The organism is Helicobacter turcicus (genome assembly GCF_019711685.1).
In the GTDB taxonomy this organism is placed as follows: Bacteria; Campylobacterota; Campylobacteria; order Campylobacterales; family Helicobacteraceae; genus Helicobacter_D; species Helicobacter_D turcicus.
This window is the reverse complement of sequence record NZ_JAIGYQ010000003.1, coordinates 1-115,343: the sequence shown is the minus strand read 5'-3', so window position 1 is coordinate 115,343 and position 115,343 is coordinate 1. Positions and strand designations below refer to the sequence as shown.

Below are 115,343 nucleotides of genomic sequence, written 5' to 3'. Positions count from 1 at the left end.
CGGAATCCTTTTGCTAATCATCTCATAAAACGTAAAGATGATATGTCCGCCATCTAAAGCTGGAATTGGGAGTAGATTTAAGATTCCAAGATTAACTGAAATTAGCGCACTAAAAGCAAAGAGTGTTACAATTCCAAGCTCTGTGGCTTTTTTTGTAATACTAACAATGGAGACTACACCACCTACTTCGCTTAAAGGCACAACACCAGAGAACATTTTTTCAATGCTTTGTAAAATTAGCTTACTAGATTCCTTTGTTTCTCTAAAGGCATACAAGATAGAATCCAAAATATTATAAGATACCAAACGCACTTCACCGCTAGCAGTTATCCCAAGCAAAGGGCGCTGAATACTTTCTCCAAAGATATTTTTAGAAGCGCCATATTTTGGAGTGATTGTTGTTGTATATTCTTTACTTCCACGTAGAAATACAACCTCAAGCGCACCTGTGGATTCTGCGACTGCATTGCTTAAATTCCCCCAAGTGCGGATTTTATTCCCATTAATAAGCATAATCTCATCACCACTTTTTAATCCCGCTAAACCTGCTGGCATAGTAGATTCCACTTTACCAACAATCGGAGCTAACTCGTTTTTGCCTAGTAATCCAATAGCAAAAAAGAGCAAAAAGGCTAGCAAAAGATTAAAAAACGAACCCGCTGCTAAAATTACTAAGCGCTTCCAATGTGCAATTCCATATAGGCTATCTATATCACTATTACGAAGCTTTGGGTCTATGTCGCTCTGCCCTTTTAGCTGAACAAATCCTCCTAATGGAATGGGGCGCAGGGAATATTCCGTATCACCAATTTTCTTTTTCCAAATGCGTTGCCTACCAAAACCAATACTAAATGCTTCTACCTTCACACCAAAATACTTTGCTGCTAAAAAATGCCCAAGCTCATGAAAGAAAATCAAAAATGAAAGAACAAGAATTGAACCAATAAAACCCATTTATCGCGCCTTTACATACATTTTTACATAATCATAACCAGAATACAGCGTCAAAAGCACTGCAAGCCACAAAGTGAGATTTCCAAAGGAATAATCCATTAGCAAAAATGCAATTGCTGTGATTTGCAAACCGGTTTTGTATTTGCCTAAATTTGAAGCGGCAACTTTTACCCCCTTGCTTGCAACAACCACACGCAATCCAGTAATAAAAAATTCTCTGCTTAAAATTAAAAACACAGCCCACGCATCTGCACGTCCCAAAACTAATAATCCAATGAATGCTCCCAGCATTAAAAGTTTATCAGCTAAGGGGTCAAAAATCTCACCAAAGACACTTCCCACATTAAAAGTGCGTGCAATAAATCCATCAAAAAAATCCGTAATGCTTGCTATGCAAAATACCAAACAAGCAAAATAATTAATCCAAGTTGGGTGAATAGGAGGCGGAAGAATCCAATTTCCATAAAGAATAATAACTAAAAGCAAAAAGGACAAAGCTATGCGCAAAATTGTCAAAAAATTTGGTAAGGATTCTAACTTTAGCATACCATTTTGCCTATTTAAAACTTGTTCCTCCATCAATCACAATTGTCTGTCCTGTTAGCCACGCACTAGAGTTACTATCGCACAAAAACAAACAAGCTCCAGCAATATCGTTTGGCTCTCCCATACGATTAAGTGGGCTTTGGGATTCCACTGCGGCTTTAATCTCTGCATAATCCGGAAAAGCCTTTAGAGCATCAGTATCAATTGGACCACCACTTACAGCATTAACACGGATATTAAACTCTCCAAGCTCCATTGCAGCATATTTTACCATTGTCTCTACTGCGTTTTTAGAATTTCCATGTCCTGCATAGTTTGGCATATACACTAGATTCCCAGTAGAGCTTAGTGAGATGATGCTTCCACCGCCTACTTTTTGCATTCTCTTAGCTGCTTCTTGTGCGCCGACAACAAAGGCAAGCACCGTTGCTGTATAAATATTATTAAGCCCCTTTGGCTTTAAGCGCATAAAGGGTGCAAATCCTCCTACAACACTTTTGCCATAAATAATTGCATTGCTAATGAAAAAATCCACGCGGTCAAACTCTTCATCAATTTTTACAAATAAATCCTTGTAAGTCTCTGGTTCAAGCACATTTAGCGGATATGCCTTTGCTTTTATTCCGTATTTAGATTCCACATCTGCGATGATTTTTTGGGCTTCTTCTTCGTTCTTATTATAAGTGAAGGCAATATCCACACCATTTTGTGCAAAACGATACAAAATTGCCTTCCCAATTCCCCTTGTCGCACCACTGATAACTAATGTTTTTCCTTTGAAGTTTTCCATCATTTAGCCACCTCATATTGTTTTAAAATTTTTTCTAAAAGTTGCATATTTTTTGGACTTGGTTCCACTAATGGCAAGCGATATTCCAAACTTTTTAAAAGTCCGCTTAGATACATTGCCGCTTTAATTGGAATCGGATTACTCTCTATGAAAAGTGCCTTATTAATTGCATAGAGTTCATTATTTAAGCTCTTTGCTAAGGTGTAATTTTGTTCTTTTAAAAGTGCATGGGTAAGACTTGCAATTTTATTCGGCAAGAGATTAGAAGTTACAGAAATCACACCTCTCCCACCACAGCCTAGAATAGGATAGTTAATTGCATCTTCACCACTTGCAATACACAAACCCTCCGCTTGCGCATTTAAATCAATGACTTTCTCAATACTGCCACTTGCTTCTTTTACTCCATAAATATTTGGCACTGCATTAAATAGACGCAAAATTGTCGCTGTTTCCAAATTCACCCCTGTGCGTCCTGGAACATTATAAAGCATCAATGGAATCTCAACAGCACTTGCAACGGCTTTATAATGCGCAAACAAACCTTCTTGTGAGGGTTTATTATAATAAGGGGTTACACATAAAATCGCATCTGCACCACAGCTTTGCGCAAATTTTGCAAGCTCAATGGCTTCTTGGGTAGAGTTACTTCCAGCTCCTGCTAGAACTTTGACATTAGAATACTCCTTGCACACACTTACTGCCACTTCAATACATTCCTTATGCTCTTTATGGCTTAGTGTAGCACTCTCCCCTGTCGTGCCAACTGGCACAACAGCATCAATACCATGGCGAATTTGCCGTTGAATCAAACTCGCATAATTTTCTAAATCAAGCTCTCCGTTTTTAAAAGGCGTTATTAGTGCCGTCATTGCACCTTCAGCTGGATTTTTTACCTGCATAAACTTCCTTATTTTGTTAGAGTTAAAATTGTTGCATTATTTGACGTAAAATACTTTTGTGCAACTTCTACAACATCTTTTAAAGAGAGATTCTCAAATGCCTCTTCGAAATGCAACAAACTCTCCAAATCACCACGTGCAATATAGCTTCCAAAGAGATTTGCCACACCACTACTAGATTCTAATTCGTATAAAAAGTTCGCACGCATATTTGTTTTAACTTTTTGCAAATCTTTTTCTTTAATCTTACCTTGCTTAATTTTCTCAATCTCTTGTAAAATCGCCTTTTCTAAGCTCTCTAGACTCACTCCAACATTTGCAATCCCCATAAAGATAAAAAGCCCATCATCTACTAAATCCATATTATACGCATAGACTTCTGTGGCTAAACGCTTTTTATCTACAATTTCGCGCACGAGCTGACTACTTTTTCCCCCACTTAGAATTTCACTAAGTGCATTAAGTGCAATTTGGTCTTTGTGATTAAAAGGTGGAATCTTATAGCCAAGTGCTAACACTTCGATCTCTGTTTGTCTGTGGATTTGCGCACGCCTTTGCCCATCTTGTTTTGGCTCTTGCATATAAACAGATTGTGGAATCTCTTTTGTATTCTTGATTCCTTCAAAATGCCTTTTAACCGCTTTTAAAGCTTGTTTTTCATCAACATCGCCAACAATCACCACAGCAGCATTTTGTGGCTGATAATAAACACTATGGAATTCCCTAATATCCTCAATAGTCCAATTTTTAATATCGTCCATAAAGCCAATAGGTGTCCAATGGTAAGGGTGATATACAAAAGCGGTATTAAAAAGTCTAAAATATAAATATCCCATAGGATTATTATCTGTTCTCCACAAACGCTCTTCTGCTACAACATTGCGCTCTGGTTGGAATTCAGAATCTTTTAAACTTAGATTTTGCATGAGCTCTGCAAAAAGCTCTAAGGATTTATCTAAATTTTGTGTGCTAGATTTTATGTAATAATGCGTGTAATCAAAGCCCGTAGAAGCATTTGTCGCTCCGCCAAAGCCTTTAATAATTTTATCAAATTCACCTGCTTTTAGATTCTTTGTGGATTTGAAGTTTAAGTGTTCCAACATATGCGCAATTCCGCTTTTTCCCATGACTTCATTACGACTACCCACCTTGTAAAACACATCAGTTGTAATCACACCGCTTTGGTTTTTTAAAGGGATAATCACCACTTCTAAGCCATTTTTCAACACGTTTTTATAATGCTTTGGAAGCACAGATTTTACTACTCCATCCTCTGCCATCAAAACTCCTACAAAAAATATTTCCACACAAAAAATTGCAAAAATTACACGTAACACTCTCATAAATCCACACCTACAGCCTCACTAATGTGATTAAACCCATCACGTTCTAAATGATCTTTCAAATCTCTATTAATACACTTAACTAAACTTGGTCCTTTAAAAATCATTGCACTAAAGACTTGCACAAGACTCGCCCCAAGTCTAATACGCAAATAAGCCTCTTTAGCATCTGCGATTCCGCCTACGCTAATTAGTGTTGCCTTACGCTTTTTTGCTTTCAAGGTTAGGGCGATTTGTTTTAGCATTTCACGGCTTTTTGGTGCTAAAACTTTGCCTGAGATTCCGCCTTTTTCCTTTGGATTTGCCACAAGAGAATAATCTAATGTTGTGTTTGTAGCAATAATTCCTTTTGCTCCAAAATCCATGGCACACTCAACCAAATTTAGCGCACTATCAATACTTAAATCTGGAGAGATTTTTAGGTAAATTGGCTTTTTATAGATTTCACACAATGCACTAAAGAGTTCTTTAATAAAGGCTTCATTTTGTAAATCACGCAAATTGGGTGTGTTTGGTGATGAGATATTTACACTTAAATAATCCGAATTTTGTGAAAAAGTCTTAGCTAATGCTATGTAATCCTCAATCGCATTTTCTTGAGAGGTTAATTTATTTTTTCCAATGTTTATTCCAAGCGGTAGCACAAAAGGATAGCACTTATCTAAGCGCATACTCACTGCATTTGCACCATCATTATTAAAACCCATAGCATTTTGGATAGATTCTTCGTTAGTGTGGCGCCAAAGGCGAGGTTTTTCATTTCCGCTTTGAGCAAGTGGCGTTAGAGCACCTAGTTCTAAATGTGAGAATCCCAATGCACAAAGTGTTTCTACCATTGTAGCGTTTTTATCAAACCCAGCAGCGAGCCCAACAGGGTTATAAAAGCGCATTCCATCAATTTCTTGAGATAAAAGAGGATCATTAAAACAAAATTTTTTAGAAAGAAAAGGAAGCAGAGCTGGAATCTTTGGGGCAAGGGCGCAAACAAACTCCACAACACTATGCGCAACTTCTGGGTCAAAACGAAAAATTAGCTGACGCAAATTCTGATAATGTAGCATTTCTACCTCGGACTTAATTTTGGATTAAAAAATTCTAAAATTGTAGCATTTTTTAATAAAGCTACCATAAAAACATAAAATATTTCACACGCGTTGCAGAGATTCTAAACGCATTGTATGAGGATAAATTTAGAGTTTAAACTTGCTTACTTAAAAACTTGCACAAAAAGTCTGACAAGTAAGCACTTTAAGAAAAAACGCGTTAAAGCTTATCTTTTTATCCTTAAAATTAACATACATTTTGCAATAACATTATAAATCTTTATAGCTTTTACTTAGAAAAGAGCTGTTAGCAAATTTTAAAGCTTTTTGATTTTCACACAAACTTTTATCAATTGCAACACTTAATGTCTTTTTGTTCTACACTAATCTGTGCGCTAGATCATTAGAGATTCTTAATCTGCGCCACTACCGGATTCCACGCTTTAGAAGCAAGAATTACAGAATCGCCACTCTTTAGATTCCGCACTTCCTCTTCTTGTGCAGTGATTTGTGCGATTTCATTACCAATTAGCACACTTAAAATATACACTAGTCCGCTCTTTTTAATCTCTAGCACCACTCCACTATGGCGGAACTTCCCACTTGGCATATCTTCTAAAAATACACTGCTTGGACTTCCTTGCTTTGCTATGCGCCCTTTTTCAATGCAAAGCACAAAATTTGAGAGAAAAAACACTTCACTAAAATTATGGCTAACTAGAAATGTAGTTAGATTAAAATGATGATGAATCTTTAGTAATTCCTTTTGAAGTTTATACGCCATCATAGAATCCAAAGCAGAAAATGGCTCATCTAAAAGTAAAATCTCTGGACTTCTAACTAATGCTCTAGCCAATGCAACACGTTGTTGCTGTCCGCCACTTAACACATTAGGTTTTTGCTTTGCTAAAGCTTGCAATTCTGTAATCTCTAATAACTCTGCAACCTTTTTCTTATCCACTCCCTTTGGCAAGGCAAAATACAGATTCTCCTCCACACTCATATTTGGAAATAGGGCATAATCTTGAAATACAAAGCCAATAGAACGCTTTTGAGGAGGAAGATTAATAGAGGGCTTACTAGCTCCTTTTGTGCGCTCAAACCATAATGTATCTCCTACTTGCACACGCCCAAAATCTGGTTCTACTAACCCTGCTAAAATGCGCAAAATCGTTGTTTTTCCTGCTCCACTTTTACCAAAAAGCGTAATTAAATCCTGCTCTTTAAAAGCATAATTCACCTTTAGCACAATCTCCCCTTGTGCGCTTAAAAGACGCTTTTGAATGTCTAAAACAATCACTTCACGTCTCTTTTATTTAAATAAAATGTCAAAAGCAAAATAGAAAATGTTATGACAAATAAACTCAAAGCATATTGATGTGCTAGAACGTAATTTAGAGATTCTACTTCATCATAAATTGCAATACTTGCTACACGCGTAACGCCTTCAATATTCCCCCCAATCATCATCACAACTCCAAACTCACCAATAGTGTGCGCAAAAGTTACTACAACCCCAACAAGTAAAGAGCGCGAAATATTAGGCAATAGCACAAAACAAAGAATCTTTACACGACTTTTTCCAAGCGTTAGAGCCGCTTCAAAAAGTGATTTTGGCAAAGAAGAAAATCCTGCTTGAATCGGATTCACCATAAAAGGAAGTGAAAAAATCACCGACCCTACAACCAATCCCTCAAAACTAAAAACAAGCTTTAAATTAAATGTCTCTAACAAAAACTTCCCTAAAACACTTTGCGGACTGAAGGTAATAAGCAAATAAAATCCTAAAACACTAGGAGGAAGCACTAAAGGCATTGAGACAATTGCTTCTAAAATGGGTGTGATTTTGCTTTTATTAAAAGCTAGAAAATATGCAAGTGGAATCGCAAGAAATAGCAACACAAATGTCGTAATCAACGCCACTTTTAGCGTTAAGAGCATTGTGATAAAAAAACTCTCAAAATTTTGCATTATACATACAACATTACAGCATTTTCAGGGATATGCCACTCCACACAATCGCCCTTTTTAAGAACATTTTGTGCGACAAAATCTAGTGGGCATAATGCTGTAATTACATTAGATATAACATCAGTTTTTAACACAAGTCTTGCAAAAAGTGTGTCCATCTCTATCCCTAAAATCTCACTCTTAAAAGTATTATGCACACCTTTTAACTCTAACCCTACAATCACATTACTTTCTTTAAAACCTATTTCTAAGGTTTTATTTAAAAATGGCTCTAAAAATACGGAATTCTCCAGCAATAGCACACTAAGCATTTGCGATTCTGTATTTTTAAAACCACTTCCTCCACTTAAGCGCACATAAAGGCGTAAAATGCCCTCTTGTGCGCTAAAATATACAAACGTTCCTTTAAGTCTATTCAACACTATATCCAAACTTTACAAATTTTTCTTTTGCGCTTTTGCTTAAAATATACTCTTTGAAATCTTTAGCAAGTTTAGAATCTTTTCCATAATTTGTAATCACAAGAGCTTGTTCAATGGGCTTATAAAGCTTCTCATCAATAGCAACAAAACTCATTGTTGGCGTGTTAATTCCACTCTCTCCTAGCATTGATAAAGCTGTAAAACCTACTTCTGCATTTTTGGATTCCACATAAGTTGTAGCTGCTCCTATGCTCTCTCCTGTTACAAATTTATTTTGCACTTTTTCTAGCATTTTTGTTGCCTCTAATGCTTCCATTGAAGCCCGACCATAAGGTGCAACTTTAGGATTTGGGATTGCAATATGTGTAATTTTTGGATTCAAAATATCCCCAAACTCTTTAACTTTGAAGTTTGTATCATTGCTCCAAAACACCAATTTTCCCTTTGCATAAATCTCTTCCTTGCTAGGGGCTAATTTCTCTGCATAAAGTTTTGCAGGATAACTAACATCTGCTGCAACAAATAAATGCGTAGGTGAACCATTTTTAATCTGTGCATACGCCTTGCCGCTAGAGATATAAGAAATTGCAATACTATCGCCCTTCTTATCTGCTAAAAAATCGCCCTTAATCTCCTCAAGCACATACTTTAGAGAAGCTGCTGCTAGGACTTTTATCTCTTCTGCTTGTGCATTAATACTAAAAAACACACCACAAATTCCAACCATAACTGCTTTTTTAATTTTATTCAACATTTTTTCTCCTTAAATTCCTAAAATTACATTGTTTGCCTTAAAGCCAAACCACACTTGTTGTCCAATTTTTAATGTAAGAGTTTCTTTAGAATCCTCTGTTACCACAGCACTTAGCTCTACTCCATTACAATTGATACGAACTTCAGCATTGACTGCACCCTCTTTTAAGGTGCTTATTTCTCCACAGAGACAATTACGTAGTGAGATTCCTTTTGGTTCTTGCGTGAAAATCACAATCCAATTTGCTTTAATTAGTGCATAAGCCTGCATTCCCACTTTTAAACCTAACTCTTTTAAAGAATGCAGAGTTATTGCGCTAACAATTTGCATATTCTCTTTGATTTTTAGTGTTACTTCAGCATTCACAGCTCCTTCTTTAATCTCTAAAATCTCTCCTAAAAGTTGATTTCTTGCACTAGTTTTTAACAAGACGTTTCTCCTTACTTCATTGATGGATTCTTTTGTTTTGCCAAGCATAGAATCCCAAGTCTCTAAATCTCCCTCAAAAAGAGTGTAAAGCTCCTCTGAAATTCTCTCCATTTCTCGAAAAATCCGAATTGCCTCTAAGCCTTTTTGCGTAACTTGAGTTCCGCCACCACCTTTACCGCCTGTTACACGCATTACAAGAGGTTCACTTGCCACCTTATTCATTAAATCTATGCTATCCCAAGCCGCCTTATAACTCATTTTCATTTCTTTTGCAGCTTTTGAAATAGAACCACTTTTTACAATACGTTCTAGTAGCTCAATCTTTCCATGTCCTAGAAAGTTTTTATCTTGCTCCTTAATCCAAATGCGCCCTTTTACTTGCAAATTCCACACTCCAACACCAAATTTGTTTTTGCGAAAATAAACCGAATTATATTATAATATATAACGATTGTCAATAATTTGCGAATGTGGAATCTCTATGAATCTTAAGCCATTTTTAAAAAGTTTTGAAAAATTCTTTTGCTATAATGCCTTGCACAAGGAGAGAAAATGACAATTATTAATCAAGAAACGCGTGATATTTTGGTAGAGAATGTCAAGGTTACACCAGAAAACTTAATCTTAGGAATAGAACACTCTCTAATATCAAACGACATAGAAGCGCAAAGAGTATTTTTCTTAAAAGTGCCAGAATCTTGCAAGAAAGCACTTTTTAGTAAAGATTGGTATTGGGATGGCTCAAAACTCAAGCCTTACACAGATTAAGGAAAAATATGAAAGCAATTAAAAAAGCTAAAGCTTGGAAATTTGGGGATAACATTGATACAGACTTAATTATTGCTGCACGTTACTTAAACACAACCGATTCTGCAATCTTAGCTTCACATTTAATGGAAGATGCAAGAAATGGGTTTGTGGATTTAATTACACAAGGCGATATTATCGTTGCAGGAGAGAATTTTGGCTGTGGATCAAGCCGTGAGCACGCACCTGTGGCAATTAAAGCGGCGGGTATTAGTGCGGTCATTGCAAAAAGTTATGCACGCATTTTTTATCGCAATGCCTTTAATACAGGGTTGCCAATTTTAGAGATTAAAGAAGCAGATTCCATTAATGAGGGCGATATTTTAGAAATTGACTTAAAAGATGGCACAATTAAAAACCATACACAAAATTGTAGCTACACATTTACTGCAATTCCCCCTTTTATGCTAGAGCTATTAGAAAGCGGAGGGTTAATCCCTTATGCAAAAAATAAGCTAGGAGACAACAATGCAAACTTATAAAATTGCCGTGATTAAGGGTGATGGAATCGGACCTGAAATCATTAATGAAGCACTAAAAATTTTAAAAGTTATTGCGGAGAAATTTAACTTTAACTTAGAATTTGAAGATTTTTTAATGGGTGGAATCGCTTATGATTTAACAGGCTCTCCTTTGCCGCAAGAAACTATTGAGGGTTGCTTAAAGGCAGATGCTACGTTGTTTGGTGCAATTGGTGGAGAAAAATGGGATAATCTCCCTAGAGAATTGCGTCCTGAGAGTGGATTATTGCATTTAAGAAAAAGTTTAGAAGTTTTTGCGAACTTCCGTCCGGCTAAAGTTTATGACGAACTTGTAGAAGCTAGCACACTCAAGCCAGAAGTTATCAAAGGCGTAGATATTCTTGTAGTGCGTGAGCTAATTGGTGGAATCTATTTTGGCACACCAAAGGGGCGTGATAAAGATAGAGGATTTAACACGATGGTTTATAGTGTTGATGAGGTTAAACGCATTGCACACACCGCCTTTAGCGCAGCAATGAAACGTAGTAAAAAAGTCTGCTCTGTAGATAAGGCAAATGTGCTTGATGTTAGCCAGCTATGGCGTGAAGTTGTTAGTGAGGTGGCAAAAGAATATCCGCAAGTGGAATTAACACACATGTATGTGGATAATACAGCAATGCAACTAATTCGCAATCCTAAGCAGTTTGATGTCATTTTAACAGGCAATCTTTTTGGTGATATTCTAAGCGATGAGGCAAGTATGCTAAGTGGCTCTATCGGGTTACTTCCTAGTGCATCTATTGGAGGAAAAGCGGCAATTTATGAACCAATCCATGGAAGTGCGCCAGATATTGCAGGACTAGGAATTGCAAATCCTATTGCAACAATTGCAAGTGCAGCAATGATGCTTCGTTACTCTTTAGGGCAAACACAAGCAGCCACAGCAATTGATAGTGCCATTGAAGAAACGCTTAAAGAAGGGTTTCGCACAAAAGATATTGCAAACTATGGAGCAAAAGAAGTCTGCAGTTGTGAGCGTATGGGAAGCGTTATTACAGAAAAAATTGCAAAACTCTAAGCACAAGTTGAATAAAAGTTAAATCAGATTCTATAAAGTTAAATCCTAAAACTAGAATTCGCTTCAACTTCAAAAGAATTTCTATTCTAGGTAAGCCCTAGAATAGATTCCATATTACTTCACTATTAAAATTGGAATCGGAGATTTTTCAGAAAAGTCGTTTTGATTAGAAGAAAAAATCTTGTTCCAAAAGTTTTCTTCACTCTGCCCAATTACTAGCAAATCAAAATCTTTTGCATAATTTAGCACTTCTGTAACTGCTTCACCCTCCAAAAGCTTTTGACTCACATTGACACCTTTATTTGTAAAAATTGCACTAAAATCTTCTAGTAGCTTATCACTCTCTGCATTTTCTTTTTTCTCAATCTCTTCATACGCTGCAAGTGCCGCCTCTCCATAAAGCATAATAGGCGTTTTTACATGGATAATGCTAATTGCGCAATCCTCTCTATCTCCAAAAAAATTCACCACAAACTGCGCTGCCTTTTGACAAGATGACGTTCCATCAACGGCAAACAGAATTTTTTTCATCGCAAATTCCTTACATTTTAAAATGGTAAAAATTATAGCAAAACTCATCAAAAAACTTATAAATTCACAGAAAATAAAGCAATAATGCGCTACCTTTTACCAAATTAAATGCCTAAAAAGAGAGTGTTTTATGCAACAAGAGAGCCAAAAAGACATTCAAGACCACTTGCGAGATTCCTTGCAAGATTCTTTACAACATATCCCAAAAACAGATAAACTTCTAAATGCACTAAATGCGGAACTTAAAATGGTAAATCCAAGTCTTTTAAAGCGCATAACTTTAGAGTTTTTAGACGCCTATCGTCAAGAGTTGCTAGAAGGTGGGGTTTTGCTGGACTTTAGCACTTGTGTAAAGCGCATTGTAGCAACATACCAAAATGCAACACAAAAGTCTTTAAAGCCGCTAATTAACGCCACTGGAATCGTCGTGCATACAAACTTAGGACGTAGCATATTTTCAGAGGAAATTTTAGAGGAAATCAAACCCATTTTAACCCAATACAATAACCTAGAATACAACCTTCAAAAAGGTTCACGAGGAGAGCGCTATATCCATTTACAAGGGCAATTTAAAGCTCTTTTAGGCGCAGAAGATGTGCTTGTTGTTAATAATAATGCTGCGGCTGTGTTTTTAATCCTAAACACTTTTGCTAAAGGCAAAGAAGTAATTGTATCTCGTGGTGAATTAATTGAGATTGGTGGAAGTTTTCGGATTCCACGTGTTATGGAAGACTCTGGTGCTATTTTACACGAAGTTGGCACAACAAATAAAACGCATTTTAAAGACTATCAAGAAGCTATTAGTGAAAATAGTGCAATGCTCTTTAAGGCACATAAATCTAACTATGCAATTGAGGGCTTTAGCGAAGAAGTAGGATTTAATGAGCTCGTAAAACTTGCACGTAAATACAATCTTATTGATTATTACGATTTAGGGAGTGGTTATTTTAGTGTTTTGGATTCCGTATTTACAGGATATGAACCATCTTTAGAAACAATTTCCGCACTAAATCCAAGTCTTGTAAGTTTTAGTGGAGATAAGCTTATAGGGGGCGCACAAGCTGGGATTATCTTTGGGAAAAAAGCACTCATAGACAAACTTAAACAAAACCAGCTTTTAAGAATGTTGCGAGTGGATAAATTCACTATTGCCGCCCTTGAGGCAACACTTAGCGCATATCTTAAGGGAAATATAAAAGTGATTCCAACTGCACAGATGCTTCTAAGAGACAAAGAATCCCTGCATGCTCTAGCACAAGAACTAGCAGCACAGATTCCGCCTAATTTTAATCCTCAAATTATTGCAACCAAAAGTTATAGTGGCGGAGGGGCAATGCCAAGCCATTATTTAGAATCTTTTGGCGTGGCGATTTTTGCTAAAGATTTAAGTGTTCTAAAGCTTGATGAAACAAAGCTTGAACAGCATTTTCGCCGCTATGGAATCATTGCACGTTTAGAAAACTCTGCACTCATTTTGGATATGCGCACGCTTTTTAAAAGCGATTTTACGCGCATTGTGGAATCTCTAAAAGCTCTCCTATAAAGGAACACTATGCACACAAATCTAATTATTGGCACAATGGGGCATATTGACCATGGAAAAACTAGCCTAATTGCCGCACTCAATGGCTTTTGGGGAGATAGCACCATAGCTGAAAAAGAACGTGGAATCACACTAGATTTGAGCTTTTCAAATCTCACACAAGGCGAGAAAAATATTGCTTTTATTGATGTTCCAGGTCATGAAAAACTTGTAAAAAACATGATTGCTGGGGCTTTTGGAATTGATTATGCAATGCTTGTAATAGCTGCAAATGAGGGCATAATGCCACAAACCATAGAACACTTAAGAATTGCGTATTTGCTAGGAATCACGCAATATATTGTCGTTCTTAGCAAATGTGATTTAGTGGGAAATTCTGTGTTAGATGGGCGCAAGGAAGAAATTACCGCACTTTTTTCTAGTTTTAAAGGTTTGCAATACCGCATTTTAAGTGCTTCTATCCACGATAAAAACAGCATTGTAGCAATTAAAAACACGCTTTTTTCACTCCCTAAAAAAGAACACGTCAATTTAGGATTTTTTCGCTATTACATTGATAGAGTTTTTACGCTTAAAGGCTCTGGTTGTGTCGTTAGCGGCACACTAATGGACGGAGATTTAAGCTTACAAGATAAAATATGGTGCGCTCAATTAGAACAAAATTTTAGCATTAAAAACCTCCAAAGCCATGGCAAAAATACAGAAATCGCACACAATGGAGCACGTGTAGCAATCAATCTAGGTGGAATCTCGCATCACAATCTTAAACGGGGTGATTTGCTAACCAAAAAGGGCTATTTGCGTGGATTTGATAAAGTTGAAGTGGAGCTAGAAAGCTTTGAGAATATAGAACACAATAGCGAGGTAATGCTGTATCTAGGAGCACTACGTACGAATTGTCGTGTGCTGTTGTTGGATTCTAACAAAAAATTTGCCACGTTAAAAACCAAAACTCTGCTTTTTAGCATTTTTGATGAACGTTTTATTTTGCGTGATGACAACAAAACACTAGGGGGAGGCAGAATCCTAAGTCCAATCGTAGATCCGATGAAAAAATCCCAAAAACTGGAATATCTAAAACTTCTAAGCAATGGCGACTTTAAAGGAGCATTTAATATTTTACTCCAAGCACACAAAAGAGGTTTTGGACTAATTAGTGCAATACAGCGCTTTAGGATTTCACAAAGCAAAGCACTAGAAATTGCCAGAGAGATTCCACATTGCTTTGTGTGTGAAAAAGAATTAATTGCCTATCCAAAGACTGCTAGGGAGCTTGTAAAAGACGTGATTGCAAATATTTTAACCAAAAATCCAAATGCACTGCTAAGTGCTGCACTTCTAAGCCAAAAACAAAGCTTTATTGCTGAGAGATTTGCATTAGATGTGCTCAATGAACTTTTAGAGCAAAAAGCATTGCATAGGGTGGAATCCTTTTTTGTAGCCCCTGAAAACTCTGCAAATTTAGGGGACGCACAAGATGTGGAAAACTATCTCTACGTCACGATTTACAACACCTTACACAGCCAAGACTACGAACCGATTGCACCTTATAATCTCTATGATAGCCTAGATATTGATAGAAAAAGTGGCGATATGATTTTTAAACGTTTAACACGGGAAAAAAAGATTTTACGCCTAAGCCATAAGCTTTTTATCTGCACTGAACATTTAACTAAGCTTTTAGAGCTTATGCGTTCTATCATTGCAAAAGAGGGATATTTGGATATTAATAATTTCAAAAAACACCTTAATTTAAGTCGCAAATATCTCATCACCTATCTTGATTATCTTGATAGCTTTAGTGATATACAAAACAATAATGGCAAACGCACGCTAAAATAAGCAAAAGGAATACAATGCTAGATAACCTCCAAAATCCCAAGTTAAATTCAATGCTTAATGCACACCTATTCTCCACACACACTCCAAACTACCAAGCCATAACTCCCACACATTTGCAAAAAATCCGTCAAGATAATGCAGAACTCTGCGCCCTTTTAAACACTCAAATTGCGCGCCCTTTTAGTTTTAACGTAGAATCTTTTTATTTTCTTTTGCACACTCTCTCCATGCACTACAAAATTGCCCTTGCTCTAAGCAGCCACAATCTCTTATATCAAGCCTATTTACTTTTAGGAGATGAAAACAATATTATCCCCTTACTTCCTGATTCCACGCTTGGTTATATCACAGAATCGCAGATTAAAGAGGCACACAATAAGGGAGCAGACTGCTTTATTTTGCCACAGATTAACGAAGACATTCTAACCCAAAATACTCTAGAATCCCTGCCAGAAAATGCACTAAAAATTATAGATATTAGCTATACAATCCCTTTAAATCTCCCTTTGCCTAAGGCAGATATATTCCTTTTAAATGGTGAAAATCTAGGTATTATGCGCCCTTTTGGAATCTTAGCATCCCACAACACAAGCTTTTATGGAATCCCTAGTATTTATTTGGAAATCCAAAATCTCTACGCAACCTTTAAAGAAGCGATTCTAAATCAACACACTAAAGCTAACACACAAGATCTCTCTCAAAGCTTTTTTCACAGCCTCCAAGCAAACTTAAATGAGCAGTGTTATTATTTCTACCAAACACCCCCAAACACCTTATGTTTAGGACTAAAAGGCATAAAAGCTAGAAATCTTATCCAAAGCCTGATTTTTGATGGAATCCATATTATCAATGGGCAGGAATGTCTATTTGGCTTTAGCCAACCCTCTTTTGTCTTACGTTTAATGGGTTACACAGAATCCCAAGCAAGAGAGCTTTTAAGCCTAAGCTTTTTAGAAATTTCTCCAAGCTTAATCCCGCAAACTGCGCAAAAAATTGCGCAAAAATATCTCCAATTGCGACAACTTCAATCTTAAAGGAATCCCATGCAAACTTTACAAGAAGCTAAAACAATCCTACACGATGTTGCTAAAGCATATAAAAATACAAACCAAAGCACCGAGATTTTGCCCCTTTTGCAAGCTCAAAATAGAATCCTAGCCCAAGACATTTATGCGCAAAAATCTTTGCCAAGCTTTGATAATAGCGCAATGGACGGCTATGCTCTAAATGTTAAAGATGCTAACAAGATTTTAAAAATCCAAACAAGCATTTTTGCAGGAGATAGCAAAGCAGTTACACTAGAACCTAGAGCATGTGCGAAGATTATGACGGGAGCTAAGATTCCACAGGGTGCTAATTGTGTTGTGCCTTTTGAAAGCATTGAGGGGGGCTTTGGTAACACCACGCAAATCACAGCACCAAAAGATTTAAAGTCTTTTGCAAACATTAGAAGAGAAGGTGAGGAAGTTTTACAAAATTCTTTACTTCTAATGCGTGGCACACAGCTTAGTTGCGACACACTTACACTTCTTGCCACACAAGGAATTAGCAATGTGCATGTATTTATGCCTTTAAGCATTGCGATTTTCACAAGTGGCAATGAACTAAAAGAGCCTTGGGAAGAGGCGAACTCCTATCAAATTTATAATTCTAATGCCACAATGGTGCAAAGCACTTTACACTCTTTGCATTTTAATAGCAAATATTGTGGAATTTTAAAAGATAATCTTAGTGCGATAAATGGTGCACTGCAAAGCTCAAATGATGTGATTTTTACCACAGGAGGCGCAAGTAAAGGTGAAGCAGACTTTATGCGCAAAGCTTTAGAGCAAAATGGCGCAACACTCCTTGTTGATGGCGTAGATATAAAACCAGGAAAACCCATTATGATAGCACATTTAAAAGAGAAATTTATCATTGCACTTCCGGGAAATCCCTTAGCTGGTAATGTAATGCTTAGAGTGCTAATCCTTCCTTTTTTGCAAGAACTAAGTGGCGCAAACGCATATTATCCAAACTACATTACCCTAAAGGCAAAAACTTCCCTGAAGAAAAAAGCACGAACAGAAGCACTTTTAGCGAAAATTGAAAAAGATTGTGTAAGCTTTATAAAAAATGGAAAATACGGCTCTGGAGAAGTTACACCAATGGCACAGAGCGATGCACTTGTTATTTTAGATTCCGATCTTACAGAGATAAAAGAAGGTGATATGTTAAAAGTCTTGCCCTTTTACGCCCCTTTTAGCACAGAAGCACAAGAATATATAAACCGCTCATAAATTTAGGACATTCTTTCTAAAGGCTCTTTTATACAACCAAAATAGGACAATTAAAGCCGGGATTCCAAAAATATATCCCACAAGCAAACTCTCAAAATAACCGGCAACTCCAAAAGAAAGCAGAGCAATAAAGGCAACACTTGTTGCATAAGGAAATTGTGTAGCAAAATGGCTATGCACGGAGCAACCCGCTCCTGTGGCTGATAGAATCGTCGTATCAGAAATTGGCGATGCATGGTCTCCATAAACAGCACCAGAAAGCACTGCGCACACCGCAAGGTTTAGATCCACATCATTGCTTAATGCAATTCCCGCTCCAATGGGAAGCATAATTGCAAATGTCCCCCAGCTAGTCCCTGTGCAAAATGCGATAAAACTAGAAGCGATAAATAAAATCAGCGGAATTGCAATGTAAGGAGATAGTGCGCCACTGCTTAAAATATCCTTGCTTATGTTTGCAAGATACACTCCTGTTTGCAAATCGCCCTTAATCACAGGTCCAATAGCCCATGCAAAAATGAGAATCAAATTTGCAGGCAGCATTAACAAAAAGCCATCTTTAAGGATTAGTCCATACTCGCACAAAGAGATTCTATTAAACGCTAACACCACAGCCACAAAAAGCGCACAAGCTCCACCCCAAAAGAGAGCAAAACCTGTTTGTGCCTCCGATAGCATTGCAATTAAATCAAAATTTCTAACCACACTATATCCACTATAAAAAATAAAAAATCCTACAAACACGAATAATGCACCAAGTGGTAAGAGCAAAAGCCATATATTCCCACCATTGTGTTCTTTTATCTCTTCAAACTCCTGCACATCAATATTTTGGTATTTCACCATTTGAGGCAAATTTATTTGCCAAAGAATTGTCAAAAACACTCCAAGCAGAGCAAACCATGCATAAAAATTCCCAGCAATACTATTAGCTAACACATTAAAACTTTTATCTGCCCCAAAAATACCCCCCATAATCCCCAAAATATAAGCCCCCCAACTTGAAATTGGCATTAAAATACAAATAGGAGCGGAGGTAGAATCAATAATATATGCTAAACGCTCACGACTTGAATGATTGACATCATTAAGAGGACGCGCAATTTGCCCAACACTTAATGCATTGAAATAATCGTCAATAAAAATCACAATCCCAGCAATAAATGCTAAAAACTCTGAACTTCTAGGACTATTCACTTTGCATCTAGCCCATGTTACAAATGCAGAAATCCCGCCAGAGCATTTCATAAGCTCTGTTAAAACACCAAGCATTACCAAAAATCCAAAGACATAAATTGCCGAACTTTGCACCTCTCCATCACTATAAAACACAGAAGAAATTCTTTGGGATACATAGCCAAAAATGCCTAAAATACTATATTCAAGCATAATTCCTGCAATTACGATTCCAATAAAGAGGGATAACACCACGCGTCTTGTGATAAATACTAAAACAATCACCACAACAGGCACAACAAGGCTTAAGGCAGAATCCGCATACATTTTCACTCCTTTTAAACCCACAATTCTAACCTATGCAAACGCTATTTTTCAAGTGCGCAGTCAATTTATACTTTCTAAGAGCATATTAAGATAACTCCCAAATAAAGTTATTATTGGTGAGTTTATCGGCGATTAAAGATTTAGCACTTGTAAATAGTGCAAACTGGTGCAAAATAAGCTCAACCTTAGCTAAAAAATACATTGTAGAATTTGGCAAAAAGCAAGACAAAGGACAATCAGATATAAAAACAACAACCAAAAAATTTTTAGCCACCATGCAAAGTCGCTAATACTATCAAAAGGCAAATTTGCAAGGAATGCAGAGCAACAAACACTGCAAAGCGAAAAAGTAAAACTATTACCCTTATTTACAAGAAAATATAGAATCCTTACAAAAAATTCTTGAAAAATATGGTAAATACAGCTTTGTAGCACAAAAACACTAGAGATTTAAAGCAAATTCTAGCAGAACCCATAACAAGATTCCGCAATAGAATATCTGCACATTTCACACAAAGAATAATCCCTATTTAAGCTTAACTCTTATAGATATTTTTATCCAATGCTTTAAGATTTTTTGCTGTGCAAAGTGCGGAAGTCATGGCTCCTGAAACATTACTTGCTGTGCGCGCCATATCCACAATAGGATCCACTGCTAAAACAAGGCTAAGTAGCATAAAATTTTCTCCAAAACCAATTCCTGCAAGCATAATAGAAGCAGCCATTGTAGCACTTCCGGGCACTCCAGCAATTCCAAGTGAGCCAAGCACTGCAACTAAAACGATCATTAAAGCAAAGCTAAAATCAATTTCCACTCCCAATAAACTTGCAACCAACACTGCAGCCATTGCAGGAAAATATCCCGCACAACCATTAAGTCCAGTTGTTGTGCCAATACTTGCAACGAAATTAGCCACCGCTGATGAAACTCCAAATTTATCTTGCAAAGTAGAAATATTAAGCGGCAAAGTTGCCACGCTTGAACGCGAACTAAAAGCAAAAAGCAAAACAGGAAAGGCTTTTTTGATATAAATAAAAGGGTTTAACCCTTGAGAGAGTAGCAACACAAAATGCACTCCAAACATTACAAACATTGCTACATAAGTCAAAATAATAAAAATCCCCGCCGTCTTAATCGCCTCAAAACCATTACTCAAAATAACATTTGCCATCATACACACCACAGCATAAGGCATAAAGTGAATCACTATTCCGGTCATTTCCATCATAATGGCATAGAAAGTTTTAACGCTATTTTTAAAACTCTCAAAAGATTTTTCATACTCTTCTTTCTTGCTAATATGTTTTGCGCAAATTCCAATCAAAAAAGCAAAAATCACTATGGCAATGATATTTTCTTTACTCATAGCATTAATGATATTGCTAGGAATTAGATTTTGTAGGATACTTGTTAATGTTGTGATTTCTCTAATTTGTCTTGCCCCTTCATCTAAAACTACATTTTTTCCTAAATCAAACACAACTGCTAAACTTAAGCCTATAATTGCAGCTAAGGCTGTGCTAAAAAGTATCCAAAAAAGACTAACACCAAGCAAAGAGGAAATTTTCATATCTTTATCAATTTCTATAATAACCTTTATAATACAAGCAAATATCAATGGAATCACTAGCATTTTAATAAACGCTACAAACACTGCACTAAAAAACCCAAACCAATGCTTCGCTTCTGCATACCAAAGAATTTCCCTTGCCTCATTTACACTAGGATAATCCGCTAAATACTGCAAAACAAAGCCCAAGAAAAGCCCAACACAAAGAGCAAAAAGCATTCTTAAAGAAAAGCTAATTTGCTTAGCATACATTTTTTTGATAATAAAAAAGATTCCAAAAAGAACTGCTAAAATCATCAGAATTTGTGGGCTAGAGAGTTGCAAAAAATGGCTAAAAAACGCATAATCCATAAAAATTCCTTTCTTAAATTGAAAACTTTCAAAGCCGCAATTGTAGTCTATTTAAAACAATTTACAGCTCTTAAACAAGAAATTTTGCATTCATTTATGCGCAAATAAAATCACCCTGTATTTTTAATCCCTTGCGCAATTCCAACAATTGTTGTAACAATTTGTTTTGCGATACGTTCCTTTTGCTCAGGATAACGCGCTTCCCTATAAGCACGCATTAGATAAAGCTGAAAGAAACTTAAACGCGTTAAAAATGGCTTTCTTAGTAAAATAGATTCTCGCACTAACTTCTCACTCTCTAGCAAATACTTCTCATTGCGAACATACAATAACCACTCTAAAGTGCGATGATACTCTGTCTCAATCATACCCCAAATTTCCTTGCGCAAATTCACATCCTCCACAAAGGCATTATAATGTTCTGCAATCTCCAAATCCACTTTCAAAAAAGCTTGTGAAATATTATCAATGGTAGTTTTAAAGAACAAATTCTCTTGATAACACCGCCTTAAAACCCCCCTATCTCCACACTCTCTAAATGCCGCATCCAAACCACTTCCAAGCCCATACCACGCGGGGATAATTGCACGATTTTGCGTCCAAGCAAACACCCATGGAATCGCACGCAAATCCTCCACATTTTGCGTATCTTTACGCTTACTAGGACGTGATCCGATATTCAACTGCTGAATAAAATAAATGGGTGTAGCACTTTTAAAATACACAATAAACCCTTCTGTTTCATACACAAGCTTGCGGTAAGTCTTATAAGATTCTGCGCTAATCTTTTGCAAAATTGATTCAAAATCCATACCCTGCTTAATCTCCATTCCAAACTTATCATACACAGACTTCTTAAGCAAAGTTGCAAGCGCACTATCAAAGCTTGATTCTGCCTTTTTGGGATTTAAATACTTTCCACTAATCACCTCACCTTGCTCTGTGGTCTTCAAAAATCCAGCGACACTATTTGTTGGTGATGAAAGTAGCGCATCTTCTAGCGCACCTCCCCCACGACTCACACTTCCACCACGTCCATGGAATAATCTAAATTTAATCTTTAGCTCATCTTCTAACAAAATCAAATTTTTAATAGCTTGCTTTAGTGAGTAATTACTAGCAAAGATTCCACCATCTTTGCTAGAATCAGAATAGCCAATCATAATTTCTTGATAATTTTTGTGTGATTGTAGGTATTCTGCATAATGTGGATTTGCGCATAATTCACGCAAGATTCTAGGTGCAAGCTCCAAATCACCAATGGTTTCAAAAAGAGGTGAAATAGAAATGCGTGTTTTCTTGCCCTTACACCACAAGCCACTTTGCTTTGCAAACCACAGCACACAGAGTAAATCATTTGCACTTTGACACATTGAAATAATGCAAGAATCCATAATATTATCACTAATCCTATCTTTTGCCCATTTGAAATTCACAAAAGCTAGAATCATCTCTTGTGTCTGCACACTTAGTTTGCCATAGAGTGTGTTTAAATCTAGCAGTGGTGCTTTAAGAGCAACGTTTAACACCCTTGTGCGCTCACTCTCTGGCAAAAGCAACAAATCCCCTTGCACATATCCCAAATGCGAAAAAATCTCTGCAAGCGCATTCCAAAACACATCTCTATGCTGACGAAAATCTAGTTGCATAAGATGGAATCCAGCTAGAAGGGCTAGATTTTTTAGTTCTTTTAAATAAATGCTACTGCGCTTATCAAGGGATTCTATCATCATATCAATATCTTTAATAAACTCTTTAGAATTCGCATACATATAAATTTTATTTTCATTAAGCGAAGCTTGAGGCAAATTTAGTGCGAGAATTCTGTTTTGAAGCTTTTGTCGCATACAAGTGAGTTTCGCACGGAATGGTTCTTGCAAAAAAAGCTTTTTTGCCATAGTATCTAAATGTTCTTTTTCCACCTCTAAACTCTCTAAAAGTGCGCGGGATGGCTTGATGAATTCTTGAGCAATAGATAACTCACGACCTAGCTTATCAATACGTTTTAAATACTGATGGATAATCGTCTCATGTTGACGTTTCATCACTTCTAGCATTACAGCATTTGTAACATAAGGATTCCCATCCCTATCACCCCCTATCCAACTTCCAAGACGAATAGGGGATTTTTTTAATTCTTCTTTATCTCCTAGCTCACTTAATGCTTCTTGCACTTCTTTTAGCACATTAGCACCACTTCTTAAAATTGAACTTTCCATAAAATAAAGCAAATTATCTAACTCAAAAAGCACTTCTATCTTTTCACTGCGGACAATATGGCTATTCCACAACAAATTTAGGCGATATTTCAAATGCTCTTTAGCATTTTTATCTCCTAGCTTAAACCACGTTTCTAAGTCATCACTCATCTCATGGTAGCTCTCTAAAAATGTCCTGCGCAAGGATTCTGTGGGATGTGCGGTAAATACAGGATAGAATCGGATTTTTTTAAGCACGGCTTGAATATCTGCATCGTCATATTTTTGCGCCCTAAGTTCAGCAATAGTCTCTAAAATCGCACCTTTTTTTATCCTGCTTAGATAATAACGCTCATCAACGATATTTAAAAGCAAATGGTAGAGAGTGAAAGCTTTAATAAGACTTGAAATATCCTCTGCGCTAAGCGCATCTAAGTTCGTGTCCTTTCCATCTTTTAATGCTACAAATAGGGGACAAATCTGCGGTGCAACAGCATCTAATTGCTCACATATTAATGTAAAAATAAACTCAATTTCTTGTGATTTATCCATTTGCGATTCCTTTTACCTAAAGTTTGAGAAATTATAACGCTTTTATATAAATTCCTTAGAAAAATTTATATTAGAAAATTAAAGTTTTTGTAAGTCTTACTAAAACTTTAAGTTGGTAAAATGTTTAAAATTTCTTTAATGAAGGCTAATTAATGGACGCACAAACTCTAAAACAAATGGATTTAGACTATGTTTTACACACCTACGCACGCAATTATGTGCATTTCGTGCGTGGAAGTGGTGCGCACTTATTTGATGAAGATGGCAAGGATTATATTGACTTTGGCTCGGGAATTGCTGTATGTAGCGTGGGACACGGCAATAAACGCTTAAGCAAAGCACTTTATAAACAAGCACAAAACCTAATCCACACATCAAATCTCTATCTTATAGAGCCACAAGCAAAACTTGCTAAAAAACTTGTAGAACTTAGTGGTTATGATATGCGTGTGTTTTTTGCAAACTCTGGAGCAGAAGCAAATGAAGGTGCGCTAAAGATTGCTAGAAAGTTTGGTGAGATTAATGGAGAATTAAAACGTTACCAAATCATTACTTTAGATTCCTCCTTTCATGGACGCACTATAAGCACTCTAAAAGCCACAGGACAAAACAACATGCACAACTATTTTGGTCCTTTTCCCGATGGATTTGTGTATGCAAAAGATTTAAGCGATATTCCAAACAAAATTAGCAATGTAACTTGTGCTGTGCTTTTAGAACTTGTGCAAGGAGAAGGAGGAATCACACCATTTGACAAGAAAGAAGTGCAAAATCTAGCTAAATTTCTAAAAGAAAAAAACGTTCTTTTAATGGTAGATGAAGTCCAAACAGGGATTTACCGCAGCGGAGAGCTTTTTGCCTCCCAAGTGTATGGGATCACTCCTGATGTTATCACCACTGCAAAAGGACTTGCTGGAGGAGTGCCAATTGGAGCAGTGCTAACAAATCTAAAAGATATTTTCTCTCCAAGCGACCATGGAAGCACATTTGGTGGAAACTTCTTATCCACAAGTGCTGCTTTAGAGGTGCTAGAGATTCTAAGCGCACTTAAAGTAAGCGGGGAACTAAATAAAACAATCACATACTTTTCACAAAAACTCCAAGACTTACAAAAAAAACATTATGCAATTTTCACGGAGGAAGTTGGCTTAGGGCTTATGCGTGGGCTTAGAGTAAAAGATGCAGAAACACTAAATACATTTTTGCAGAGTGCTTTTAACCATGGTGTTTTAGTGCTAAAAAGTGGCAAAAACACGGCACGTTTTTTACCTAGCCTCACCATTACAAAAGCAGAAATTGACTTAGGTTTTAAGCGTTTGGAATCCTGTCTAAAGACACTTTAGAATTTCAACTCTTTTATAGCTTAAAAATGCTTAGTCGCCCATCAAGAACCGCTCTTTTGGGAAATACACTTTTACCCAAATTTACAAAATACTCATAAGAATTGCGAATTAATACTTAATACCAACCTTGCTCTACTAGACAAATGACATTATCCACAAAAATTCTAGTTTTACATAAAGCAATTTTAAAGCATAGACAAAAGGACTCTTAAAAAACCTAAAAATACCTTTTAAAGCACATCTTAACACTTTAGAGCATTAAATTTTTACTTAAAAAATTGCTTTTTGTTAGGTTTTGCATTATTTACCTTTTTGATTTTTAGCTTTTATGAAGAATACTAATACAAGTTGAAGCCCATGTAAATTTAGAAATAAAAGTAGCACAAAGCAACAGATTAAAAATTATGCTTAAGGATTTGGGCGTTTATTCTCATTAATGCTTTTAAGACTTAGCTACAAAAACATTTAAAAACACAAATTAATACACAAAATCACAGATTTTATGCACTTTCCCTTTGAGATAAAGTCTCTGTTGGTATTCTCTTAGAAACAAATCCTCTTTGCTTGCAGGATTAAAAAGGCAAGGATTTGGAATCTTATTAGCAGAAAGCAAATAATAAAACATTGCTGCCATTCCTGTTCCACAAGCTAACGTTTCATCTTCTACCCCGCGTTCAAAGGTGCGCGCAATGACTCTATCTTTCTCTATGGTAGCAATATTGACATTCGCATTATATTTATGGCGCAAAAAGCGCAGATCCTCCTTGCCTAATTCACCCTTTTTCTCACACACTAAATGCGGCACTCCAGTGTCAATTAATGCCCAAGTATTGCCAAACTCACAAATACTTTCTTGTAACACCTTTACTCCGCTTAACGCACTTTCCACTTCTTCGTTTTCTATGGTCGTATCAATCACACCTGCAAGAGTTAGGAATCTCTGTTTGACACCTGCAATTCCTAAATGATACGCATACATTGCTGCTACACGACTTCCATTGCCGCACATTTGCGCCACACTGCCATCACAATTATAAAATTCCCATTCAAAATCATATTCCAAGTGTGGTTTTAAGATAATCAAACCATCTGCTCCAACTCCTTGGTGACGATTACAAATCCTTTGTGCAAGTTTATCAAATCCGTGGGGTTGCATACCAAAAATATGCGTAATAATAAAATCATTGCCACTTGCGGAATATTTGCTAAAAAACATAATATCTCCTTGAAATTTAGAATCCTTGCATTGCATTTTGACGATACAAACATTTCTCTTTCTTTACAAAATATTGAATTTGCGATTCTATCTATTTGTTTGCTATTATTATAGCTAGTTTTCTCCAAAAGGATATTTTATGGAATTTTTTCTCGCTTTTGTGGGCTTTGCTTCACTTATTTTAATCGTCTATCTTCTTCTAACAGACAAAACAACCCCATCTGTTGCGTTCATTGTCGTTTCTGGTATTAGCGCAATTTTGCTTGTTTTGTTAGAAATAAATTTTCATCTAGGAATCGGAAGTCTCTTAAAAGAAAAGTTTGACATTGCATATTTTGCGAAAATGGAAAATCCTATTTTTGATTTTGATGCACTCAAATATTTTATTCGGCAAGGAATCAATAGCGTAAGCTCCACAGCGGTTTTATTTATTTTTGCGATTTTGTTTTTTGGGCTTTTAAATGAAGCGGGGGTTTTTAATGCAATGATTAATTATTTGCTAAAATTTAGCAAAAACAATGTGTATAGCATTTGTATTTTAACGGTGATCATCTCTGTTGTTGCACATTTAGACGGATCTGGAGCATCTAGCTTTTTAATCGTAATTCCCGCTATGCTACCCATTTATGAAAAACTAGGAATGCGCAAAACAACATTAATGACGATTATGGCGGCTTCACTTGGAGTGATGAATCTCCTTCCTTGGGGTGGTCCTACATTGCGCGCAGCAACTATTATCAATACAGAAGCAAATGAGATTTGGCATCAACTCATTCCAATTCAAATCACAGGGCTTTTATTAGCTCTAGGTGTTGCGATTCTCCTAGCAAGACAAGAAATCAAAAGAGGAGCTGGGAATATTTTAGGCAATGAGAATTTTCACCAACTAGAACTTGGTGAGCACCACACAAGCAATAGATTCTTTTTAAATATTCTCCTGCTCTTAAGTATTTTAGTGCTTCTAATTGCAAATATTTTTCCGAGCTATTTTTTATTTATGCTTGGATTCTGCTTTGCTTTATTTATTAATTATCCCAAGCTAGAGGTTGCACAAAAACTCATTGATAAATACTCTAAAAGTGCAATTTTAATGGCAACAACACTTTTTGGAGCTGGAATCCTTATTGGTGTTTTTGATAAAACAGGAATTATGAAAGTAATGGCAAATGTGATTTTGGAGATTTTACCTGATTGGGCTTTAATCCTAATTCCTCTTATCGTAGGAATTAGTGCTGTTCCTATGGCTTTGATTTTCTGCACAGATTCCTACTTTTTTGGCATTATGCCCATTGTTGTTGGAATCACTTCTGCGCTAGGAATCGACCCAATGAGTATCGCAATTATTATGGTTGTCGCTAGAAATTGTGCGACTTTCATTTCTCCTGTTGTCCCCGCAACTCTTTTGGGTTGCGGAATCAGTGGAGTTAGCATTAAAGAACATATTAGTAAAAGCTTCTTTTGGGTTTGGGGTATTTCGCTTATTTGTTTGGGTGTGGGAGCAATGTTAGGATTAATTCACTTCTTCTAGTGAGATTCGGGGGAAAGGGGAATTTAGAAGAATCCCCCCTCTGCTTGATAAAGATTAACCAAGCAATGCGTCTAAACGACTTTGTAGGTATTGTGTGTTAAAAGAACTTGCATAAAGCGTTGCATTTTCTTTTAGTTTTGCGCTATTTAGCTGATTATAGTTTTCTGCCACATCATCTTTCATTAAGCCACCCTCAGCGGTTTTCAAATTCACAATTGTGTTCATGCTTGCATTAATACCAGATTGGATTCCATTCATCGCAGAGCCAATATTTGCACGTTCCATATTTACTCTCTCAATAAAGCCCAAAATGCTTTGCTGGTTATTCACGCTTAAATCTGCGACATTTGGCGCTTGCATATTAATGCTTGCTGTGCCACTGCCTGTTACAAAGCTCATCTGCCCACCAAACACATTCTTACCATTAAAAATAGCTTGACTTGTTGCATCTTGCATAGATTGTGTAAGCGCATTTGCTTCACTTTGAATCATTGCTCTTTGGTCGCTATTTAGTGCTGGATTTCCAAGTGCAACAGAGAGTTCATTCATACGAATTGCAGAATCTGTAATATTTGAAAGCGTCGCATCGGCAATTTGCATAACACCTAGAGCGTCATTTGCATTTCTCACACCTTGACTCATTGAATTTGCTTGTGCTAAAAGCGCATTGGCAATTGCTAAACTTGCACCATCTGTAGCATCAATAGGACGCTGGGAAGAGATTTTCTTTAATGCGTCTTTTTCCTCTTCTTTTGCTTTATTTAAGCTAATCAAACTTTCATTTGTGCTTTGTGAATTCCCGATTTTCATTTTCATCTCCTTGATTTTAGTTTAATTTGCATCCTTGCGACTTCCAAGAGATACAAGCATTTTTTGTTCCACTTTATGCCTCTTTTCACAGAACCACTAGTCATTTTTTTGCTCCAAATACTTAGTATGGACAACGCCTCTTTTAAAATCGTCATTTTTCATCATTTCTTTATGAAATGCAATGGTTGTTTTAATACCTTCTACGCAAAACTCATCTAAGGCACGTGCCATTCTAACAATTGCTTCATCCCGATTGCGTCCCCAAACAATAAGCTTCCCAATCATAGAATCATAAAACATCGGCACAACATAGCCCGCATAAGCATGGCTATCAATGCGCACATTATTGCCACCTGGAGCAATCCACTTTGTGATTTTCCCTGCAGAGGGATAGAATTTCACAGGATCCTCTGCTGTAATTCTACACTCCATTGCACACCCGCTAAAGCTTATAGAATCTTGTTTTGGAAGTTCTTTACCTTCAGCCACTTTAACCATTAACTCAATAATGTCTAAGCCACTTACTAGCTCACTCACTGGATGTTCAACCTGCAATCTTGTGTTCATCTCCATAAAATAGAAATTCTGATTAGAATCTAACAAAAACTCATAAGTTCCTGCCCCTACATATTTAATTGCTTTTGTCGCAGTAATGGCAGTTTTTAACAATTTTTCACGCGTTTTTGGCTTCAGTGTTGGCGCAGGGGATTCCTCAATGAGTTTTTGATGACGTCTTTGAAGCGAACAATCTCTCTCACCAATATGTAAAACATTACCATGTTTATCGGCGATAATTTGCACTTCAACATGCTTTGGCTTATCAATAAACTTCTCCATATAAATTGTGCCATCACCAAATGCACTAATGGCTTCAGATTCCGCTGCTAAATAAGCATTGAACATATTCTCTTCGCATTCTACAATACGCATTCCGCGCCCACCACCACCTGCTGCTGCTTTTAAAATTACTGGGTAGCCAATTTCTTTAGCAAGCTTAATAGCTTGCTCTTTGGATTCCACTGCGCCATCACTCCCGGGAATTACTGGAACTCCAGCATTTTTCATCACTTCCTTTGCCTTGCTTTTATCACTCATTAGTGCCATGACATCTGGTGTTGGACCGATAAATTCTATCTCATGGTGGTTACAAATCTCAACAAAATTTTGATTTTCACTCAAAAATCCGTATCCGGGAAAAATCGCATCAGCTTTGAAAAGCTCCGCGGCAGAAATAATTGCTGGAATATTAAGATAACTCTCACTAGATTTATCTCCACCAATGCACACTTTTGCATCTGCTAAGTCTAAATAATGCGCATCTTTATCTGCCGTAGAATACACAGCAATTGCTTTTTTTCCCATTTCTTTAATCGTGCGAATTGCCCTTAGAGCAATTTCGCCACGATTTGCAATTAAAATGGTATTAATTTCTTTTTGCAAAGGCATTAGAGTCTCTCCACAACAAATAAAGGAGAGTTGTATTCCACAGGTTGCGCATCGTTTGGAATGATCTCCACAATCTTACAATCAAATTCCGCTTCAATTTCATTCATAATTTTCATCGCTTCAATAATCCCTAATGTTTGTCCTTTTTTTACCTTATCACCAACATTAACATAAGCTGGGGCATTTGGACTAGGGCAGCGGTAAAATGTCCCAACCATTGGGGAATTAATCGTATCACCACTTGGCGCTGCTGGAGCTAACGCAGAAGCAACAGGTGCTACCTGTGGAAGGCTTTGTGTAGCTTGAGTTGGAGCTGACGTTGTTTGTGCAACTAAAGTAGGCGCACTCTCTCTACCTGCGCCTTTTTCTAATTTAATTTTAGTCGTATCTTGTGTAATGCTTAGACGATTTAGAGTGCTTGCATCAAAGATTTTGATGAGTTCTTTAATATCTTTAAAATCCATTTCTAAAGCCTTTTTGAAGTTTAATCTAGCATTCCCAAAAGCTAAGCGCCTTTAAGTGCCTTGTATGGAGTAGAATCACTCTTTAATCTGTTATAATATCACATTTAAATAAAATAATCACTTAGCAAGGAATAAAATGGGTTTAAAAGAAGATACTTGGATTAGAAAAATGGCGATAGAACACACAATGATTATGCCATTTTGTGAGAATCAAGTGGGCAAAGGTGTGGTCAGCTATGGGCTTTCTAGTTATGGCTATGACATTAGAGTAAGTAATGAATTTAAAATTTTTACAAATATTAATGCAATGGTTGTAGATCCAAAAAATTTTGATGCGGCAAATGTCGTGGATTTTGTAGGAGATGTGTGCATTGTGCCACCAAATTCTTTTGCGCTTGCTAGAACAGTGGAGTATTTTAAGATTCCACGCAATATTTTAGCAATTTGTCTTGGTAAAAGCACCTATGCAAGATGTGGAATTATTGTCAATGTTACACCTTTTGAACCAGAATTTGAAGGACATATTACCATTGAGATTTCAAACACAACGCCCTTGCCTGCTAAAATTTATGCCAATGAAGGAATTGCACAAGTGTTATTTTTAGAAGGTGATAGGGATTGCGAAGTGAGCTATAAAGATAAAAAGGGCAAGTATCAAAGACAAAAAGGAATTACCCTGCCTAGAATTTTAAAATAGATAGGATTCCAATTTACTCCGCACCAATCCACTTAAAAACAATTTTCCTTGCAATGCATTCCAAAACTCTACGCAACGTCCCCCAATGCATAAATGCTCCGCCAATTAATCCAATAATACTTCCTATGATGATGTCCAAAACTCTAGCTTGAATAATCACATCTGGATTATATTGCATAAAATTACTAACTTCTGCTAAATAAGTAGAATAGGGAGTTAAAAATACCATTGATAACGCATAATTACGCACTACGGTGTATTCTGCAAAAAACATTAAAATCATCATTAAAAGTGCAAATTCAATCGGACTAAATGTAAAATGTAGCAAAAAATAAGCCAAACTTACCCCAGCAATCGTGCCTAGAATCCTTTGGAGTTGCTTAATCCAAATCTGCTTAAAAGTAACTGCTGTCATCACCGCAGCACAACTAATCCCAACCCAATATCCACGATCTAGCTCCAAATGACTTTGCAAAAACATAGCAAACCCAACAAAAGAAGCAATAATTATAGGGTCAATCACAATCACTCCAAAACCGAGCTCTCCGACCTTTGGAATGGGTTTAATAGTATGCTTAAAAATATAAATAACACTTAAAGAATACAACAATACCATAATGTTTGCAACCATCGTCCCAAGCGCAACAAGACCAATTGCCATAGGATAATCCGCCACTTCAAAGGGAATATAAGTCCCAAGAATCGTAGCAAAAGTAAAAAAGAAAAATCCCGGTGCGCCTATACTAAAATACCGCACAACCTGTGCGCTCACAAGTGTTACACCAAAAACAATGAGCGGAATAAGTTGCGGAAAACTCTGCCCCACAAGCCCTAGCGTGAAAGACACAGTGATTCCAAATGCACACGTCATACTTAAAATCATTTTGTGATAAATGGGAGTATCAGGCACATACAAAAAAATCATTGCCCCAATAACAGAAACCAGTCCAAAATTAGGACGACCAAAAAGAGTTGCAACAAACAAAATTACAGCCACACCAAGCGCAGCAAAGAAAGGCATTTGCCACGACCTATCACTTTGATTCCAAGTAAAAATTAATCCGAGTTCTTTTTTTGCTTTTTCCAAAAACATAACAACTCTCTAAATGTGTTAAAATTTTTAAAATTATAGCACTACCAACCACTAACTCCATACAATTCTCAATACTTATATTCAAAAATCTACAATAGAAACCTTTAATCTTTTTGAAATTTTAAAGATGTTCTAGATTAAAATGTTTGCCATATTTGTTATTTTTACAATTAAAAGCTACAGATTTTATACCAATATCCAATACTAAATCCAATTGAGAGATTCCTCTCTATTCTCTTAACTTCCTTACTTGTGGATTATAATTCCAGACTTTGTTTTGGTCTGTTCGCAGGTAAATACACATAGGTATTCATCAAACTCCTAGAAAAACTTCTGCTATAATGCCCAACCAAAATAAACTCTAGGAATCCTTAATGAAAATCATTGCTAGTAATTTTAAAACTAACCACACAAGAAGAAGTACACAAGAGTTTTGCACAACATTAGAATCTTTTTTAAACACACAGAAAAATCCTAATAAAATCACCATTTTCCCCCCAACAACCGCACTTTTAGACAATACTTTTAAGCATTTCTCAATCGGTGCGCAAAATGCTTATTTTACACAATGTGGCTCTTTTACTGGTGAAATCGGTTTAGAGCAACTCCATGAATTTCAAATTCAATCTTTATTAATTGGACATAGTGAGAGACGCGAGATTCTAGGAGAATCTCAAGAGTTTTGCGCACAAAAGTTTGCTTATTTCGCAAGGCAAGATTTTGAGATTTTTTACTGCATTGGCGAGAGTTTAGAAACTAAAAATAAGGGCTTAGATTCTACCTTAGTGTTTTTGGAATCACAATTAAAAGGTATTGCCTTAGACTATCCTAAGCTAATTATCGCTTACGAACCTATTTGGGCAATTGGTAGTGGAATTAGCGCGACTTTAGAAGAAATCACGCAAATCCACACGCGCTTAAAGCAAAAATTAGGTAAAATTCCGCTTCTTTATGGCGGAAGTGTGAAACCACAAAATGTGAGTGAAATCCTAAGCTTAGATGGTGTTGATGGTGTGCTTGTTGGAAGTGCAAGCTGGGAGATTCAAAGCTTTTGCAAAATTTTAGAAAATTCGTTTTAAAGGCTAAATTATGATTATGGAAGGAAAAAAAGGGTTAATTGTCGGTGTAGCAAACAATAAATCTATTGCATATGGAATCACAAAAGCTTGTAAAGCTCAAGGCGCAACCATTGCGCTAACTTATATGAATGAGCAAATCCAAAAGCGTGTGCGTCCAATTGCCGAAGAAATAGGTAGCGGCGCGTATGTGTATGCACTTGATGTAAGCAAAAAAGAGCATTTTGCAAGTTTAAGAGAACACATTCAAAAAGACTTTGGTAAGCTTGATTTTCTTGTCCATAGCGTAGCGTTTGCTCCAAAAGAAGCACTAGATGGTAACTTCCTAGACACTTCCAAAGAAGCTTTCAATGTCGCAATGGAAGTTTCTGTGTATTCTCTTATTGAGCTTTGTCGTGAACTGGAGCCGGTATTAAATGAAAATGCTTCTATTTTGACACTTAGTTACTTAGGTGCAGTTAAACACATAGCACATTATAATGTAATGGGTGTTGCAAAAGCTGCATTAGAATCTAGCGTACGTTATTTAGCACATGATTTAGGACCAAAGGGTATCCGTGTCAATGCTATTTCTGCTGGACCAATTAGAACACTTGCAGCAAGTGGAATCGGGGATTTTAGATTCATTTTAAAATGGAATGAGGCAAATGCTCCTTTACGCAAAAATGTTGGAATAGAAGAGGTTGGAAGCTCTGCAATGTATCTACTCTCTCCGCTTGCAAGTGCTGTTACAGGAGAGATTCATTATGTGGATTGCGGTTATAACATTATGGGGTTAGCAGCAGTTGAGGAAAAAGATGGCAAAGCAGAGATGATTTGGGACTCTATCAAGTAAAAAATAAGGGAAAATTTATGGAAGCGCAGTTAATGAATCTCGCCATTGAAACTTATAAAATTACATTGATTCTATCGCTTCCAATGCTACTTGTTGGGCTTATAGTTGGGCTTATGATTAGTATTTTTCAAGCCACCACGCAAATTAATGAAATGACACTTACTTTTGTGCCAAAAATCCTAGCTGTCATTGCTGTTATTATCTTTACAATGCCTTGGATGTTAAATATGCTAATAGATTTCACAACGCGTATTTTTAACATGATGCCAACTTTTTTGTTTTAATGTTACAAAAAACTATTGACTTCTCACACTACACTAGTGTTAAAATCGGTGCTATCCAGCCTTTAAACTTCATAGAATCCCTAGAAGACTATGATATGTTTTTGCAAAGTGGCACACCTATTAACATTGTTGGCAAAGCAAATAACCTCCTAATCTCTCCAAACGCAAAAAACCTCATCACCCTAAGCAAGAAGTTTGATTATATTAAAGACTTAGGGGATTGCTTAGAAGTAGGCGCAGCAACACCTAGTGGCAGGCTATTTTCTTATGCTAAATGCAAGAATCTATTCGGTTTTGAGATTTTATCCAAACTTCCCGGAAGTATCGGTGGAATCATTAAAATGAACGCAGGACTAAAAACTTACGCAATTAAAGATGTTCTACAAGGAATTCTAATGCTAGATTCTAATACTAAACTTTGTTTTAAAAGTGTGGAATCGCTGGGGCTAACCTATCGTAATAGCGCAATTTCAGGGCTAATATTTGCAGGAATTTTTAAAAAACAGGCAAATTTTAACTCTAGCCTTGTAGAAACCTTCACTAAAATGCGCCAAAATCAACCAAAAGAGCCTAGTTTTGGGAGTTGCTTCAAGAATCCTAAAGGCAATTTTGCAGGTGCATTAATAGAAAATGTGGGCTTAAAAGGTGTAAAATTTGGTAAAAACAAAAGCTTAATGTTTAGTCCAATCCATGCTAATTTTTTAGTCAATCTCGGAAATTCTAGTTTTGAGGAAGCCTTAGATTTAATTCAACTAGCAAAAGAAAAAGTTTATACAGAATCTAAAATCACTCTAGAAAATGAAGTCCAAATCATTCTATAAAACATACGCAGACAAAAGGAGAAAATAATATGAAAATAGCCTTTTATGGGAATTATAACGCAATAGGTGATATTTGCGTATTATTACCTGCTTTATTCGCCCTCTGCAAACTTTATCCCAATGCAGAGATTACTTTTCTAACAACCCATAAAGGAGAGCAATTTGCTAAAAATTCCAACTTTACCACAAACATTACAATTCTCAATGAACAATCCTTGCATACTTTTTTACAATCTACTAACTTAAACTTTTTTATTCTAGCAAACCCAAAAACAGATATTATTAAACTTTTGAAAAAGGCAAATATAGATAAGGTCATTACCTTTTGGCATTTGCACAACCTTATTGCACGAAAATTTAAAATTCTTCCAACAAATCGCTGGAAACAAGCAGATAGAGAACGTTATTTACGACTAATTCGGGCAATTGATGAAAAACACTATGACTCCAATATCCATTTATGCGACTTTCATGAAATTGCCCTACACACAAAAAAAGAAAACCAAAATAAAATAAAAAATATTTTATGCCCTTTAGAGATTCAAAAATATTCCAAAATCATTAACATCAATGCATATTGCCACTCTGCAGATTCAAATTACAATCTAAAAGAACAAGATTGGTGGGAACTTCTCTTAGAGTTTGCATTAATCTATCCACAATTTTTATTTATTTGGACAACTTACGGCAACAAAACTTCCCCTGCTTATCAATTAAAAAATATTTTTGTTTATCACAATGGGAGTGATATTTTTGACTTAATTGAATTAACAAAAATCTTTGATTGCATTATAAGCCCATCAACAGGCAATATAAGCCTAGCAGATATAATGGCAAAACGTATAATTGCTTTTTATCCTTATTATGATGTTATCCGCTATCCTTGTGGAAATTTTAACAATCCTTTCACTTATTATTGTGTTAATAAAAGATGGAAGAGCAAATACCAATACCATATAAAACATTTTAAGATTTGTATTAAAAAGACTTTGGATAATCTTATTCTAGTTGCAAATCCATAAGCAAATGGTTTATAAGATTCTATTCCACAAAAAAGGCAAAATAATGTCCAAGATTCCCTATGACTTCACTAATCAAAACACTACTTTAGTGCACATTTGTTGTAGCGTGGATAGCCATCACTTTTTAACCCAACTTCAAGAAAAATACCCCAATAAAAACTTTTGTGGCTTTTTCTATAATCCTAACATCCACCCCTTTGAAGAATACCAAATGCGCCTTTTTGATGTGAAACGCAGTTGTGCGCAACTTAAGATTCCTCTTATTGAGGGGGAATACAATCTTGCAGAGTGGTTAGAGGGCAGCAAGGGCTTAGAGAATGCTCCAGAAAAAGGAAAACGTTGTAGCTATTGCTTTGATTTTAGATTAGAAAGGAGCGCACAAGTTGCACTAGAATCTCATTGCGTAGAATTTACAACAACTCTACTTGCAAGCCCTATGAAATCCCAAGAGGAACTTTTTGCTCAAGGTGAAACAATTGCCAATAAGCATCATCTTGCCTTTTTGTCTATTGATGTGAGAAGCAACGGAGGGACACAACTCCAAAACAAACTTGCTAGAGATACTAATCTTTATCGCCAAAATTATTGCGGCTGTCTCTATGCTCTAGAAGCTCAACGCAAAAAATCACAAAAGCGTCCCTTAGAACTACTCTCCGTCCTAAATCTCCCAAAAGAAACAAGAAATCTCCCCGCTTTGCGCCTTAAAAACTTTCAAACCCGCACACAATTAGAGCAAACGCAAAAACCTTACCAAATTATTAAGCGTAAAGTGCAACATTACCGCATATTAAGTGGATTATTAAAGGTTGGGGATTGCACGATTCCAAGTTTTATTTGCAACTACTCTATGCTAAACAAACCCATAAAAGCCAAAGTAGAGTTCTGGCAACAAGGTATAGGCTATGCTAATAAAGAAGGAATCTTACTTTTAGAATTTAATGCCTTTAAAGATTTACTAAAAACACAAGATTTCAACACTCTTTTATGTGAAGGCTTAAGTGATACAATACAGCTAAACTTACGCTATCAACTCTATCCTAACGGATTTTTCACCTCACCTATTGTGATTGTAAATCAACGCATAAATCAGACTTTCACCTTAGAAATTGCCTACATTATGCAAGAAGAGGTTCTAGAAGATTTTATCCCTACATCCAATCAATGATTTTTGTAACCTCCTGCACACAAAAACACTTGATTGTTAAATCTTGTTTAATCTTCTTAGGCACGATGGCATGTGTGATTCCAAGTGAGATTGCCTCTTTTAACCTTTGTTCTGTGTTTGGCACATCACGTACATCTCCTACTAAACTCACCTCTCCAATAAACACGCTAGAATTAGATAAAGCACGATTTCTAAAACTTGATAAAATTGCTGCAACAATGGCTAAATCCGCCGCTGTTTCTAAGATTTTAATCCCACCTGTAATATTAATAAACACATCGTAGCGATTAAGAGGGATTTCTAATTTACGCTCTAAAAGGGCTAAAATCATATTTAAGCGGTTAGAATCAAATCCTGTGCAAGCACGTTTTGGAACACCATAAGCACAATCACTAACCAACGCTTGCACTTCTAAAACAAGTGCTCGAGAACCCTCCATAACAACACTTAACGCACTTCCTGGACTCGAAGTTTTTTTTGAGAAAAAGATTTTAGAAGCTTCTTTTGCGCCCACTAAACCATTGCTTTGCATTTCAAAAATTCCAATTTCGCTTGTGTTGCCAAAACGATTCTTAAATCCACGCAAAAAGCGCAATTCACGACTAGAATCCCCTTCAAAATATAACACACAATCTACCATGTGCTCCAAAATCCTAGGACCTGCAATCGCGCCATCTTTTGTAATATGCCCAATGATAAACACGCAAATTCCATATTCTTTTGCAAGACGCATTAGCTCAAAAGTTACCTCACGCACTTGCGAAACACTTCCCGGACTTGAAGTAATCCCCTCACTATAAAGTGTTTGAATACTATCAATCACAACTAGGCTATAATCTTTGCTTTTAATTGCCACTAAAATTTCTTCTAATTTAATTGCATTCAACAAATAAAGATTCTTGTCCAACGCGTTTAATCGCTCTGCTCTTAGCTTAATTTGCGAAGCACTCTCCTCTCCGCTAACATATAGAATTTCCTTACCACTCTTTGCTAAATTACTTGCGATTTTTAGAAGTAGCGTGGATTTCCCAACACCAGGACTCCCACCAACAAGATACATTCCCCCAAGAACGATTCCACCCCCTAGCACAATATCAAGCTCACTCTCCCCAGAGCTAAAGCGCACAAACTCTTCTCTTTGCACTTCTGTAATGGGTGTAACTTTCACACTTTTAGTCGCTAAACTCTTAAAGGCTTCAATTTGCTCTTCTTTTAATTCTAAAAAGCTCTCCCAAGCTCCACAATTAGAGCATTTCCCAAGCCATTTAGAACTTTGAAATCCACAATGTTGGCATTCAAAAACTTGTATCTTTTTTTTTGCCATTTAATCGGTAAATATGGAATCTAAAATTGTTTGGATATAACGATTTTCATCAAAAGCAACCAAATCCTCCGCTCTCTCACCTACGCCAATATAGAGAATTGGAGTGCGTAAAACATAAATCATGCTAAAAATCGCCCCCCCTTTACTTGTGCCATCAAGCTTAGTGATAATCACACCATCTACGCCCCCTAGAGTTTGACTAAAAATCCTAGCTTGTTCTAAACTTGAAGTGCCTTGTGTGCCATCTAAAACCAAAATTTTGCGATGTGGCGCACCCTCTTTTGCCTTATCACAAATGCGCATAATTTTTTGAAGCTCTTGTTGTAAATTACTCTGATTATGCAAACGCCCAGCTGTATCAATAATCGCAATATCAAGGTTTTTTGCTACCGCTGAAGTTATTGTATCAAATGCCACAGCCGATGGGTCATGCCCCATTTGTGAAGCAATTACTGGAATTCCTAATCTCTGTCCCCAAAGTTTTATCTGCTCAATAGCTGCAGCCCTAAAAGTATCTCCAGCACCCAAAACCACACTTTTTCCTTGTGATTGATATAAATGCGCTAACTTAGCAATTGTTGTTGTCTTCCCTGCGCCATTAACACCTACAATCAAATCCACACAAGGTTTTGCATTAATCTCTTTAGCTTGAACTTTATCATAATAGCTCTCTCCACGAAATAAACGCAATAAAGCAACTTCTAGCTCATTTTTACTAATCTCATCACCTAAAGGAGATAAAATCATTTCTACTAACTCATAATCCATATCTGTTGCAATTAAAATTTCCTCTAATACTTCCTTGCTGATTTTTTTCTGTGTTTTAGGAAACAAATCGCGAATATTTTGCGTAGTCTTTTCTAACGTTTTTTTAAAGATTCCAAACATTACTGCACCTTCTCTTTAAAATTCTGCAGCTCTTGTCGTTCCTCTAGATTCTGTAAGTTTTGGGATAAATCAAATTCTATCATCTCCTCTGGAACCGCTCCTAAATAGTGAATAATATACTCTCCATTTTCTCTATACATCGCAATTAATGGCACACCCTCTATTCCACCAAGTGTCCTAAAAAGCTCTACACGATTTTCATCTAAGATAAGTGGTATATTAAGCATATTTTCCTCACTAAAAACTTGCACCGCGCCTTTAAAATTCTCCATCTCTCCTACTAGATCATCAATAGGGATCCCAAAAAACGCAATCTTATCTCCAAATTGATTTTTGAGATTTTCTAAATGTGGCAAAATTCCTTTGCAAGGGTCGCACCAAGTCGTAAAAAATACCAAAATTTTAATGCTCTTTACTCCATTTACATCTGTAACACTCAAATCTTCCAAAACACTTGACTTTGATTCTAGAAAAGCAAACTCATTCTGCCCTTTTTGTCCCTTTTGATTAATCACCAAAGTCTCACCATTGTTTGCTTGTAGTGTCAAATTCTCTAAAAGTTTTTGTTTCTTTTCTGGCATTGTCGCCTCTGTTGTTATCTCTTGTGTGCTTTCTTCACAACCAGCAAATATCAACAAACACGCACTAAATAAGATTCCAAACCAAGCTAATTGCATTATATTCCTTACCTCTTAAAAAACAAAAATTATACCAAATTTCTTACAATTTTCCCTATTTATACTTAAGCACTTAGGCACTTAATTAGGCTTGCAGCAAACTTACAAAACACATATTGAAATTAGAATCAATCTTTAACACATTATTTTAAAAATCCCTTGATTTTTTATTAAAGCATCGCTATAATTTCACGCTCACTTATGCACATGCGGGAGTAGCTCAGTGGTAGAGCATAACCTTGCCAAGGTTGGGGCCGCGGGTTCGATCCCCGTCTCCCGCTCCATTTTGAAAATTATAAGAGTAAATTCTAATAACACAAGCCCGGGTGGTGAAATGGTAGACACAAGGGACTTAAAATCCCTCGGACATTGTGTCCGTGCCGGTTCAAGTCCGGCCCCGGGCACCACTTAGGTGGCGACATAGCCAAGTGGTAAGGCAGGAGCCTGCAAAGCTCTGATTCCCCAGTTCAAATCTGGGTGTCGCCTCCAATTTTTTATTTTTATCGGGAGATGGCTGAGTGGTCGAAAGCGGCGGTCTTGAAAACCGTTGAGGGTCACACCTCCGGGGGTTCGAATCCCTCTCTCCCGGCCACTCTTTCCCATAATTTTTCTAGCACCAGCAAAGACCCAAAACTTTATAAATAACTTAGAAAACATAAAAATGCCTTTGTAGTTGGGTTTTTATAAACTAGTTTTGCATCACTGCACCAATCCTTTGCATACTATCAACTTTAATACAAAATCACAAAAATAAACTGCTTTGCTTTTCGTCTGTCTTGATTTATTTAGCAATGGATTCCATTTGTCATCTTATTTTTCTCCGCTTTACTAAAATATAATCATAATCCTTATGGAATCTACAATTTTAAATTAATAAATACATATTGTATTTATTAATTAATTTTGTTAATATTGCATCCTTAATTTTAAATTTAAAGGACACAAATGGCGTTAAATATTTTAGGTTTTCCTAGAATTGGAAAGAATAGAGAACTCAAAAAGGCTTTGGAATCTTACTGGGCTAAAGAGAGTTTAGAATCAGAATTATTAGCATGTGCAAGCGCACTTAAAAAGGAACATTGGGAATTACAAAAATCCCTAGATTATGTATGTGTGAATGATTTTAGTTTGTATGATAATATGCTAGATCTTGCCTTTGCACTTGGTGCGATTCCTAAGGCTTATGAAGGATTGCAAGGATTAGATTGTTATTTTGCAATGGCTCGTGGTAATAAGAATCTAAAAGCTCTTGAAATGACAAAATGGTTTAATACAAATTACCATTATGTTGTCCCAGAGCTTGATATAAATTATAAATACATATTGAATACAAATTTTATTAAAGAATCTTACAAAGAAGCAATTGCTTTTGGATTCCGTCCAAAGATTAGCCTGATAGGATTTTTTACTTTTTTTGCATTAAGCAAAATTACAAATGGTGAAATTAAGGCGGTATTTAAAAAAGTTAAAGAGACGTATTTAAACTTAATTAAGAACCTTGTCCAAGAATTAAAAGGTGAGCTTGTGATTGAATTTAGCGAACCTGTGTTTGTAAAAGGATGGACACCATTAGAAAAACTCGGAATCTCGCAAGATTCTGTAATTGAATTTTATAATGCAGTGAATGCACTTGGAATTAAAATTATTGTTAGCACATTTTTTGAACACAGCAAGGAGCTAACAGAAACACTAGTGCAAACAAATATTTATGGAATCGGTTTGGATTTTGTTTATGGAGAGAAAAATCTACAAAGCCTTGAAATCCTTGCAAAGAGTGATAAGGTGCTATTTGCTGGAATTATTGATGGACGCAATGTTTGGGTAGCAAATTTGGAATCCAAACTTGCTCTTTTGCAAAATATCGCAAAAAAGATTCCACACGAACGCATTGTGCTAAGTAGCAGCTGCTCACTTTTACACTTGCCTTTTAGCACAGAAAGTGAGACAAAAATGGATAAAGAGACTTTGTCATGGCTATGTTTTGCAAAAGAAAAAATTACAGAATTAGAACTTTTAGATTCTGTATTTAGGAATGGAATTTCTCCTAACAATAAGACAAAATGGGAACAAAATATTACCATTAACAAAACACGAAAAAATGCAACAAAAATCCACAATGCAAATGTGCAAGAGCGTCTAAAAGAACAAACCATCACAACGCGCGCTTTGCCATTTAACGATAGAATAAAAATCCAAAGAGAGACACTAAATTATCCAACTTTAGCCACAACAACTATCGGTTCTTTTCCACAAACTCCAGAATTAAGGGCTTTAAGAAGAAATTATAAAAGTGGTGCAATTTCCAAAGAAATCTATGAAAGTGGAATCCAAGATTACATCAGAGATTGTGTGCGCTTTCAAGAAGAAATAGGCTTAGATGTTTTAGTGCATGGAGAACCAGAACGCAACGATATGGTGGAGTATTTTGGTGAGCGCCTAAGAGGCTTTGTCTTTAGTCAAAATGCTTGGGTGCAGAGCTATGGAAGCCGATGCGTTAAACCCCCTATTATTTATGGCGACATTGCAAGATTGGAAGATATAACATTACAATGGACATTGTATGCGCAAAGCCTAACAAAAAAACGCATCAAAGGTATGCTAACGGGTCCTGTTACGATTCTAAATTGGAGCTTTGTACGTGACGATTTAGAGCGCTCTGTGATTTGTAAGCAACTTGCACTTGCCTTAAGAGATGAAATTGATGCCTTGCAAAATAATGGAATCCTCATTATTCAAGTTGATGAAGCGGCATTTAAAGAAGGCTATCCATTAAGGATTGAGAATGTCTTGGAATATGAGCGTTGGGCGCTAGAATCCTTCAAACTTGCCACTGCTATTGCAAAACCACAAACACAAATCCATACACATATGTGTTATAGTGAATTTAATGACATTATTAAAACCATTGAAGACATGGATGCTGATGTAATCAGCATTGAAACTGCACGCAGTGGAAACAAATTGCTTAAAGTTTTTAAATCACAGGGTTATCAAAATGAAATTGGACCGGGAGTTTATGATATCCATAGTCCTAGGATTCCAAGTGTAGAAGAAATTAAAAAACAGATTCTATCTCTCTTAGAAGTATTGCCAAAAGAACAATTATGGATTAACCCCGATTGCGGATTGAAAACTAGAAAATGGGAAGAAGTTAAACCCAGTCTTAAAAATATGATAGAGGCTACAAAAGCAGTGCGCAAAACATTATAAGCCCCCCTTTTTTTAAAGGGGCTAATTAACCATTACGTTTTTCCATAATTTCTTTAGAAATATTGCTTGGCACTTCACCATAATGGTCAAATTCCATTGTATATGTTCCACGCCCTTGTGTTGCGGAACGCAAATCTGTGGAATAACCAAACATTTCAGCAAGTGGGACAAAAGCATTAACAATTTTTAAACCCATTCTATCATCCATAGAGTTAATTTGCCCACGTCTTCTATTTAAATCACCAATCACATCTCCCATATACTCTTCTGGAACTTCAACTTCAACTTTCATCATAGGTTCTAACAAAACTGCTCCAGCCTTTCTGCATGCGTCTTTAAATGCCATAGAACCCGCAATTTTAAATGCCATTTCAGAAGAATCCACATCATGGTAACTACCATCAAATAGTGTAACTTTAAAATCCACAACTGGATAACCTGCAAGCACACCATTTTGCATTGCTTCTTGAATCCCTTTATCAACTGCCGGTATATATTCTTTTGGAATCACACCACCACTAATATTATTGACAAACTCATAACCTTTACCCGGCTCTTGTGGCTCAAGTTTAATAAAGACATGACCATATTGTCCGCGACCGCCAGATTGTTTTGCGTATTTACACTCTTGCTCAACACTTTGACGAATCGTTTCACGGAAAGCAACCTGTGGCTGTCCAACTTCCGCTTCTACTTTAAACTCACGTTTTAATCTATCTACGATGATTTCTAAGTGAAGTTCACCCATACCAGAGATGATTGTTTGCCCAGATTCTTCATCTGTATGCACTCTAAAACTTGGATCCTCTTCAGCAAGTTTTGCAAGTGCAAGCGCCATTTTTTCTTGATCTGCTTTTGTTTTTGGCTCAACAGCAATGGAGATTACCGGATCTGGGAACTCCATTCTCTCTAAAATAACAGGATCTTTTTCAGAACATAGTGTGTCGCCCGTTAAAGTCTCTTTTAAACCCACAAATGCGCAGATTTCACCCGCATAAACTTCCTTAATATCTTCTCTTTTATTAGAGTGCATTTTAAGTAATCTACCCACACGTTCTTTTTTGCCTTTTGTAGAATTAATCACATAGCTTCCAGATTCTAAACTTCCACGATAAACACGCACGAATGTTAGTTGTCCTACAAATGGGTCTGTCATAATCTTAAATGCAAGCCCTGCAAACTCACCATTATCGGTAGATTTTACGCTAATTTCTTTTTCTTCATCTTTTGGATCTACACCGCGAATGTCTGCAACTTCTGTTGGTGCTGGTAGATATTCAACAACAGCGTCAAGTAATGTTTGCACACCCTTGTTTTTAAAGCTTGAACCACATAACATTGGAATCATTTCCATTGCTAAACAAGCTTTCTTAATTCCTGCTTTGATTTCTTCAATACTTAACTCTTCACCTCCTAAGTATTTTTCCATCATTGTTTCATCTTGTTCTGCTACTGCTTCAAGTAATTTTTCGCGATATTCCTGCGCTTTATCCATCAGCTCCGCTGGAATCTCCTCAATATCGTATTTCGCACCCATTGACTCATCATTCCACACATAAGCTTTCATATTTACAAGATCCACAACACCCTTGAAGTTATCTTCTGCTCCAATTGGAATTACAATTGGCACTGGTCTAGCTTTCAATCTTGTTGCAATTTGAGACTCTACATTGTAGAAATTCGCACCAATCCTATCCATCTTATTTACAAATACAATTCTTGGAACGCCATATTTATTTGCTTGTCTCCAAACTGTTTCACTTTGAGGTTGCACACCACCTACAGAACAAAATACCGCAACAGCACCATCTAAAACGCGCATTGAACGTTCAACTTCAATCGTAAAATCCACATGCCCTGGGGTGTCAATTAGATTAATTTGATAGTCTTTCCAAAAACAAGTTGTCGCGGCAGAAGTAATTGTGATTCCGCGTTCTTTTTCTTGCTCCATCCAGTCCATTGTTGCAGCACCATCATGGACCTCACCAATTTTGTGACTCACACCTGTATAGAACAAAATGCGCTCAGAAGTTGTTGTTTTTCCTGCATCAATATGCGCTGCAATTCCGATATTTCTAATTTTATTTAATGGGGTTTTTCTTGCCATATTTGAATCCTTTAGGATAAGTAATTTGAGATTTTTGTGAGTAGAGAGCTTTTTAGGGAATTATACAAACCCCCTAAAAGCATAATTTACCAACGATAGTGTGCGAATGCTTTATTAGCTTCTGCCATTTTATGTACATCTTCCTTCTTTTTAAATGCTGCACCACGTTCATTTGCAGCATCAATTAGCTCATTTGCTAATCTTTCAATCATTGTACGTTCATTCCTCTTTCTAGCAGAATCTAACAACCAGCGGATAGATAAAGATTGCTGTCTTGCTGGGCGAACTTCAACGGGCACTTGGTAAGTCGCTCCACCCACTCTTCTACTTCTTACTTCTACAAGTGGTTTAACTTTCTCCAAAGCTTTTTCAAAGACTTCAATACCTTTTTCTTTTGTTTTCTCTTCAATTTTATCAAATGTTGCATAAATAATTTTTTCTGCAACGCTTTTTTTGCCATCATACATCATTTTGTTAATAAATTTTGTTACAACGATATTGTTATGAATTGGATCTCCCAACACTTCTCTTTGTGGGGCTTTTCTTCTTCTCATTATTTCTTACCTCCTGCATCGCCCTTTGCTTTTTTTGCTCCATACTTACTGCGTGAAACTGTTCGCTTTGCAACGCCTGCCGTATCTAGCGCACCACGAATAATATGATACTTAACACCGGGCAAGTCTTTTACCCTTCCACCACGGATTAGCACAATAGAGTGCTCCTGCAAGTTATGTCCCTCACCCGGGATATAGCTAATGACTTCAAATCCACTTGTCAATCTAACCTTTGCTACTTTTCTTAAGGCGGAGTTAGGTTTTTTAGGCGTTGTTGTATAAACACGCGTACAAACTCCTCTCCTTTGAGGGCAAACAACCAAAGCTGGTGATTTTGATTTTTTAATAACTTTTTTTCGCTCTTTTCTAATCAACTGATTAATCGTTGGCACTTTTATTCCTTCCTGAAAAATTTTAATAGAGAAAATGAAGCGGATTATATGCAAAACACACTTTATTCTCACTTAAATTAAGGTTTAAATAACCTTAATAACCTCTACCTTTTCTGTAATGCTTCAAAGGTTGGTTTCTTTAATCTTAACTTTTTTCCCTTTGTAAATCCCCGTTCCAACTGGAATCATACGTCCTAAAACAATATTTTCTTTCAAATCTTCTAAGTGATCCACTTTTGCTGCGATACTTGCTTCTGTTAGAACCTTTGTCGTTTCCTGGAATGATGCTGCTGAAATCACAGAATCACTTCCAATTGCCGCACGCGTGATACCTAAAAGCATTGGTTCTGCAATTGCTGGGATTCCACCCATTTTGATAATGCGTGCATTCTCTTCTCTAAAGTGGCGCTTACTAACAATATCACCTTCAATAAACTTTGTATTACCGCTATCATAGATTCTAACTTGGCGCAACATTTGGGACACAATAATTTCAATATGTTTATCCGCGATGCTAACCCCTTGACGACGATACACTTGTTGCACTTCACTAACAATATACTTATAAAGCTCTTTTTCCCCACCAATGCGTAAAATATCTTGACTAGCGACTACACCATCGGTGATTGCCTCTCCTGCATGGACAAATTCACCATCATGCACTAAAATCTGTTTTGACTTATCAATCAAATACTCCGCAACCCTGCCATCATTTGCTGTAACAATGATTTTCTCCTTACCGCGCACTGGCTTTCCAAAGCTTACGATTCCATCAATTTCTGCAAGCACTGCTGGATCTTTTGGCTTTCTCGCCTCAAAAAGTTCAGAAACTCTTGGAAGACCTCCAGTGATATCCTTAGATTTAACAAGTGCTTTTGGTGTTTTTGCTAAAATATCTGCCATTTCTACTTTTGCCCCATCTACAACAAAGATTGCTGTTTTTGGGTCTAACGCATAGCGGATTAATCCACCTTTTGCAGTGGAGAGCACAAGCGTTGGCTTAAATGCGCTGGCAATATACTCATTCACCACTAACCTTGTTTGTCCAGTTAGCTCATCGGTTTGTTCAGAAACCGTTACGCCAGGGACAATATCTTCAAACTTAATCACTCCTGCCTCTTCTGCAATAATTGGGTTAGAATACGGATCCCAATCTGCAATAACAATATGTTCATCACTTTGTGGTTTTGCAATTAAGGTATTTTTACCCACACTTTGATTGTCTTCTACTTCAATAATGGAATCCCTTGCAATATAGTGACGTGCTGCTTCTTGGTCATATACATCAGCAATCACAGCAAACAAGCCCTTTTCAGTCACTTTATCACCTTTTTTGACTCCATGGTAACGTTCTAAATGATCTCCTTGCAAGTAATAATACTTCACAATTCCCTCATCTTTAGCAAAGATTTTTTGTGTAATTGGCGCATTATCTTCAACTTTTAGCTCACTTGCATATGCAATACGATTAGGAATATTCCAACTATCTTTAATAATATCTACAATACTGCCCTCATCACGTACATAATGTCCATTGGGGTATGGGATATAAAATTTACCCTCAATTTTCCCTGTAACTCCTGCAAGTTCATTTGGCTTAGCAACATCAGACTTTCTAAGTGTGTATTTTGCAGTTTCTTTCTTGCCAATCACAGAGACAATCACTTCATCATGAACAACATCAACTTTTAACTCGCCCTCAAATGGTGCTTTAATTTTTGGTTCCACAAGCAAGATTGCCGCATTTCTACGATTAGAAACAATTGTTTTGCCATCACGATTCTTATAAGTTTTAACATTATAATAACGAATGAATCCCTCTTTATCTGTAATAACTTGTCGCTCCTCTTGACTTCTACTTGCTGTTCCTCCAATATGAAATGTCCTAAGGGTAAGCTGTGTTCCGGGTTCTCCAATAGACTGCGCAGCAACAACCCCCACAGCTTCTCCGATTTTAGAGATTTTTGATTCGCCTAGATTTAAACCATAGCATTTTGCACACACACCTTTTTCTGCTTTACAAGTTACGGGCGTACGAATAATTACTGATTTAACACCCGCTTCTTTAACTTTGCGCGCTTTCTCTTCATCAATCAATGTGCCATCACTAATTAAAATCTCATTAGTAATTGGATCTATAATACTCTCAGCAATCACACGTCCAAAAATTCTTTCCTCTAGTGGCTCAATAAGCTCACTACCTACCGTAATATCTGTAATTTCAACACCTTCATTCGTGCCACAATCGTCCATTACGACCTTAACATTTTGGCTTACATCAATAAGCTTTCTTGTTAGATAACCCGCATTTGCAGTTTTAAGCGCAGTATCTGCAAGTCCTTTTCTTGCTCCGTGTGTAGAGATGAAATACTCTAACACATTTAATCCTTCTTTAAAATTTGAAGTAATTGGTGTTTCAATAATCGTTCCATCTGGCTTTGCCATCAAACCACGCATTGCAGAGAGCTGTCTAATTTGTCCTGCACTACCCCTAGCTCCAGAATCTGCCATCATATAAATAGAGTTAAAGCCCTCTTTATCGTTTTCAATAAGCTTCATCATCTCATTACCTAATGCATTGTTAGTATCTATCCACACATCAATAATTTTATTATAACGTTCTTGCTCAGTTAATAGACCTGCACCAAACTGCGCTTGAATATCTTTAACCTTTTTCTTAGCACCCTCCACAACTTTATTTTTACTATCTGGAACGATAATATCATCAGCTGAAATTGATATTCCAGCTTTTGTTGCATATTTAAAGCCTAGATTCTTAAGATTATCCAAGAAACTTGCTGTGATTCCAACTCCGCCCTCTTTATAAACATAGTCAATCAATGTTGCAATATCTTTTTTCTTAAGCACCTTATTCCACAAATGTATTGGCACAAAATCGGGCAAAATAGATTTTAAAATCATTCTACCAATTGTCGTATTTATGATTCTATCTTCTACATACGCGCGCACCTTAGAGCTAACCTCTACCACACCCGCTTCAAGCGCAATATAGATTTGATCGATGTTTGAGAATAGCTTATGCTCACCTTTAGAATCATCTTTCTCTAAAGATAAGTAATACAGCCCTAAGACCATATCTTGGCTAGGAACGGTTACTGCTTTACCGCTTGCTGGGAGCAAAATATTCATTGAGCTTAACATTAATAGCTTACACTCTGCAATTGCTTCTTGAGAAAGTGGCACATGCACTGCCATTTGGTCGCCATCAAAGTCCGCATTAAATGCCGCACACACTAAGGGGTGTAACTGAATTGCCTTTCCATCAATAAGTTTTGGATGGAATGCTTGAATGGACTGCTTATGCAATGTTGGAGCACGATTTAGCATTACGGGATAATTTGCAACAATTTCTTGCAAACACTCCCACACTTCATTGCTTTTTTGTTCAATCATTTTTTTGGCTTGCTTTAGTGTTGTCGCATAACCTTTTTCTTCAAGCTTTGCTAGAATGTGTGGTTTAAATAGCTCTAGTGCCATATTCTTTGGCAATCCACATTGATCCATTCTTAAATTTGGTCCCACAACAATTACAGAACGTCCAGAAAAATCAACACGTTTTCCAAGTAAATTTTGGCGGAATCGCCCTTGCTTTCCTTTAATAATTTCAGAAAGTGATTTCAATGGGCGTTTATTCGCTCCTTTTACCGCATTTGCATTTCTACCATTATCAAAGAGGGCATCCACAGATTCTTGCAACATTCTTTTTTCGTTACGCACAATAATTTCTGGTGCATCAAGCTCAATTAAGCGCTTTAATCTTTGGTTGCGATTAATCACGCGGCGATACAAATCGTTCACATCACTTACTGCAAATTTTCCGCCATCTAGAGCAACAAGTGGTCTTAAATCAGGTGGAAGCACAGGAAGCACAGTTAGCATCATCCATTCAGGACGATTCTGTCCGCCAGAAACAACAAAACTTTCCACAACTTTAAGACGTTTAATGATTGTCTTTTTCTTTGCTTCAGAATTTGTTGATTTAATTGCTTCTTTAAGTTCAGCAATCAAATCCACCAAATCTAAGCCCTCAAGCAATTCCTTAACAGCTTCACCACCCATTTGTGCCACAAATCCTGTGTGATCAAATCTTTGCGCTAGGCTTTGGTATTGCTCCTCATTGAGAACATCGTATTTTGCAACAGGCTTTGTGCTTTCATTATCATAATATGCCTCCCCTGCTTGCTTAACAATATATGCTTCGTAATAAAGCACACGTTCTAGGTCTTTCATTTTCACACCTAAAAGCGTTCCGATTCTACTTGGCAAGGAATTAACATACCAAATATGTGCTACTGGCGTAATTAACTCAATATGTCCCATACGAGAACGACGCACTTTAGAACTTGTAACCTCAACCCCACATTTCTCACACACAACGCCCTTATAGCGCATTTTTTTGTATTTTCCGCAAAGACACTCATAATCCCTTACTGGACCAAAGATTTTTGCGCAGAATAATCCATCACGTTCTGGTTTTAACGTGCGGTAGTTGATAGTTTCAGGTTTTTTAACTTCCCCATGACTCCAACTTCTAATTTTTTCTGGGCTTGCAAGTAGCAATTGAAATGCATTAAAATCGCTTGGGCGATTATCTTCTTTAATAACAACTGCTTCATCTACGCCTTCTTTATTTTTTGCAAAGACATTTACATCAAGTGCCAAGCTTTGCAATTCTTTGGTTAAAACATAGAAAGTTTCCGGAATCTCGGATTCTTTAACTGCCTCACCCCTTGTGATTGCCTTGTATGCTTTTACCCTGCCTTCAACATCATCAGATTTAATAGTAAGCATTTCCTTAAGTGTATGTGCAGCACCATAGGCTTCAAGTGCCCAAACCTCCATTTCCCCAAATCTCTGCCCACCAAAAAGTGCTTTACCACCCACTGGTTGTTGCGTAACTAGAGAATAAGGACCTGTGCTTCTTGCATGCACTTTCTCATCAACTAAGTGATGGAGTTTTAGCATATACATATAGCCCACATTTACGCGCTCCATCATCTTTTCACCTGTGCGCCCATCATAAAGCTCTGTTTTGCCATCTGTATCAATTTTTGCTAAGGCAAAAAGTTTTTCAAACTCTTGCGCATTAACTCCTTCAAATACAGGTGTCGCAAACTTAACACCATGACTCCAATCTCTTGCAAAATTTAATAAGGATTCATCATCAAGCTTTTCTAAGAATGCTTTTGCGGATTTCATACTAGAATTTTCTGCGATTTCTAACATTTTAGAGCGCAATGCCACAATCCATTTGTCTTTTTCTTGCTCAAAAATACTCGCAATTTGCTCCCCTAAACTTTTACCAACAAGTCCCAAATGCACTTCTAGAATCTGTCCGATATTCATACGACTTGGGACGCCTAGAGGATTTAGAACAATCTCTACTGGACGTCCATCTTTTGTATAAGGCATATCCACTTCTGGCACAATATTAGACACAATACCTTTATTTCCATGACGCCCAGCCATTTTATCCCCAACTTTTAGCTTACGTTTTGTTGCCACATAAATTTTCACAAGCTTGACTACGCCACTTGGTAAAATATCATCTTTTTCAATGATAGATAATTTCTCTTCATGCTCTTGGCTTAAATTTTTCTTCTGCTCTAAGAAATTTGCTTTTAATGTGTCATAGATATTTTGAATCTCTTTTGAATAACTTTTAATCAACGTTCCCATTGCAAAACGATTGACATTTTCTAAATCTGCTTTTGGAATCACACTGCCTTTCTTGTATTCTTTATCGCCAACTTTTGCTGCACTTGTTAGCTTTTCTTTAGAAAGAATGGAACTAATGCGTAAGGACTCCTCTCTATCTAGCATTAAGAGCTTATCATGATGCTCTAAGTCTAAGCGAGATTTTTCCTCTTCATAAGCAGCAATAGCTCTTTTGTCTTTGTCATAACCCTTTTTTGTAAAGATTTTCACATCAACAACAGTCCCCTCTAAGCTTGGGGGGCAATACAAGGATTTATTAACCACATGTCCTGCTTTTTCTCCAAAGATTGCACGCAATAACCTCTCTTCTGGCGTAGGCTTAACCTCTCCTTTTGGCGATGCTTTTCCAACAAGAATCATTCCGCCTGTTACATAAGTCCCAATTTTTACGATTCCACTTTCATCAAGATGCGCTAACTCTTCTTCTCTAATGTTTGGAATATCACGCGTGATTTCCTCAACGCCATGTTTTAATTCTCTTGCTTCAATTTCTTTTTCATAAATATGAATAGAAGTAAAAGCATCGTTGCGGATAAGCTTCTCACTCACAACAATGGCATCTTCAAAGTTATATCCATTCCATGGCATAAAGGCTACGCGGATATTTTTTCCTAGTGCTAACTCACCTTGGTCCATATTTGGACCATCGGCAATAACTTGCCCAACCTCCACTTGCTCTCCAGCTTTTACAATAGGATTTTGTGAGAAAGAAGTGTTTTGATTTGTTCTTAAATTTTTTTGCAAGGAGTAGTGGTCAATAAATGCACCATTTTCATCTTCGCCTAAGATGTAGATATTTTTTGCATCCACCTTCTCTACAATTCCACTACGCACAGCTTTTGTTGCTTCCCAAGAATCACGTGAAACAATTTTCTCAATCCCTGTTCCAACAACTGGAGCATCTGGATTGAGCAATGGCACTGCTTGACGTTGCATGTTTGAGCCCATTAACGCTCGGTTAGCATCATCGTGTTCTAGAAATGGAATCAAACTCGCCGCAACCCCAACAACCATTCTAGGACTAAGGTCAATCAAATCCACTTTTTTAGATTCCATTAAAATAATCTCACCATCTTTTCTAACTTCAATCATTTCTTCTTTAATTGTCTGATTATTAGTCAAGATCGTGCTTGCTGGAGCAATAACTGCCCCTTCTTCTTGTGTTGCAGTCAAATATACAATTTCATCAGTAACTTTACCATCAACAACTTTGCGATATGGTGCTTCAATAAAACCTAACTCATTAACTTTTGCATAAGTGGAAAGCGTATTAATTAAACCAATATTTTGTCCTTCTGGAGTTTCAATAGGACAGATTCTTCCATAATGCGTAGGATGCACATCACGCACTTCAAAACCTGCACGTTCTTTTACTAAACCTCCCTCACCAAGCGCAGATAATCTTCTTTTGTGTGTAACTTCTGAAAGTGGATTCGTTTGGTCCATAAATTGTGAAAGTTGCCCACCTGTGAAAAATTCCAAAATTGTTCCTGTAATCATTTTAGAATTGACCAAATCGTGAGGCATTATCTCTTCTAAACCTGTTCCAATAGTTGTAAGTTTATCACGGATTGCCTTTTGCATTTTAACAAGACCCGTATGCAATTCATTTGCTAAAAGTTCCCCAATTGCACGGATTCTACGATTTCCTAAGTGATCACGATCGTCAATTCTTCCTTGTCCATTTTTCACACGCATTAGGTAACGCACAGTTTTAATCACATCTTCGTGTGTTAGCACAGTTACATAATCTGGCACACCAATATCAAGCTTATGGTTCATTTTCATGCGTCCAACACGTGTTAAGTCATAACGTTCTGGGTCAAAGAAAAGCTGCTGTATAAATTGTTTTGCTGCTTCTTTTGTAACAGGCTCACCTGGACGCATCACCTTGTAAATACGAATCATTGCCAAATCATTTTCATTATCAATCTTTTCTGTTTGCCTTAATAACTTTAGCGATTCTGCATCTGCAACAAATGCGTTAATAATAGATGCATCCACACCCAAAGCTAAATCATTTGCAATCACAAAGTCATTAATACCAAGCTCAACGAGCTTTTTAAGCTTACTCTCATCCATTAGCGTTAGCGCATCAAAAAGCACTTCACCACTTACTTTATCCACAATAGGCTCTGCCAAATGACGATTGACTAAAATCTCTGATGGATACTCAATCATATTAAGTTTTTCTTCTTTTAAGCTTTTTGCTTTTTTAGCTGTCAGTCGCTTACCTGCAGCAATAATTAGATTCCCTTTTGAATCTTTAATGTCAAACTCCACGCGCCCAACAAATTCTTCTGGGTCAAATGGAATCAAATATTTTCCACCTTTAAATTTAATATCCAATAGAGGATAAAACATTTTTAAAATGTCTTGTCTTGAATAACCAAGTGCTCTAAATAAAATTGTAACAGGCACTTTTCTTCGCTTATTCACCCGCACAAAAAGTGTGTCTTTTGCATCGTATTCAAAATACAGCCAAGAACCACGATCTGGGATAATCTGTCCCGTATAAACCAACTTGTTAGATACGCTTGAAGATTCTTCTTCTTTGAATATTACACCAGGACTCCTATGAAGCTGATTAACAACAACTCTCTCAACACCATTAATAATAAAACTTGTGCGCTCTGTCATTAATGGAATCTCACGCACAAAAATACTTTGTTCTTTAATGTCCTTAACGCCTAACTTTTCACCTGTTTTCTCATCTCTCTCCCAAAGCACTAAACGGATTTTAATTTTTAATGGAATTGAATATGTTAAGCCTCTCTCCATAGCCTCTCTAACGGTGTAGCGTGGTTTTCCAAACTCACAACCTGCATATTCTAAACTGATTCTATTTTGTGCATCATGGATTGGAAAAATGGACTTGAATACTTTTTCAAGTCCAGATTCATTTGTATCACTTGTCATCAAAAAATTATCATAACTATTTCTTTGTAATTGAAGCAGATTAGGCACTGCAACATTTTGAGGAATCTTTGTAAAATCAACTCTCAATCTATTTCCGGATTTTAAACTCACTGGCATATTTTACCTCTATAATAAATGTAGAATTTTGGAAGAAAAATGAAAATAGGGGACATAAAAAGCCCCCAAAATTATTTAATATCGACTTTTGCACCAGCTTCTTCAAATTTTGCTTTAATTGCATCAGCGTCTTCTTTTTTAACGCCTTCTTTAACGGTAAATGGAGTCTTCTCAACTGCATCTTTTGCTTCTTTTAGTCCAAGCCCTGTTACCTCTCTTACAACTTTAATAACATTGATTTTCTTATCGCCGCTATCTGTAAGGATAATATCAAACTCAGTTTTTTCTTCAGCAACAGCTGCTCCACCACCAGCAACAGCACCTGCAACAACCGTTGGTGCTGCGGATACACCAAATTTCTCTTCAAAAGCTTTTACGAGTTCTGAGAGTTCCATAACTGAAAGGTTACCGATATATTCTAATACATCTTCTTTTGAAATTGCCATAATTTTCTCCTAATTTTTATTGCGCTTCTTTTTCTTTGCGTAAATTATCCAACCCTGTAACAAAATAACGAGCAGGAGCAGTCCAAACGGACAACAACATACCAATAAGCTCTTCTTTGGATGGTAATTTTGAAACAGCTTCAATATGTTTTGCATCCACAACTTCGCCTTCTAAGCAACCATTTTTGATTACCAATTTGCCACCCACAGAACCCGAGAATTTGCTAACTACTTTTGCTAGAGAGATTTGATCTTCGCTCCAAACAAAAATATTGTTCTCTTTTAGCTCCAATCCCTCAACGCTAGAATTTTTTAATGCAATAGATGCAAGCGTATTTTTAATCACTTGAACTTTTGCATTTTGTTCTCTTGCGTTTGCTCTTAAAGTCTCCAATTCTTTAACAGTTAAACCTTTATAGTCGCAAACAATAATCGCATTTGATGCTTTAAATTCTGCAGTAAGATTTTCAATCAGAGCAGTCTTTTCTGCTTTTGTCATCATTAACCTCCTTTCAGACGAAAGACTTATACAGGGTAAATTTTAAGCTTAAAGCCCCTATAGTCATTAGTCTAAGATAAAAACAAGAATAAATTATTTCATATCAATTAGCTCTTGAGTATCTAGTGTTAAAGATGGACTCATTGTTAGGGCTAATGTTGCATTTTTAATATATTTGCCTTTTGCACTTGCTGGTTTTTGTTTATTGATATTTTTCACAAGAGCAATGATATTTTCTTCAAGCTTTTTCGCATCAAAACTTGCTTTACCAACTGGAGCGTGAATGATTCCTTTTTTATCTACGCGGTAATTCACTTGTCCACTTTTTGCATTGCTTACAGCCTTTGAAATCTCCATTGTTACAGTGCCTGTTTTTGGGTTTGGCATTAGACCTTTTGGTCCTAATATTCTACCTACTTTACCCACCAAAGCCATCATATCAGGTGTTGCAATGACCATATCAAAATTCAAATCACCATTTTTAATTTGCTCCGCTAAGTCATCATCACCGACAACATCTGCTCCTGCTGCTTTTGCTTCATCGGCTTTCGCACCTTTTGCAAAAACTGCTACACGCACACTTTTACCTGTTCCATTTGGCAACACAACTGCCCCGCGAATCATTTGGTCTGCATGTCTTGGATCTACACCTAAACTCAACGCAACTTCAACCGTTTCGTCAAACTTAGCCGATGCTAAAGACTTAACCGTTGCAGAAGCGGTTGTAATATCGTATATTTTTGTGCAATCTACCTTACTAAGAAGATTTTGCATTCTTTTTGTTAATTTTTTTGCCATTTCTATACTCCAACGCGTCTTTTTAATCTACAACTTCAATGCCCATACTACGAGCACTTCCTTCAATAATTTTGATTGCCGCTTCTTCTGTATTAGCATTCAAATCATCCATTTTAGTTTTAACAATATCCAAAACTTGAGCTTTTGTAAGTTTGCCCACTTTGTTTTTCAAAGGATTGTCTGAACCTTTTTGGATTCCAGCAGCTTTTTTAATTAAATCCGTTACGGGTGGTTTTTTGGTAATAAATGTAAAGCTCTTATCTTGATAAACTGTGATGATAACAGGAATATTAAAATTTCCCATATCTTTTGTTTTCTCATTAAACGCTTTGCAAAACTCCATAATATTCACACCACGTTGACCTAGTGCCGGACCTACAGGAGGAGATGGATTTGCTTTTCCTGCAGGAATTTGAAGCTTAAGTTCGCCAATAATTTTCTTTGCCATAACTTATCCTTGTTTTTAGTTGTTAAACTATTTTTTCCACTTGTGAATAAAGTATCTCAATGGGTGTGCTACGACCAAAAATTGAAACATTAAGCTTTAACTTACGATGCTCCATATCATATTCTTCAACAGTGCCTGTAAAATTTGCAAAAGGTCCTTCAATAATTCTTACAACTTCCCCTGCTTCAAAGATAATCTTTGGTTTTGGAGCTGCACGATTCTGCACTTTTTCAATAATATGATTAATATCTGCTTCACTTAGTGGTGTTGGTTTTTTGGATTCTCCAATAAAACGACTCACTTTAGGTAAAGATTGAATGGTATGCCATAAGGCTGTATCTAGATCAACTTTTACAAAAACATATCCGGGATAAAGACTACGCTCACTGATTTTTTTCTTGTTGTTTTTTACTTCAATAATATCTTCTGTAGGAACAACAATATCTGTGATTCTTTCTTCTAAGTGATGTTCTCTTACGAGATTCTCAATTCCGCGCTTTACAGCTTGTTCACTACCAAAATATGTCTGAATTGCATACCAATACAACGCCATAAACAAATCCTAACTTATAAAATACTAGAAACAAAACTGCCAAGAATGAAATCTGCTAACGCTAAAAATAGAGCAATGACCGTCACAACAAGAATCACGGAAATAAAAGCATTTCTTACTTGTTCTTTTGTAGGAAAAATAACCTTGGATAATTCTTCTTTGGATAGTCTATAATAGGTAACTAATTTTTTCATCTGCTAAATTTGTCTCTCTTTATTCCAAAATGGCAGGTCAGGAGGGACTCGAACCCCCATCACTCGGTTTTGGAGACCGACGCTCTACCATTGGAGCTACTGACCTATAATATGCTAAAACAGAGGAGAAACCCCCCTGCAACACTTAGCTTTTTAGTTTTACTTCTTTATGAATTGTATGTTTATTTAGTCTTGGGCAGAACTTTTTAAGCTCCAGTTTTTCTGTGGTAGTCTTAGCATTTTTCATTGTGCTATAATTAATATCACCACATTCAGAACATTTAAGTCCGATTTTTACACGATTACCTTTAGCCATTTGGTAAACCTATTCAATAATCTTAGTAACAACGCCCGCACCAACAGTTCTACCACCCTCACGGATTGCAAAACGTGTTCCATCTTCAAGCGCAATTGGATTGATTAACTCAACTGTAATTTTAATATTATCACCCGGCATTACCATTTCTACGCCATCTGGCAATTGGATAGAACCTGTGATGTCTGTTGTTCTTACATAAAATTGCGGTCTGTAACCATTGAAGAATGGGGTATGTCTTCCGCCTTCGTCTTTTGAAAGGACATAAATTTCACCTTCAAATTTTTTGTGTGGAGTGATTGAGCCAGGCTTACATAAAACCATACCTCTTTCTACCTCTTCTTTCTTTGTTCCTCTTAGAAGAACACCAACATTATCCCCAGCTTCACCTTGATCAAGTTCTTTTCTAAACATCTCAACGCCAGTTACTGTTGTTTTTTGCGTATCACGGATACCTACGATTTCAATTTCATCACCAACTTTTACAATACCTCTCTCAATTCTTCCTGTAACAACCGTCCCGCGACCAGCAATTGAGAACACATCTTCAATTGGCATTAAGAAAGTTTTATCTGTTTCACGCACCGGTGTTGGAATATAGTCATCTACCGCATCCATAAGCTTCATAATTTTCTCACTCCACTCGCCTAGGTTACCAGCTTTTGCTTCTTCAAGAGCTTTAAGCGCAGAACCTGCGATAACTGGAGTATCATCGCCCGGGAATTCATAGCTTGATAACAATTCTCTAATTTCCATTTCTACAAGCTCTAGCAACTCCGGATCATCAACCATATCTTGTTTATTCATAAATACTACAATGTAGGGAACGCCAACTTGGCGAGATAGCAGAATATGCTCTCTTGTTTGCGGCATAGGACCATCTGCTGCAGAAACAACAAGAATCGCTCCGTCCATTTGTGCAGCACCTGTAATCATATTTTTAACATAGTCAGCGTGTCCTGGACAATCCACATGCGCATAATGCCTTTTTTCTGTTTCATACTCAATGTGGGAAGTAGCAATTGTAATACCACGTTCTTTTTCTTCTGGGGCATTATCAATGTTGTCGTAATCTTTTAACTCTGCTAGACCTTTTTGCGATAGAACAGCAGAAATTGCAGCACTCAGAGTTGTCTTGCCGTGGTCAACATGCCCGATTGTCCCAACATTTACATGAGGTTTGTTTCCTCTGTTGAATTTTTCCTTAGCCATAAGCCTCTCCTAATAATTTTAAGTTTAAAATAGCGGGTATTCTACACTATTTTTGCCAATTTTAAAATTAAGAATCGTACATTTTCTACAATTCCATCATACCTTTTGCACAAATTTACACACTTAAAAACTGCGCAACCTTTGAAAAACTGGAGCCCATAAGCGGGATTGAACCGCCGACCTCTTCCTTACCAAGGAAGTGCTCTGCCACTGAGCTATATGGGCATAAACCTTAAATGAAATCCAATAAAAATACATAAAATAAATAGTGTTCTGCTGATTAATTTAAAGAAAATTGTAGAATCAGCTCCCAGTATGGAGCGGGAAACGGGGCTCGAACCCGCGACCCTCAGCTTGGAAGGCTGATGCTCTAGCCAACTGAGCTACTCCCGCATGGCTTATGGTGGTGAGACGTGGATTCGAACCACGGAAGTCGGAGACAGCAGATTTACAGTCTGCCCTCGTTGGCCACTTGAGTATCTCACCCCAAAATTTATCAATAAAAACTGGTCAAACACTGAAAAAATTTAGTCAATTATATGGAGCTGGCAAAGGGACTCGAACCCCCGGCCTGCTGCTTACAAGGCAGCTGCTCTACCAACTGAGCTACGCCAGCACATTTTATAAAACTAAAAATGAGTTGGGATTCTACTATTTTTTACTTTTATTGTCAATACTTTTTTAAAAATTTGTTATAATTTTACCCTGTTGGTGTGAAGCTTACATGCATTATTTAAGGAATTCTAAAACTTTTTATTTATGAGATCCAAAATAAGTAAATGTGGCGACATCCGACAAAAACTAAGGAGTTTATCGCAATGAAAAAAACCACAAAAAATCTTTATCCAAAAGGATTTAGAAAGAAGTATTTTTCACTTGCAGCAATCTTGGCATTGAATGCTTCATTACTTGCACAAAGTCAAAATACTGCAATGCTTGAAAAATCTGATTCTGCAAACAAGAATCTAAAACTTTCTGTAATCCATGCCGAAGAGTTTGTGGAGAATGCGGATTTTAAAGAAGAGTTTGATGCACAGAGTATTGCTCTCTCCAATGCTCAAAATATCTACGACTTCTTAAATGCAAATTCTCTACTCACAATCCGCTCCAATTATGGCAACCCTTACACACAAAACATTGACTTGCGTGGCTTTGGGCAAAATGGGCATAAAAACCTTGCTATTATTGTAGATGGAATCCGACTTGACAATGTTGATTCTGCTCCCATTTCTCTTAGTGGCATTCCGCTAGATTCTATCCAAAAAATAGAAATTATCCGTGGAAAAGGCACGACAAAATACGGAAATGGCGCAGTAAGTGGAATCCTAAAAATCACAACAACCCGCAAAAGTGGTGGTGCTCTAGACCTAAGCTATGCAAGCTATGACACGTTAAATTCACAATTTTTTGCACGCACCGTGAGAGACACTTTGAACATTGGAGTGTATGGACAATACCAACACACACAAGGCGACCGCTACTTGAGCAATTTAAGCGATGAAAAAAGTGGCAGTTACAATAAAAATGGCGGAATCACAGCATTTCTTTACCCTAGCAATGATTTGCTTCTAAAAGCTAATCTAAACTACGCGAAATACGCAATCAAATACGCAAACCCTATCCCTAAAGAAACTTTTGAGAATAATCCAAAGCTTCCGGGCAATGGACACACGCACCAAAATCGCTGGGACTTAACTTATTCCACAGGTTTTACAAGCTTTAGTGATTCAGGAATCACAACAGATGTCAATATCGGCGGAAGTCGTAATACAAGCCGCTATATTAATTTTGATTCCAAATACGAGGGTAAAGGGCTTTTTGGAGATTTTAACGCGCAGTTTAAAAACGATTCCTTTATGGCGGAAATCGGCGGAGAATTACGCACAAATGAGCGTCAAAATTCCGGACAAAAAGCAGAAGTCAATACAATGCTTATCTATGGTAATGGCGAAAAATACTTGGGGGATTCTACCTTAAATGCTGGAATCTCAACACAACGTATTATCACAAAACAAAGTGGCACTTATAGTGAGCAAGACAATCTCTTAGGCGGTGAGCTAGGCTATCAATACGCATTAAATAGACAAATCTCACTTTATGCCTCTTATGCACGTAGTTTTAATGTGCCAAATGTGGATTGGATGCTCTATTATAATCCCATAAGTTTCACCCCTATTGCAAACCCATATATTGATGTGGCGACATTTGATACTTATCAAATTGGCGCAAAAGGAATCTTTGGAATCCATACAATTAATGGGAACGTATTTGTCATTCAAGGAAAAGATGAAGCCTTTTATGGATTTAACAAGCTTACAGGAGTAACCACAAACCAAAGCTTAGGCAAAACACAAAGGATTGGCGGAGAATTACAATTTACCACGCAATTTAGCACATCGTTTTATTCTAGCTTAAGCTATGCCTATGTAGATGCAGAAATTAGAAGCAATGAATACAGAGGCAAAGAGATTCCGGGCGTCTCTAAGCACACCTTTACTACTAGTTTAAACTACTTACCCCTTACAAATTTAAATCTAGGTGTGCATTATAAATTTGGCTCAAAAATGCATGATTACAATGACTTTGACAACACAAAAAATAAAGCCCCAAACTACCAAAGTCTCAATCTTAATGCAAGTTATACTTTTAAAAATTTTGAAGTGTATGCCTATGTGAATAACTTAACCAATCACAAAAATGCAATTGTCGTAAGCGGAGCATATTATCCCTATGAATTTGAGCGCACTTTTGGCGGTGGAGTGAAATACACTTGGTAATGCGCACTATTCATTTACGATTCTACCTTTGGTATAAGTTGCTAAACGCTTTGTTTTTGGGCTGCTCTTTGGGGAGTGTGTTTATTATCTACGCGCCCTTAAGTCCAAAAATCTACTCCATAGGTGGAATCGCACTTGCCATTGGTGCGTGGTTTTTAACATTTTTATATGCAAAAATCCTAAAAGAAAAGCCCTATAAAGTGATTCTCTTAGGCATTGAGCTGATTCCATTTTGCTATATTCTAACGTATTTACTTTTTCCAAATACTTTTTTTGGGGCACTTTTAGTGTATTGTCTCTATCAAATTACCTTTATTTTTGGAGATTATTTAGGGAGGGCTGAAACACTAATTTTTGCAAAAAATACGTTACTCTCAAGCCTTGATAAACGCAAACAAATTGGCTATTTACTAGGGCTTGGAATCGCTTTTGTATTCTATACGTTACTAGAATCCAAAAACATCACACAAAAAGAATCGCAAATTTATCTCTTACACTTTTTGTTATTTTTGTTACAATGTGGCGTGTTTTTCACACTATTTTACGCTTTTACAAAGAGAAAAAATGTCTAATTTAAAGTCAAATTATCGTAAAGTTTTCAAAGATAATCTCACAAAAATTTCTCAAAAAAACAATACAATATGGCTAGATTATAGAATCCAAAGTTTCCTAAAAATACATCTTAAACACTTGCTCTCCAAACACAAAGGCAAACGTCCCATTACTATTTTATTTTACTATCCTTTGCCTATTGAATTTGACATAAGAAAGCTTTTACACTTTTACAAATTACAAAAAAAGATACAAATTTTTTTACCTTTTATGCAGGGTATCAGTTTTAAAATTGTAAAATATAGACTTCCAATACAAAAAAGGGCTTTTGGGGTTTTTGAATCCTCTAATTCATCTTTTAAAATTTCAAGATTGGATTATGCAATTGTCCCTGTAATTGGAATAGATAAAACATTTAGACGCATAGGGTTTGGCAAAGGGATGTATGATAGATTTTTTAGCACTCTAAAGACAAAACCGCAAACAATTTTTATATGTCGTGCATTAAATCTCACGCAATGCGTTATCACACAATCTTATGATTTACAAGCAAATACTTTTATTACTCCTTTTGCCTGCTTAAGATTTAAGGATATGAATAATGGTAATATGGGTTCTCACAAGTTCTATTCTCTCCGCTCTAGTCGCGGGTGGAGGTAGTTATCTCATTTCACGCAAACTCTCACACGCAAAATTAGAAGTCCAAATTGAACAAGCTAACGCAAAAGCAAAAGCAATAGAATACGAAGCAGAAAAATTACTACAAGAATCAAAAATGAAAGCAAAAGATATTGAGCTAGAAGCAAAGCTCCGCTCTGATAGAGAAAGCAATAGAATCCTAAAAGAACATGAGGCAAATTTACTGCTTTTTGAAAAAGAAAAACTTGCACAATCCCAAAAATTAGAAAAAGAAGCTTGCAAGATTGAACATGAAAAGCACTTATTACACAAAGATCGCAACGCGCTTTTTAAAGAGCAAGAATCACTAAAAAAACTAAAAACAGCCTACAACACAAAACTTGAAGAACTTACACAAAATCTCTCCAAAGTGGCAAATCTCACAAAAAGTGAAGCTAAGCAAATGTTTTTAGAACGTATTAAAGAAGAATCCAAATTAGAAGCTGCAAAGCTTATAAGAGAACAAGAAACACAAGCAAAGGAAACCGCTAAGGGAAGGGCAAATTACATTCTGGCAATGGCAACTTCACGTTTTGCAGGAGAGTTTGCAGCAGAACGTCTTATCCAAAGCATTGCCCTGCCAAGCGATGATTTAAAGGCGCGTATCATCGGAAAAGAAGGACGTAATATCAAAACTCTAGAAATGATTTGTGGCGTGGATATTATCATTGATGATACGCCAAATGTTATTATTGTAAGCTCTCATAATCTTTATCGTCGCGCAATTGCAGTAGAAACAATTAATCGTTTGCTTGAAGATGGCAGAGTCCAACCTGCACGTATTGAAGAGATTTACCAACGTTGTTTTAATGAATTTGAAGAAAATATTTATAAAGAGGGCGAACGCGTGGTGTTAGATTTAGGGATTAGTGGAATCCATCCGGAGGTAAAAAAACTCATCGGGAGGCTTCGCTATCGTGCAAGCTATGGGCAAAATGCACTTGCACACTCCATAGAAGTTGCAAACCTAGCAGGAATCATTGCAGCGGAGCTTGGAGGGGATTGCCTACTTGCTACAAGGGCTGGATTATTGCATGACATTGGCAAATCACGTACACACGACTTTAAAGGCACACATGTAGAGCTTGGCGCAGAAATTGCAAGACGTTACAATGAACCTGCGGAAGTTTTAAATGCGATTCTATCCCACCATGGCGATGAAGAGATTAAAAGCATTGAAGCAGCTGCGGTTTGCGCAGCCGATGCACTCTCAGCAGCACGACCGGGAGCAAGACGAGAAGTGCTAGAGAACTACCTAAGACGCGTTAGTGAAATGGAAAAAATCGCCACTTCTAAAATGGGTGTTTTACACGCTTATGCTATAAATTCTGGGCGAGAAGTGCGTGTGATTGTAAAATCAGAGGATATTAGCGACGATGAAGCCTACCTCTTAGCAAGAGAGATTGCAAAAGATATAGAATCTAGTTTGCAATATCCCGGCGAAGTCAAAGTTAGCGTTATCCGCGAAACTAGAGCATGCGCTGTGGCGGAGTGATTATCTGATTCTAAAAAATCTAAGAATATAAACTAAAAATTTTAGCTTTAGCGACTTTGTTTTGTTCTCTTAATTTTAAATCTTATCCCAAAAATCCGAATGATTTTACATTTTTTATCATTAGAATTCTTTATGGAAAAAATCCCTTGCAGCAAAAAACGTAATAAAAGGCGCAATTGTAGCTTCTGTCCCTTTCTTATATCTCTTAGCATCTTAGCGCAGGCTTTAGGATCTTCTTGTTTAATGGGAACAAATCCGTCTTTTAGAATTTCTTGCATAAAAGAGTTCATTTTCTCTAAATTTTTAGGATTCATTGATATTCCATTACTATCTGTTCCAAACTCCATTGCATATTGTCTAGACGAACCCCACAATTGATGATCATTCTTAGGGTGCGGAGGCACAAAAGTATTGATACCTTTTTGTTTTAACTTGTAAGATAACGTAATATCCTCACCAACTATTTTAAAAGCCTGATATTTCTCGGTATTTAAAAATAAATCATCAATCCAATCTTTTTTCAAAAACCAGCTATGACCGACGAAATCCACCCTTGCTGTATAATCTAAATTTCCATCCCATCCTACTCTAAAGAACTCACCACCATAAGGATAGCCTTTAGGTTCTGTTAAAACGATTCCTGCAGTGCCATAGAGTCCTTCCTCTTTGTGCATTTGTGTTAAGCAATTCTCTAGCCACCTAGGACCCGGAATCGCATCGTCATCAAAAATACAAACATATTTTGATTTTGCATTTTTTCTTGCGAAATTAAATCTCTCCCATACTCCATAGTTTTTATCACAAATTTGCACAGCATCAAAATTCTCTAAAAATTCTTTATCAAAAACAATTTTATAATCCCCCCCCCCCTATTCCATCTTGGAATAATAATATTTCCTTTGGTTTAACGCTCTGATTTCTTATAGCCTCTAATTGGATTCTTAAGCTTTGTGGTTTTTTATATGCTGTTAAAATCACACTAACATCAAAATGAGTTATTTTAGGGTCATACATGGCACAAATCCTTTTAGCATAATCACTTGTTGCATCCATATAAGGTCTAGTATGATATATATATATATATATATCAATAGCAGAACCAAAATCTATATAGCAATTATTTGGGTTATTTTTATACAAATCCACAATAATAGGCTCACTCATAGGACCTGCTGCAACAACATATAATAAATCATTTCTATGCCCAAAATCCTTTTTGATTTGTTCTAGCATTTTTTGTGCGTCATTTTCCCAAAAAGCAATACAATCATCACCTACTTCATAATGCTTTAAAATATTCAAATCTCCTATTTTACGATTTTTTGCCCTGTGATTTGCAATAAGTATTGCATCTGTGTGCAAAGTTGAAAACTTCTCTTTAAACTTCTTGTAATTTGCATTTACAAAAAAATTAGCAAATGTAATGTTTTTATTTTTTATCCTTGTTGAATACCAATAATATGAGCTAGGATCACAACAAGGACAAGAAATCCCATAAAAAACTTTTTCATCCTCTAAAATTAACGTAGAGAGTAAAGCCTCCCCAAGCTTAGAAACATAAGAGGGGGATTGCCATCCTTCTTGTGCTATAAACTTTTTTCCGCACATAATTCCCCGCTCACCATCACCATATCGCAATAAAACGAAATTTTCCTTATTTTCAATTTTATTCCAAATCTTATCAAACTCTTTATCTAGAAATATTTCATGTTCCATTCTAATCTCCTATGCCTTTTGCGCAGTAATCACATAATCGTAATTTGGTCTAAAGACTTCAATTTTAAGATTTTTATATTTTCCGCAATATCTAAAAAATTCTTTTATCATATCAGGGACTAAAAACAATGTATGCGTTGGCTCTTCCCTGCTTGCGGGTTCGTCTGAAAAACCATCTGGCACAAAAAGAATAAGATAACCATTTGGTTTTAGTAGCTTTGCTGCATTATCCAAAGACTTTATTGGCTCAAAAACATGCTCATAGGAATGTGAGCCCATAACAAAATCAAATGTATTTAACCTATCTTGCATTGCTGGTATTTCCAATAAACTCTCCCATGAACCTTGATGAATATTTTTAGTAGGGTAATTATCTATTTCAAAAATCCTGCCATTAAAGTCTATCACCCCCCCCCCACCATACATAACGTTATCTTGAAAATTGTAGTCAATCCCTACCCAATTGCTATATTTTTTATCAGAAATTATCGGAAATTTGCCCGGACCAACTTCTGCTATGTGTGAAGCATAAGAAAAATTAGGAATCGTTTTTTTAATATATTCAAACATGAAAGGTTGAGGATCTGCACCCTCTTTGAAGTAATACATTCCAAGCTTTCTCTCTTTATAAAGCCTTTTTTTATATTCTTTGCATTTTTCAATATCTAATTTGGTTTGCATAGAGCAATCATACAATGTTCTAAATCCTTGATAATTTAAAAAGAAATCTAATACTAAATCGTATTCTTCTTTTGAAAAAATAAAAATTTTTTTGTATTTTCGTAATAATTTTTTGAACAATTTTTTCATTTTCTCCCCTTAAAATTTTTAATAATAGAATGTATCTTAAGTGCCGCATATCCATCCCCATAAGGATTCCTACTGCTATCAAGTCGTGTTTTATCTTTATCTAAGCGCAAAATCTTGTGTGCCTCTTTTAAGATTCTATCCGGTTCTGTTCCAACTAATTTAGCAAATCCTGCTTCAATGCCTTCTGTTCGCTCAGTTTCATAGCGCATAACCAATACAGGATTTCCAAAAGCAGGGGCTTCTTCTTGAATGCCACCAGAATCTGTCAATATCAATTTTGCGCATTTTATTAAACAAATTGTCTCTGGATAATCCAATGGGCTAGTCAAAATAACATTTGATAACCCTTTTAAATAATCAAAAACTTTACTTTGCACATTTGGATTTGGATGCACGGGAAAAACAAATTGATGGTCTAAAAATTCTTGTGCTAATTTTTTAACGCTTAAGAGGATACTTTGTAATCTCTCCCCGAAATTTTCTCTGCGGTGTGTTGTGATGAAGACTAGCTTATTATTTAAACGTATTCCAAGTAAATTGAGTGTTTTTTGCCCCCCCCCCCCCGCTCTAATACACTCTTAGATAGCTGTCTTAGAGCATCAATACTTGTATTTCCTGTTATATAGATTTTATCTTTAGCGATATTCTCTTTTACTAAAGCCTCATAAGCCTTTTGTGTTGGGACAAAGTGCAAATCTACAATGCGCGCAACCATTTGTCTTATAGCTTCTTCTGGAAAAGGCTCAAAATTATCATAGCTTCTTAATCCAGCCTCAACATGAAAAATCGGAATCTTGTTATAAAAACTGACCAAAGCACCACAAAATACAGACATTGTATCACCTTGTATAATCGTAGCATCAATAGAATTGCTTTGGTAAATCCCCCATAAGGAATCTAAAATTCGCGCCTGCACACCTGCTAAAGTTTGATTTGGATGCATAACACCCAAGCTAAAATCGGCACAAATTCCAAAATACCCCAATGTTTGCCTTGATAGCTCTTTTTGTTGTTCTGTATTGCAAACCAAAACTTTAAATTCAGAATTATTGCGCAATTCTAAAATTACAGGAGCTAGCTTTATAGCTTCAGGTCTAGTGCCTAAAACAACAAGAATGGTTTTCATTGGATTTGCTACCTTAAGAGATCTAAATCTCTCTAAATATATTTCAAGATTTTAAAAGCCGACATCTTAGCATATTTTCTATAATTTTGACAAAAGGAGTGGCGGAATTTAGAACTTCTTTTTATATACCGCAACAACAGTATGTCCATAGTCATTTGGAACTTTGACATTTATGAATTTTGCCCATCTTTTGTTAAAGCTATGCATTAAACGACGAATACATTTGATTTTCATGATTCCTTCATATTTCTCATCTCTTAAAACTAATTTGTCATTTTTAATAAATTCCCGTGCTTCAAAAATCATTCTCTGCCAATTAGTTTTCGTAAGATTGGAAGGTTCATGCCAAATTTCTACGAATTCTAGCTGGAAAATTTCTGCAATTTTATGTAGAGCCTTATCTGTGTATCTAGAAACATGATGTGGCGGACAATTTAAAATTTCATTTGAAACATAACGCATAAAGCCCTCTTCACTTGGGACAGCGACAAAAAGAAGTCCACCTTTCTTAAGACATTTAATTTGAGCGTTTAAAAAACTATAAGGATTGCTCACATGTTCTAAAACTTGAAAGCTACAAACCCTATCAAATTGCCCCCCCCCCACTCTCTGCATAGTCTTCAACAAAGGCTTGTTTGATAGAGATGCCTCTTGATTGTGCCTGTTTAATTGCGTCTGTGCTAAATTCTAATCCTACATAATTTTTCTTAGCACCATTTGGTAGATATTCACAAAATGCTGCTTTTCCACAACCAACTTCTAATACTTTAGAATCCTCATTTATAAAAGTTTTTACATACTCATACTCTGATTTTTCTAAAGAATAATACCAATCTAGCTTATTTAAAACATTATAAAAAGCTTCATCTCCACCGGGAAAACTTCCATCTAAATTTGTAAAAAACCTTAAATCACATTCTTCACAAGAATAATAATATAAATCATCAGGCATGAATCTATCAATATCAATGCTAAATCGCTCTAAATAAAGATTCTTTATAATTTGTTTAGACACTTTTTCTAAAAGATTACTCTTCCCACCACACAAAATACATTTAGTCTGCATTCTTTTTCTCCTTTTTTATTTTAGCAAACAACTCTATCCATTGTTGCATTATTATTTCTTTGCTAAATTTTTCTTTTGTAATCCTTTTAGATTCTCTCCCCATAGCTTCTCTTAAATTTCTATCTTGCATTAAAAATTTTAATTTTTCTGCAAATTCCCAACAAGCATTATCCTCAATCAAAAATCCGTTTCTTTTATCCTCTATGACGTCTCTAGGTCCTGTTTTAACATCAAAAGCCACACAAGGAAGCCCAAAAGAACTTGCTTCTAATAATACCATAGGCAAACCCTCAAAAAGACTACTCATTACATAAATACTCGCGTTTAAATATTCTTTTTCTATTTCTTTGGTAAATGGCTTTAAAACAACAGAATTACAAAGCCCTAAAGCCTCTATTTTTGCTTCAATTTGTGGCTTTAAGTGTCCATCTCCGACAATATGCAGTTTCCACTCTTTAAGAGCATCCTCTTGCATTACAAAACTCCAAATATCAATAAGGCGGGAGAAACATTTTTGCTCCTCTAATCTACCAACACCAAGCACAATCTTTTGCGAATATTCCGCATGAGTTTTTGGAATCTCTGGCAAAAAATTTGGAATCACATAAAAATTACTTTTGGGATATTCCTCTTGAAATCTATTGATTTCTTGAGAGGTTAATAGGATAATATTTTGAAAATTCCCCAATTTTATATCCCAATTTTTATAGATATCAAAACAATTATGCACCACTTTCATGCTTCCCATTTTATCTTTTGTAATTTTGTCTAATATATCTGTCGGCGCATTATGAATTATAAAATCTGGCTTAAATGAGGCAACAAGCTTTTTGAAATCATTAATTTTTTTCCATTTTATAAATGCGTTTATGGGTTGGATAAAAATACGCAAGATTTCACGAAAAATTTTTTCCATACTGCTTTTAGGTTTTCTAAGGCTGATAAAGTTGTAACCAAAACTAAAATAACATTTGATATTTTCATGGTAGCTATATGGCAAATCGCCCTTTTTTCCCTTCTTGCTAGGATATATGCTATAAACACAGACTTCACAATCTCTTTGTATAAATGCGTTAGCAAGATTTGCAACTACGCGTTCTGCCCCCCCCCCCGACTCATGTCTTCAAGAGTTAATAATATTTTCATTGTATTCCTTTTTTTGATTCTCTTGCATTACCAAACCTCTTTATTTACATTACAAACCAAATTTCACTCTAATCTTGCGCCTTATTACATAAAGCCTACGATAGATTGCATAAATAAACTTATCCCAAATATACAAATACCCCCCCCCCTCTCTCTTATATGATAATTTAAGATGCCATATTCGTGTTTTGCTTGTGAAACAAAAACCTTTGCCAATCTTTTATCGCAAGTGTTATGTGCAATGAAATTCTGCATAATTTTTATAACCTTAAGAAAATCATTTGCATTGCGTTTAAGATTTTCTAAAGACTTGCATCGTGAAATAGATTCTGCATTGTAACGATAATAATACAAAATCTCTGACAAGAAACAAAAAGTCTTGCAATGATTAAAAATCGCAAAGCTTACCAATACATCTTCTGCATAGTTAATTTTTTCTTTTGTATTCGCAACACCAAGACACTCCAAACTTAAATCATAAATCTCTTTTTTAATTAATCTACCAAAAATATTCCAATGCATATTTTTAAGCCCATAATACCATTTTGAAAAATACTTAAAGCCTGAAAGCTTTGATATCCATAAGCAATAAAGGGCTTACTTTTTTCTACCCCCCCCCCTCTCTCTCTCCAAGAATAAGATCCAAAACTCACAAGATCGTAATAGCCTTCTTTAGAGGCACAATAAGCAATTTCACACGCATTTAGTTCCAAAAAATCATCAGAATCCAAAAACATAATAATCCGCTTTTGCAACTTTAGCCCCCTCAAAGCGCGCTAACATTAACTTTTGATTTTCTACATTTTTGATGATTTTAATCCTAGAATCCTTATTTGCATATTCTTGTGCTATCTCTATGCTTCTATCACTTCCACAATCATCTACTACGATAATTTCAATTTCTTGTAAAGTTTGATTAATGCAAGATTCTAAAGCTTCTGCAATGTATTTTTCTGTGTTATAAACAGGAATAATGATAGAAACCTTCACATCACCTACTTGCACATCACCCACTTGCTCCACACAGCACTCCTTTAAAAAAGCCAACATTTTAGCATAATTTTATAATTTATCTTTTTTTACAAATATAGCTTCACTTAGTTTGCGAAATTATAGTATATATTTGCAAAAACAAATTACCACAATATTTTTAAATCACAAAGTGCAATATTTGCTTGGGCTTGGTTTGCCAAGAAACTAAGAACACTATAATTTGAAATTTATAGTAAATTATTATAATTTCAAAAAAAGGATTCCAATGTTTCATATCCTCTTTAGTGCAGATGAAAACTATATCAAATACACCGCTGTCTTAATCACTAGTATTATTCATAACACCAACACAAAACTAAATTTTAAAGACTTTTGTCAAAAAGAAGGCTTCCAAGCTCCCAATAACAGCTCCTTTAGCACTTATAAAAATAGGGATTTTAACACCTTATCTAAAGAGGAACAACAAGAGGGCTATGTCTTCCACATTCTAAGCAATGCAATCTCTAAAGCAACGCAAAACAAACTTAAACAACTCCAAAACACCCTAAATTCCATCTATCCTTGCGAAATTCTAATCCACATTATGACCGATGATGCATTTGCAAGCTTCCCAATCTCTGGTTCTGCACACAGCAATTATCTCACCTATTATCGCTTAAGGTTAGATTCTTTTCTAAAATCTTCTGTTGCAAAATGCCTCTATTTAGATTCTGATATGCTCTGCCTTTGTGATTTAAGAGAGCTTTTTGCCATAGATTTAAAAGACAATATCCTAGCAGCCATCAATGATCCCGGGACAAAAAAACGTAAAATCAAATACAAAGAAAATGGCAAAAACGTTATTTTTAATTTTGATGATAATTATTTTAACGCCGGATTCTTACTCATCAATACAAACTCCTACCGCAAACACAAAATCCAAGAACAATGCGAAACACTTGCTAAAAAATGCTATTACATTAAAGCTGCTGATCAAGATTTATTAAATGCCACAATCCCGCAAGATAAGCTCTTAAAACTTCCCATTGCTTATAATTTTTCTTCCATTAGCTTTTGCATAAGCATTTGCAAAGATGAGAAAAAGCACCGCTTAAACTGCACTAGAGCGGAATTTATGGAGAGTTATAGAAATCCAAAAATTATCCATTATGGCGAAAAACCATGGAAATTTTTGCAAAGCTATGTAGATAGCAAGGGAGAAAATATTAATACGTTTTGGTGGCATTATGCTAAAAAAACACCAAGCTTTAGCCAAGAACTCCTAGAGTCAAAAAATACAATTAAAGAATATCTGCATTTTGCTTCTTTAGGTTTTAAAGTGCTTGAACTCTCCTCAAAGCTAACTGGGTATTTTGCCCTAAAAGCACTCATTAAAACACCACAAAATGATAAGAATCTAAACGTAGAGGTTCCACAAGAGTTATTTGGACTATGCTGTATTTTAGGCGAGACAATCCTCTATGCAAGAAAACACAAAAAAGGTGCCTTAAGTGTGCTTCTAAAGGCACTTAAAATCAAAAGGAATTTTGAAAGTTTTAATACGCAAAAATTTAATCAAAAGATTTAAAAAGCCTCTCCCACTTTTCTATGACAACTTCCCTAGAAAACTTCTCTTTAACCCTTGCTTTTGCACTCTCTCCCATTTGTTTTCTTAAATTTTCACTCTCCATTAAATCCGTTAAAGCTCTTGCATATTCTTCCAAATCCCCATCTAAAATCAAAAATCCGCTTCTTTTATCCTCTATGATGTCCCTAGGTCCTGTTTTAACATCAAAAGCCACACAAGGAAGCCCAAAAGATGCGGACTCAACCAACACCATACCAAAACTCTCTCTATAAGAAGTCAAGCAATAAATGCTAGATTTTAAATATTCCTCACTAATCCTATCTGTAAAATTTCCCAAACTCACAAAATCCTCTAAATGCAACTCCCTAATCTTAGCTTCAATTGCACCCCTACTCTCTCCCTCTCCTATCAAGCGCAACTTCCAATCCTTTTGCTTTTGACACACAAGATTCCAAATCTCTAGCAGCCGCTTAAAGCCTTTCTCGTCATCATCTGTCATTCGCCCAATGGCTAACACACATTTTTGCGCATAATCTGTGCGCTCCTCTGGGATATTTGACAAGAAATTTGGAATCACAACCACATTTTTATGATGTTTTTGCCAAAACTCTAGCTCCCCGCTTGAGACAAGTATTAAAGTATCAAAGGAATTATAACGGCTTAAATACCTCCCTTTAGAAATTGTGTGCATAACCTTCACATAGTGCGTATTCTTGTGCTTAAACAACGGAAAATGCGGAGAATTATTAAAAAGCATAAAATCCTTGTCCTTATAATTTGCATTTAGCCAATAGCTCTCAATAATCTTGTAAAAAAGCCTGTATAAAAGGCTCTTGCGCTTATTATCCATAGAGATCTGATTTAAATAACGCAACTTCACCCTAGAATCTAGCGCATAAGATTCTCTTTCTCCTCCCTTATAAAAGCTTAGAATCTCAACATCATACCCCCCCCCTTACAAACACATTAGCGAGATTGACCACTACACGTTCTGCTCCGCCTTTAATGGTAATATCGCCAATGGTTAAAAGAATTTTTCTATCTTCCATTGTGTCTTTTGCTCCCTTATTGTCTGTAAATAAATTTGATGGTTAGATTCCAACATCTCTTTATTGTTTTCTAAATGCCACAAATGGTAAGCGATTCCTCCAAACTTTAGCCTCCTAAGCTCTCCACCATTAAATAAAAATCGCGCCACAAATTCAGAATCCTCTCTCCCCCAGCCTATGAAATTCTCATTAAACCCACCAATCTCCAAGTAATCCTGTCTATAAAAGCTCATATTACAGCTTCTAGTCCCCTTGATAAAATCATTCTTTTTAAAAAAATCTTTTCTAATGCCCGAAGTTACACAGAGCAAATACGATAACCACCCAAAACGTCTAGATTTAAAACCCCTATAATCATAAACCTTGCAAATCCCCCCCTCTAATACATCTCTTGTCTGCACAGAATCTAAAAGTGCTCTTGAACCTTGCAAAAGCCTCTTTGGTTTTGCAAAATACAAATGGTCTTTAATAAAATGCGATTCTAACACCATATCCCCATCTACCATAATGATATAATCCCCATTTGCTGCCTCAACTGCCCTATTTCTTATCGCACTTGCGCGGAATCCTTTGTCTTCTTGCCAAATGTGCTTAAGAGTGCATGGAAAATCTCTTGCATAAGATTCTATTAATTCTTTTGTGTCTTCCTTGCTTCCATCATCAGCAACCAACACTTCATTAGGCAAAACTTCTAGTTGTTTTACAGAATCCAAAACAAGTGCTAAGCGCTCTTTTTGATTGTAAGTTGTGATGATTAAACTCACACTTTTTACGCATTGCATTTCATAAAGTTTTGCGTATTTAAAAAATGCCCCAAGCCCATTACAAAGGCTAATAATAAACCCCTTATATCCATACAAAAAGCCCTTTTTTATACAATAATCCCGCATAAATTTAAAGCCCCCATGGATAATGCTAGTTGCCATAGAACTATGCTTTTTATGAAGATTTTGCTTAGCCCATAATGTTGAATAATGCTGCATTTTTGCAATCAGTGTCTCCATATCATTATATGCATAGTGCAAAAGCCCGTTTTTTAATCTCACAACTTGTGTGTCTTTAGTGATTTCTAAGCTCTCATGCACGAGATTTACATTAAATTGCGTATGTGTTTTATTAAAAATCCTATGCACAAAATCAGGATACCAGCCACAAGCCTTTATCCATTCCTTACGATAAAGATTTTTTCTAGGCATTAAAAGCACTAAATTTTCACTCCACTCTAACGTTGCAAGTTCCAAAAGCGCACTTTTATCAAACACCTCATCAGCATCAATACTAAAAATCCAAGCATTACTTGCTTTTGAGATTGCGAGATTTTTAAGCGCACCAAAGCCGATAAATGCACTCTCAAAGACTTTAAGATTCTTATATGTTTTATGAAATTCTTTAACAATTTGTTGCGTGCTATCTGTGCTGTTATTATCCACTAAGACAATTTCATCAAAACACGTCAAAGACTCCAAACATTCCTTTAAAGTGGATTCTGCATTTTTGGCAATGATACAAACACTAATTTTTGGGAGATTCATATTAATTCCTACAATTTAAGCTTATCATTTTTCATCTTGGTGCTTTAGTTTTTCTATATTCCTAAATCAATTTTTAAAATCTTAATTTATTTTTATAAAAGTCCATTGAGCCTAGAACTTCACCAAAGCACTCTTTGTGCTATAATTTTATTTTCTATTCTACCATACCAAATACACACTAAGGTTTAAAATGTTTGAATTTTATTTAAGAAGGATTTGTGCGGAATTTCTCTCTGCTTTTATTTTTGATAGAATAAAAAAGAGGGAACTCCGAAAGAAAATTTGCGATAAGCATATATTTGTCCCTAGAGAAGCACTTGATTCCTATATACCTACTGATGTTTTAAGCAAAATTAACGCAAGCAGTAATGAGGATTTTATTCAAACAAATAAAAATATCTCTATAAATACCCCCCCCCCTCAGCATAAAACACATCATGGATTTTTTGATTTTGACCCCGATTCCAAAAATCCTAAATCACGTCTAAATCCTTGGGGCTACATTCGTGTGAAAAACGAAGTCCATACTCTTGCATTCAGTCTTGAATCTCTACTACCAGCCATTCAAAGAGGGGTTATTGGATATAATGACTGCACAGATGGGAGCGAAGAGATTATCTTAGACTTTTGCGCAAAACATCCTTCTTTCTTGCCTGTAAAATACCCTTATGAAATACAAATATCCCCCCCCCCCCACAAAAGCGAACACAATAAACTCTATAAATACTATGAATATGTCCTTGCAAAGATTCCTAAAGGCGAATGGTTTATTAAACTTGATGTTGATCATATTTATGATGCTAAAAAACTTTATAAACAATTTTATCTTCCACAAAAAGCCCATGACCTCCTCTATCTTTCTAGAATTAATTTTCATATTTATAAAGATGAAGTTTTTGTTGATAAACTCCATGAAGCAAAAGACCAACCCTTATTGAGAAATAAATTTGTTTCTTTTCTTCCTTTAATGCTTGATGGATGTCTCATTGAAGAAATGCGCTCAAAAAATACGAATTATTACCGCTCAGAATTATGCCAATACCATTTTCCCTACATTAAACAATCCAGAAAACAAACTCTTCCTCCAGAAGGTTTTATTCCCTTAAGCGAATTTAAAAAGTTAGGTTTTGATACACAAAAGATAGACCCAAAAATGCTAGAGGAATCCCACATCTTAAAGCTTTATTATAAGTTTAACCTTTAAGTGCCTCTAGCACTGCTAAAGGATACAAATAATGCTCTAGCTTATGCACACGCGCTTCATAGGATTCCAAACTCTCTCCATTTCTTTTTACAACCACACCTTGTGCGATAAGCTCACCACCATCTAGCTCATCATTGACAAAATGCACACTAACCCCGCCTAGTTTCATCGCACTATGGTAGGATTCTACAATTCCATGCGCTCCTTTAAAAAGAGGCAAAAGTGAGGGGTGAATATTGACTGCTTTAAGAGAGTGAGTAAAAAGTGGCGTTAAAATCCGCATAAACCCAGCTAACACACATAAATCTAGCTCTAAGGGCTTTAAAATCTCTACTAGATTCTTATCAAACTCCACACGCTCTTTAAATGCAACACTCTCTAAAACTTGCGTTTTTATCCCAAGATTCTTAGCACGTACTAATCCATAAGCGTCCTTTTTATTGCTAAGGGCTAACACAACTTCCACTCTAAAGCATTCTCTTTGTTCATAAGTGCTTGTGGAATCCACTCTTAAAAACTTATGATTAATCCCCCCAATGACAAATTCACTAGTGCCGCAAAAAACCTCATCTTGCACACAAAAGCATTGGTTATGAAGTGCCTTAATCAATGTCTCTAAGTTGCTTCCCCTACCACTAAATAAAATCGCAATACGTTTTACTTGCACGTTTTATCTTTATGAAACAACTTTGGGTGTGTAGTTTTTAGATTTGCAATATTTTGCAAAATCTCCTTAACGCCATATTCAACACTTTCATCATCAAGATTGTTAATATACGCATCTAACGCGTCTTGAATACTCTCTTCCTTTGCTCCACTTAAAATCAAAGCTACACATAGCATATCACTAAGCTGAATGGATAATTCCTCAATCTCTTCTTCTAGTTCTTTAATTTTCTCCATAATTCCTCCTAATCTAAAGTTTCTAAAAGCCCTTGCACACTTGCTTTAATATCCGCATACACAAAGCTTTCTTTAAAACCTTCAATCTTTCCTCCACTAGCATTTGGATGCCCACCACCATTAAAGCATTCCTTTGCTAAAAGACTCACATCGCACGCATTATTCGCACGCAAACTCACATTTCCCCTAGCACTCACATCCACAAAAAAATCAAATTGCGGATTATTTTTTAAAAACAGATTCGCTAATACTGAAATATTCCCGATACTATAACTCAAAAATCCCCGATATTTTCCCCAACACACGCTACATGATTCCGCTTTTTGTGCTAAAAGCTCACTTTGGTATTTTGAGATAAGATTATCAAGCGTATCACTTAGCAAACTCCCTTTTAAAAAACGTTTTTTCATCTCCAAAACTGCATTATCTAATAAAATATGTCCATTGCTTTTGGATAAAAACTGCACAGATTCACGCAATAAAGCAAGTTTATACTCCCTATCTTCATCATCAAACATAAAGCGATTTAATTCCTTTGCTTCCACAATTAGTCGCATTGCAACCTTTCCAAACTCAAAGAAAGTCGTATCCTCTAGCCACAAATCAATACTATTTATCATCTCTACCATAGGTTCTAACCAAGCTTTTATGGAATCACAAATTCCATAACGTTCTAAGAGGGTATCATACACGATTTTTGTCGCACAACGCTTCGTATCTAACACATACCAAACGTATTTTTGCGCACATTCTTGACCGCTTTTATGATGGTCTAATAGCTCAAAAGTTACACTAAATCCGCTAAGATTAAGCTCTAACACAACTTGTGCTAACTTCTCACACTCTTCAAGCGTTAGATTTAAATCACTCACTAAAATATGTGCCTTGCTCCCGATATTTTGAGCCTTGATTCTTTTATAAATTTGCTCTAAGCGCTCACCCACTTCCCTACCATAATTTGCATTAAAGTAATGCAAACCACAATCCTTAAATGCACTCTTATAAAACTCATTACTCACCATTTGACAGCCATAGCCGTCTAAATCAATATGAGATAAATGATACACTTCCATACTCTACCCTTATTAAACTGCGAAATCCACTGCACCTAGCACTTCGTATTTTGTTTGGTAATCAATCTCTGCTACACTCAAAGCAACCATATCGCGCGCACGTCCATACTGCTCTATAAATGTTGCAAGCGGCTTTCTAAGCACCATTGGAATCCCGCCAATAATCGTAGGCACCGCTCCCAAAGAAACACCCTTTTGGCGAGCAACTTCAATAGCATCAAGCAAACTTTGCGATTCTGTCGGACTCAAACGCAAACGTTGTCCCATTTTTTGCCCATCTGGTAAACGTTCTAATAGGAATTGCTCAAGTGTTGGCGAGAGAATAAAATAGCGCAGAGTTCCATCATCACTTTGAAAATTATGTGTAATAAGACGTCTTAAACACGCACGCACATATTCTGTAAGTGATGACAAATCTCCTTTATACGCAGAATAACCATCAGCAATTGCCTCTGCAATACTCAACATATCTTTAATAGGAATCTGCTCATGCAACAACTCTTTTAAAATATGTTGGATTGTTCCTATGCCAACGCCTTTAATCTCTTCAGCAAGCACAGGATAATCCTGTCCTAACTTCCCAATTAAATTATACACTTCTTGACGCGTTAAGAGCTCTTCAGCATGACGTTTAATAAGCTCTTGAATATGTGTGCTAATCACTGTTGCACCATCAATAATCGTGTAACCCTCAATAATTGCATCTTCTTTTCTATCCTCACCAATCCAATACGCATCTAGCCCAAAAACAGGCTCTTTTGTTGGTATTCCATCTTGTAGTTCGCCCACAAAACCGCTAGAGGCAATAGCAAGATATTTATCCACCATAATTTTCCCATGTCCAATCTCAATTTCTTTGAGTAAAATTTGATACTCATCAGGCGGTAAATTCAAGTCATCGCGCAAATGCACCATAGGCACTAAGATTCCATATTCTGTTGCCATAGCTTTACGGATTTGACGGATTTTATTTACAAGCTCTCCCCCTTGTGCAGGGTCTGCAAATTTAATGAGCTGATACCCAAGCCCCACACGCAAAATTTTTACCTTCAGTGCATTATCAATCTCTGCTTCATCACGTTTTTTACGCTCCTCCTCATTCTCTTTTGATGGTTGTTGTGCGGCTTTTGCAGCGGCTTGTTGTGCGCTCTTGCGCTGTGGCAAATTTTCTATATCAATTTCACCATCAAGTTTTGTTTTATCCTCTTTTTTGATTTTTTTCAAAAGAGATTCCACATATTTCCAAACTTCACCTTCTTTTTGTTTGCTTAATAATAAAGCAAGGGCTAAGAAAAGCAAACCTACAAAACCTAAAGAAAGTGTTGGCAAACCCGGCACCATTGCAAAAAGCAACAAAATACAACCCACAATTAATAACGTCTTAGACTCATTAATGAGCTGATCTATAATCCCAGAGGCAAAATTATCCCCCTCTTTGCTAAAGCGCGTTACAATAATACCTGTTGCAGTAGAAACAATCAATGCAGGCAGTTGAGAGACTAGCCCATCACCAATTGTTAGAATCGTAAAAGTTTCCGCAGCATCTGCTAAAGTCATATCACGTTGAAAAACACCAATTAAAAATCCTCCGATGATATTAATTAGAGTAATGATAATTCCAGCAATGGCATCGCCTTTTACGAATTTGTTAGCACCATCCATTGAGCCATAAAAATCGGCTTCTGCTGCTAGTGCATCACGTCTTGCCTTTGCCTCTTCTTGTCCAATGATTCCAGAGTTTAAATCCGCGTCAATTGCCATTTGCTTACCCGGCATTGCATCAAGTGTGAATCTTGCCTTTACTTCTGAAACCCTTGTAGAACCATTTGTTACAACCATAAAGTTAATAATCACTAGGATAATAAACAAAATGATTCCAATCACATAATTTCCACCCACAACAAACTGCCCAAATGCTGTGATAATATCACTCACCGCTCCAGGTCCCATATGTCCATTACTTAGAATCATTCTTGTTGTAGCAATATTTAAAGAAAGCCTAAAAAGTGTAATGATAAGCAAAAGCGTAGGAAAGGCGGAAAAATCCGTAGGTTTTTTTACATACAGAGCAATAAGAATGATAAGGGCAGAGAGGGCAATAGAAATTGCTAGAAAAAAATCCAACAATGCACTAGGAAGAGGAACAATGATAATAGCGAGAATCGCAACAATAAAAAAGACAACCGTTAAATCTTTTGAGCCTGTCAAAAAACCTAAAAAGGGTGCAACTTTACTAAGAAGCGAAGTTTTTTTCTCTGCTGTTGCCAAATCTACTCCAAAATGCGAGAATTAATCTGTAATTCTAATAGTTTTTGCCCTATAAAATCAATAAATTTACATAATCTTAGCGGATTTTTTACTTTTTTATGCTAGAATTCTCACCTTTAATTTTATACCAATCAGGAGGTCACCAATGGCTCAAGATTCGGCGAAAAAAAGAGAAATTGTTTCTGCTTTTGCTAGAAATCCTAAAGACACAGGTTCCACAGAAGTTCAAGTTGCGCTACTTAGCGATAGAATTAAATCCTTAACGGAGCATTTAAAAATAAATAAAAAAGACCACTCAAGCCGTTTAGGGCTTAGAAAGCTTGTCTCTCAAAGAAAGGGTTTGCTAAGTTACCTAAGACGCACAGATTTCAAACGCTATGCAAGCTTGATTGAAAAATTAGGCTTAAAGGATAGAGGCTAATCTCTATCTTCTCCAATTTCTAGGACACTATCTGCTTGGATTGCCGCTGGAATATTCTCTTTAGGTTTAGACCAATCCTGACAATAATCACAAGACTTAAAAAAATCTTGCGCATAGAAACTAAAAATCCTATCCCTTAAGTCCCCTTTTTCTAGAGCGATATAATCTCCACTAAATTCCTCTATCCCTTTTAATTTAGACAAAGAGCTTGCAATTGGACAAACAAAAATAGCCCCCCCCCCCCGCCTTAACCTTACTTTGATTTTTCCTCACATCGCCACTCATTAAACTCACACAAGACATTCCACAGGCATGAAAATTTGCGATAATCCCCTCTTTTGTGCGATTTCTTTTATAAATCTTTTCCACCTTATACCAAATGCCGCCTGTCAAAAAAGAATAAGGAATTTTATACGCTTTAAGGGATTTAAAAATACTCTCTTGTTTTAACGGAATCTTAAGATTTGGAGCATTGGAATAGTCAGAAATACTGACTTTACGGAATTTTTTAGCTTTTTTAATTTCTTGCAACAATGCCTCTTTGAAACCAATAGTGCCATTTGTTAGCACATCAAAGGAACGTACTTTTTCTCTTTGCTCTAGTGCAGCTACTAATTGTGGCAAGTCCTTAAACATTAAAGGTTCTCCGCCAATAATGCGTAAGCGTTGGATACTTTCAACATTCTCCAACAAACAATCTAAGCTCTCCAAAATCCCTTCTAAAGTGCAGGTGTATTGATTTTTAGAGGAAAAATATTGCATTAAATTATTGCAAGATTCACAGCGCAAAGTGCATTTTGTGGTTAAAACAAGCTCAAGATAAGGAATATCCACCTTGCCCTGTGCGACTCTTTTTTGAAAATAAGATTTCAAAAAAAATTTTTTTAAAACCCAAGTTATCGGCTCTCTCCACACTCTAGCAATTCCACGATTCCCTCTAAAATAACTTACATACCATGAAATATTAGGTTCTATATAACGTGCATTAAAAACAGGATTTTCTAAATACATTAATACCTCCTTACGTTTTATCAAATCTAGATTATAGCATTTTTACTAATGCTTCTTTTGCCAACTTTATAATTCTCTCATCTCTACTTAAATCTACCCAACAAAACTGCTTACCGCTTTGGTTTGTTCCACTTAGTAAATCCCCGCTATTACGATATTCTAAATCAAGTTGTGCAATTTCAAAGCCATTTTGCGTCTTTGCAAATTTCTCTAAACGTTGTGTGGAATTTTGTTTGGTAAATAAAAAACAATATCCCTTTAAACCATTACGGCTTACTCTCCCGCGCAACTGGTGCAGTGTCGCAAGCCCTAAACGCTCCGCCCCTACAATAACAATCGTGCTTAAATTAGAAAAGGAGATTCCAACTTCAATAACCGTTGTAGTAAGCAAAATTCCACCTTTTTCTCTAAATTCCTCCAACACGTTTTCTTTATTTTTATCCTTGCCGTGCGTGCTATACACTGCTTTAAAACGTTTTTTCCAAAATTCCTCGCCATCTTTTAGTGCTGTGTAATTTAGTGTTTCACTCTCCTCCACTAAAGGATACACGATAATAATTTGATTTCCTTTTTGAATCTCTGCATTAATATGTGTTAGCAAATCCTTAAAATCACTTTTATGGATAATACGTGTTGTAATATCTTTCTTAAAAGGCGTGTCTTTAATGAAACTAAAATCTAAAAAATTTGACTCAATCATTGCTTGTGTGCGTGGAATGGGGGTCGCAGAAAACTGCAAAATATGTGCCTTGTGTAATTCCACACTGAACATTTTCTCTAACGCGGTTCTTTGTGCTGTTCCAAAGCGGTGCTGCTCATCAATCATCACTAAAACTCTATCACTCAAATCTTGATACAATAGTGCATGTGTGCCAATTAAAAAATCGCAATCTTGCAAATTGCCTACTTTACTATTTTGGGTTAGCAATCCCACTTTTAGTGCTTTTGGTAAAAACTTCTTTGCCTCATCAAAAAGTTGCTTTGCTAACACAGAAGTTGGAGCCATCAACACACTTTTACTAGGATACGCAATTAACACAGAGGCTAAAATCACTATTGTTTTGCCACAACCCACATCCCCGACAATCACACGTCTTGTAGCAATTTCGCTTTTTAAGGACTCTCTAATGGCATTTATTGCATCTCTTTGCCCTTGCGTGAGTGCAAAGGGTAAGGATTCTATCCATTCTTCTATGTCGCCATTTAGCACTTTAATCGCCCTAAAATGACGTTTTTTTTCGCGTAAAAGACGCATATACTCATACACTTCCATAAATTTTATTGCCTCTAAATAATGTCCAAAATAACCTCCATTTACATTAAACTCCTTCAAATACGCAAAATCTGGATGATAAATGCGATAAAGGGATTCTAAAATCAAAGGCGGGACATTAGGATAAAAAACTTTTAAAGGCTTTAACGTCACAGATTCCCCAAAATCCCTAAATGAGCGCTCTCTACTAGCAGTTGTGCCAAAGTTTAGCACGATAGAATTAATTGTTTTTAGCACTTTTGGTTGGACAAGAGAGAATGCGATTCCATATTTTTGGAGTTTTCCGCTAACAATGAGCGTTGTTTTGGGTTTAAATTGGTTTTTATGGTAGGGTTTTGGATGAAAAATCACAAGCTCTAATTCACACTCAAACTTCGGAGAATAACACAATACACGTGCCGGATTTGCAAATCTAAAATTTAGAATCTCAACTTCTAAAACTGCATTTTCATTAGCCTCTAAATGCTCACTTAAAAATGTATTGGTATAGCCCTTTGGCAAGGCTTGCAACATTGCCTCAAAAGGTGTTTTGCCATACTTTTGCCAAAACTCTAATGCCATTATTTATCTGTATCAGCACTCACTACGGCAAAGGTTAAATCTTTTATCTCACTATGTGCCTTAATGTAGGCATTAACATCACTAAGTTTAAGTGCAGAAATTTCTTTTAGCACTTGTGTGTTAAAATCTAAAGGAAGCCCATCATAGTAGTTCATATACGCTGTGCTTAAGCGCTGGGATAGTGTTTCATTGCGCAGTGGCTCACTGCCTAGCAAATAACGTTTTGCTTCGTCTAATTCTTCTTGTGTGATTCCATTTTTTACGAAATCATTCACCACTTCTACCACGATTTTTTGCGCTTCTCTCTCGTTTTTCAAACTCGTTTGCAAATAGCCTAGTGCGCAAAACTGCCGATTTGTCGCACTAAGACGCATGACTGCAGAATATGCAAGTCCTCTTTTTACGCGCACTTCTTCCATCATACGACTACCAAATCCACCCCCACCTAACACAAAGGAAGCCACCTTAATATAGGCTAATTCTTTTTGCAAATTCTCTACTTTTAAAGGCGCACCAAAATAAATATAAGCTTGTTGTGTGTCCTTTAACATACGCTTATAAGCTTTAGAATCGTTTGCTTCCCTTTTTGTAATCTCTTGCTTTTTACCCTTTGGAAGCTTACTTAAAGCTCCTTCTAATTCCTTAGAAATCACGCTAAATTCTACATCTCCACCCACAACTAAAATTAGCGATTCCAAATTTACATAACTTTTATAAAACTTTTCCACATCATTTAAACTAATCTTTGCAATGGAATCTTGTGTTCCATTTAGAGGATATTCCAACGCAGTGCCTTTAAAAAGAAGTGATTGCAATAAGCGGTTTGCTTGATAATCATAATCGCTCTCTTTCTCCAAAATCGCAATTAGTGCATTTTCTTTGACCTTATCAAGCGCAACTTGTGTGAAGTTTGGATTTTGGAGCAAATCTTTTAAAAATCCGATTCCGTCCTTTTGCATACTTTGCATTCCACTAAGTGTAAAACTTAACGTTTCTAAACCACTTCCAACACTTAAAGAAAGTGCTTTTTCTTCTAATTTAGCAGAAAATTTCGTTACTCCTAGTGATTTTGTGCCTTCATTTAATAGTGTGCTTGTAATATCTGCTAGTCCCAAATTCTTGCCATTACTAACACCTCCAGCGCCCTTAAATACAAGCTGCACATAAAAAAGTGGCAACCGCGTATTGCGTTCAAAAACCACTGGAATCTTAACACCATTAACTTGTAAGCTTTTCATCTCAATTGCCATCAAAGCCCCCTTTATCACAAAAAAACTAAATAAAATTACAAATACTTTTCTCAAAATTGCTCCAAAATACTATATGCTGTGTCGCGCTTAGCTGGAATCTCGCCCACATCACGGATTAAATTTACCATCTCTTGTTGATTCATGGAATTTTTAGCTCCAGCAGCTGCTACGACATTTTCTTCCATCATCGTGCTACCTAAGTCATTTGCTCCAAAAAGTAGTGCTAATTGCCCGATATATGAACCTTGTGTAACCCAACTGCTCTGAATATTTTGAAAATTATCCAAAAAAATTCTACTACAAGCAAGCAAGCGCAAATAGCAATTAGAGGAAGCCTTGTGTAAATCTGGCATTTCTTTTTGCAAAGGCGTAAATGCTGGCTGAAAACTCCATAAAATAAACGCTCTAAAACCATTTGTTTCATCTTGTAGATTACGGATTTTCTCCCAATGCTCAATAATATCCTCATCACTCTCCACGCTACCAAACATCATTGTCGCCGTGCTTTTAATGCCAAGCTTATGCGCTTCTTTATGTACAGCAATCCATTCACTAGAATCCAATTTTTTAGGTGCAATCACATCACGCACTCTATCACTTAAAATTTCAGCTCCAGCACCCGGAATGGAAGATAGCCCACATTTTTGCAAACGTCTTAAAACTTCAGCAATAGAAATTTTAGAAACTTTTGCGATATAGTTAATCTCAATAGCAGAGAATCCATGTATAGTAATTTGTGGATATTTCTTAGCAATATGGCTAACTAAATCCTCATACCATTCAACCTTTAAATTAGGATGAACACCACCTTGAAAAAGAATCTGTGTGCCACCAATAGCAAGAAGCTCTTCAATCTTTTTATCAATTTCCTCAAAGCTTAGAATATAAGTATCCTCTTCGTTAATACGTCTCTTAAAAGCACAAAACTTGCAATCCACCCAACAAATATTTGTATAATTAATATTCCTATCCACCACAAAAGTTGTGATATTATCTGGATGCAACTTGCGTTTAATCCCTAAAGCACGTTCCCCAATTTCTTTTAACGAAGCATGACGCATTAAATACAGAATCTCATCTGCATTTACACGTGGTAATTTTGTTTTAACAATTGCGTTTTGTTCTCTAGAATTTCTAGCAAAAACTTCTTGTAAAGACTTAGACATTAGAATCTTTGCCCCATTGAAAATTCAAAAGAAGAAGTTTCATCCCCTCTTTTTTTATCCAGAGCATAAGGGAATATAAAATTAACCACGCCAATTGGAGAAATCCACTCAATCCCTACACCAACAGAACTACGTTTCATATCATTAACATTACGATTTCCAATCATTCCATAGTCATAAAATCCTGTAAAACGCATTTGCGCAATTTCAAAAGGATTATAACTTAACTCCACGGTATTATAAAAAAACTGCTTACCTCCGATTCTTAAACCAAATTTATCTCTTGGTGTAATAGAGCGACTCTCATATCCACGCACACTATTAATACCTCCTAAATAAAATTTTTCACTAATTGGCAAGTATCCCTCACTTTGCACATAACCCGCTCTTGCACGGTATCTAAAAATTAAGTCAATATCCACCCATTCTTCAATAGATTTATAATAATTGTAACTTCCGTAATATTTAATAAACTCTGCATCTCCACCAACCCCAGCATACTCTATGTTTCCAAGTACCCTAATCCCATTTTTAGCAAAAAGATACGCATCTGTATTATCATAGCTAAATCCGGGGATTACAGAAGATTTTACATAAGTCCCAGAATAATAATATCTACGATAAAGATCCTCTAACTCTTTGCTATTAAAATTACTTAATTTAGTTTTTTGATAGGTATATCCAAGTGTCAAATCTAAATCTTCCCAAATATTTCTTCCTCCAACAACGCTAAATCCTGTGGAAGTTTCTTTATAGTCGTAATTTTCATAGTCGCTTTTATAAACATCAGTCCCTAAGGAATATTCGCTATCAAACACTGCTGGATTAAAGAGATTTAAGCGATACGCTGTGGAGACCTCGCTCTTATCCAAATACACTCCTGCAGTTAATCCCGTTCCAAAAATATTTCTATCTTTTATAGAAACACTTCCCATTAAACCATCATAACTTCCATACCCCACACCAAACGCAAATTCTCCTGTTTTGCCCTCTTTAACTTTAACAAGCAAGTTTATATTTTCTTCATCTACGCGCTCTTCTTGGATATCAACACTTTCAAAACTTCCTGTTCGCATAAGCATATTTTTAGAGCGTTTAATTTTACTCATCATATACTCTTCGCCCGGTGCTAATAAAATATTTCTGCGCACAACCCTATCAAGCGTCTTACTATTTCCAGAGATAACAACATCTTTTACGCGCACCTTTCCACCCGGCTGCACATAATAAATAAGCCTAACTTCTCCGCTTTCTTGTTTTTTGTCTAAATCAGGAGTTACGCGCACAAAAGCATAACCCAAATCTCCAATTTTATAGCGGATAGATTCTATATCTTGTCGCATTTTAGAAACATTATAAACTTTTCCCTTTTCAAGTTTAAGCTCATCATAAAGCTTTTCTAGCTCAATAACATCTTCTTCAAGAATGATTTCTACTTCAGAAACCCTATAACGTTCACCCTCATTAATATGGTAATCCAAAACAGCATCATAAGTCGTAAAATCTGTCTTTAAAAAAGGCGCACTAACATCTGCGTCCAAATATCCTTTTTGCAAATACACATCACGAATTCTTAAGCTATCAGCTTCTAGCTCATTAATTTGCAATTTTCCATTGTTAAATCCCCACATCCAACCGATAAAATCTTTTTCTTTATTTGCTGTTGCGGCTTCAATACGTGATATAGAGATATTATCTCTCCCATAATAATTTGCTTTTTGAATAATAATGTTTTCACCCTTATTAATCTCTAGAGTAACTTTAAGTGCATTTGTAGTAATTTCCTCTGTTTTTACCTCAACAACGCTATTATAAAAACCTTGCGTTTCAAGTAATCTAACAATTTGGCGACGCACACTTGCAATTTTATTTTCATCATACACATCACCTTTTTTCAATCCGATCTCTTTATCTAGCTGTTGCTGCTCTTTACCTGCTCCATACCCGCTAATAATCAAACTTGCAATCACAGGCTTTTCTATGAAATGGTAAGTTAAAATCCCTTCCTCTTCTGTAATCCAAATGTCTTTAAAATACCCTTGCGCATAAAAATCCCGCACAGAAGCATCCACTCGGTTAATATCCAAAGGTTTGCCCACTTGCACTTTTGCGATCTCATTAGCAATGAGTGGGGAAATGTAGTTTAACCCTTCATAACGCACTTCTTTGATTGTTGGTAAGTCTGTGGCATCCGCACCCATAGAAAAAAATAGGGTTAATGGAATTAAAAGCGATAAGGATTTAGGAAGACGCATTACAAATAGCCTCACAATTGGAATTTGTTTCAGATTTTCTATTACTCTTAAAAATTCTGCGATTCTAACCTTTTGTAAATAAAAACATAGTTAAAAATATTATAATTCAACCAAAAATTTCTACAATATAAGGCAAAATATGCAAGCAGGAATCATTGGATTAGGATTAATTGGAGGCTCTTTAGGATTAGCATTAAAAGAAACAAAAATGTTTAAAGAAATCGTAGGGTTAGATAACAATCCTGTCCATTTGCAACAAGCACTCTCTTTAGGACTCGTAGATGAGGGCGTTAGCTTAGAAGAAATTAAACATTGCGATGTGATTTTTTTAGCCACGCCTGTGGAGGCAATTTTGCATTTGCTTCCAGAACTTATCGGAGTTGCCCCCCATTGCACCATTATTGATTTAGGAAGCACAAAGCACTTAATTGCAACAAGTATTCCAAAATCTATTCGTAAAAACTTCGTATGCGCTCACCCAATGAGCGGAACGGAAAATTTTGGACCAAAAGCTGCATTTAAAGAGCTTTTGCCACACCACATCGTAGTCCTAACCGATTTAGAAAAAAGCGGGGAGTTGCAAGTAGAAATAGCAAAAGAAATCTTTGTTGCTCTAAAAATGCACATTATCAAAATGGATTCTAAAGCTCACGATAACCACGCTGCATTTATTAGCCACTTACCGCATATCATTAGCTACGCTATTGCAAACACTGTGCTCTCTCAACAAAACCCAACAGATATTCTAGCTCTCGCAGGAGGAGGCTTTAAAAGTATGGTAAGAATCGCAAAAAGCTCCCCTAGAATGTGGAGTGATATTTCTAAACAAAATAGAGAGGAACTCTTAAGATCCCTAGATTGCTTTGAGCAAGAGTTAGCTTTTGCTAAAACTCTCATTCAAGATAAAAAATGGGAAGAATTAGAGGAATGGATGGCTAAGGCAAACTCCTTATATGAGGTTTTTTAAAATAGACCTTTGCAGTAATTTTAGAATCCCAAATGTATTAGAGTATTTTTCATAAATTAAATATGCTATACTTGATGATAAGGCTAATGCTAAAGCAGATCAGTCTATCTCCTAGAGCTTTCCTGCTTGGATTTAAAAACACTCAAGGGATAAAATAAATGCAAACGCTAGAAATTTTTTGCAATGAAACTAAAGTTGGAGACTTAAGAGTTTTCACAAAAGGCAGAAATGAAAGCTATGCTTTTAGCTATGATAACACTTGGCTTGAAAATGGATTCTCACTTGATGATTCTTTGCCTTTATCTAATGAGCAATTTTTTTCTCCTCATCTTTTTCCCTCATTTTGCGATATATGTCCCAATAGGTGGGGCGAATGATACAAAAAAGAGCCAAAGCTAGAGAACTTAGTAAAGCTGAGTATTTAATAGGCGTAAGTGATTATTTTAGAATCGGTGCATTAAGAGTAAAACAAAATCATCAATTCGTATCAGCAAGCAATGACATTCCCAAACTCTTTTTTATCAATGAACTCATTGAGAGTGCAAGACTCATAGAAAAAGGCGAAAGTAGAGAACTTGACATTCAAAGATTGTTACATCCTAGCGGAAGTTTGGGCGGGGCTAGACCTAAAGCTAGTATTCTAAAAGATAATGAACTTTATATCGCTAAATTTCAATCCTTAAAAGATGAGGATAAACAACTTGTCCGCCTTGAAAAAACTCTGCTTGATTTAGCCAAAATTTGCAAAATTGATGTTGTTGAGGCTAAAATTTTTTCTAAAAACAATGCAGAAGTTTTACTAATTAAGCGCTTTGATAGAGAAAATGGCACTAGAATCCCTTTTAAATCTGCAATGACACTTTTAAATGTAAGTGAAAATGAGGGTATAAATGCCCAAAAAAGCTATGTAGATATTGCTAAAAAATTAGAGCAAACAGAACGCAAAAAACTCTTTAAAAGAATGCTCTTTAATGCTTTTTTTGCAAATACTGATGACCATTTAAGAAATCATGGCTTATTGCTTAAAGATGGCAAATGGATACTTTCTCCAGCGTATGATTTAACACCCGAATTTATAGAACCACATAAACAATACCACGCTCTCAATTTTATAGCAAATGAAAGTTTAACAGACCTTATGCTTTTTGATAAAATTAAAGGAAAATTCAACACAGATTCAGAAGAGCTTAAAGAGATTCTAAAAGATATTGATAGTGCTTTAAATTCAGTGGAGAAAATTGCTAAAAATAATGGACTTAACAGCGATAATCTCAAGGCATTCAAAAAATGCTTAGAACATAAAGATAGAATGAAATTTGCTAATCTCATTAAAAAATGACTTAAACTCACAAAAATTTACAAAAGTAATCTCTCCATTTCTACTAAGCTTTTCTAGCTCTTTTTTCTATGAGAGTAAAACGCCTTTACTTGTTTAGGATTTAAGCATACCATTTGCGCAAACGCATATCAAGCGGAGCTAAAATCTTATAAAAAGCAGGAACAAGCAATAAACTCAACACCATTGCAAGCAATAAGCCCCCAATCATTGCAATCCCCATCGGCGACTTTATTCCGCTTCCAGCCCCTCCAGCAAGTGCTAAAGGCAACATTCCAAATACCATAGCAATCGTTGTCATTAAAATCGGACGCAACCTAAGTGCGCCAGCATGTAAAATCGCACTATCAATATCCATTCCCTCTTCATGCTTCCCATTTGCCACATCAATAATTAACGTTGCGTTTTTGCCAACAAGCCCCATTAAAAGCATAAGACCCATAATGCTAAAAAGACTCAAACTTGCTCCACTTAAAAACAATGCCAAAAAAGCCCCCGTAAAGCTCAAAGGTAAAGTCATCATAATAATCACAGGTTGCAGAAGCGATTCGTATAAAGACGCTAAAATAAAATAAATCAAAAACAAAGCAGATACCATTGCTACTACAAATGCAGCATTGGTTTCTTGCATATATTTTGCATAACCCTCAATCTTATAATGCACTCCCTCTTCTAGCCATTGCTCCTTATTTTGTTCTAAAAAACTTGTCCCCTCGCCTAAGCTTACACCATTGCTTAAATTTGCATACACCATCACACTACGTTGCCTATCATAACGTTTAATATTCGTTACAGCCCCCACTTCCTCAATCTCTACAAGCCCATCTAAAAACACATTTTGTCCCTGCGGATTTCTAAGGCTAAGATAGCTAATATCTACAATAGAATCTTTTTTAGGGCTTAGTAGCACAATATTATATTCCTTGCCATTTTCACGATAATACGAGATTTCTTGCGCTCCACTAAAGGCACTATTTAACGCTAGAGCAATTTCTTTAGCGCTAAAACCATATTGTGCAGCTAAAGCACGATTTATCTTAAGTCGGATTTGAGGCGTTTTTGCTTTGATGTCCGTGTGAATATCGCGGTATTTTCCACTTTGTTCCATTAGATTCTGAATTTTTTCTACACTCCTTGCAAGAGCACTTGGATTTTGTGCATAAATGGCTAACTGCAAAGGTGAGTCGTCCTCTCCTAAGCTAATTTGTGGAATCTCAATAATAGCAATTTCCATTTTAAAGCGCTCTCCAAAAGGCTTGTAATGTTCCCGTAAGGATTCTATAATGTCTTTAAGAGAACGTTCACGCTTATTATAAGGGCTTAAACGCACATATATCTTTGCTTCATAGACCTTTTGCTCTGCTGTAAAGCCAATATTTAGAATACTATATTCCACTTCACTCAAGCCTTGCAAATACTCTTGAATCTCCAAAGTTTGATGCTGCATCTCTTCTAGCGAGATTCCAGGTTTGCTTGTAAGCTTAATATCAAACTCCGCCTTATCCTCTGATGGCAAAAATTCAATCCCTAAGCGCGTTACCAAAAACAAAGATGCTACAAACACACTTAAGATTCCACCTATAACAATTGCTTTATGATTTAGCACCCATTGTAACGTAGCTATATAAAACTGCTCTAAGGCTTTAAAATACTTCTCACTCCAAAGGTAAAATCTCCCATTCACTGCTTGAGAATCTACAACACGCGCACTTAGCATTGGAATAAAAGTAATCACTACAATATAAGAAATCACAATTGCCCCAACTAACGTAATCCCAAAAGAAGTGAAAAATCTCCCTGTTACTCCACTCATATTTGCAATAGGAATAAACACAGCAAGCAGCATACAAGAAATCGCCACAAGCGCAAATCCAATCTCTTTTACCCCATTATATGCTGCGCTCTTGCGCTCCTCTCCATTTTCAATTTTCTTATAAATATTCTCAATCACCACAATTGCATCATCAATAATGATTCCAATTGCAAGAGTTATGGCAATCATTGTCGCAAGATTTAGTGTCATACCAAAGGCATACATCAGCGCAAAAACACCCATTATGGAAGTAGGAATGCTAAGACTAGCAACAAAGGTAATACGAGAATTACGCAAAAATACAAGCACTACAAACACTGCTAAAAATGCTCCTAAAATCAAATCAAACTCCACTGCACGAATGGAATCTTTAATATAATTTGTCGTATCACGTACAAGATGCAAATCATACTTTTGATGCATTGCCTCTAACTCTGGTAAAACTGCCTTAATAGAATTTGCAATCTCAATCTCATTTGCCCCTGTGATTTTCTGCACTTCTAGCAAAATTCCACTATTGCTTCCTTGCGGTGTGGCAAGATTTGAAAAACTCCTCTGCTCTTTTGTGGAATCCAAAATTAACGCAATATCACTTAGTTTAATGCCTTGAGCAATAATGATATTTCCTAAATCTTGCACGCTTATCGCATCAGCTTTTGTTAGGATTTTCCACTCTTTCTCCTTAGAAATTAAGCGTCCTCCATCAATTTCAATGTTTTGTGCATTAATTGCGCGCGCAATATCGCTAAAGCTAAGATTATATTTATTAAGCGCACTAGGATTTGGACTAATCTTAATCTCTCTCTCTAAATACCCTACTAAATTTACCTTGCCCACCCCCTTAATACGTTGAATAAGAGGCTTAATATTTAAATCTACATGCAGATTTAAATCTAAAAGCTCTTTTGTGTTTTGTATCGGAGTTTTTGATGTGATAAATAACGAAATAATCGGTGCTCCTCCCACATCAAACTTCTCAATAATGGGCGATTTCACTTCACTCCCAAAGCTAAGAGTAGAAACCTTATCACGCACATCATTTGCGGCAACATTAATATCCTTTTCTAGCTCAAACTCAACAACAACAATACTCACACTATCCGCACTTGTAGAAGTAATTTTCTTTAAGGATTCAATTCCGCTTACTGCCTCTTCAATCCTGTCTGTAACTTTCCCCTCCACAATCTCAGGATTTGCCCCCGGATAGATTGTTGTAATCGTAATTACAGGTACATCTACATTAGGATAGAGTGACACACTAAGACGTCTTAGCGCATCACTCCCAAAAAACACAAGAGCAAGCACAAACATCAAAGCACTAATTGGATGCGTAATGGCAAACTTTGACATCAAAGCACTCTCTTTGATTTTTGGTTAGATTTTTTAGGCGAGAGTAAAATCATTCCATCGCCAAAAACTCCAGAAGGAATCTTGGAGTCTTTAAGAAAACTCTCCGCTGTTGCCTTTTTTGTGTTTTTATCAATACTAGGATAGATTTTATGGAGAGTGAGTTTAGAGTCTTGCAACACACCAACAACTTTATACACAAAAGTATCACCTTTTTGCACCGCCCCAAAATAACGCGAATCAAAGCGAATAATCGCTTTTTTCTCTAACGATTCTAACGCAAATGCCTTGCTTGAAATCGCCCCCACACCATCGCCTACTTCCACAAACTTTTGAGTAATCACTCCGCTAAAAGGTGCATATAAAATTGTGTTATCTAACAATTCCTTTTGGAGTGCGTAATTTGCTTCTGCACGTTTAAGCTCAAAAACACTTACCTTATATTCGGCTTTAATCTTCTCAAATGCGTTTAAATCTAGTGCATCTTTAGACTTTTCATAACGTTTAAACTGCCTTGAGAGAAAACTATGCTTTGTCCTTAATGCCTCTAAATTCGCTCTTGCTACCTCCGTATTTTCTCTAAGGTCTTTTGCTCTTAATTCCAGCAGTTTATCACCCTTTTTAACGACACTGCCTACATCTACATAAACCTTATCCACAACTCCATTTGCACTAAGTGCTAAAAGTGCGCTTTGCACTGCCTGCACTTCAAATGTCGCATAGACTTCTTTTTGTTCTACCTCTTGTGCGTCTCTTTGTATCTCTATTTGTGATTCCGCCTTAAGCCCAAGTGTTAGCATCATAACACTAACAATACCACAAATCCAAGTTTTCAAAAGCCCTTCCTTAAAAATGCTAAATTCTAGCCTTATCACTAAGCGCATTGTAGTGCTTTTCTCTTAAAAATTTCCTATGCTTTTTTGTTTAAATTTAGGGTGATTTATCTTTTAAACCACTTCAAATAAAAGTATGCTCTAAAAAATTTTTACATTCTATTAGCTAATTCACAAACTGCACTAAAGCATTCCCATTTTTATAAAGAAATTCCGCCTTTTTAATCTCATAATCAAAGCGCGCCTCATCATAAAAGCTCTGGGCGTTTAGAAGTGTAGTAAGTGCATTTAAATACTGCGTGTAGTCAATAAGTTGTGCGTTAAATTTCTCTTTTGCATAAGAATACGTAACAGAAGCGGATTTCACGCTTGATTGCGCCCAAGTGATTTTTTCTTTTGCGCTTCTTAGTGCTTCTTTTGCGATGATTAGCTCTTTATTTTGCATATCCTTTAAATACGCATACTCAAAGTTTGCAGCCAGTGCATTTAGGCGCGCACTCTCCCTTGCTCTAAGTGTTGCAAAACTATCAAAGAGCGTAAAACTCACTGAAATTCCAAAAATATTTTGATAGTTTGGATCTTCTAGGGGGATATTAAAAGGGAGTAGGGGAATATTGCGATTATGGTAATTATAACGTATGTAGCGGTTAGTTAGCGCAATGGTTGGTAAATAAGTGTATTGCGATTTTGCGCTCTCTATTGCCTTTGTTGCATAAAAATTCGCTTGCAAATCCTCTCTTGCTACTTGGGGTGTATCTAGAGATACATCTTGGAGTTTTGTGCGCACATTAAGCGTAGTTACTTGTGTGCCACTTAGCAAAGAGAGTTGCTCTAAATGCGCTTTGTATGCTAACTTCACAGATTCTATTGTGTAAGAGTTTTGGTAATTTTGTGCTTTTATAGCCTCTAGCGTATCTAATGCCGCAAGCCCAACAGCATAGAATTTCTCATACTTTACAATACTCTCTTGCAATTCTTTTTGCTGATGTTTGAGTGCATTTAGCTTACTCTGTGCGCTTAGAGCGCTAAAATACTCTTTAATGATTTTTAGCTCTAATTGATCTTTTGTGCTTTTACTTTGGGATTCCTTAGCTTTAATTTTATACTCTGCAATCTCTAATTTACCCTCTCTTTTTAATCCATCAAAGAGTAGCCACTGCGCCTCTAAAAACGCACCATCTACACGTTCTGGATAGAAAATATCAGGATTTAAAGTGTTTTGATAGGCATAGCCTAGAGCAACTTTTGGCAAATATTCTCCATAAAGTGCCTTTTTCTCTTCTTTTAATGCTTGTGATTCCGTATTTTTTGCGTGTAAGAGCAGATTTTTTTGCGCATTTTGCAAAAGCATTTTTAAGTCTTGTGGTGCAGAAGGCAAAGTGGAATCTAGCCCACTCTCCCCATATGCAAAAACAAAGCAAAACAATAGGAAAACACATATTTTTTTCAAAACCACGCTCCTAATGTAATTTGACAAATCTTGATTAAAATTTTATTTTACAAAACCTTAAATTAATAAAGAGATTACTTGCTATAATAAAAGCCTATTTTTCGCAAAGGATTCATAAATGTTTAATGGCAAAAACATTCTTATCACAGGAGGGACAGGAAGTTTTGGTAAGCGTTATACACAAACACTTCTACAACGTTACAAGCCTAAGAAAATCGTGATTTTCTCCCGAGATGAATTGAAACAATACGAAATGGCGCAAACTTATAATGCCCCATGTATGCGCTATTTTCTAGGCGATGTACGTGATGAAGCACGTTTAAAGGAAGCCACGCTTGGCATTGACTACATTATCCATGCCGCAGCCCTTAAACAAGTCCCAGCAGCAGAATACAATCCTATGGAGTGCATTAAGACAAATATTAATGGCGCACAAAATGTCATTAGCGCAGCCCTCACAAATGGAGTGGATAAGGTGATTGCTCTCTCTACAGACAAAGCGGCAAATCCCATTAATTTATATGGCACAACAAAACTTGCAAGCGATAAGCTATTCATCGCTGCAAACAACATCGCAGGAATGCGCAAAACACGCTTTTCTGTTGTGCGCTATGGAAATGTAATTTGTTCGCGCGGCTCTGTGATTCCTTTTTTTCAAAAATGTATTGAGAATGGCGCAAAAGAACTTCCCATTACCGACCCTGAAATGACACGTTTTATGATTACCTTACAACAAGGTGTGGATTTTGTGTTAAAAAACTTTTCAAGAATGCAAGGAGGAGAAACCTTTGTGCCTAAGATTCCTTCAATGAAAATTACAGAAGTTGCAAAAGCACTAGCTCCTAACCTCCCTCACAAAATCATTGGAATCCGACCCGGAGAGAAAATCCATGAGACAATGTGCCCTAGCGATGATAGCCATATCACCTATGCCTTTAGCGACCATTATGTCATCGCCCCAACCATTCAATTTAGCTTTTTAACAGACTTTAGTAAAAATGCACTTGGAGAAGTAGGAGAATTAGTGCCTCGCGGATTTTCTTATGATTCTGGCACAAACTCACAATGGTTAAGCCGACAAGAACTTTTGGAGCTACTATGATACCTTATGGCAAACAAGAAATTTTAGATTCCGATATTCAAGCAGTTATGGAGACTCTAAAATCTCCTCTTATCACACAAGGACCAAAGGCGCAAGAACTTGAGGAAGAGGTTGCAAAAAAAGTCAAAGCAAAATTTGGTGTAAGTTTTAATAGTGCCACTTCTGCTTTGCATTGTGCTGCCCTCGCACTTGGATTACGTAGAGGGGATTGGCTATGGACTAGCACAAATAGTTTTGTAGCAAGTGCAAATTGCGGAATCTATTGTGAAGCAAAAGTAGATTTTGTGGATATTGATCCTAAAACTTACAATCTAGATGTAGATGCACTAAGCACAAAGCTTAAACACACAAAAAAACACAAACTTCCTAAAGTGCTTGTCGTCGTGCATTTTGCCGGGCAAAGTTGTGAGATGGAGCACATTTTCAAGCTTGCACAAAAATATAATTTTAAGATTATAGAAGACGCTTCGCACGCACTTGGTGGAAGCTATCGCACTTATCCTATTGGCTGTTGCGCCTTTAGCGACATTACCATTTTTAGCCTACATCCTGTTAAAATCATCACCGCAGCAGAAGGTGGAATCGCAACAACAAATTCCCCAAAATATGCAAAAAAAATGCAGTTGTTAAAGAATCATGGAATCACAAAAGACCCCGATGACTTTGAGTGCAAAAAACAAGGAGCTTGGTATTATGAACAACAAATCATAGGCTTCAATTATCGTTTAAGTGAGCTTCACGCTGCACTTGGACTCTCACAATTAACACGTCTTGAGGGCTATGTAAAAAAGCGCAATGCTTTAGCTAAAATCTATAATGAAAACCTGTGCGACTTAGAACTCACCTTGCCTTTTGTGCAATCATACAATTACAGCGCATTTCATCTCTATGTGATTGTTTTAAATAAAAAAAGTGGAATCAAACAAAAAGCTCTTTTTGAAAAGCTACGAAATGCGGGCATTGGTGTGCAAGTGCATTATATCCCAATTCATCTACAACCCTTTTACGCACGCTTTGGATTCAAAAAAGGGGATTTTAAAAATGCAGAATCCTATTACAAACACGTCATTACGCTTCCTCTTTTTCCAACTTTAAATCAACAAGAGCAACAAAAAGTGATTTCTCTTTTAAAAGAATCTGTGTGCAAAAAGGCATAAAATGCAAGATTGTATTTGCGTGATTCCAGCACGTGGAGGGAGCAAACGGATTTTACGCAAAAATTTAAAAGACTTTTGTGGTAAGCCAATTCTTGCTTATAGCGTAGAAAATGCCCTTAAAAGTGAAATCTTTTCTAAAGTTATTGTTTCAAGCGATGATACAGAAATTTTAGAATATGCAAAAACATTAGGCGCAACTCCACTCAAACGACCAGAATCCTTAAGCGATGATTACACTGCTACTAGAGAAGTGATTTTGCACGTCATAGATTCCATAAATACAGAATCTTGGGTGTGTTGTTTATATGCCACAGCCCCGCTATTAGATTTTAACACATTAAAAAATGCCTTTCTTTTAGCGCAGAAAAATGCGCAAGATTGCTATTGCTTTAGTGTTGTAGAATACGATTACTCCCCATTCCGCGCTTTTACAATCACAGAGAATAAAAATAAAATGCTATTTAAAGAGTATTTTGCAAAACGTTCACAAGATTTAAAAAAGGTCTATCACGATGCAGGGCAGTTTTATTTCGCACGTGCAGAAATTTGGAAAGAAAAAGAAAATATTTTTGAAAATTCTTTTAGCTTCATCTTGCCACAATCACAAGTGCAAGATATTGACACACTAGAGGATTGGAATTTTGCAGAACTAAAATACAAAATTCTAAAACAAAATTAATCTTGACAATGCGGACAAACCCCAATCATCGCAATAGAAGTTTCTTTAATCTTAAAATGTGAAGCCTCCGCGCAAGTTTTTTTAAGCGCATCAATAGGACGTTCCAATTCCATATCTGTGATACTCCCACACTTCTCACACACAAGGTGGATATGTGGATTTTTAACAAGCTCGTAACGTTGTTTTTGGTTAGGGAGCTTCACCTCATCAACAATCTTTGCCTCTTGCATAAAGGTAAGATTTTTATACACAGTTGCTAGAGACATTGAAGGATTGCTTTCTTTAATATTTTCATAAATCTCATCAATGCCAATATGTCCAAATTTTTGGATTTCTTTTAAAATTGCAAGACGTTGTGGAGTGATTTTTAGGTTATTATCCTTTAACAACTTTTCAAACATTTATTTTTCCTTAAACTTACTAAAATTTTATCTTGTCAAAAAGCTACTTATACTACAAAAATTATTTTTATTTGTCAATAAAAATTATCAAATGCTATAATCACTCTACGATTACCTTGTTTTATCTCTATTTTATTTTAAATTCTTTTACTCTTACTATCTCTCTAGCACTCCCTCTCTAGCACTCTTTAGCTCTGCTCTTCACACATAAGAATACCTTAAAATCCTTCCACTGCTTTTTAAATACATTTTATCCTAGAGCTTTTAAAGAATAAAACCTCCACCAAGCACTTTATGTCCGTCATATAACACAAGAGCTTGTCCGCTTGCCACGCCATAAACAGGCTCTTCTAAATGCGCGACAATCACCTCTTTTTGCTCTTCTTTAACCAACTCAACCTTAGCCTTTGCCTTATTGCTTTTGTAGCGGATTTTCACTTCGCACTCTAAAATATTGTCCCCTTTAAAATACTCTTTAGGTAAAGAAAAATTAACTGCGCGCACTTCTTTTACAGCCAAAGCTTCCTTATCTCCTACTACAATGGTGTTGTCTTGTGGGTTGATTTTTAACACATAATGAGGGGTTAGCGCACCTTTGATTTCAAATCCTTTGCGTTTGCCAATGGTATATTGCATATAGCCCTTATGTGTGCCAATAACATTGCCTTGTGTATCTAACACATCGCCTTTAGATTCTGTTTTATAATGCTTCTTTAGCACATCAATATAAGAATTTTCTACAAAGCAAATCTCTTGAGAATCCTTATATGTCTCTAATGTGCCAAGCCAAGAGAGTTCTTTTAAGGCTATGGGCTTAATCTCCTCTTTAATTTTATCTCCAAGTGGAAAAATAATGCGAGAAATCCATTCTTGTTTTAATCCAAAGAGAAAATAGCTTTGGTCTTTATGCATATCTGCACCTTGTGCAATTTTATTCTCTTTAATCTGTGCATAATGTCCTGTTGCAACATAATCAAATCCCATTTTATCAGCTAAATCAAATGCGATTCCAAATTTTACAAAAGGATTGCACATTGCACAAGGATTTGGAGTCAAGCCTTTTTTGTAAGATTCCACAAAATAATCATAAACTTTTGCCTTAAAAAGCCCTCTCTCATCAATGATAGAATATTCTATGTTTAAATGTTCTGCGCATTTTTGGATATTGCGAATAAAATATATGTGCTTTTCTTCTTTATCATGGAGCTTTAAATACACTCCATGCACTAAATAACCTTGTTTTTGTAAAAGATAGGCACAATAGCTAGAATCCACGCCGCCACTCATCAATAATAAAACCTTTTTCATTTTACTCCTTAGTATATGTTAATTTTTCTTGCAATAAAAGTTGATTGTTTGTGTATTTAGCAAAGCAAATATCAAGGGCAAAAACTACTCCTCCCCCAAGTTTTGCAAAGGGAAATTTTTTGTAGTAAGCATTTTGCTCTTCTTGCGAAGAATCACGGAATCGTGCTTGAATTTGCGCACCTTTTATGTTTGCTAGAATGTTAGAATCCTGAGCAATTGTTACACCAACGCTTGGATTAACATAAGCTAATTTTATGTGTTTAGAACTAGAATCACTTTTGAAACATAGGCTCAAATTTGAAGAGAAAAATACATAGTAGCAACTTGCGGTATAAATACCTAAGTGCGCACTATCTGTGCTATCAATCACACTAAGAGAAAGTAAGTGTTGCTCTGCAATAAATGCCTTGATTCTGTCATCCATAGCCACAATTGTAGCTAAAAAGGCTTAATAAAAAGGCTTACTCCTTTGTGTTTTCTATGCTTTGCATATTTTTAGCAATGTCAATTAACGGGGTTAAGTCGTAATTTCTTATTTTTTGCTCTAAAGCATTAAAATAGGATTCAACATTATTTAGTGTTAAGATATGAGTTTTATTTTGTATTGCATCAAGTTGTAGGGAATTCATATCGTTTGCATAATGGATAAGGTCTATATAGTTTGCAATAGAATCTGGATAATCTAAAGTGTCAAAACCATAAATGGTAACATTTTTTAAATCTTTTGTTTGGTGCAGTAACCAAATGCATAATTTTTTACGCTCTATAAAAGCATTGCTGTCTATCTTAAACTTAAGTCTTGAATAAGGAGGTAAAATGAGATGAAAATTTGTATTAGGATTACTCTTTATAAAAGATAAGGTATAAGATTCTATAAATTTTTGTTGTTTGCTAATGTCTATTTTATTTGGATTAAATTCTACTTCTATGGGTTTTCCTTGTATAAAATTTTTAAGTTCTTTTTGTTCTTTGAAAATATTAGGAATAAACTTCACCCAATTTTCAAAACCTCCAAATACTTGCAAATGTTTTTCTTCCTTAATCCACTGCAAGTGCGTTTCTAAATCTTCCTCACCAATACATTTTTCTTTTCTACTAAATGTTAAGAGACAAAGAATAAACCTATCATTTAAATAGGCTCCAAAATCATTAATGAAAGACTTGTCATAAAGCACTTTAAAATTTGTTTCAGTTTTCACAATATCACTAAAGCCATCTAAGGAATAGATAATAGCTTTTGGCTTTTTATGTTCAAAAAGATAGTCCAAGATAATCGCCCTCTCTTTGATACTACTATTTGCTGGAGAAATATTAACAAAATTGCCCCCTAATTTCTCACTAGCTTCTTTAGCGGAAGTATTTTGTAGCATAGAAGTGCCTAGTATATAAGAATCAAAATCATAGTGCGCTATTATCCCCCTAGCTGCTAAACGCGTCTCATTAAAGAATCTTGCCTCTTTAAAATAACTTTTGTGAAAAATCTGTAAGGGGTCATAAAGATACATAAAACCTAAAGATAGAAAGGTTAAGAAAACAGAGAATACTAATGTATAAATGACAAATTTAAAATTACTCATAAAAAACCCTAAAAATTAAAATAAATAAATTCTACATAAGGAGTTATGCTAAGAGTTGCTACGGAGACAAAGAGTAAAAACCCTGCAAATACGACATTTTTCCAAGAGGCTCTAAAATCTTGTAAGCCATCAATGCTATTTTTTGCACACAAACAAATCATAAATGCAAAAACTAAAAAGAATAACGTTTCATTTCTTCCATCAAGATTCTCTAGAAGTCGTGGTATATGTCTTGCTTTGTGTGGTAATTCCACCCATACAATCCCAAACATTCCTTGTAATAAATTAAGCGCACCTTGTAAATTCTCTGCTCTAAAAAACACCCAAGTGATGTTTAAAAAATTAAAAGTCATAAACCAGCAAAAAACTTTATAAAAACGGCTTTGTAAAAATGCACTTTGTGCTAGATTTAAGCTCTCTAAAACATATCCATAAGCTCTGTGCAAACACATAGCAATCCCTTGTAAAGCTCCCCAAATAATAAAACCAAATCCAGCCCCATGCCATACTCCGCTTAAAAATGCAACAAAAAAGAGGTTTCTAAACGTTAGAAGCTTAGAGCCTCTATTGCCACCTAAAGGGATATAGAGATAATCTTTTAAAAATCTTCCTAATGTAATATGCCATTTTCTCCAAAAGTCTGTAATATTGTGAGCTTTATAGGGAGAGCTAAAGTTAATGGGCAAAAGGATTCCAAAAAGTAATCCTAAGCCTATTGCCATATCGCAATACCCACTAAAATCAAAGTAAAGTTGAAAAGTATAAGAGAGTGAGGTAACCCAAGATTCAAAGAAATTTAAAAACTCTCCTTTTTCTACAATACGAAAACCATTGTTTGCCCATTTTGCAAAACTATCAGCAATAAAGACTTTTTTAAACAAACCTATGGAGAAAATAAACACACCCTTAGCAATCTTATCCCATTGCACAGAAGGCATCTTAAATAAGAGTTTAAATTGCGGCATCATCTCTTTATGATGCACAATAGGTCCTGCAATAAGCTGTGGAAAAAAACTAACAAATAAACAATAATCTAAAAAATCTATTTGAACCCGCTTTAAAAAGTTAAAATTATGATTCTCTTCTAAATCACTAACGCTAACTCTTTTATAACAATCCACCAAAAAAGCAATTTGTTGAAAAGTAAAAAACGAAATCGCAAGAGGCAATAAAATATGAGGCAAAGGGATATTAAAATTAAAATGCAAAAGATTTGAAACAAGATTGAAATTTTCTAAAAAGAAATCTGTGTATTTAAAAAAGCCAAGTAAGGCAAGATTAAAAAAGATTCCACCATAAAGATAGATTATTCTTTTACTATTATTCTGCCCCCCCCCCGCTCTAATGGTGTAAAATTATTTAAAATAAGTGTTGCAATTCCATAATTAACAAAGATAGAAAGCAACAAAAGCGCAAGGTATTTTACTTCCCAAAAAGCATAGAAAAATAAACTCCCAAGTATTAAGAAAAGTTTAGCAAGAAAGTTTTGATTAAAAAACCTTAAGCCATAAAAACCTATAAGCATTATAGGCAAAAAGACAAAAATAAAAATATATGAGCTAAATAGCATAGAAGTTCCTATAACAATTGGTCAATTCTATCTTTTTTAGGGGCAATTTCTGTGATTTGGATTCCAAAGTTTCCATCTACAATGACAACTTCCCCTTTTGCGATAACTTTATCATCTACAAGCACTTCTAAAGGGTCATTTGCGAGTTGATTAAGCTCTACAACACTTCCAATATCCATAGCAATCACATCTTTAAGAAGCATTTTTTTTTGTCCGATTCTAACTTTTACTTGCAAACGCACATCTAAAAGCATTGCCATATTTTTCATTTCAGCATTATTAAGCTCTACTTTTGCTGGACTATCGCCACTATTTGAAGTTTCTGCTAAAGGGGTAGGGCTTGCAGCGGCATTTGGATTAAAATGGTTTTCAAATGCGCTAGAAAAGGCAAAATATAAATAATCCTGCACAGAGCCAATATTAAAAGAAAAAGTATAAAATCCGCTGTAATTTGCAAGCCCTAAATCCCCATCTGGGATAAAGTTAATATTGCTTAATGTAAAGCTAAGCTTTGGAAGCTCCTTTTGCCCTCCAAGAGAAGTAGAAATCGCACCAAAAATATTAGAAGCAATTTCTTTTGTCGCATCTAAATCATCAGCGTCCATTGCTTCTTTGCTCTCCCCCTCTCCTCCTAGCATCATATCAGCAAGTGCAGTTGCAACCTTAGGGGAGATAAAAAATGCTAGACTTGCACCATCATCAGTGTTTATATCAATCTTAGCCATAGGGGGTTTTATGGAATCACTTTTACCATCTTGAGCATCAATGTGGCTAACTTCTGGTGCTTGTCCTAATAAGCCTTCTATGGTAGCAGTTGTTTCTTGAATAATTAGTTTTAAAAAATCATTTAGCATTTTCTACTCCTCCTCAAGCTCGTTTGCTCTAGATTTGCGTTGCACTTCAAGCATTTCTAGGATTTCTTTGACTTGGTCTTTTTCTGTTTTAATCATCTCTTTAACTTCAATCGTCTTGCGGTAGCGGTGCAATCCAATACCAGCTAAAAACTTCTCTCTACCATCTACATTAATAATTACAGTATCATCAGCAGGGCGGTCTAAACGTACAATATCGCCCACTTCTAAATCAAGAATTTCATGCATGGAAAGTTTTGTTTCTCCAAGAATTGCCGCAACATTAACTTTTGCTCCCCCTAAGAGTGCTTGAAGTTCTTTATTTCTTGATTTTTTCGCACTTGTTTCACTTAGCATAATATCTCTACTTGCAAGACGGGATAGCACAGATTCTAGGGAGATAACAGGGTAGCACAGGTTCATCATACCGCTACTATGCCCAATGATAATCTCCATAACCACCATAATAACAATTTCATTTTGTGCGACGATTTGCACAACATTTGGGCTTGATTCTTTTACGTCAACGGTTGGAAAAATCTCTGTAATGGGACCCCACGCTTCTTTGAGGTTTTGCATCATTTGGCGCAAAATTGTGTCTAACAAGTTTAACTCAATATCGCTAAACTCCCTTGTAGATTCATAAGGGTCGCCTTTACCACCTAAGAGTCTATCAATCATTGGAAATGCAATGCTAGGGTTAATCTCTAAAACACCTGTTCCATCTAATGGCTTCATAGAAAACACATTGAAGCTTGTGGGACTTGGCAAACTCATTAGAAATTCCCCATAAGTCATTTGATCCACGCTGTGGAGCTGAATCTCAACAATAGAACGCATAATTGCAGAGATTTGACTTGATAGACTTCTTGCCATTTTATCATGGATTCCACGAAATGCACGGAGTTGCTCTTTGCTAACGCGATTTGGACGCTTGAAATCATAAAGCGTAATTTGTCTTTGCTGAACAACAGCAGGCTTTTCTAATGTCTCTTGCTCTCCGCTTTCATCATCTACAACTTCTAATAGCGCATCAATTTCTTCTTGACTTAATATATCAGCCATCTAGCCCCCTTTCTTCAAGGTATTGTCGCACCTTTCTAATCACTGCCCTGTGGAGTTGAGAAACCCTAGCTTCACTCACCTCTAGCACTTGGCTAATCTCCTTAAAACTTAGCTCTTCGTAGTAATACAATTGCACAACGAGCTGTTCATTGGGTGTTGCATGTTCTAAAACCTGTGAAATTACAGCAATTAATTCTTCTCTCTCAATGCTCTCTAGAGTTTCTTCTTGTTTGCCTAGTTGCTCATCTATTGGCATTACATTATAAATTTCACTTGCAACTCTTGCTTCTTTGATTTTCTCTTCGCTCTCCCCTAAAACCTTGCTTAAATACGCATTATCTGGCTCTTCTTGATGCTCGTTGTAATAGGTTGAAATTGCTTTGTCAATGCGCTTTATTAAAGTGCGCATATTGCGTGAGAGCGGATCTAAAGAGCGCAAATAATCTAGCATTGCTCCTTGCACACGCGGTCTTGCATAGCCCCAAAAGGAATCATTTAGACTGCTATCGTATTTGCGCGCAAGCTTGATTAATTCCTCTGTGCCAATGGAAATTAAATCAGAAAAATCCACACTTGCAGGTAAACGTTCCTTTAAGCGATAAGCCATCGCCTTTAAGGCTGGGAGATAATCTAGAGCTAGGGAGTCTTGACTACGTTTAAGCGCACTTTGGTAGCCATTAGAAGTCATCGGCATAAGTTTCTTTTCCTATTTTATTTGATTTTGTGCGTAAATCCTCTTCTTCCTCTTCTTCACGCATTGTTTTTTCCATTGTGCGTAAAAATCCACGAATTTTGTTTGTAGCCTTTTCGCGTTTATCAAACTCATCAATATATTCCTCTAAAAGTGCATTGTAGGCATTCTTTTTACTTGTGTTTTCATGTGTATTCACAAAGCGCACAAAGAGAGATACACTAACAAGGGTAATAAGATAGAATCCCATTGTAGAGACAAGTGTCCCAGCAACAATCATCGCAGGGTCATCAAATTTTAAAAAAGATAATAAAAGTCCAATAAAAAATCCATTGACAATTGCAAAACTTAAGAAATTATCCATTTTCAAAGGCATTCTGTTTCCTTACACTTCCTAAAAATGACCAAGAATCTTTTTTAGGAACTTTCCAAATCTTTTGTCTTCTTGCACTAGCACATTCCGTTCCATTTTTTTTGCTAACGCTCTTGCAACCTCTTCTACTTCCATTGAGGACGTTGCATTTGGCTCTTCTTTCACAAAGATTCCACGATTTTTGCTGTAATAGTTAATCAAAGTCGCTTTTGTAAGCTTGCCGATATATTCAAGCTTGATATTACTAATGTTACTTTGGGCGATTTTTTGCACTTTTTGAAAAATCATTTGCGCTTCATCGTTATTTTTTGCCATATTAATCAGCATAAAAATACGCTCTTTGTAATTTGCTGCAAGTTTGATTGTCGCATACGCATCAGTAATTGCCGCAGGGTCTGGAATCGTAATTACAATGGCTTCATCACTATTTTTTAAAAAAGTCTGTGTGTATTCGCCAATACCAGCTCCAGTGTCAATAATGACGAAATCAAGGCTATCTAAAAGCGCGGAATCCTCAATAAACGTTTCAAACATAAATTCGCTCTTATAGCGAAAAATATCTGTGCCAGAATCTCCGGGGATAAGATATAGCCCATGCTCAATTGGCACAATAATATCTCTTAGATTTGCTTGGTTTTTTAACACATGCAAGAGATTTTTTTCACAACGTACCCCAAACATAATATCTAAATTCGCAAGTCCAATATCTGCATCAAAGATTCCAACTTTAAAACCAAGTTGCCAAAGTTTATAAGCTAGATTTGCGCTAAATGTGGATTTGCCAACGCCACCTTTTCCGCTTGTTATGGTAATAAAATTTGTGCTAGTTGCTTTTTTAGAATCAATAAGGAGTTCTAATTCCGCAGCTTGATTTTTCATTTAATAAGCCCATCTAGTAAGCAGTCAATCAAAAAATCGCTAGTCGCAACATTTAAATCATTTGGCACTTCTTGCCCTATGGAGAAGTAGCTTACAGGTTTTTTTGTTTCATAAATGAGAGAAAATATATTACCATAACTATGTGTTTCATCAAGTTTTGTGAAAACTAACGTATCAATTCCAAGCATTGAGAATGTGTGGTAAATATCCTTTAAATCCTCATATTTCGTTGTGGCACTCATCACTAAACTAACATCAATTTTTGCGTTTGGGTCAGCATTAACAAAGCTTTTTAGAGATTCTAATTTTGCTCTATCATGTTGGGAGCTTCCTACTGTATCAATTAAAATATAATCACAATACTTTAGAGAATCTAGCGCATTAACAAACTCTTCTGTATCTACCACCGTATCAATGCTTAGTTTCATTTTCTTTGCATAAAACATGAGTTGATCTACTGCACCAATTCTGTAAGTATCTAGTGTTATGATTCCAACTTTGTAGTTTTTATTTAATAAGCGTGAGTAACGTGCGGCAAGTTTAGCTAGGGTTGTTGTTTTGCCTACGCCTGTTGGACCAACAAGCATTATAATATTTTTTGCATTGCTACTTAGATTTTCAGTCCTTGCAACTACCATTTTGCGCAAAACTTCCCTAAAGTAGCGTTTGATAAGCACAGAATTTTCACGCATTTTAATGGGCATTAATTCTAAGGTAAGTTGCATAATCTTTTCCAAATGCTCTTTTGCCATTCCACTTGCTTTTGTGATTCTATAAATCTCGGCAAACTCATGGGGAATAATGAGTCCATCACTCTTTGGACCACGTTCCTCCCAAAACATATTTTGGATAAGTTTTAATTTATCATTTAAACGATCAATCTCACCACGGATAGCACGCAAATCATCAGATTGAGCTTCTTTTTTATTTTGAGGTTTAGAATCTTTAGAATCCTCTTTTTTAAATTCTATCTGTTTTGGAGATTGGGCTTGTTCAGGCTCTTTTGGTGTAGCTTTTTGTGTGCCATAAGGAGATTTTGCGGGAGCTTTTGACTCTACGCCTGCAATTTGTGAAATCTGGCGCACTGCATCAGAGAGTTGTAAAGACACATCTTCAGGCAAGGTTGGCATACTTTGTGCAATGCGTTTGCGTTCAATCTCTTTTTGAGCAATGCGTTCTAGACGTTCAGCAATGTTGTTTGTCTTGGGTTTTGATTCCTCTTGTTGCTGTTTTGTTTTAGCTTGTTTTAAATCTTCTTCGCTAATTGCTACGGAAACTTCATATTTACCATCACTTAGCTTTTTTTGTGCGATAATAGAAAACTCATCGCCAAGTTCTCTCTTAGCTTCTGCGAGTGCTTGCGCCCCAGTTTCTGCGGTAAAAGTAAATAATTTCATAGCATTCTCCAAACTTTAATTGCAATGTGTAAGTGGAATCCAAACGCTTTGACGCTCACTCCATGCCCTGTGTGGAATCTCTAAATCCCCTAGTATAATGTGCTTACCCTTAAAAGCAATAATGTCTAGGTCTAGTGTACGTGGTGCATTTTTAAAAGGGCGCTTACGTTCTCTTCCAAAATATCGCTCCAAATATGCACAAAAGCTCCAAAAATCCGCAATCCCTAGCCTTGTCTTTAGCCAAATGATTTTATTGTAGAAATCAGGCTGCTCTGTGTAGCCAAAGGCTGGGTTTTTTAAAATCGGTGAAGTAGCAATTATAACATTTTTACAAGAGAGTCTTTTTAAAAGCTTCCAAAAACGTACTAAAGACTCTCCACAATTTGCCCCAACTCCTAAAATCACGGAATCCTTTAGTTTATTATAAGCCTTAAAGAGATGGTAGGGGTTAGGTTTGCGCACCTGTGTGAAGCGCGGGATTTTAGCAGTTTTAAATTTTGGATTCTGTAATTTTGGGTAATTTGTGGCAGGAATAAACTCTATTAAATCCTTGCTTAGAGGTTTTTGTATATATGTTTTTGCTCCATAGTAATGCTTACTTTTAAAACGTGTTTTAGTAGGTATTTTTGTAAAATCATTATCAGATAGCATCGCATTTGCTAACATTTTAAGAAGTCTCTCCGATGATGCGTGCCCCTTTAGATTCCAAAACAACTAAGTCTTCAATACGTACGCCATAGTAATTAGGGATATAAATTCCAGGCTCAATGGAAAAAACCATTCCTTCTTGTAAGATAATTTTAGAGCGAGGTGAAATGTTTGGAAGTTCGTGAATATCTAGTCCGATTCCATGTCCAGTAGAATGCACAAAATATTTTCCAAAGCCAGCTTTTTCAATCACATTACGTGCTGATGTATCCACTTCACTAGCTAACATTCCGGGCTTTGCACCTTTGATTGCTACTTCTTGAGCTTTTAAAACAACATCATAAATCTTTTGAAGTGTAGAATCCAAAAAGCGTTGCTCTTTGCAAAAAGAGATTCCATTTTTACCCAAAAACCCTGTGCGCGTCATATCAGAGCAGTAACGTTTATATTTAAGCCCAGCGTCAAAAAGCAGCAAATCCCCCTTGTGAAGCTTATCGTTGCTTGGAAGAGCGTGAGGTTTAGCAGCATTACCATTGATTCCAACAATAGGATTAAAACTTAAATCATACACTCCTTTTTTGCTCAAAAAACCTTGTGCTTTGTAGTGCAAAAAGGATTCTGTGGAATCTTTGCCTTTTTTATTAAGGAATTTTGCAAATTGCATAAAGGCTTTAAAGTTTAGACGCTGTGAATGCTCTAAAAGCGCAATTTCATCGGCAGTTTTTACCATTCTTTTTTCTTGGTGAAAATTTGGTTTTGGTATGAAATTTATCTTAATATTATTCTTTAAACGTTCAAAGAAAAAGACAGAAAATTCTTGAGGATTGTAAATGAGTGTGGATTTTTCGTGCTTTTTTAAGATTGCACGTGCAGAACGAATTAGGTCGCGGCTAACAATAAGTGAAATCACGTATTTGTCGTGTTTTAGATTTTCTTTAGCTTCAGTTTCATAACGTCCATCAGTGAGAAAATATCCGTTATCTCCAAAAGCGATAAATAAGGCATTATCACAACTATATCCTACTTCAAAGTAAAGAGCGTTTTCATCTCTTATCATAAAGTTATTCATAATGCCCTCCTTAATGGATTATTCTTGTGGTTGTTCTAATTTAGCTTCAGTTTGCATTTGCTCTTGCGCTGCTTGTTTGCGCGCATTTCTGACTGCATTTAGCTCACTAAGAATTTGTATTAGCCCATTTAGTGCTAAATGGTATCCTAGTGGTCCAAATCCTGCAATAACTCCAGAGCAAACAGCTGCTGTTAAGCTCTCTTGTCGGAATTTTTCTCTTGCGTGAATGTTGCTAATATGCACCTCAATAGCTGGAATATTCACTGCTGCAATTGCATCACGAATTGCTATGGAAGTGTGAGAATAGGCTGCTGGGTTAATAATGATTCCATCAAATTGCCCAAAGCATTCTTGGATTTTATCTACAATTTCCCCTTCAAAATTACTTTGAAAAAAGCTCACTTCCACGCCCATTTGCTGTGCTTGAGTTTGGATATTTTCATGGATTGTTTCAAGCTTTACAGGTCCATAAATACGAGGGTCGCGCACACCTAACATATTTAGGTTTGGTCCTTGGATTATCATTATTTTCATCATTTTCTCCTAAAATTGATTAAAAATTTTTTCATTATAGCAAAAAGATTCTAAAATATGGAATTTTTGGGCAAAGTAAAGTCAGATAAAAAGTCAAAAATCTAACAGAGATTCCGCTATAATTTCTAATCAATTGCTAGTTTTTAAGGAAATAGAATGAAAGTTGCGTTAATTTGTGATTCCTTATTGTTAGATAGAAGTTTAGAGATGTATTTAAAAGAATATCTAACAAGCTATAAAATGTGCGATTTTGTTGTGGCAACACAACATGTAGAATCCCAAAAACCCGTGTTTTTAATCGGCGATATGGAAGGAGCGCAGTTAAAGATTCCCTTTACTAAGGAACTTTTGCTCAAAGAGTTGGAGTCTTTTTACCATCTGCTAAAGGGTGGAAAAAATGAAAGCCTTAGCGCAGAAAGAGAGATAGAAGACATTAAGGCGCTAAACCATACAAGTGCGAGCATTGCAGAATCTTTAGATTCCATTGTGCTAGAGAGAGAAAATTTAGATTCCACGTTTTCAAGTGATTTAAGCGCAAAAATTGAGGAGATTTTAAAACGTTATGCAAAAGAGATTGAAATAACAATCTTAGAACATTTCAAGGAAAATCGTGGCTAAGATTTTAACTTCTAAAAGCCCAACCTTAAAGGTAATTGGTGGAATCTACAAAGGGCGAAATTTACAAATGGCTCCTTTGGAAGTAACACGTGCATCAAAAGCGATTTTAAAAGAATCGCTTTTTAATACGTTAAGTGCGGATATTGTGGGGGCAAACTTTGTGGAGTTTTTTGCTGGAAGTGGAAGTATTGGAATTGAAGCACTAAGTCGTGGCGCAAAGTTTGCTATGTTTTTTGAACGCAATAAAAAATCTTTTGCAGTGTTGGAATCTAATCTTGCAAATATTTGTCAAAATCTTTACAAGCTTATCTTTGGCGATACTTTTAACGCATATTCTACGGCTTTACAAACAATAAATGCGCCATGTATTGGTTATATTGACCCTCCTTTTGATATACGTGAGAATATGGATGATATTTATGTGAAATGCTTTAAGATGATAGAAAATTTAGATTCTAATGTTTTTAGTTTAATTGTTTTAGAGCATCACTCCAAACTTATAATTCCAGAAAAAATTAATACATTTGCGCACATAAAAACTAAACGTTTTGGCAAAAGCAGTTTAAGTTACTTTGGATAAAAATTTTATTTTATTGCATTATTTTTTCAAGCAATAAATCTCGGTATTTGTGTAGTTTAAGAGAAATATAAGCAAATAAAATATAGTAACGCTTTTTATTTTTATTTAAAATAAGGAATTCCAAATGTATAAAAATTTATCACTTAAAACAAAAATTATGGTGTTGGCTCTTGGTATGTTAGCTGGGATTGTTGTAGCTATTGGGGTTGTCATATATTTTGAAAAAAATATTATTTCTGACACACACATTGCAATTCACGATAGTGTAAAGCAAGAGGTTGAGCAAAAGCTAAAACTTGCTACGGATTCTTTAGCATACACTTTAGGAGAATTTGTACGCGGTCTTGATGAAAAAACACAAATTCAAATTATTGCTAAAGGAATTGAGAATTTCCGCTTTGAAGATGACAAGAGCGGATATTATTTTGCCTACAAAGAGCATATTCCAGTGGCACATCCAACGCGAAAGGATTTGCTTGGAAAATCATTATATGAAGCAAAAGATACTAATGGCGTGTATTATGTGCGTGAGCTTTTTGAGAGTGCTAAGACACAAGATAAAGAAACAAAATTTGTATATTTTACTTTTTCAAAACCTTTACTAGATGGGACACTTGGGAGCGCACAAAAGATTGGTTATGCTACAATGATTCCAAATACAAATAATATTTGGTTATCTACTGGAGTCTATATAGACACACTTGCTACACATACAGGGGAAATTTCTCGCAACATCGTTGGGGGTATTAACGCAATGCTTTTAAAAGCATTGGTATTTGGCGGTTGTGCGCTTCTTGTAATTATAATTCCGCTTCTTTTGGCTTTTTATAATAATCTTGCCTCAAGCGTGCAAGTCGTGCAAACAAATTTGCGCAATTTCTTCAGTTTTGTCAATAATAGCTCTGCAAATACAACGCTCATTACTTTAAATTCTAAAGACGAATTTGGAACAATGACAAAAGAAATTAATGCAAATATCCAAAATATTGAAGAAGGGCTTAAACAAGACTCCCTAGCCATCACCCAATCTGCCCAAACTGCAAAAGCAGTAGAGAGTGGAGATTTGAGTGCTAGAATCATAGAAAATCCTCATAATCCTCAACTCATTGAATTAAAGAAAGTCTTAAACAATATGCTTGATGT

Annotated in this window: 110 protein-coding genes, 9 tRNA genes and 1 pseudogene (1 of these 120 running past the window's edge); 38 read left to right on the top strand and 82 right to left on the bottom strand. The window is 36.1% G+C overall.

Annotation, left to right across the window (positions count from 1 at the left end):
• The 11 genes from rseP to K4G57_RS03230 form a co-directional block, all read right to left on the bottom strand.
• Positions 1-954 carry the 5' portion of an RIP metalloprotease RseP gene (gene rseP / locus K4G57_RS03280; protein ID WP_221531753.1) on the bottom strand. The gene continues 117 nt to the left of window position 1, outside the view, so 954 of the gene's 1,071 nt are visible here — the first part of the coding sequence; it begins with the start codon at positions 952-954; the stop codon falls past the left edge of the window.
• Positions 955-1,500: a CDP-diacylglycerol--glycerol-3-phosphate 3-phosphatidyltransferase gene (gene pgsA, locus K4G57_RS03275; RefSeq protein WP_221531752.1), complete on the bottom strand. Its 546-nt coding sequence runs from the start codon at positions 1,498-1,500 to the stop codon at positions 955-957.
• A 10-nt stretch (positions 1,501-1,510) separates the two neighbouring features.
• The gene (locus K4G57_RS03270; protein WP_221531751.1) at positions 1,511-2,293 is read right to left on the bottom strand and encodes an enoyl-ACP reductase; all 783 of its coding nucleotides are present in this window, start codon (positions 2,291-2,293) and stop codon (positions 1,511-1,513) included.
• Positions 2,290-3,192, bottom strand: coding sequence for a 4-hydroxy-tetrahydrodipicolinate synthase (dapA, locus tag K4G57_RS03265; RefSeq protein WP_221531750.1), 903 nt, complete (start codon positions 3,190-3,192; stop codon positions 2,290-2,292). The genes K4G57_RS03270 and dapA overlap by 4 nt, the downstream gene beginning before the upstream one ends.
• An 8-nt stretch (positions 3,193-3,200) precedes the next feature.
• Positions 3,201-4,472: a M16 family metallopeptidase gene (locus K4G57_RS03260; RefSeq protein WP_221531749.1), complete on the bottom strand. Its 1,272-nt coding sequence runs from the start codon at positions 4,470-4,472 to the stop codon at positions 3,201-3,203.
• Positions 4,473-4,531: 59 nt separating this feature from the next.
• Positions 4,532-5,596, bottom strand: a complete 1,065-nt coding sequence (gene pyrD, locus K4G57_RS03255; RefSeq protein ID WP_221531748.1) for a dihydroorotate dehydrogenase (quinone) — start codon at positions 5,594-5,596, stop codon at positions 4,532-4,534.
• A 385-nt stretch (positions 5,597-5,981) separates the two neighbouring features.
• Positions 5,982-6,878: an ATP-binding cassette domain-containing protein gene (locus K4G57_RS03250; protein WP_221531747.1), complete on the bottom strand. Its 897-nt coding sequence runs from the start codon at positions 6,876-6,878 to the stop codon at positions 5,982-5,984.
• On the bottom strand, positions 6,875-7,549 hold the full coding sequence (modB, locus tag K4G57_RS03245) for a molybdate ABC transporter permease subunit (RefSeq protein WP_221531746.1): 675 nt from the start codon (positions 7,547-7,549) through the stop codon (positions 6,875-6,877). The genes K4G57_RS03250 and modB overlap by 4 nt, the downstream gene beginning before the upstream one ends.
• Complete coding sequence (locus tag K4G57_RS03240; protein WP_221531745.1) at positions 7,549-7,968, bottom strand: molybdate ABC transporter; 420 nt, start codon at positions 7,966-7,968, stop codon at positions 7,549-7,551. The genes modB and K4G57_RS03240 overlap by 1 nt, the downstream gene beginning before the upstream one ends.
• Complete coding sequence (modA, locus tag K4G57_RS03235) at positions 7,961-8,725, bottom strand: molybdate ABC transporter substrate-binding protein (protein WP_221531744.1); 765 nt, start codon at positions 8,723-8,725, stop codon at positions 7,961-7,963. Before modA ends, K4G57_RS03240 begins: the two co-directional genes overlap by 8 nt.
• Before the next feature lie 9 nt (positions 8,726-8,734).
• A complete protein-coding gene (locus K4G57_RS03230) occupies positions 8,735-9,547 on the bottom strand; it encodes a TOBE domain-containing protein (RefSeq protein ID WP_346727930.1) in 813 nt (270 codons plus the stop codon).
• A 159-nt stretch (positions 9,548-9,706) separates the two neighbouring features.
• Here K4G57_RS03230 and K4G57_RS03225 point away from each other — a divergent pair, with 159 nt between their 5' ends.
• The 3 genes from K4G57_RS03225 to leuB are packed head-to-tail and all read left to right on the top strand — an operon-like array spanning position 9,707 to position 11,500.
• A complete protein-coding gene (locus K4G57_RS03225) occupies positions 9,707-9,922 on the top strand; it encodes a hypothetical protein (protein ID WP_221531743.1) in 216 nt (71 codons plus the stop codon).
• A gap of 8 nt (positions 9,923-9,930) precedes the next feature.
• A complete protein-coding gene (locus K4G57_RS03220) occupies positions 9,931-10,443 on the top strand; it encodes a 3-isopropylmalate dehydratase small subunit (RefSeq protein ID WP_221531742.1) in 513 nt (170 codons plus the stop codon).
• Positions 10,430-11,500: a 3-isopropylmalate dehydrogenase gene (leuB, locus tag K4G57_RS03215; RefSeq protein ID WP_221531741.1), complete on the top strand. Its 1,071-nt coding sequence runs from the start codon at positions 10,430-10,432 to the stop codon at positions 11,498-11,500. The genes K4G57_RS03220 and leuB overlap by 14 nt, the downstream gene beginning before the upstream one ends.
• 114 nt (positions 11,501-11,614) lie before the next feature.
• Here the strand turns inward: leuB and K4G57_RS03210 are convergent, their stop codons facing one another.
• Positions 11,615-12,031, bottom strand: a complete 417-nt coding sequence (locus K4G57_RS03210) for a universal stress protein (protein WP_221531740.1) — start codon at positions 12,029-12,031, stop codon at positions 11,615-11,617.
• Positions 12,032-12,161: 130 nt separating this feature from the next.
• Between K4G57_RS03210 and selA the strand changes: the two genes are divergently transcribed.
• The 4 genes from selA to K4G57_RS03190 are packed head-to-tail and all read left to right on the top strand — an operon-like array spanning position 12,162 to position 17,695.
• A complete protein-coding gene (gene selA, locus K4G57_RS03205) occupies positions 12,162-13,574 on the top strand; it encodes an L-seryl-tRNA(Sec) selenium transferase (RefSeq protein ID WP_221531739.1) in 1,413 nt (470 codons plus the stop codon).
• 9 nt (positions 13,575-13,583) lie between these two features.
• Complete coding sequence (gene selB / locus K4G57_RS03200; protein ID WP_221531738.1) at positions 13,584-15,416, top strand: selenocysteine-specific translation elongation factor; 1,833 nt, start codon at positions 13,584-13,586, stop codon at positions 15,414-15,416.
• A 14-nt stretch (positions 15,417-15,430) separates the two neighbouring features.
• The gene (locus tag K4G57_RS03195; protein ID WP_221531737.1) at positions 15,431-16,450 is read left to right on the top strand and encodes a nitrogen fixation protein NifS; all 1,020 of its coding nucleotides are present in this window, start codon (positions 15,431-15,433) and stop codon (positions 16,448-16,450) included.
• A gap of 9 nt (positions 16,451-16,459) precedes the next feature.
• Positions 16,460-17,695 (top strand): molybdopterin molybdotransferase MoeA, encoded by a 1,236-nt coding sequence (locus tag K4G57_RS03190; protein WP_221531736.1) that lies wholly within the window; start codon positions 16,460-16,462, stop codon positions 17,693-17,695.
• On the opposite strand, the gene K4G57_RS03185 is transcribed toward K4G57_RS03190, so the two are convergent.
• Positions 17,690-19,198: a Na+/H+ antiporter NhaC family protein gene (locus tag K4G57_RS03185; RefSeq protein WP_221531735.1), complete on the bottom strand. Its 1,509-nt coding sequence runs from the start codon at positions 19,196-19,198 to the stop codon at positions 17,690-17,692. The two genes, K4G57_RS03190 and K4G57_RS03185, sit on opposite strands and share 6 nt — an antisense overlap.
• Positions 19,199-19,314: 116 nt before the next feature.
• On the opposite strand from K4G57_RS03185, the gene K4G57_RS03180 reads away from it, so the two are divergent.
• Positions 19,315-19,488 (top strand): hypothetical protein, encoded by a 174-nt coding sequence (locus K4G57_RS03180; protein ID WP_346727931.1) that lies wholly within the window; start codon positions 19,315-19,317, stop codon positions 19,486-19,488.
• A gap of 246 nt (positions 19,489-19,734) precedes the next feature.
• On the opposite strand, the gene K4G57_RS03175 is transcribed toward K4G57_RS03180, so the two are convergent.
• Complete coding sequence (locus K4G57_RS03175; RefSeq protein ID WP_221531733.1) at positions 19,735-21,120, bottom strand: cation:dicarboxylate symporter family transporter; 1,386 nt, start codon at positions 21,118-21,120, stop codon at positions 19,735-19,737.
• A gap of 110 nt (positions 21,121-21,230) precedes the next feature.
• On the bottom strand, positions 21,231-23,870 hold the full coding sequence (locus tag K4G57_RS03170) for a phosphoenolpyruvate carboxylase (protein ID WP_221531732.1): 2,640 nt from the start codon (positions 23,868-23,870) through the stop codon (positions 21,231-21,233).
• Positions 23,871-24,022: 152 nt separating this feature from the next.
• Here K4G57_RS03170 and K4G57_RS03165 point away from each other — a divergent pair, with 152 nt between their 5' ends.
• Positions 24,023-25,213: an aspartate aminotransferase family protein gene (locus tag K4G57_RS03165; protein ID WP_221531731.1), complete on the top strand. Its 1,191-nt coding sequence runs from the start codon at positions 24,023-24,025 to the stop codon at positions 25,211-25,213.
• 478 nt (positions 25,214-25,691) lie between these two features.
• On the opposite strand, the gene dapF is transcribed toward K4G57_RS03165, so the two are convergent.
• Complete coding sequence (gene dapF, locus K4G57_RS03160) at positions 25,692-26,429, bottom strand: diaminopimelate epimerase (protein WP_221531730.1); 738 nt, start codon at positions 26,427-26,429, stop codon at positions 25,692-25,694.
• Positions 26,430-26,568: 139 nt separating this feature from the next.
• Between dapF and K4G57_RS03155 the strand changes: the two genes are divergently transcribed.
• Positions 26,569-27,957 (top strand): SLC13 family permease, encoded by a 1,389-nt coding sequence (locus tag K4G57_RS03155; RefSeq protein ID WP_221531729.1) that lies wholly within the window; start codon positions 26,569-26,571, stop codon positions 27,955-27,957.
• A gap of 54 nt (positions 27,958-28,011) precedes the next feature.
• Here K4G57_RS03155 and K4G57_RS03150 read toward each other — a convergent pair whose 3' ends face one another.
• The 3 genes from K4G57_RS03150 to accB all read right to left on the bottom strand — a co-directional run bounded on the left by K4G57_RS03150 (position 28,012) and on the right by accB (position 30,677).
• Positions 28,012-28,767: a flagellin gene (locus K4G57_RS03150; protein ID WP_221531804.1), complete on the bottom strand. Its 756-nt coding sequence runs from the start codon at positions 28,765-28,767 to the stop codon at positions 28,012-28,014.
• A gap of 96 nt (positions 28,768-28,863) precedes the next feature.
• The gene (locus K4G57_RS03145) at positions 28,864-30,213 is read right to left on the bottom strand and encodes an acetyl-CoA carboxylase biotin carboxylase subunit (RefSeq protein ID WP_221531728.1); all 1,350 of its coding nucleotides are present in this window, start codon (positions 30,211-30,213) and stop codon (positions 28,864-28,866) included.
• Complete coding sequence (accB, locus tag K4G57_RS03140) at positions 30,213-30,677, bottom strand: acetyl-CoA carboxylase biotin carboxyl carrier protein (protein WP_221531727.1); 465 nt, start codon at positions 30,675-30,677, stop codon at positions 30,213-30,215. The genes K4G57_RS03145 and accB overlap by 1 nt, the downstream gene beginning before the upstream one ends.
• A 136-nt stretch (positions 30,678-30,813) precedes the next feature.
• On the opposite strand from accB, the gene dcd reads away from it, so the two are divergent.
• Positions 30,814-31,374: a dCTP deaminase gene (gene dcd / locus K4G57_RS03135; protein WP_221531726.1), complete on the top strand. Its 561-nt coding sequence runs from the start codon at positions 30,814-30,816 to the stop codon at positions 31,372-31,374.
• A gap of 13 nt (positions 31,375-31,387) precedes the next feature.
• Here the strand turns inward: dcd and K4G57_RS03130 are convergent, their stop codons facing one another.
• Positions 31,388-32,467: an FUSC family protein gene (locus K4G57_RS03130; RefSeq protein ID WP_221531725.1), complete on the bottom strand. Its 1,080-nt coding sequence runs from the start codon at positions 32,465-32,467 to the stop codon at positions 31,388-31,390.
• Positions 32,468-32,548: 81 nt separating this feature from the next.
• Positions 32,549-32,771 (bottom strand): annotated as a pseudogene (locus K4G57_RS09070) (XRE family transcriptional regulator).
• Between the two features lie 70 nt (positions 32,772-32,841).
• Here K4G57_RS09070 and K4G57_RS03125 point away from each other — a divergent pair.
• Genes K4G57_RS03125 through K4G57_RS03100 form a run of 6 tightly spaced genes read left to right on the top strand, consistent with a single transcriptional unit; the run spans position 32,842 to position 37,670 of the window.
• On the top strand, positions 32,842-33,546 hold the full coding sequence (locus K4G57_RS03125) for a triose-phosphate isomerase (RefSeq protein ID WP_221531724.1): 705 nt from the start codon (positions 32,842-32,844) through the stop codon (positions 33,544-33,546).
• A gap of 10 nt (positions 33,547-33,556) precedes the next feature.
• The gene (fabI, locus tag K4G57_RS03120) at positions 33,557-34,378 is read left to right on the top strand and encodes an enoyl-ACP reductase FabI (RefSeq protein ID WP_236033189.1); all 822 of its coding nucleotides are present in this window, start codon (positions 33,557-33,559) and stop codon (positions 34,376-34,378) included.
• 17 nt (positions 34,379-34,395) lie between these two features.
• Complete coding sequence (gene fliQ, locus K4G57_RS03115; protein WP_221531723.1) at positions 34,396-34,662, top strand: flagellar biosynthesis protein FliQ; 267 nt, start codon at positions 34,396-34,398, stop codon at positions 34,660-34,662.
• Positions 34,662-35,483 (top strand): UDP-N-acetylmuramate dehydrogenase, encoded by an 822-nt coding sequence (locus tag K4G57_RS03110; RefSeq protein ID WP_221531722.1) that lies wholly within the window; start codon positions 34,662-34,664, stop codon positions 35,481-35,483. The genes fliQ and K4G57_RS03110 overlap by 1 nt, the downstream gene beginning before the upstream one ends.
• Before the next feature lie 29 nt (positions 35,484-35,512).
• Entirely contained in the window at positions 35,513-36,505 is a 993-nt protein-coding gene (locus K4G57_RS03105; protein ID WP_221531721.1) for a glycosyltransferase family 9 protein, read from the top strand.
• Between the two features lie 43 nt (positions 36,506-36,548).
• The gene (locus K4G57_RS03100) at positions 36,549-37,670 is read left to right on the top strand and encodes an epoxyqueuosine reductase QueH (RefSeq protein WP_221531720.1); all 1,122 of its coding nucleotides are present in this window, start codon (positions 36,549-36,551) and stop codon (positions 37,668-37,670) included.
• On the opposite strand, the gene radA is transcribed toward K4G57_RS03100, so the two are convergent.
• The 3 genes from radA to K4G57_RS03085 are packed head-to-tail and all read right to left on the bottom strand — an operon-like array spanning position 37,654 to position 40,559.
• A complete protein-coding gene (gene radA, locus K4G57_RS03095; RefSeq protein WP_221531719.1) occupies positions 37,654-38,994 on the bottom strand; it encodes a DNA repair protein RadA in 1,341 nt (446 codons plus the stop codon). The genes K4G57_RS03100 and radA overlap by 17 nt on opposite strands.
• Complete coding sequence (ftsY, locus tag K4G57_RS03090) at positions 38,995-39,882, bottom strand: signal recognition particle-docking protein FtsY (protein ID WP_221531718.1); 888 nt, start codon at positions 39,880-39,882, stop codon at positions 38,995-38,997.
• Positions 39,882-40,559 carry a TlpA family protein disulfide reductase gene (locus K4G57_RS03085; RefSeq protein WP_236033188.1) on the bottom strand — a complete coding sequence of 226 codons (678 nt, stop codon included), beginning with the start codon at positions 40,557-40,559 and terminating at the stop codon, positions 39,882-39,884. Before K4G57_RS03085 ends, ftsY begins: the two co-directional genes overlap by 1 nt.
• A 209-nt stretch (positions 40,560-40,768) precedes the next feature.
• Here K4G57_RS03085 and K4G57_RS03080 point away from each other — a divergent pair.
• From K4G57_RS03080 to metE, 5 genes are all read left to right on the top strand, one after another.
• Positions 40,769-40,843 (top strand) — tRNA-Gly (locus tag K4G57_RS03080).
• A gap of 36 nt (positions 40,844-40,879) precedes the next feature.
• Positions 40,880-40,966 (top strand) — tRNA-Leu (locus tag K4G57_RS03075).
• A gap of 7 nt (positions 40,967-40,973) precedes the next feature.
• Positions 40,974-41,048 (top strand) — tRNA-Cys (locus K4G57_RS03070).
• A 15-nt stretch (positions 41,049-41,063) separates the two neighbouring features.
• Positions 41,064-41,151 (top strand) — tRNA-Ser (locus K4G57_RS03065).
• Between the two features lie 353 nt (positions 41,152-41,504).
• Entirely contained in the window at positions 41,505-43,769 is a 2,265-nt protein-coding gene (metE, locus tag K4G57_RS03060) for a 5-methyltetrahydropteroyltriglutamate--homocysteine S-methyltransferase (RefSeq protein WP_221531717.1), read from the top strand.
• Between the two features lie 25 nt (positions 43,770-43,794).
• On the opposite strand, the gene fusA is transcribed toward metE, so the two are convergent.
• The 17 genes from fusA to K4G57_RS02975 all read right to left on the bottom strand — a co-directional run bounded on the left by fusA (position 43,795) and on the right by K4G57_RS02975 (position 60,679).
• Positions 43,795-45,876 (bottom strand): elongation factor G, encoded by a 2,082-nt coding sequence (gene fusA / locus K4G57_RS03055; protein WP_221531716.1) that lies wholly within the window; start codon positions 45,874-45,876, stop codon positions 43,795-43,797.
• Positions 45,877-45,962: 86 nt separating this feature from the next.
• On the bottom strand, positions 45,963-46,430 hold the full coding sequence (gene rpsG, locus K4G57_RS03050) for a 30S ribosomal protein S7 (RefSeq protein WP_221531715.1): 468 nt from the start codon (positions 46,428-46,430) through the stop codon (positions 45,963-45,965).
• Positions 46,430-46,822 carry a 30S ribosomal protein S12 gene (gene rpsL, locus K4G57_RS03045; RefSeq protein WP_026944116.1) on the bottom strand — a complete coding sequence of 131 codons (393 nt, stop codon included), beginning with the start codon at positions 46,820-46,822 and terminating at the stop codon, positions 46,430-46,432. The genes rpsG and rpsL overlap by 1 nt, the downstream gene beginning before the upstream one ends.
• A 123-nt stretch (positions 46,823-46,945) precedes the next feature.
• On the bottom strand, positions 46,946-55,597 hold the full coding sequence (locus K4G57_RS03040; protein WP_221531714.1) for a DNA-directed RNA polymerase subunit beta/beta': 8,652 nt from the start codon (positions 55,595-55,597) through the stop codon (positions 46,946-46,948).
• Between the two features lie 71 nt (positions 55,598-55,668).
• Positions 55,669-56,043, bottom strand: coding sequence for a 50S ribosomal protein L7/L12 (rplL, locus tag K4G57_RS03035; RefSeq protein WP_221531713.1), 375 nt, complete (start codon positions 56,041-56,043; stop codon positions 55,669-55,671).
• A gap of 16 nt (positions 56,044-56,059) precedes the next feature.
• The gene (gene rplJ / locus K4G57_RS03030) at positions 56,060-56,542 is read right to left on the bottom strand and encodes a 50S ribosomal protein L10 (protein WP_221531801.1); all 483 of its coding nucleotides are present in this window, start codon (positions 56,540-56,542) and stop codon (positions 56,060-56,062) included.
• A gap of 93 nt (positions 56,543-56,635) precedes the next feature.
• Entirely contained in the window at positions 56,636-57,340 is a 705-nt protein-coding gene (rplA, locus tag K4G57_RS03025; protein ID WP_221531712.1) for a 50S ribosomal protein L1, read from the bottom strand.
• A gap of 22 nt (positions 57,341-57,362) precedes the next feature.
• Positions 57,363-57,788 (bottom strand): 50S ribosomal protein L11, encoded by a 426-nt coding sequence (rplK, locus tag K4G57_RS03020; RefSeq protein WP_221531711.1) that lies wholly within the window; start codon positions 57,786-57,788, stop codon positions 57,363-57,365.
• A 22-nt stretch (positions 57,789-57,810) separates the two neighbouring features.
• Positions 57,811-58,335, bottom strand: a complete 525-nt coding sequence (gene nusG / locus K4G57_RS03015) for a transcription termination/antitermination protein NusG (protein WP_221531800.1) — start codon at positions 58,333-58,335, stop codon at positions 57,811-57,813.
• A gap of 20 nt (positions 58,336-58,355) precedes the next feature.
• Complete coding sequence (gene secE, locus K4G57_RS03010; protein ID WP_221531710.1) at positions 58,356-58,535, bottom strand: preprotein translocase subunit SecE; 180 nt, start codon at positions 58,533-58,535, stop codon at positions 58,356-58,358.
• Positions 58,536-58,565: 30 nt separating this feature from the next.
• Positions 58,566-58,641, bottom strand: a tRNA-Trp gene (locus K4G57_RS03005).
• A gap of 39 nt (positions 58,642-58,680) precedes the next feature.
• On the bottom strand, positions 58,681-58,851 hold the full coding sequence (gene rpmG / locus K4G57_RS03000) for a 50S ribosomal protein L33 (RefSeq protein WP_006802145.1): 171 nt from the start codon (positions 58,849-58,851) through the stop codon (positions 58,681-58,683).
• A 9-nt stretch (positions 58,852-58,860) separates the two neighbouring features.
• Entirely contained in the window at positions 58,861-60,063 is a 1,203-nt protein-coding gene (gene tuf, locus K4G57_RS02995) for an elongation factor Tu (protein WP_221531709.1), read from the bottom strand.
• Positions 60,064-60,213: 150 nt separating this feature from the next.
• Positions 60,214-60,288 (bottom strand) — tRNA-Thr (locus K4G57_RS02990).
• Between the two features lie 91 nt (positions 60,289-60,379).
• Positions 60,380-60,456: transfer RNA gene (locus tag K4G57_RS02985), tRNA-Gly, on the bottom strand.
• 8 nt (positions 60,457-60,464) lie between these two features.
• Positions 60,465-60,549: transfer RNA gene (locus K4G57_RS02980), tRNA-Tyr, on the bottom strand.
• Between the two features lie 54 nt (positions 60,550-60,603).
• Positions 60,604-60,679, bottom strand: a tRNA-Thr gene (locus K4G57_RS02975).
• A gap of 202 nt (positions 60,680-60,881) precedes the next feature.
• Between K4G57_RS02975 and K4G57_RS02970 the strand changes: the two genes are divergently transcribed.
• The 4 genes from K4G57_RS02970 to rny are packed head-to-tail and all read left to right on the top strand — an operon-like array spanning position 60,882 to position 65,565.
• Complete coding sequence (locus K4G57_RS02970) at positions 60,882-62,840, top strand: TonB-dependent receptor (RefSeq protein WP_221531708.1); 1,959 nt, start codon at positions 60,882-60,884, stop codon at positions 62,838-62,840.
• On the top strand, positions 62,840-63,412 hold the full coding sequence (locus K4G57_RS02965; RefSeq protein WP_221531707.1) for a hypothetical protein: 573 nt from the start codon (positions 62,840-62,842) through the stop codon (positions 63,410-63,412). Before K4G57_RS02970 ends, K4G57_RS02965 begins: the two co-directional genes overlap by 1 nt.
• Positions 63,405-64,052: a 5-formyltetrahydrofolate cyclo-ligase gene (locus K4G57_RS02960; protein ID WP_236033186.1), complete on the top strand. Its 648-nt coding sequence runs from the start codon at positions 63,405-63,407 to the stop codon at positions 64,050-64,052. Before K4G57_RS02965 ends, K4G57_RS02960 begins: the two co-directional genes overlap by 8 nt.
• On the top strand, positions 63,994-65,565 hold the full coding sequence (gene rny / locus K4G57_RS02955) for a ribonuclease Y (protein WP_221531705.1): 1,572 nt from the start codon (positions 63,994-63,996) through the stop codon (positions 65,563-65,565). Before K4G57_RS02960 ends, rny begins: the two co-directional genes overlap by 59 nt.
• Before the next feature lie 47 nt (positions 65,566-65,612).
• Here rny and K4G57_RS02950 read toward each other — a convergent pair whose 3' ends face one another.
• The 11 genes from K4G57_RS02950 to K4G57_RS02910 form a co-directional block, all read right to left on the bottom strand.
• On the bottom strand, positions 65,613-66,377 hold the full coding sequence (locus K4G57_RS02950) for a glycosyltransferase (protein WP_221561799.1): 765 nt from the start codon (positions 66,375-66,377) through the stop codon (positions 65,613-65,615).
• Between the two features lie 40 nt (positions 66,378-66,417).
• Positions 66,418-67,281, bottom strand: coding sequence for a hypothetical protein (locus K4G57_RS02945; protein ID WP_221561798.1), 864 nt, complete (start codon positions 67,279-67,281; stop codon positions 66,418-66,420).
• Positions 67,282-67,290: 9 nt separating this feature from the next.
• Positions 67,291-68,091, bottom strand: a complete 801-nt coding sequence (locus K4G57_RS02940) for a class I SAM-dependent methyltransferase (RefSeq protein ID WP_221531703.1) — start codon at positions 68,089-68,091, stop codon at positions 67,291-67,293.
• A complete protein-coding gene (locus K4G57_RS09220; RefSeq protein ID WP_346728169.1) occupies positions 68,088-68,591 on the bottom strand; it encodes a UDP-N-acetylglucosamine 2-epimerase in 504 nt (167 codons plus the stop codon). Before K4G57_RS09220 ends, K4G57_RS02940 begins: the two co-directional genes overlap by 4 nt.
• A 17-nt stretch (positions 68,592-68,608) precedes the next feature.
• On the bottom strand, positions 68,609-69,217 hold the full coding sequence (locus tag K4G57_RS09215; RefSeq protein ID WP_283249669.1) for a UDP-N-acetylglucosamine 2-epimerase: 609 nt from the start codon (positions 69,215-69,217) through the stop codon (positions 68,609-68,611).
• Between the two features lie 108 nt (positions 69,218-69,325).
• Positions 69,326-69,844, bottom strand: coding sequence for a class I SAM-dependent methyltransferase (locus K4G57_RS09065; protein ID WP_236035813.1), 519 nt, complete (start codon positions 69,842-69,844; stop codon positions 69,326-69,328).
• Positions 69,804-70,283, bottom strand: a complete 480-nt coding sequence (locus tag K4G57_RS09060) for a class I SAM-dependent methyltransferase (protein WP_236035812.1) — start codon at positions 70,281-70,283, stop codon at positions 69,804-69,806. The genes K4G57_RS09065 and K4G57_RS09060 overlap by 41 nt, the downstream gene beginning before the upstream one ends.
• Complete coding sequence (locus tag K4G57_RS02925; RefSeq protein WP_221531700.1) at positions 70,273-71,199, bottom strand: glycosyltransferase; 927 nt, start codon at positions 71,197-71,199, stop codon at positions 70,273-70,275. The genes K4G57_RS09060 and K4G57_RS02925 overlap by 11 nt, the downstream gene beginning before the upstream one ends.
• Before the next feature lie 314 nt (positions 71,200-71,513).
• Positions 71,514-71,951 (bottom strand): hypothetical protein, encoded by a 438-nt coding sequence (locus K4G57_RS02920; RefSeq protein WP_221561797.1) that lies wholly within the window; start codon positions 71,949-71,951, stop codon positions 71,514-71,516.
• Positions 71,924-72,184 carry a hypothetical protein gene (locus tag K4G57_RS02915; RefSeq protein WP_221561796.1) on the bottom strand — a complete coding sequence of 87 codons (261 nt, stop codon included), beginning with the start codon at positions 72,182-72,184 and terminating at the stop codon, positions 71,924-71,926. The genes K4G57_RS02920 and K4G57_RS02915 overlap by 28 nt, the downstream gene beginning before the upstream one ends.
• Positions 72,150-72,452 carry a glycosyltransferase family 2 protein gene (locus K4G57_RS02910; protein WP_221531697.1) on the bottom strand — a complete coding sequence of 101 codons (303 nt, stop codon included), beginning with the start codon at positions 72,450-72,452 and terminating at the stop codon, positions 72,150-72,152. The genes K4G57_RS02915 and K4G57_RS02910 overlap by 35 nt, the downstream gene beginning before the upstream one ends.
• Before the next feature lie 235 nt (positions 72,453-72,687).
• Between K4G57_RS02910 and K4G57_RS02905 the strand changes: the two genes are divergently transcribed.
• Positions 72,688-73,989: a glycosyltransferase family 8 protein gene (locus tag K4G57_RS02905; protein WP_221531696.1), complete on the top strand. Its 1,302-nt coding sequence runs from the start codon at positions 72,688-72,690 to the stop codon at positions 73,987-73,989.
• Here K4G57_RS02905 and K4G57_RS02900 read toward each other — a convergent pair.
• Entirely contained in the window at positions 73,973-74,863 is an 891-nt protein-coding gene (locus K4G57_RS02900; protein WP_236033184.1) for a glycosyltransferase, read from the bottom strand. The genes K4G57_RS02905 and K4G57_RS02900 overlap by 17 nt on opposite strands.
• A 150-nt stretch (positions 74,864-75,013) precedes the next feature.
• Positions 75,014-76,570 (bottom strand): glycosyltransferase family 2 protein, encoded by a 1,557-nt coding sequence (locus K4G57_RS02895; protein WP_221531695.1) that lies wholly within the window; start codon positions 76,568-76,570, stop codon positions 75,014-75,016.
• A gap of 190 nt (positions 76,571-76,760) precedes the next feature.
• On the opposite strand from K4G57_RS02895, the gene K4G57_RS02890 reads away from it, so the two are divergent.
• The gene (locus K4G57_RS02890; RefSeq protein WP_221531694.1) at positions 76,761-77,774 is read left to right on the top strand and encodes a hypothetical protein; all 1,014 of its coding nucleotides are present in this window, start codon (positions 76,761-76,763) and stop codon (positions 77,772-77,774) included.
• Here K4G57_RS02890 and purN read toward each other — a convergent pair.
• The 4 genes from purN to flhA are packed head-to-tail and all read right to left on the bottom strand — an operon-like array spanning position 77,764 to position 82,018.
• Positions 77,764-78,441 (bottom strand): phosphoribosylglycinamide formyltransferase, encoded by a 678-nt coding sequence (gene purN / locus K4G57_RS02885; RefSeq protein WP_346727929.1) that lies wholly within the window; start codon positions 78,439-78,441, stop codon positions 77,764-77,766. The genes K4G57_RS02890 and purN overlap by 11 nt on opposite strands.
• Positions 78,432-78,677: a hypothetical protein gene (locus K4G57_RS02880; protein WP_221531693.1), complete on the bottom strand. Its 246-nt coding sequence runs from the start codon at positions 78,675-78,677 to the stop codon at positions 78,432-78,434. Before K4G57_RS02880 ends, purN begins: the two co-directional genes overlap by 10 nt.
• Before the next feature lie 8 nt (positions 78,678-78,685).
• A complete protein-coding gene (locus tag K4G57_RS02875; protein ID WP_221531692.1) occupies positions 78,686-79,750 on the bottom strand; it encodes a DHH family phosphoesterase in 1,065 nt (354 codons plus the stop codon).
• A 12-nt stretch (positions 79,751-79,762) separates the two neighbouring features.
• On the bottom strand, positions 79,763-82,018 hold the full coding sequence (gene flhA, locus K4G57_RS02870; RefSeq protein ID WP_221531691.1) for a flagellar biosynthesis protein FlhA: 2,256 nt from the start codon (positions 82,016-82,018) through the stop codon (positions 79,763-79,765).
• Between the two features lie 145 nt (positions 82,019-82,163).
• Between flhA and rpsO the strand changes: the two genes are divergently transcribed.
• Complete coding sequence (rpsO, locus tag K4G57_RS02865) at positions 82,164-82,439, top strand: 30S ribosomal protein S15 (RefSeq protein WP_221531690.1); 276 nt, start codon at positions 82,164-82,166, stop codon at positions 82,437-82,439.
• Here the strand turns inward: rpsO and K4G57_RS09055 are convergent.
• Genes K4G57_RS09055 through bamA form a run of 6 tightly spaced genes read right to left on the bottom strand, consistent with a single transcriptional unit; the run spans position 82,436 to position 89,955 of the window.
• Positions 82,436-82,642 (bottom strand): hypothetical protein, encoded by a 207-nt coding sequence (locus tag K4G57_RS09055; protein ID WP_236035811.1) that lies wholly within the window; start codon positions 82,640-82,642, stop codon positions 82,436-82,438. The two genes, rpsO and K4G57_RS09055, sit on opposite strands and share 4 nt — an antisense overlap.
• A complete protein-coding gene (locus tag K4G57_RS02860) occupies positions 82,635-83,450 on the bottom strand; it encodes a radical SAM protein (protein ID WP_236035810.1) in 816 nt (271 codons plus the stop codon). Before K4G57_RS02860 ends, K4G57_RS09055 begins: the two co-directional genes overlap by 8 nt.
• Positions 83,451-83,481: 31 nt before the next feature.
• A complete protein-coding gene (gene recG, locus K4G57_RS02855; protein WP_221531688.1) occupies positions 83,482-85,284 on the bottom strand; it encodes an ATP-dependent DNA helicase RecG in 1,803 nt (600 codons plus the stop codon).
• Positions 85,284-86,534, bottom strand: a complete 1,251-nt coding sequence (locus K4G57_RS02850) for a M16 family metallopeptidase (RefSeq protein WP_221531687.1) — start codon at positions 86,532-86,534, stop codon at positions 85,284-85,286. Before K4G57_RS02850 ends, recG begins: the two co-directional genes overlap by 1 nt.
• A gap of 50 nt (positions 86,535-86,584) precedes the next feature.
• Positions 86,585-87,700 carry a dehypoxanthine futalosine cyclase gene (locus tag K4G57_RS02845; protein WP_221531686.1) on the bottom strand — a complete coding sequence of 372 codons (1,116 nt, stop codon included), beginning with the start codon at positions 87,698-87,700 and terminating at the stop codon, positions 86,585-86,587.
• Positions 87,700-89,955 carry an outer membrane protein assembly factor BamA gene (gene bamA / locus K4G57_RS02840; protein WP_221531685.1) on the bottom strand — a complete coding sequence of 752 codons (2,256 nt, stop codon included), beginning with the start codon at positions 89,953-89,955 and terminating at the stop codon, positions 87,700-87,702. Before bamA ends, K4G57_RS02845 begins: the two co-directional genes overlap by 1 nt.
• Before the next feature lie 139 nt (positions 89,956-90,094).
• On the opposite strand from bamA, the gene K4G57_RS02835 reads away from it, so the two are divergent.
• The 3 genes from K4G57_RS02835 (at position 90,095) to K4G57_RS02825 (ending at position 92,261) form a co-directional block, all read left to right on the top strand.
• Complete coding sequence (locus K4G57_RS02835) at positions 90,095-90,922, top strand: prephenate dehydrogenase (protein WP_221531684.1); 828 nt, start codon at positions 90,095-90,097, stop codon at positions 90,920-90,922.
• Between the two features lie 158 nt (positions 90,923-91,080).
• Positions 91,081-91,299 (top strand): HipA N-terminal domain-containing protein, encoded by a 219-nt coding sequence (locus K4G57_RS02830; RefSeq protein WP_221531683.1) that lies wholly within the window; start codon positions 91,081-91,083, stop codon positions 91,297-91,299.
• Positions 91,296-92,261 carry a type II toxin-antitoxin system HipA family toxin gene (locus K4G57_RS02825; RefSeq protein WP_221531682.1) on the top strand — a complete coding sequence of 322 codons (966 nt, stop codon included), beginning with the start codon at positions 91,296-91,298 and terminating at the stop codon, positions 92,259-92,261. Before K4G57_RS02830 ends, K4G57_RS02825 begins: the two co-directional genes overlap by 4 nt.
• Before the next feature lie 100 nt (positions 92,262-92,361).
• Here the strand turns inward: K4G57_RS02825 and K4G57_RS02820 are convergent, their stop codons facing one another.
• The 3 genes from K4G57_RS02820 to K4G57_RS02810 all read right to left on the bottom strand — a co-directional run bounded on the left by K4G57_RS02820 (position 92,362) and on the right by K4G57_RS02810 (position 97,707).
• Positions 92,362-95,421, bottom strand: a complete 3,060-nt coding sequence (locus K4G57_RS02820) for an efflux RND transporter permease subunit (RefSeq protein ID WP_221531681.1) — start codon at positions 95,419-95,421, stop codon at positions 92,362-92,364.
• Positions 95,421-96,302: an efflux RND transporter periplasmic adaptor subunit gene (locus tag K4G57_RS02815; protein WP_236033183.1), complete on the bottom strand. Its 882-nt coding sequence runs from the start codon at positions 96,300-96,302 to the stop codon at positions 95,421-95,423. Before K4G57_RS02815 ends, K4G57_RS02820 begins: the two co-directional genes overlap by 1 nt.
• A 115-nt stretch (positions 96,303-96,417) precedes the next feature.
• On the bottom strand, positions 96,418-97,707 hold the full coding sequence (locus tag K4G57_RS02810) for a TolC family protein (RefSeq protein ID WP_429913078.1): 1,290 nt from the start codon (positions 97,705-97,707) through the stop codon (positions 96,418-96,420).
• A gap of 112 nt (positions 97,708-97,819) precedes the next feature.
• Here K4G57_RS02810 and pseB point away from each other — a divergent pair, with 112 nt between their 5' ends.
• Genes pseB through pseF form a run of 3 tightly spaced genes read left to right on the top strand, consistent with a single transcriptional unit; the run spans position 97,820 to position 100,639 of the window.
• The gene (gene pseB / locus K4G57_RS02805; RefSeq protein WP_221531680.1) at positions 97,820-98,803 is read left to right on the top strand and encodes a UDP-N-acetylglucosamine 4,6-dehydratase (inverting); all 984 of its coding nucleotides are present in this window, start codon (positions 97,820-97,822) and stop codon (positions 98,801-98,803) included.
• Entirely contained in the window at positions 98,800-99,960 is a 1,161-nt protein-coding gene (pseC, locus tag K4G57_RS02800) for a UDP-4-amino-4,6-dideoxy-N-acetyl-beta-L-altrosamine transaminase (protein ID WP_221531679.1), read from the top strand. Before pseB ends, pseC begins: the two co-directional genes overlap by 4 nt.
• A gap of 1 nt (position 99,961) precedes the next feature.
• Positions 99,962-100,639: a pseudaminic acid cytidylyltransferase gene (gene pseF / locus K4G57_RS02795; protein ID WP_221531678.1), complete on the top strand. Its 678-nt coding sequence runs from the start codon at positions 99,962-99,964 to the stop codon at positions 100,637-100,639.
• Here pseF and K4G57_RS02790 read toward each other — a convergent pair.
• The 15 genes from K4G57_RS02790 to aroQ form a co-directional block, all read right to left on the bottom strand.
• On the bottom strand, positions 100,636-101,040 hold the full coding sequence (locus K4G57_RS02790; protein WP_221531677.1) for a Fur family transcriptional regulator: 405 nt from the start codon (positions 101,038-101,040) through the stop codon (positions 100,636-100,638). The two genes, pseF and K4G57_RS02790, sit on opposite strands and share 4 nt — an antisense overlap.
• 264 nt (positions 101,041-101,304) lie before the next feature.
• On the bottom strand, positions 101,305-102,348 hold the full coding sequence (gene mnmA, locus K4G57_RS02785; protein ID WP_221531676.1) for a tRNA 2-thiouridine(34) synthase MnmA: 1,044 nt from the start codon (positions 102,346-102,348) through the stop codon (positions 101,305-101,307).
• A gap of 1 nt (position 102,349) precedes the next feature.
• Entirely contained in the window at positions 102,350-102,772 is a 423-nt protein-coding gene (locus K4G57_RS02780; RefSeq protein ID WP_221531796.1) for a hypothetical protein, read from the bottom strand.
• A gap of 37 nt (positions 102,773-102,809) precedes the next feature.
• Positions 102,810-103,925 (bottom strand): hypothetical protein, encoded by a 1,116-nt coding sequence (locus tag K4G57_RS02775; RefSeq protein WP_221531675.1) that lies wholly within the window; start codon positions 103,923-103,925, stop codon positions 102,810-102,812.
• Positions 103,926-103,933: 8 nt separating this feature from the next.
• The gene (locus tag K4G57_RS02770) at positions 103,934-105,094 is read right to left on the bottom strand and encodes an MBOAT family O-acyltransferase (protein ID WP_346728168.1); all 1,161 of its coding nucleotides are present in this window, start codon (positions 105,092-105,094) and stop codon (positions 103,934-103,936) included.
• A gap of 137 nt (positions 105,095-105,231) precedes the next feature.
• Positions 105,232-105,495, bottom strand: coding sequence for a hypothetical protein (locus tag K4G57_RS09050; RefSeq protein ID WP_236033180.1), 264 nt, complete (start codon positions 105,493-105,495; stop codon positions 105,232-105,234).
• A gap of 8 nt (positions 105,496-105,503) precedes the next feature.
• On the bottom strand, positions 105,504-106,349 hold the full coding sequence (gene fliY / locus K4G57_RS02765) for a flagellar motor switch protein FliY (RefSeq protein ID WP_221531674.1): 846 nt from the start codon (positions 106,347-106,349) through the stop codon (positions 105,504-105,506).
• A gap of 3 nt (positions 106,350-106,352) precedes the next feature.
• Positions 106,353-107,411 carry a flagellar motor switch protein FliM gene (gene fliM / locus K4G57_RS02760; protein WP_221531673.1) on the bottom strand — a complete coding sequence of 353 codons (1,059 nt, stop codon included), beginning with the start codon at positions 107,409-107,411 and terminating at the stop codon, positions 106,353-106,355.
• Positions 107,404-108,105, bottom strand: coding sequence for an RNA polymerase sigma factor FliA (locus K4G57_RS02755; protein ID WP_221531672.1), 702 nt, complete (start codon positions 108,103-108,105; stop codon positions 107,404-107,406). Before K4G57_RS02755 ends, fliM begins: the two co-directional genes overlap by 8 nt.
• Complete coding sequence (locus K4G57_RS02750) at positions 108,089-108,478, bottom strand: hypothetical protein (protein ID WP_221531671.1); 390 nt, start codon at positions 108,476-108,478, stop codon at positions 108,089-108,091. The genes K4G57_RS02755 and K4G57_RS02750 overlap by 17 nt, the downstream gene beginning before the upstream one ends.
• Positions 108,479-108,496: 18 nt before the next feature.
• Positions 108,497-109,354: a P-loop NTPase gene (locus tag K4G57_RS02745; RefSeq protein ID WP_221531670.1), complete on the bottom strand. Its 858-nt coding sequence runs from the start codon at positions 109,352-109,354 to the stop codon at positions 108,497-108,499.
• Complete coding sequence (gene flhF, locus K4G57_RS02740; RefSeq protein ID WP_221531669.1) at positions 109,351-110,751, bottom strand: flagellar biosynthesis GTPase FlhF; 1,401 nt, start codon at positions 110,749-110,751, stop codon at positions 109,351-109,353. Before flhF ends, K4G57_RS02745 begins: the two co-directional genes overlap by 4 nt.
• A 15-nt stretch (positions 110,752-110,766) precedes the next feature.
• The gene (gene folK, locus K4G57_RS02735) at positions 110,767-111,213 is read right to left on the bottom strand and encodes a 2-amino-4-hydroxy-6-hydroxymethyldihydropteridine diphosphokinase (protein ID WP_429913080.1); all 447 of its coding nucleotides are present in this window, start codon (positions 111,211-111,213) and stop codon (positions 110,767-110,769) included.
• Positions 111,214-111,418: 205 nt separating this feature from the next.
• Positions 111,419-112,468, bottom strand: a complete 1,050-nt coding sequence (locus tag K4G57_RS02730; protein WP_221531667.1) for a M24 family metallopeptidase — start codon at positions 112,466-112,468, stop codon at positions 111,419-111,421.
• Between the two features lie 18 nt (positions 112,469-112,486).
• A complete protein-coding gene (gene aroQ / locus K4G57_RS02725; protein ID WP_221531666.1) occupies positions 112,487-113,002 on the bottom strand; it encodes a type II 3-dehydroquinate dehydratase in 516 nt (171 codons plus the stop codon).
• A gap of 156 nt (positions 113,003-113,158) precedes the next feature.
• On the opposite strand from aroQ, the gene K4G57_RS02720 reads away from it, so the two are divergent.
• The 3 genes from K4G57_RS02720 to K4G57_RS02710 all read left to right on the top strand — a co-directional run.
• Positions 113,159-113,620: a hypothetical protein gene (locus tag K4G57_RS02720; protein WP_221531665.1), complete on the top strand. Its 462-nt coding sequence runs from the start codon at positions 113,159-113,161 to the stop codon at positions 113,618-113,620.
• On the top strand, positions 113,613-114,200 hold the full coding sequence (gene rsmD, locus K4G57_RS02715) for a 16S rRNA (guanine(966)-N(2))-methyltransferase RsmD (RefSeq protein WP_346727928.1): 588 nt from the start codon (positions 113,613-113,615) through the stop codon (positions 114,198-114,200). The genes K4G57_RS02720 and rsmD overlap by 8 nt, the downstream gene beginning before the upstream one ends.
• A gap of 124 nt (positions 114,201-114,324) precedes the next feature.
• Positions 114,325-115,343, top strand: a 1,019-nt coding sequence (locus K4G57_RS02710) for a cache domain-containing protein (protein ID WP_221561795.1), incomplete at its 3' end; no start/stop codon positions are given.

What these genes read in the sequence shown, in the direction of transcription:
- pgsA (WP_221531752.1), bottom strand. Translation starts at nt 1,500, where the DNA reads ATGCTAAAGTTAGAATCCTTACCAAATTTTTTGACAATTTTGCGCATA.
- K4G57_RS03270 (WP_221531751.1), bottom strand. Translation starts at nt 2,293, where the DNA reads ATGATGGAAAACTTCAAAGGAAAAACATTAGTTATCAGTGGTGCGACA.
- dapA (WP_221531750.1), bottom strand. Translation starts at nt 3,192, where the DNA reads ATGCAGGTAAAAAATCCAGCTGAAGGTGCAATGACGGCACTAATAACG.
- K4G57_RS03260 (WP_221531749.1), bottom strand. Translation starts at nt 4,472, where the DNA reads ATGGCAGAGGATGGAGTAGTAAAATCTGTGCTTCCAAAGCATTATAAA.
- pyrD (WP_221531748.1), bottom strand. Translation starts at nt 5,596, where the DNA reads ATGCTACATTATCAGAATTTGCGTCAGCTAATTTTTCGTTTTGACCCA.
- modB (WP_221531746.1), bottom strand. Translation starts at nt 7,549, where the DNA reads ATGCAAAATTTTGAGAGTTTTTTTATCACAATGCTCTTAACGCTAAAA.
- modA (WP_221531744.1), bottom strand. Translation starts at nt 8,725, where the DNA reads ATGTTGAATAAAATTAAAAAAGCAGTTATGGTTGGAATTTGTGGTGTG.
- K4G57_RS03225 (WP_221531743.1), top strand. Translation starts at nt 9,707, where the DNA reads ATGACAATTATTAATCAAGAAACGCGTGATATTTTGGTAGAGAATGTC.
- K4G57_RS03220 (WP_221531742.1), top strand. Translation starts at nt 9,931, where the DNA reads ATGAAAGCAATTAAAAAAGCTAAAGCTTGGAAATTTGGGGATAACATT.
- leuB (WP_221531741.1), top strand. Translation starts at nt 10,430, where the DNA reads ATGCAAACTTATAAAATTGCCGTGATTAAGGGTGATGGAATCGGACCT.
- K4G57_RS03210 (WP_221531740.1), bottom strand. Translation starts at nt 12,031, where the DNA reads ATGAAAAAAATTCTGTTTGCCGTTGATGGAACGTCATCTTGTCAAAAG.
- selA (WP_221531739.1), top strand. Translation starts at nt 12,162, where the DNA reads ATGCAACAAGAGAGCCAAAAAGACATTCAAGACCACTTGCGAGATTCC.
- selB (WP_221531738.1), top strand. Translation starts at nt 13,584, where the DNA reads ATGCACACAAATCTAATTATTGGCACAATGGGGCATATTGACCATGGA.
- K4G57_RS03195 (WP_221531737.1), top strand. Translation starts at nt 15,431, where the DNA reads ATGCTAGATAACCTCCAAAATCCCAAGTTAAATTCAATGCTTAATGCA.
- K4G57_RS03190 (WP_221531736.1), top strand. Translation starts at nt 16,460, where the DNA reads ATGCAAACTTTACAAGAAGCTAAAACAATCCTACACGATGTTGCTAAA.
- K4G57_RS03185 (WP_221531735.1), bottom strand. Translation starts at nt 19,198, where the DNA reads ATGTATGCGGATTCTGCCTTAAGCCTTGTTGTGCCTGTTGTGGTGATT.
- K4G57_RS03175 (WP_221531733.1), bottom strand. Translation starts at nt 21,120, where the DNA reads ATGGATTATGCGTTTTTTAGCCATTTTTTGCAACTCTCTAGCCCACAA.
- K4G57_RS03170 (WP_221531732.1), bottom strand. Translation starts at nt 23,870, where the DNA reads ATGGATAAATCACAAGAAATTGAGTTTATTTTTACATTAATATGTGAG.
- K4G57_RS03165 (WP_221531731.1), top strand. Translation starts at nt 24,023, where the DNA reads ATGGACGCACAAACTCTAAAACAAATGGATTTAGACTATGTTTTACAC.
- dapF (WP_221531730.1), bottom strand. Translation starts at nt 26,429, where the DNA reads ATGTTTTTTAGCAAATATTCCGCAAGTGGCAATGATTTTATTATTACG.
- K4G57_RS03155 (WP_221531729.1), top strand. Translation starts at nt 26,569, where the DNA reads ATGGAATTTTTTCTCGCTTTTGTGGGCTTTGCTTCACTTATTTTAATC.
- K4G57_RS03150 (WP_221531804.1), bottom strand. Translation starts at nt 28,767, where the DNA reads ATGAAAATCGGGAATTCACAAAGCACAAATGAAAGTTTGATTAGCTTA.
- K4G57_RS03145 (WP_221531728.1), bottom strand. Translation starts at nt 30,213, where the DNA reads ATGCCTTTGCAAAAAGAAATTAATACCATTTTAATTGCAAATCGTGGC.
- accB (WP_221531727.1), bottom strand. Translation starts at nt 30,677, where the DNA reads ATGGATTTTAAAGATATTAAAGAACTCATCAAAATCTTTGATGCAAGC.
- dcd (WP_221531726.1), top strand. Translation starts at nt 30,814, where the DNA reads ATGGGTTTAAAAGAAGATACTTGGATTAGAAAAATGGCGATAGAACAC.
- K4G57_RS03130 (WP_221531725.1), bottom strand. Translation starts at nt 32,467, where the DNA reads ATGTTTTTGGAAAAAGCAAAAAAAGAACTCGGATTAATTTTTACTTGG.
- K4G57_RS03125 (WP_221531724.1), top strand. Translation starts at nt 32,842, where the DNA reads ATGAAAATCATTGCTAGTAATTTTAAAACTAACCACACAAGAAGAAGT.
- fabI (WP_236033189.1), top strand. Translation starts at nt 33,557, where the DNA reads ATGATTATGGAAGGAAAAAAAGGGTTAATTGTCGGTGTAGCAAACAAT.
- fliQ (WP_221531723.1), top strand. Translation starts at nt 34,396, where the DNA reads ATGGAAGCGCAGTTAATGAATCTCGCCATTGAAACTTATAAAATTACA.
- K4G57_RS03110 (WP_221531722.1), top strand. Translation starts at nt 34,662, where the DNA reads ATGTTACAAAAAACTATTGACTTCTCACACTACACTAGTGTTAAAATC.
- K4G57_RS03105 (WP_221531721.1), top strand. Translation starts at nt 35,513, where the DNA reads ATGAAAATAGCCTTTTATGGGAATTATAACGCAATAGGTGATATTTGC.
- K4G57_RS03100 (WP_221531720.1), top strand. Translation starts at nt 36,549, where the DNA reads ATGTCCAAGATTCCCTATGACTTCACTAATCAAAACACTACTTTAGTG.
- radA (WP_221531719.1), bottom strand. Translation starts at nt 38,994, where the DNA reads ATGGCAAAAAAAAAGATACAAGTTTTTGAATGCCAACATTGTGGATTT.
- ftsY (WP_221531718.1), bottom strand. Translation starts at nt 39,882, where the DNA reads ATGTTTGGAATCTTTAAAAAAACGTTAGAAAAGACTACGCAAAATATT.
- K4G57_RS03085 (WP_236033188.1), bottom strand. Translation starts at nt 40,559, where the DNA reads ATGCAATTAGCTTGGTTTGGAATCTTATTTAGTGCGTGTTTGTTGATA.
- metE (WP_221531717.1), top strand. Translation starts at nt 41,505, where the DNA reads ATGGCGTTAAATATTTTAGGTTTTCCTAGAATTGGAAAGAATAGAGAA.
- fusA (WP_221531716.1), bottom strand. Translation starts at nt 45,876, where the DNA reads ATGGCAAGAAAAACCCCATTAAATAAAATTAGAAATATCGGAATTGCA.
- rpsG (WP_221531715.1), bottom strand. Translation starts at nt 46,430, where the DNA reads ATGAGAAGAAGAAAAGCCCCACAAAGAGAAGTGTTGGGAGATCCAATT.
- K4G57_RS03040 (WP_221531714.1), bottom strand. Translation starts at nt 55,597, where the DNA reads ATGCCAGTGAGTTTAAAATCCGGAAATAGATTGAGAGTTGATTTTACA.
- rplL (WP_221531713.1), bottom strand. Translation starts at nt 56,043, where the DNA reads ATGGCAATTTCAAAAGAAGATGTATTAGAATATATCGGTAACCTTTCA.
- rplJ (WP_221531801.1), bottom strand. Translation starts at nt 56,542, where the DNA reads ATGACAAAAGCAGAAAAGACTGCTCTGATTGAAAATCTTACTGCAGAA.
- rplA (WP_221531712.1), bottom strand. Translation starts at nt 57,340, where the DNA reads ATGGCAAAAAAATTAACAAAAAGAATGCAAAATCTTCTTAGTAAGGTA.
- rplK (WP_221531711.1), bottom strand. Translation starts at nt 57,788, where the DNA reads ATGGCAAAGAAAATTATTGGCGAACTTAAGCTTCAAATTCCTGCAGGA.
- secE (WP_221531710.1), bottom strand. Translation starts at nt 58,535, where the DNA reads ATGAAAAAATTAGTTACCTATTATAGACTATCCAAAGAAGAATTATCC.
- rpmG (WP_006802145.1), bottom strand. Translation starts at nt 58,851, where the DNA reads ATGGCTAAAGGTAATCGTGTAAAAATCGGACTTAAATGTTCTGAATGT.
- tuf (WP_221531709.1), bottom strand. Translation starts at nt 60,063, where the DNA reads ATGGCTAAGGAAAAATTCAACAGAGGAAACAAACCTCATGTAAATGTT.
- K4G57_RS02970 (WP_221531708.1), top strand. Translation starts at nt 60,882, where the DNA reads ATGAAAAAAACCACAAAAAATCTTTATCCAAAAGGATTTAGAAAGAAG.
- K4G57_RS02965 (WP_221531707.1), top strand. Translation starts at nt 62,840, where the DNA reads ATGCGCACTATTCATTTACGATTCTACCTTTGGTATAAGTTGCTAAAC.
- K4G57_RS02960 (WP_236033186.1), top strand. Translation starts at nt 63,405, where the DNA reads ATGTCTAATTTAAAGTCAAATTATCGTAAAGTTTTCAAAGATAATCTC.
- rny (WP_221531705.1), top strand. Translation starts at nt 63,994, where the DNA reads ATGGTAATATGGGTTCTCACAAGTTCTATTCTCTCCGCTCTAGTCGCG.
- K4G57_RS02945 (WP_221561798.1), bottom strand. Translation starts at nt 67,281, where the DNA reads ATGGAACATGAAATATTTCTAGATAAAGAGTTTGATAAGATTTGGAAT.
- K4G57_RS02940 (WP_221531703.1), bottom strand. Translation starts at nt 68,091, where the DNA reads ATGAAAAAATTGTTCAAAAAATTATTACGAAAATACAAAAAAATTTTT.
- K4G57_RS09215 (WP_283249669.1), bottom strand. Translation starts at nt 69,217, where the DNA reads ATGAAAACCATTCTTGTTGTTTTAGGCACTAGACCTGAAGCTATAAAG.
- K4G57_RS09060 (WP_236035812.1), bottom strand. Translation starts at nt 70,283, where the DNA reads ATGCAGACTAAATGTATTTTGTGTGGTGGGAAGAGTAATCTTTTAGAA.
- K4G57_RS02925 (WP_221531700.1), bottom strand. Translation starts at nt 71,199, where the DNA reads ATGGAAAAAATTTTTCGTGAAATCTTGCGTATTTTTATCCAACCCATA.
- K4G57_RS02920 (WP_221561797.1), bottom strand. Translation starts at nt 71,951, where the DNA reads ATGCATTGGAATATTTTTGGTAGATTAATTAAAAAAGAGATTTATGAT.
- K4G57_RS02905 (WP_221531696.1), top strand. Translation starts at nt 72,688, where the DNA reads ATGTTTCATATCCTCTTTAGTGCAGATGAAAACTATATCAAATACACC.
- K4G57_RS02895 (WP_221531695.1), bottom strand. Translation starts at nt 76,570, where the DNA reads ATGAATCTCCCAAAAATTAGTGTTTGTATCATTGCCAAAAATGCAGAA.
- K4G57_RS02890 (WP_221531694.1), top strand. Translation starts at nt 76,761, where the DNA reads ATGTTTGAATTTTATTTAAGAAGGATTTGTGCGGAATTTCTCTCTGCT.
- K4G57_RS02880 (WP_221531693.1), bottom strand. Translation starts at nt 78,677, where the DNA reads ATGGAGAAAATTAAAGAACTAGAAGAAGAGATTGAGGAATTATCCATT.
- K4G57_RS02875 (WP_221531692.1), bottom strand. Translation starts at nt 79,750, where the DNA reads ATGGAAGTGTATCATTTATCTCATATTGATTTAGACGGCTATGGCTGT.
- rpsO (WP_221531690.1), top strand. Translation starts at nt 82,164, where the DNA reads ATGGCTCAAGATTCGGCGAAAAAAAGAGAAATTGTTTCTGCTTTTGCT.
- K4G57_RS02860 (WP_236035810.1), bottom strand. Translation starts at nt 83,450, where the DNA reads ATGTATTTAGAAAATCCTGTTTTTAATGCACGTTATATAGAACCTAAT.
- recG (WP_221531688.1), bottom strand. Translation starts at nt 85,284, where the DNA reads ATGGCATTAGAGTTTTGGCAAAAGTATGGCAAAACACCTTTTGAGGCA.
- K4G57_RS02850 (WP_221531687.1), bottom strand. Translation starts at nt 86,534, where the DNA reads ATGGCAATTGAGATGAAAAGCTTACAAGTTAATGGTGTTAAGATTCCA.
- K4G57_RS02845 (WP_221531686.1), bottom strand. Translation starts at nt 87,700, where the DNA reads ATGTCTAAGTCTTTACAAGAAGTTTTTGCTAGAAATTCTAGAGAACAA.
- bamA (WP_221531685.1), bottom strand. Translation starts at nt 89,955, where the DNA reads ATGCGTCTTCCTAAATCCTTATCGCTTTTAATTCCATTAACCCTATTT.
- K4G57_RS02835 (WP_221531684.1), top strand. Translation starts at nt 90,095, where the DNA reads ATGCAAGCAGGAATCATTGGATTAGGATTAATTGGAGGCTCTTTAGGA.
- K4G57_RS02830 (WP_221531683.1), top strand. Translation starts at nt 91,081, where the DNA reads ATGCAAACGCTAGAAATTTTTTGCAATGAAACTAAAGTTGGAGACTTA.
- K4G57_RS02825 (WP_221531682.1), top strand. Translation starts at nt 91,296, where the DNA reads ATGATACAAAAAAGAGCCAAAGCTAGAGAACTTAGTAAAGCTGAGTAT.
- K4G57_RS02820 (WP_221531681.1), bottom strand. Translation starts at nt 95,421, where the DNA reads ATGTCAAAGTTTGCCATTACGCATCCAATTAGTGCTTTGATGTTTGTG.
- K4G57_RS02815 (WP_236033183.1), bottom strand. Translation starts at nt 96,302, where the DNA reads ATGCGCTTAGTGATAAGGCTAGAATTTAGCATTTTTAAGGAAGGGCTT.
- pseB (WP_221531680.1), top strand. Translation starts at nt 97,820, where the DNA reads ATGTTTAATGGCAAAAACATTCTTATCACAGGAGGGACAGGAAGTTTT.
- pseC (WP_221531679.1), top strand. Translation starts at nt 98,800, where the DNA reads ATGATACCTTATGGCAAACAAGAAATTTTAGATTCCGATATTCAAGCA.
- pseF (WP_221531678.1), top strand. Translation starts at nt 99,962, where the DNA reads ATGCAAGATTGTATTTGCGTGATTCCAGCACGTGGAGGGAGCAAACGG.
- K4G57_RS02790 (WP_221531677.1), bottom strand. Translation starts at nt 101,040, where the DNA reads ATGTTTGAAAAGTTGTTAAAGGATAATAACCTAAAAATCACTCCACAA.
- mnmA (WP_221531676.1), bottom strand. Translation starts at nt 102,348, where the DNA reads ATGAAAAAGGTTTTATTATTGATGAGTGGCGGCGTGGATTCTAGCTAT.
- K4G57_RS02780 (WP_221531796.1), bottom strand. Translation starts at nt 102,772, where the DNA reads ATGGATGACAGAATCAAGGCATTTATTGCAGAGCAACACTTACTTTCT.
- K4G57_RS02775 (WP_221531675.1), bottom strand. Translation starts at nt 103,925, where the DNA reads ATGAGTAATTTTAAATTTGTCATTTATACATTAGTATTCTCTGTTTTC.
- K4G57_RS09050 (WP_236033180.1), bottom strand. Translation starts at nt 105,495, where the DNA reads ATGCTATTTAGCTCATATATTTTTATTTTTGTCTTTTTGCCTATAATG.
- fliY (WP_221531674.1), bottom strand. Translation starts at nt 106,349, where the DNA reads ATGCTAAATGATTTTTTAAAACTAATTATTCAAGAAACAACTGCTACC.
- fliM (WP_221531673.1), bottom strand. Translation starts at nt 107,411, where the DNA reads ATGGCTGATATATTAAGTCAAGAAGAAATTGATGCGCTATTAGAAGTT.
- K4G57_RS02755 (WP_221531672.1), bottom strand. Translation starts at nt 108,105, where the DNA reads ATGCCGATGACTTCTAATGGCTACCAAAGTGCGCTTAAACGTAGTCAA.
- K4G57_RS02750 (WP_221531671.1), bottom strand. Translation starts at nt 108,478, where the DNA reads ATGCCTTTGAAAATGGATAATTTCTTAAGTTTTGCAATTGTCAATGGA.
- K4G57_RS02745 (WP_221531670.1), bottom strand. Translation starts at nt 109,354, where the DNA reads ATGAAAAATCAAGCTGCGGAATTAGAACTCCTTATTGATTCTAAAAAA.
- flhF (WP_221531669.1), bottom strand. Translation starts at nt 110,751, where the DNA reads ATGAAATTATTTACTTTTACCGCAGAAACTGGGGCGCAAGCACTCGCA.
- K4G57_RS02730 (WP_221531667.1), bottom strand. Translation starts at nt 112,468, where the DNA reads ATGAATAACTTTATGATAAGAGATGAAAACGCTCTTTACTTTGAAGTA.
- aroQ (WP_221531666.1), bottom strand. Translation starts at nt 113,002, where the DNA reads ATGAAAATAATGATAATCCAAGGACCAAACCTAAATATGTTAGGTGTG.
- K4G57_RS02720 (WP_221531665.1), top strand. Translation starts at nt 113,159, where the DNA reads ATGAAAGTTGCGTTAATTTGTGATTCCTTATTGTTAGATAGAAGTTTA.